This window comes from Streptomyces sp. H51 (assembly GCF_035656535.1).
Classification (GTDB): domain Bacteria; phylum Actinomycetota; class Actinomycetes; order Streptomycetales; family Streptomycetaceae; genus Streptomyces.
Window position 1 is genome coordinate 343942 of sequence record NZ_JAYMHD010000011.1, and the last position, 115343, is coordinate 459284.

A 115343-nucleotide genomic window follows, 5' to 3' on the forward strand; every position below is an offset into this window, starting at 1 on the left:
TGGCGCTGCCCAGGGCGGGCAGCGTGCGCAGGGTGGAGGGCACGCTGCTGGTGTCCTCGGCGGGACCGGTGACCCGGAACTGCAGCACCCTGCCGACCTGGTCGGCGGGGTCGCCGGGCAGCAGCCCGCCGGCGTTGCCGAGGATCAGCGTGGCGCCGGCCGCGTACCGGGAGAAGTCGACGACGATGTCGGCGCGCTCACCGGGGGCGAGGAACACCGAGGCCGTGTCGAACGGTCTCTCCAGCAGCCCGCCGTCGGAGCCGATCTGCTGGAAGGCCGAGCCGTCGGACAACTGCAGCAGGTAGAACCGCAGGTTGGACGTGTTGAACAGCCGGAAGCGGTACTTGCGGGCGGCGACCTCGAAGTACGGCCAGGCCCTGCCGTTGGCGAGCAGCACCTGGCGGTTCTTGAAGTCGCCCATGCTGTAGACGAGTTGGCCGCTGTCGTCGAAGCGTGCGTCCCGCAGCGCGATCGGCACGTCGTACTTGCCCGACGGCAGGTCCAGATTCCGCTCCACGTCGTCGGTGAGCAGGTAGAGGCCGGTCAGCCCCCGGTAGACGGTCTCCGACTCCTGGTGGTGGGCGTGGTCGTGGAACCACAGGTTCGCGTGCGGCTGCTTGTTGGGGTACGTGTAGGTCTTCGACCCGCCGCCCGGCGCGATGAGGTCCATGGGGGAGCCGTCACTGCTCTGGGGCACGTGGCCGCCGTGCAGGTGGATCGAGGTCGGCACGCTCAGCCGGTTGGTCTGCCTGACCACGACGCGCCGGCCGGAGACCGCGTGGATGACGGGACCGGTGAAGTTCCCGTTGAAGGTACGGACCCGGGTCAGCCGGCCGGGCAGGATCTCCGCGTCCGCTTCCTCGATGCTCATGTCGTAGTAGCTGGTCATGCCCGAGCGGCACACCGGTCGCAGGACCCCGGGCACCGGCATCGCCCGCTGGAACTGCGGGACGGTGGTCGGGTCCAGCTCTGTGGCCTGCGCGGAGCCGGCCACGGCGGGCCCCAGCAGGCCCGCACCACCGAGGGCGCCGGTCAGAGCCGCCCCCGTCCTGAGGACGGTTCTGCGGTGGATCATGTCTTCTCCCCGTGGAGTGTCGCGTGTGATGGAAGATCGAAGACCGCAGGAGAAGGAGCCCCACACTTCCGTGTGCGGCTCCTTCGTGCCGGGGGCCGGACCGTCAGGCAGCGGTGAAGGCCGGACGGTGTTCCGAGGCCCAGTCGGCGAAGGTCGCGGGCGCTCGGCCGGTGATCCGGGCGACCGTGTCCGTCACCGGGGCGGCGGTGCCGACCGAGGCGGCGTACATGGCGAGGAGCGAGTCGACGAGGCCGGGCACCGCGAAGGCGCCGTACTGCTCCTCCAGCTGGGCCCGGGCGGCATCGCCGGCCAGGTCGACGACGGTCACCGGACGCCCGATCGCCGCCGCGATCAGTTCAGCCTGCCGGCGTTGCGTCATCGACTCCGGGCCGGTGAGGTCGTACGTCGCGCCCTCGTGGCCGCCGGACAGCAGGGCCTGGACGGCGACCGCCGCGATGTCGCGCTCGTGGATCGGGGAGACCGTGCTCTCGGCGTACGGGATGCGGACCTCACCGCTCTCGCGGATCGCGGGAGCCCACTGCAGGGTGTTGCTCGCGAACGAGCCGGGCCGCAGCACCGTCCAGGCGAGACCGCTGTGCCGCACCGCCTGTTCGACCGACAGGTGCATCAGCCCGATCGGGTTGACGCTCTCACCGGGCCCGCTCACCGCGCCGGACGACAGCAGCACCACGTGCCGGACCCCGGATGCCCCGGCGAGGTCCAGGAACCCCGCGACACCGGACGGGCTGGGGAACAGGAAGAGCTTCTGCACGCCCGACAACGCGTCGCCGAACGAGCCGGGGTCGTCCAGGTCCCCGGCGCGCACGTCGACGTCGGCGGCCAGTTCGGCGGTCTTGGGGTTCCGGGAGGTGGCCCGCACCGGGGCACCGGCCGCGAGCAGCAGCTCGACGACCCTGCGGCCGACGTTACCGGTCGCGCCGGTCACCAGAATGGTCATGAGGTGGATCTCCTGTGTGGGGGGAAGGGAGTGCGCGAGGCCGGCGCCGGGCCGCCGGCCGTGGGGTCAGGCCCGGGGCGCGCCGAACCAGCGGTGGAGCGCCTGCGTGAGCGGTGCGCCGGGCGCCCAGCAGATGTAGCCGTCGGGGCGCACGAGAACGGCTTCGGCGGCGAGGCCGGGGAGTTCCGGTACCTCCACGGCGTCCACCCGGCCCGTCCAGGGCGCCGCCTCGGCGACGAGTTCCGTCCGCGTGGTCAGCAGGACGCCGTGCCCCTGGTGGAACAGTTCACTCGCCCAGCGGCCGTCCGGCAGGGCGAAGTCGGGGAGCCGGGCGCCGACGGGTTCGTCGCCCCCGAGGTCGTAGCGGATGGCGAGCCCGGAGATCGCCCCGCCGAGCAGACGGTTGGCCTCCGGCAGCTCGATCAGCTGGGTGAAGATCTCCCGCAGCGCGTCGTGCTCGATGCCCTTCTGGCCGAGGGCCACCTGGGCGCGGGTGTTGGTGAGGACGGCGGCGCCCACCGGGCGGCGTTCGCCGTGGTAGGTGTCGAGCAGTTCTTCGGGGGCCCGGCCGGCGATCACGGCGGCCAGTTTCCAGCCCAGGTTCATCGCGTCCTGGACGCCGGTGTTGAGCCCTTGTCCGCCGAGCGGCAGGTGCACGTGCGCCGCGTCGCCCGCGAGGAAGGCCCGTCCGACGCGGTAGTGCTCGGCGAGGCGTGAGGCGTCACTGAACCGGGAGGCCCAGCGCACCTCCTTGACCTCCGTGTCCGAGCCGTAGAACTCCTGGATCGCGGCGATGACCTCGTCCTCCGGCACCTTGGCGCGCTGGTCGCCGATCACCTGGTCGGCGATGCTGTAGAAGATCCGGTGGACGCTGTCCGACTCCTTGCCGATCGGGAAGATGTTCGCGAACGACCCGTCCGGGCGCATCCGGGGCGATCCCTTGGTGTCCCAGGTGGTCGCGATTCCCTCGCCGGTGACGCCCAGCACGACGTCGGCGACGGTGCCGAACCACCGCGCGTCCAGGCCGGGGAACCCGACCCCGAGCTCCTTGCGGACGAAGCTGCGGCCGCCGTCGCAGCCCGCCAGATAGCGCGCCTCGAGCCACTTCCCGCCGGCCTGGACGCGGACCCGGTCCTCGTCCTGCTCGATGCCGGTGACCTCCGAGTTCCACTGGGTCCGCACCCCCAGGGCCGCGAGGTGCTCCTCCAGCACCTTCTCGACCTCGGCCTGCGGAATGGCGACCTGGTACGGGTAGCGGGAGTTCCAGCCGTCCAAGGTCAGCGGCACGGGCAGGTGCGCGAAGTGGGTGGTCTCCAGCCGCGCCCTGGCCTGCTCCTCCGCGCCGTCGAGCATTCCGCGCAGGGCCAGCATCTCCGCGGTGCGGGGGTGGAGGTTCAGGGCCCGGCTCTCGCCGGTCCGGGCGGGGCCCTTGTCGAGCAGAGTCACACGGGCGCCGGCCAGTGCCAGCTCGTGGGCCAGTGTCAGACCGGTGGGTCCGGCGCCCACCACGATCACGTCAGCGTCCATCAGGGGTTCCTCTCCGCCTTCCGGTTCCGAACAACGTTCTAGCAGTGAACACTGTTTTCTACAAGTACGGCGTTCTCTGGAGGCTGGGGGAATCGATCGCCTTCCCCCGTGCCCCGTGAGGACGCTGAAGGGCGCCACGGCGGCTGTCGCGCCGCCGCGCTGCTACGCCGCTCGCGGCGGGTGGGTCACCAGGTGTGGGTCGGGGCGATGCCCCACGCGTCCAGCTCCGCCTCGACCAGCCCGTGTCCGACCGAGACGCCGGCGGACTGGAAGCCGACGGACACCGTCGCGCCGGCCCTGAGAACGAAACAGTTCATCCTGCCGGGCGGCCCTCCGGCGCCCGACACCGTACGGAAGAGGACCCCCAGGGCGGGGCCGAAGACGTCCCTGGCCTCCGGCAGCATCTCGCCGGCGTTGGACAGCGCGGCGTCGGTCTGCGGATAGCCGGTGAGGTGCCGACCGACCACCTCGGCGTACACCGACTTGCTCAGCCGGCGGATGTGCGCCAGGTCGGTGTAGCGCCCGCGCAGGCCGTCCAGCCGCAGTGTGCCGATCCCGACCATGTTGGAGGACTCCAGGTCGTCGGGCCGCCGGAAGCTGACGGGCAGCCCGACCGTGAACGGCCGGCCCTCCTCGGTGGTGCCGCGCGCCGCACGCAGGATGTTCGCGGTCATGGCGAGCATCAGCCCCGTAACGCTGCCCCCGCCGCTTTCCGCCGCCCGCTCGGCCTCGGCGGCCGGCACGGTGAAGGCGAGCCGGGAGCGAACGGGCGCCGCGCCTCCTGCCTGCGGTGAACGCCCGAGCAGCATCCGGACGGCGGTGGCGGGCACCTCGGAGGCCTTGCCACGCAGCCGGGACAGCGCCAGCCGGGAGTACGTCCGCAGGCCTTCCGTCACCACGTCGGTGAGGTCGTCGACCAGCGACGGCTGCCTGGAGCACCGCTGCCGAGCGGTCTCCCGGGCCGCGAGTGTGGCCGCGCCGATGAGACCCTGGCCGTCGGTCAGCGCGTGCGAGCCCACCAGGGACACCACTGAGGTGCCGTCGGCTACCTGCGCCGCGCTCAGTTCCCAGCCGCGGCCCGCATGGGCGTCGAGATCGCCCCGGCAGGCGGCGTCGGCCCAGTCCATCACCTCCTCCGCGGCGACCGTCCGGGGCGAGACACGCAGGGGCGAGCAGTCGGTGTGCCGCTCCCAGACCGGACGGGCCAGCGGCAGCCGCGCCGCCCGCATCCGGCGGTTCAACGGCCCCTGGGCCAGATTGGCGTGGAACTTCCGCAACGCTTCGGGGGTCGTCCGGCCCTGTACCCGCCAGAGCAGCTGCACCGGCGGGTCGATCCTCAGTTGTCGCATCAACACATCGCCACCAGTGAAGCGTTGCGATCCGGCCATGGTCATGTCGCCTTCCCCGCCTCCGGCGCGAGCCCGACCAGTGGGGCCAGCGTGCGCCCGGCCAGCGCGATGGCGTCCGGATCGTGCGCGTTGGCGAGCATGTTGACCATGAGCCCGTCGACGCCGTGGCACAGCACCCGCTCCTGGAGCCGCTCGGTGACCTCGGCCGGAGTGCCGACGAAGAAACGGTCGGTCGCCGCGGCCCGCTCGGAGTCCGTCAGCTCCGCCACGTTCACGCCCGACCTGACCAGGGTCTCCTCCAGCAGCCCGCGGGCCCGCTCACCGTCTTCGTCGATGATCAGCGGCGTGGCGAAGCTGGTCTCCAGCGTCGCCGGATCCCGGCCGGCCTCGGCGCACCGCGCCCGCACCGCGGCCATCTTCCGCGGCAGCTCCGAAGTGGTGCAGATGATGTTGAGGTGGTCGGCGTGCCGGGCGGCGAAGGCGAACGTCTTCTTCTCGCCCCCGCCTCCGATCAGCAGCGGCAGGTCGTCCCGGAGCCGGGGCTCGTTGATGGCGCCCTCGGCGCGGAACCAGTGCCCCTCGGCCCGCGGCCGCGCCCCGCGAAGCATCGGGACGACGATGCCGAGCGCCTCCTCGAACCGGCCGAAACGCTCGGCGACCGTGCCGAACTCGTAGCCGTACTCGCGGTGTTCCTGCTCGTGCCAGCCGGCGCCGACGCCGAGCACGGCGCGCCCCTGACTGATCACGTCAAGCGTGGTGACCATCTTGGCCAGCAGGGCGGGATTGCGGTAGCCGATGCCGGTCACCATGGTCGACAGCTGCAGGCGGTCGGTGGCGGCCGCCAGCGCCGCGAGCAGGGTGTACGCCTCGAGCATCGGGCCGTCGGGCGGTCCGATCAGCGGCGGCTGGTAGAAGTGGTCCATCGTCGTGACCAGGTCGAACCGGGCGTCCTCCGCTGCCCGCACCTGGGCGACCAGTGCGGGGAAGAGGCCGGTGACCGTCTCCGTGTGATGGAAGTACGGGATGTGGTAGCCGAGACGTATGCTCACGTGCTGGTCCTCCTCCTACCAGGTGACGGGAAGTTCCACGGGGCCGAAGAACTGGCCGAAGTACTTGTAGGACAAGTCGCCGGGTTCCGTGGTGAGCCGCAGGTCCGGGACGCGGTGGAAGAGACGGTCGAGGATCACCTGGAGTTCGGCGCGCACGATGTTCTGACCGAGGCACTGGTGCGCCCCGTAGCCGAACGCGACATGCCGGGTGTCCGGGGTGCGTCCGGCGTCGAAGCGGTCCGGGTCGGGGAAGGCGTCGGCGTCACGGTTCGCCGGCAGGGTGGGAATGATGACCCCGTCGCCCGCGCGGATGAGGACGCCGCCGATCTCCACGTCCTCCAGCGCCAGCCTGAGCGGCCCGGTGTCGGTGATCGACAGGAAGCGCAGGAGTTCCTCGACCACAGCGGGGGTGCGGCCCGGGTCGGCCGTGATCACCTTCAGCTGCTCCGGGTCGGACAGCAGGGTGAGCACCGACAGCGAGATCATCGCAGCGCTGGAGGCGTGTCCGGCGATCTGCAGCAGCTGCACCAGGCTGGCGAGTTCGAAACGGTCGGCGGCGCCGCCGTGCTCCTGACGGGACCGCTCGATCTGACGGCTGAGGAAGTCGTCGGCCGGATCCTCCTCCTTGGCCGCGATGACCCTGTCGAGATGGGCGTGCAGAGCTTCGGCGGCGGCCCGCTGCTCCTGCTCCGTCCGGGCCTCGCGCAGCATCTTCTCGGTGTTGCGCTCGATGGTGTCGAGGTCGTGCGCCGAAACGCCCAGGAACGCCTCGAGCACCAGGGTGGGCACGGGGCCGGCGAGGTGCGCCACGAGATCGACCGGCCGCTCCGGCCGTTCCAGCATCCGGTCGATCGCGGTGTCGACGATGCGCTGGATCCGCGGCTTCATGGCGTTGATCCTGCGCACGGAGAACTCGCCGAGGACCGCGCGACGGGCCCGGGAGTGCTCCGGACCGTCCATGTTCACAAGGAACGGCGAGAAATAGCTCAGTGCCTTGAGTCCGCCGGGAGACAGTTCGGGAAATCCCGGCCGAAGTTTCTCGGAGCTGAAACGGGCGTCGGAAAGCACCGCCCGGGCGTCCTCGTTCTTGGTGATGAGCCAGGCAGGGCGCCCGTCGGACATGCGGACCTGGTGTACCCGGCCGCCTGCCCCGTCCAGTTTCCGATACGTCTCCGGAACACTGAACGGGCAGGTACGAAATATGGGAAACTCTGGGGGAGCTCCGGCTGCGATCTCATTCATGACAATTCCCTTGGGTAAGCCGAGGGGGATGCATGAACGCTAGCGCGGCATTTTTTCCATGCGGGTCAGACCAAAGTCAGCTCTTTGTCAATTCCCGGACCTGGAAACTGCAGGGAATCGGCGACACGAAATGCCCGGGCACGGATTGCGGCTGCAGTCAGTCCGTGACGAAAGCCGCGAGCCCGGAGATCAGCATGTTCAGGCCCAGCTCGAACCTGCCGTCGCTGTCGGTGTCCAGCATGACGTCCACGTTGCCGGCGATGGACGGGAACTGCCCCGCGGGCAGTGAGGCGAAGTAGTCGCGGACCGGGTCGATCCAGTTGTCCAGGTCCTTGTGCGCCAGGCGCCAGCCCTCGTAGACGTCGGCCGTCGTGTAGAGGGTGAGCCGGTGCAGCGCCCAAGCCGCGGTCTTCGCCGGGACGCCCACGTTCAGCAGCACCGACAGCAGCCGCTCGGTGATGGCCACACCGATGGCGGTGGGCGGGAAGGCGGCGAAATTGTAGAGGGCGATGTCGCCATGGGCGGACAGCACGCGCTGCATCTTCGTGTAGTACGCCTTGAGGTCCGCGTCCCACCGTCCGGTGACCTCCGGGACGCCGACCTCCTTCATCACGGCCTCGAGCACCAGGAGCAGCAACTCCTCACGGTTGCGCACGTGCGCGTACAGGCTGGAGGCGACCACACCCAGGTCACCGGCGATCCGGCGCATCGTGACCGCGGCGCTGCCCTCCTGATCGACGACCGCGAGCGCGGCGGCGACGATCCGGTCCGCCGTGAGCGGAGCGCGTGGGGGAGCCTCGGTTTTCCGGCGCACCTCCCATGGCGGGAGGGGCACATCGGTGGGGTTCGGCTTCTGACGCATCACGGAGACCTTACCGGTGGAGAAGCGCCGAGGGGCGCGGGGGCGGATCGGGGCGGGCGGGCACTGATTCGGGTTGACCGCGAACACCATTCTACCGTAGAACAGTGTTCGTTGGTGGTTAAGCGTTCGATGACTGGAAACAGCGTTCTCAGATCGTACGACGTTCATCGCACACGCATCGCTGCGCCGCCGGCGGCACCGTGAACCGTCCCGACCCCCAGGAGGTCAGCATGTCCACTACCGAGGCGCCGCGGTCCGAGGCCTTACCGGAAGGTTCCCCGGTCTCTGCGCGGCGGGCATGGGCGGCGGTCGGCGTCATCCTGGTCGGCTCGATCATGGATCTGCTCGATTCGCTGGTCACGACCATCGCCGGACCGACGATCACGCGCGACATGGGCGGCTCGCAGGAGTTCATCCAGTGGCTCGCGGCCGGGTACACCATCGCCATGGCCGCCGGACTGCTCATCGGCGGGCGGCTCGGGGACAAGTACGGGCGCAAGAACCTGTTCCTGATCGGCCTGGCCGGCTTCACCGTGACCTCGCTGATCTCAGCGCTGGCGACCAACCCGGAGACCCTGATCACCGCCCGGGTCCTGCAGGGTCTGCTGGGCGCGCTGATGGTGCCGCAGGCGCTCGGCGTCGTCCGGAGCGTCTTCCCGCCGGACAAGGTCGGCATGGCCTTCGGCGTGACCGGGCCCGTGATGGCGCTGGCCGGTGTGGCCGGGCCGATCATGGCGGGCTGGCTGGTGGACGCGGACTACTTCGGCTGGGGCTGGCGGATGATCTTCGCTGTCAACGTCCCGGTCGGTGTTCTCGCCCTGGTGGCCGGGCTCGCCCTGCTGCCCAGGTCGCAGGGGCAGCGGGACCTCCAGATCGACATCGTGGGGGCGCTGATCGCCGCGACCGGGATGGCCGCCGTGGTCTTCTCACTCGTACAGGGCCGCGAGCTGGGCTGGCCCTGGTGGGTGTTCGTACTGCTGGCCGCGGGCGTGGCCGCTCTCGCCGGCTTCGTCCGCCACCAGTACCACCGGGCGCACAAGAGCCTGCCGACGCTCGTCGTCCCCTCGCTGTTCGGGAAGAAGGCCTTCGTCTCCGGACTGTTCATCGGCGTCCTCTTCTTCAGCGTGATGATGGGCGGCGCGCTGCTGTTCAGCCTCTTCTTCCAGCTCGGTCTCGGGATGAGCCCGCTCAAGGCGGGACTCGCCACGATGGCGCAGGCGGCGGGCATGCTTCTCGGGTTCGGCTTCTCCCAGGCGCTCGGCATGGCGCGACGGACCATGTACATCGGGTTCGCCGCCTCCGCGGCCGGTCTGCTGGCCGCGCTCGGCACGATCGCCGTGCAGGACGATCCGGTGAACGCCTGGTGGCTCTCGCCCGCACTCGCGGTGCTCGGTATCGGTTCCGGGCTCGCCATCGCCCCCTTCTTCGACATCGTGCTCTCAGGCGTCGACGAGGAGGAGACCGGCTCGGCCTCGGGCACCCTGACCTCCGCCCAGCAGGTGGGCAACGCGCTCGGTGTCTCCGTGCTCGGCACGATCTTCTTCTCCGTCCTGAACCGGCGGCGTGGAGAGGGGGCGTCGGCCTTCACGACGGCGACCTCGACAGCCCTCCTGGTGACCGTCGTACTCGTCGTGGGCGCCGCGCTGTGCACCCGGTGGCTGCCCGAGCGGGCGGTACGGCACGTGGATGTGTGACGGCATTGCCTTCACATTGATTGAACGTGCGGACAGTTCTCGCGACGGCGAGGTATCCGATGCATTGATTCCCGCCAGGATGAATGGATCCGGCCATGGAGCAGACTTCCCTGTGACATTTGACGCTTCATGATCGATATCCCTGCTGTCCGGATGTCCGCGTGCTAGCGTGGCAAGCGGCGTGCCTCGGGGTCCGTTTCGGACATCCGGACAGGAATCCCATACGCCAGGACGTCAGAGTACGTGCCGGTTCGCCGCGGCCGGCAATGAAGCCACCGCGAGCCCCGACCGGCAGATCCAGATTTTCGTGCGCAATGAAAGCGTCAGGATATCTCCTGTCGCACATCCACATTCATGGGGGTAGATGGATGGAACAGCGTGCTGAGATATCGGAAAGCGACATACTCACAACTGCTGTCGGAGGGCTCGACCAGCAGCAGAACCGAGGCGGCGTCGGCGTACTGCCGACGCGCCCTCTCCCGGTCACGTTCCCGGAGTTCGACACCTGGCAGGTGCTCCTGGTCGAGAGCGAGCAGCAGCGGCGGGCGCCGCTCAGCCAGGCACTGGGCCGGCATGTGCACCAGGTGAGCTGCGTCGACACGGGCGCCGAGGCACTCGAGGTCTACGACCAGGCGGACGTGGTACTGCTGGGCCCCGACCTGCCCGACATCGACGGGCTGGAGGTGTGCCGGGCGATCCGTGCCACCTGCGACATCCCGATCATCGTGATCACGGACCGCACGTCCGAGCTGGACTGCGTACTGGCCCTGCAGGCCGGCGCGGACGACTACGTGGCCAAACCGTACGGATTCCGGGAACTGATGGCCCGGATGGACGCGGTGATGCGACGGGCGACTCCGCGCCGGCAGGGCGAGCACGTCATCGAGCACGGCCGGCTACGGATCGACACACTCACCCGCGAAGTGCAGTTGCACAACCGGATGATCCCGATGAGCCGCAAGGAATTCGACTTGCTCCATCTGCTCGCGGTCAATCCCGACAGTGTGGTCTCCCGCGAGCACATCATGCGCCAGATCTGGGAGAACTCCTGGTCGCGCCGCACGGTCGACACCCACGTCAGCAGCATCCGCCAGAAGCTCGGCGGGAAATCCTGGATTCTCACCGTGCGCGGCATCGGCTTCCGCATCGGGCGGGACGTGGCCATGTCATAACAAAGTAAACGGCAAGAAAAATTCCCGCCTGGCCGTTGCCCCAGCTCGCCGAGCTGGGGCAACGGCCTTTTCGTACCCTGAGCTGCCCGTCTGACGTTCCTCTGACATGGCGCTGAATCGGACGTGTGGAAACCTTGCTCTTTCCCTCCACCGGAAATGTAGATCTCATGAAGTGGGTTGTATTGAGACTGCGACTGCCCTCGGTCAACAATTACCGGGTAATCCGATGCACGGAAGAGAACGGGAGGCAGAGCATGTTCACCGTGGTGAGCGTGGGCAGACTGAACGGTGATTACAGCAGTGAGATATCCGAGATCTTCGCCGACTTCGATGCGGTTACCGCACCCCGGATATCCGGCCTGAAGCGTCGGCAGCTCTACTCTTACTACGACGTCTTCGTCCATATTCAGGACTTCACCGGAGAGAACACCGGCGCGGCGGCCGAGGAAGCGGCGAAGGAATTCCGGGTGGCAGGAATGCGCGGGCGACTGGCACCGCTGGTCTCGGCCTACGATCCGGCCAGGGGCGACGACCGCGCTGTCACCTTCTACCACTGGGAGGGCGAACCGCCGGTGGGCAAGGAGACCGGCCTCCACAGCACGGTGATCGTGAACCGGGTCGCCGACGAGGTCATTCCCGAAGTGGGACGGCTCTTCGGCGAACTGGACGCCACCGACTTTCCGTACCGGATGGGCACCCGGCGCCGGCAACTGTTCGCGTACCAGGGCGTGTACTTCCACATCCAGGACTTCCCGCGCGAGAACGGCACGGCCGTCATCGACCAGGCGTGGAAGGAGGCCGACCCGCGGTTCGTGAAGATCTGCGCGGACCTGGACCCGCTGGTGAAGAAGTACGCCCCGGAGCGCTGGCGTTCCACGGCCGACCAGATCGCCACCCGCTTCTACCACTGGGAGGCCGCGGAATGACCGCGCGACGAGTCGTCATCACCGGCGTCGAGGTCATCGCCCCCGGCGGGGTCGGCGCCCGGAAGTTCTGGGAACTGCTGACCGAGGGACGCACCGCGACCCGCGGCATCACCTTCTTCGACCCCTCCCCGTTCCGCTCCCGGGTGGCCGCCGAGGTCGACTTCGACCCGTATGCGCACGGCCTGACCCCGCAGGAGGTCCGGCGGACGGACCGGGCCGCCCAGTTCGCGTTGGTCGCCGCTCGCGGCGCCGTCGCCGACAGCGGCCTGGCCCTCGACGCGCTCGACCCCTACCGGACAGGCGTCACCGTCGGTACCGCCGTCGGCTCCACCACGTGCCTCGACGAGGACTACCGGATCGTCAGCGACGACGGCCGCCTCGACCTGGTCGACCATGCCTACGCCGACCCGCACTTCTACAACTACTTCGTGCCGAGCTCCTTCGCGGCCGAGGTCGCCCGCACGGTCGGCGCGCAGGGACCGAGCAGCGTCGTGTCGGCGGGCTGCACCTCCGGGCTCGACTCGGTCGGCTACGCAGCCGAGCTGATCCGCGAGGGCACGGCCGACGTCATGGTCGCCGGTGCCACCGATGCTCCGATCTCGCCGATCACCCTCGCCTGCTTCGACGCCATCAAGGCCACCACGCCACGCAACGACGACCCCGAGCACGCCTCCAGGCCCTTCGACGGCACCCGCAACGGGTTCGTGCTCGGCGAGGGTGCCGCGATGTTCGTCCTTGAGGAACTCGAGAGCGCGCGGCGCCGAGGCGCCCGTGTCTACGCGGAGATCGCGGGATACGCCACTCGGAGCAACGCGTACCACATGACGGGCCTGCGCGCCGACGGCGCGGAAATGGCCGAGGCGATCACCGTCGCCCTCGACGAGGCCCGGATGAACCCCACGGACATCGACTACATCAACGCGCACGGCTCGGGGACCAAGCAGAACGACCGCCACGAGACCGCCGCGTTCAAGCGGAGCCTGGGCGACCACGCGTACCGCACACCGGTGAGCTCCATCAAGTCCATGGTGGGGCACTCGCTGGGCGCGATCGGGTCCGTCGAGATCGCCGCGTCGATCCTCGCGATCCGGAACAACGTCGTACCGCCCACGGCGAACCTGCACATCCCCGACCCCGAATGCGACCTGGACTACGTGCCGCTCACCGCCCGCGATCAGCTCATCGACGCCGTCCTCACGGTCGGCAGCGGCTTCGGAGGGTTCCAGAGCGCCATGGTGCTGGCCCAGCCCGAAAGGAGTGCGGCGTGACGGCCTCAGTGGTGGTGACCGGTCTGGGCGTGGCGGCACCCAACGGGTGCGGCGGGCAGGACTTCTGGAACGCCACTCTCGCCGGCAAGAGCGGCATCGGCCCGCTCACCCGATTCGACGCCTCCGGGTACCCGGCGCGGCTCGCCGGTGAGATCGGCGACTTCACGGCCGAGGGGCAGCTGCCCAGCCGGCTGATGCCGCAGACCGACCGGGTCACCCGGCTCTCCCTCGTCACGGCGGACCGGGCGCTCGCCGACGCCGGCGTGCGGTCGGCCGAACTGCCCGCGTTCAGCATGGGCGTGAGCACCGCGAGTTCCGCGGGCGGGTTCGAGTTCAGCCAGCAGGAACTGAAGAACCTGTGGAGCAAGGGCAGCCAGTACGTCAGCGCGTACCAGTCGTTCGCCTGGTTCTACGCGGTCAACACCGGTCAGATCTCCATCCGGCACGGCATGAAGGGCCCCAGCGGAGTGGTCGTCACGGACCAGGCCGGTGGCCTGGACGCGGTGGCCCAGGGCAGGCGCCAGATCCGCAAGGGCACCTCCCTCGTCGTCGCCGGCGCCGTGGACGCTCTGCTGTGTCCCTGGGGGTGGTCGGGACTGCTCACCAGCGGCCGCCTCAGCACGGCCGAGGAGCCGACCCACGCCTACCTGCCCTTCGACGACCGGGCCGCCGGACATGTGGCCGGTGAGGGCGGCGCCCTGCTCATCATGGAGTCGGGTGACTCCGCGAGGGCCCGCGGCGCCGAGGTGTACGGCGAGATCGCCGGGTACGCCGCCACCTTCGACGGACGCGAACCCGGCCTGCGCAAGGCCGTGGAACCCGCCCTCGCCGATGCGGGCACGACCGCCGCCGACGTGGACGTGGTCTTCGCCGACGCGGCGGCCGAGCCGGATCTCGACCGCGTCGAGGCCGAGACGATCGTCGGGGTCTTCGGGCCGCACGGCGTACCGGTCACCGCGCCGAAGACGATGACGGGACGGCTGTACGCCGGGGGCGCGGCGCTCGATCTCGCCACGGCCTTCCTCGCCCTGCGTGAGGACACGATCCCGCCGACGGTCAACACCGAGCCTGCCGAACACCACGGCCTGGACCTGGTCGTGTCCCAGCCGCGCGCCGCCCGCCTGCGCACCGCGCTCGTCCTCGCCCGGGGCCACGGCGGCTTCAACTCCGCCATGGTCGTGCGCTCCTGAGCGCCACCCCGGTCCCTGCCCAGCCCCGGACCAGCCGTATCCACGACAAGCAGAGACGACAAGGAAGGCTCCTCATGTCCAGCACCTTCACGCTCGACGACCTCAAGCGGATCCTCCTCGAAGGCTCCGGCGCCCCCGAGGGCACCGGCCTCGACGGAGACACCCTCGAAACCGACTTCGCCGACATCGGCTACGACTCGCTCGCCCTGCTGGAGACCGCCGGCCGCATCGAACGCGAGTACGGCATCGAGCTGGACGAGAGCGTCGTGGGCGACGCGACCACGCCCCGCGCCTTCCTCGACGCCGTCTCCGCCCATCTGGTCGCCCAGGCCGTCTGAGCGCACCACCGCGGAGCGACGCCTCAGCGACACCGCAGCTCGACATCACCGCGAGAACCGCAGGAATGAGGGGAAATGGCAGAGCAGAAGAGCCGGGTCGTCCTGGTGACGGGTGCCACCAGCGGCATCGGTCTGGCCGTCGCCCGGCTGCTGGCCGGGCAGGGGCACCGGGTGTTCATCGGGTCCCGCACCGAGGACAAGGTCGTCACGACCGTCAAGCAGCTCCAGGAGGAGGGGCTCGACGTGGACGGCGTGGTCCTGGACGTCCGGACACCGGACTCGGTCCGCGGATTCGTCCGGGCGGCCGTCGAGCGGTTCGGCACGGTCGACGTGCTCGTCAACAACGCGGGGATCCCCGGCGGCGGAGTCACGGCCGACATCTCCGACGAGCTGTGGGACGACATCATCGACACCAACCTCAACAGCGTGTTCCGCCTGACCCGCGAGGTGCTGACCACGGGCGGACTGCGGCACAAGGACTGGGGGCGCATCATCAACATCGCCTCCACGGCCGGCAAACAGGGCGTCGTCCTGGGCGCCCCGTACTCGGCCTCCAAGCACGGCGTCGTCGGCTTCACGAAGGCGCTGGGCAACGAACTGGCTCCCACCGGCATCACGGTCAACGCCGTCTGCCCGGGCTATGTCGAGACCCCGATGGCGGAGCACGTACGACGGAACTACTCCCGCCTCTCCGGTGCCTCGGAGGCGGCGGTCCTGGAGAAGTTCCAGGCCAAGATCCCACTGGGCCGCTACTCCACCGCCGAGGAAGTGGCGGGCCTGGTGGGCTACTTGACGACCGACACGGCGGCGTCCATCACCGCCCAGGCCCTGAACGTCTGCGGCGGCCTCGGCAACTTCTGACATCCACCGAACGCGAAGGAGTCCACCATGGCGTCGGAGCCGCACGAGTCCCGTCACGAGATCAAGATCTCCGCCCCCGCCGAAACCGTCTACCGCATGCTCGCGCATGCCGAGGACTGGCCCCGGCTCTTCCCTCCGAACATCTACGTCGATCACGTGGAGCGCGGCGAACGCGAGGAGCGCATCCGCATCTGGGCCACGGCCGGCGACACCGTGAAGAACTGGACGTCCCACCGGACCTTCGACCCGGAGAACCTCCGCATCCGGTTCCGGCAGGAGGTCAGCACGCACCCGGTGGCCGCGATGGGCGGAACCTGGCACGTCGAGGCGCTCCCCTCCGGCGAGACGCTGGTGCGCCTCGACCACGACTATCAGGCGGTCGACGAGGCGAGCCTCACCGGGCTCGACGAGGTCGTGGACCGCAACTCCCGCTCCGAGCTGGAGTCGCTGAAGGCCATAGCCGAATCCGACTCCACCACCGACGCGCTGACCTGCTCCTTCGAGGACACGGTCACGATCAGGGGCACCGTCCGGGACGTGTACGACTTCATCGACCGGGCGGACCGGTGGACCGATCGTCTGCCGCACGTCCGCGCGGTGCGGCTGGAGGAGCCGGCGCCGGGACTGCAGACGCTCGAGATGGACACCCTGTCCAAGGACGGCACCTCACACACCACGAAGTCGTACCGCGTGTGCCTGCCGCACCACCGGATCGCCTACAAGCAGGTCACCCTGCCCGCCCTCATCACGCTGCACACCGGCCGCTGGACCATCACGCCGGCCGAAGACGGCGTCACGGCCTCCTCGCAGCACACGTTCACGGTCGACACCGAGAACATCGCGAAGATCCTGGGCGCGGACGCGACCGTGCAGGACGCGATCGAATACGTCCGCACGGCGCTCAGCACCAACAGCATGGCGACCCTCGGCCTCGCCAGGGCGTTCGCCGAGGAGCGCGCCGGGGGCGGCCGTCCATGACGGTGACAGAACCGGCCGCCGCGGTGGGAGCGCGCGAGATCACCCTCGAAGCGGACGGCATCACCCTCTCCGCGCTGCTCGCCCTCCCGGCCCAGGCTCCGTGCAGGGCGATGGTCGTCGCCCTGCACGGAGCCGGGATGAGCTCCTCGTACTTCCACGGGCCGTCCCACCCCGACACGTCGTTCCTCGACCTCGCCACGAGCCTCGGGTTCGCGGCAGTGGCCGTGGACCGCCCGGGCTACGGCCTGTCCCTCCGGCAGCTGCCCCAGGGGCAGGGCATCGCGGACCAGGCGGCGACGCTGAGCGCGGCCCTGCGTTCCCTGACGGCGCGGTTCGACACGGGCGGCGGCGTCTTCCTCCTCGCCCACTCCTTCGGCGGCAAGCCGGCGCTGCGGATCGCCGCCGACGGCACGGTGCCTGAGCTGCTCGGCCTCGACATCTCCGGCTGCGGCGGAGAGTACGCGGTGCCCTTCAGCGCCCGCGACGCGCACGGGCGACGGAGCTGGCGGCTCAACTGGGGTCCGCTGCGGCTGTATCCGCCGGGGACGTTCCGGGCCGGCGGCACCATGGTCGCCTCCGTTCCGGCGCGCGAACTCGCGGACGCCGTCCGCTGGCCGGAGGAGTTCGCCGAGTTGGCCGGGCGGATCCGGGTACCGGTCCGGTTCACCTTCGCCGAGTACGAGGCATGGTGGCAGCACGACCAGCAGGCGGTCGCCCGGCTGCGGTCACGGCTGAGCTCGGCGCCCCGCGTGGTGACGGACCACCAGTCCGGCGCCGGCCACAACATCAGCCTCGGCTGGACGGCCCGCGCCTACCACCTCAGGGCCCTCGGCTTCGCGGAGGAGTGCCTGCGGGCAGCGGCAGCCGGAACACACTGACGCCCCGACCGCACTCGACACAGGCGGCGGACGCCCCGGACCGCCGCCCTCGACCGCACCAGCGACCCGTTCAGACCCGCCCCAGGAAAGCAGGACCGGACATGACCCAGGACATCGTCGGTGTGTGGCACCTCGACGCCTTCCACGACGTGGACGAGGCCGGGCGGCCCGTGGGAGAGGGCCCGCTGGGGCCGTCCCCCTCGGGCATGCTGATCTACACGCCCGACGGCCACGTCTCGGTGAGCATGATGCCCACCGCACCGGCCACGGCACCGGGCCCCTCGTACATGGGATACGCGGGCGAGTGGCGGGTGCGGGAGGGGAAAGTCGTGCACCGCATCCGGATCTCGTCGCGCCCCGACTGGATCGGCATCGAGCAGTCACGGGACGCCGAACTCGACGGAGACGTCCTCACCGTCCGCGCCACCCGGGAGGTGGACGCGCGTCCGCAGCGGCGCGTCCTCGTATGGCGCCGGGCCGAGCGGTCCGGGGGCGGAAGGTGAGCGCCCCGGTGGACACCGTCGCCGGGAGGGACGAGGACGCCGGCCACCCGCTGCTGGTGGCCCTGAGCATCTTCGCGCCCGGAGCGGTGCGCACCGCGGCCGCCGGCCCGCAGGACGAGCCGGCGGAGGACCGGGACACCGCGACGGTGGCCGCGCACCTCGGACGGCTCGGCCTGGGGGCCGCGTGACGGCCGTCGCGGCCGCATCGCCGCGCGTGCTGCTCCTCGCGCACGATCTGCGCTCCCGGGGCACCGAGGAGCTCGCGCGCACGGTGTTCGAGGTGCTGCCGCCGGCCGAACGCGAGCAGATCCTGCGCAAGCGGGTCGCTGCGGACCGGACCCGCTCGCTGATCGGGCGCTGGCTGGCCCGCCGGGCGGCCGCACGGATCGTCGGCACGCCATGGACGGCCCTGTGCACCGGGCAGCGCCCCGGCGGGCAGCCGTACGTGCCGGCCAGGCCGCAGTTGTCGCTGAGCATCGCGCACAGCGGCCGGTACGCGCTGGCGGTCGTGGCCCTCGGGGCGCTGGTGGGAGTCGACACGGAGCAGGTGGCGCGCGTGACCCGGCTGCCCGACGACGTCTTCCTCAGCCCCGGCGAGCGGGCGGCCCTGCAGGCCATGCCGCAGGACGCGGAACGCCGGGCGGCCCTGTGGGTGCTGAAGGAGGCGGCGGCCAAACTGACCGGCCAGGGCCTGCGCGCCGGCCTGCGGCGCATCGGCTTCGAGTGCCCGGGCACCCGCTTGCCACTCGCCGCGCGCACCCCGTACGTCGCGGCGGAGTTCAGCGCCTTCCGGCTCCCCGACGGATACGTCGCCGCGGTGGGCGTCTCCGCGGGCAGACCGCCCCGGGCACCGGTGTTCGTGACCCCCGTTCGTGAGACAGGCTCGGAGACAGGAAGGACGGACCGCCGTGACGAATGACCCCGTGCAGCGGAACAGCGTCGGCAGGGCCGACGACCATCTCGTGGAACCCGAACGGGCGCCCCACGGCGACGAGCACCGGGACAGCGACGAGGAGGCGGAGCAGCACATCTGGCGCAGCGTCAACTGATCTCGGACCGCCGGGGCAGGAGGGCTGCCCGCGGCTGCCGACCGGCTCACCGGCCTCCACCCGCGGCATCGGGCGCGGGCCCGAGGCGCGGCTCTCAGGCGGACAGCGGGCCGGCGTCCTCGGCGACGGCCTCGTCCAGGTCGGTGTACACATCGAACAGGCGGCGCACCCCCAGGGCGCCGAGGACGCGGCTGACGTGCGACCCCTCGGCCGCTCCCCGGGCCGGCAGCACCAGGCGCAGGCTGCCCCGGCAGGAGCGGATCAGGCGGCGGGCGGCGATCAGCACGCCGACGCCGCTGGAGTCGCAGAAGAAGACCTCCGAGAGGTCCAGGACGAGGCTGTGGCGGCCGTCGGCCACCACGTCGTGCACCCGCTGCCGCAGCGCCGGCGACGTCAGCAGGTCCAGTTCGCCCGACACGTGGAGCACGGCCCAGTCGCCCTGCTCGCCATGGGTCACACAGAACGCCACCACCACGCCCTTCGCTCACCGGGGCCTCCACAACCGGAACCCGCCCCTGCATTTCCCCGCCGCCCCTGCCCAGCGGCCGTTCCCTCAAACGCCGACGGAGAAACGGAAACAGATCGAAGCAGGCTTGTTTTAGTCGCCTTCGAACTTGTTCGATCAGAAGTGAACTCGGGTAGGCGAAGGCCGTCCATTACCACCCGAGGCCCTGCAGGGGGCGCACTTTGTCACAAAGGGGCGTGCGTCGTCCGATGTGCCGACTACATTCGAGGCGACGGTGGCCGCAGGCCGGGGAGACCGACGGGCGGGGGTGAGGGGCCGCATGGCGAAGAGGGACGTACCGCCCCGCTGGGACCGCAGGATGCAGCAGCGCCTCGCGCACGGGGAGGCGGCGGCCCTCGGCGAGCTCTACGACCGCTTCGCGTCCCTGGTGCACGGCCTGGCCCACCGCGTCCTCGGTGACGAGCACGCCGCCGACGCCGTCACCCGCGACGTCTTCGTGCACGTCTGGGAGCGCCCCGAGGACTACGACCCCCGGCAGGGCCCCCTGCGCAGCTGGCTCGCGACGCTCACCCACCGCCTCGCCGTACAGCGGCTGCGCGCCACCGGGACCGACGCCCCAGCCGACGACGCCGGACCGGCCGGGGACGCCGGACCGGCCGGGGAGCTGGAGCGCCGGGTGCGCCACGCCTCGGTCGCCGCCCGCGCCGACTACATCGCGCAGTCGATGCCGGCACCGCTGCGCTCCGCCCTGGAGCTCGCCTACTTCCAGCGCCGCGACTACCGGCAGACCGCCGCCGACCTCGGCGTCACCGAGGACGAGGCCCGCCGCCGGCTCCGCCTGGGCCTGCAACTGCTGTCCACCGCCCACGACGCCGGCGCGCCGGGAACGCCGCCGGGACACGGAGGTGCGGCGTGAACGACGCGGGCGGCGCGCGCCGCTTCGAGGCGTACGGCGAGGACAGCGGGCACGGGAAGCACCCGGCACACGACGGATCCGACGACGGGCGGCGCCACCCGCGCGCAGCGGGCCGGGAGGACGCCCGGGGTGCCGGTGGCGAGGGACCGGGCGGCTCGCCGGGCTCCGGCGGGCCGGACGGCCCCGCAGGCCGTGACGGTCCCGGCCCCGGGCGTCCGCCCCGCATCCCGATGCCCCGCGCCTCCGTCGAGGACGGCGGCGGACCGCTGCCCGCGATCAGGGCCCGGCCGGAGCCGGCACCGCGATCCGCCCCGCTCGTCCTGGAGCACCGCGTGCTGAAGTCCCTTCTCGGGGCCTGGGCGCTGGCCGCCTGTCCGGCGGAGGAGACCGCGGCCGTCGAGGAGCACCTCGGCGACTGCGGCCCCTGCGCGGACGAGGCGCTGCGGCTGCGCGAGGCGGTCGGCCTGCTGCACCCGCCGGAGAGCCTCGACCTGGACCCGGCGCTGCGCACCCGCGTCCTGGAGCGCTGCCTGGACCGGCGCCCGCCGCGCGTGCCGGTGCCGGACTGGGCCGCCCCGTACGACGCCGAGACGGCCCGGCTGGACGCCCTGCTGCAGGACATCGGGGACGCCGAGTGGCACGCACCCGTGCGGCTGCGCTGGTTCGAGGGCGACGGCGCGACGAGCCGTCGTACGACCGTCGCCGGGGTGATCGCGCATCTGCTGGCGGTCGACGGGCTGGTCGCGGCCGCGGTGGGCCTCGACGACCCGCTCGGGGAGGCCGGGCCCGGCGCGGCCACGCCCGCGGCCCGCACCGAGGCGTACTGGCGCGCCGTCGGAGCGCACGCCCCGCCGACCCGGGCCGTGCGGGCGCCGTGGCGGGCGCAGAGCCACGACCTGGTGCGCACGGTGCCGTTCGCCGGCGGCCCGGACGGCGCGGCCCCGCCGGTCGCGTACGGCGGCTTCGAGCTGCCGCTGCCGGACGCCATGGTGGACCGCGCCTTCGAGTGCTGGGTGCACGCGGAGGACATCGCGGAGGCGGTGGACTACCCGTACGAGCCGCCCTCCCCGCGCCACCTCCACCGCATGATCGACCTGGCGGCCCGGATGCTGCCGGCCGCGCTGGCGGTGCGGCGGCGGGAGGGGCAGGCCGCGCCCGGCCGGGGCCGGCACCTCGTCGCGGCCGGAGCACCGGGCCGCAGTCTGCGGCTGGAGATCGAGGGTTCGGGCGGCGGCGAGTGGCTGATCCCGCTGGACTCCCCCGGCGCGCGGGGCTCCGCGGAGCATGAGGTGGCCCATGTCGCCCTGGACGGCGTGGAGTTCTGCCGGCTGGCCGCGGGCCGGGTGCCGCCGCGGGAGGCGGCGGCCGGGCAGCTGGGCGACCGGGAGGCGATCCGGGACGTGCTGTCCGCCGCGGCGGCCCTGAGCCGCATGTAAGGGCGGCGCCGGGCCACTTGCGGCTCCACGACGAACGAGCCCCCGTCCCACATTCCGTGGGGCGGGGGCTCGCTTCCGGAGCGCCGGGCAGGCCTTGCACCTGCATCTCCCCGCAGGAAGCGGGGCGTCTTTCCTTGGACCACCAACGCGCGGCCGGTTGTTCGCAGTTGCGGCGACCGGCTTGAGATCAAGCATACCGTGCTCCGGGACCGCGACCGCACACCGCCGCCGGGAGCGGCACGCTGACGACCCGTCAGGCGAAGCCGCCCTTCAGGCGAACACGACCGTGCGCCGCCCGTTGAGCAGGATCCTGCGCTCGGCGTGCCACTTGACCGCGCGGGCCAGCGCCTGGCACTCCACGTCCCGCCCGATCGCGACGAGCTGGTCCGGCGTCACGTCGTGCCCGACCCGCTCGACCTCCTGCTCGATGATCGGCCCCTCGTCGAGGTCGGCGGTGACGTAGTGCGCGGTGGCCCCGATCAGCTTCACCCCGCGCGCGTGCGCCTGGTGATAGGGCTTGGCGCCCTTGAAGCTCGGCAGGAAGGAGTGGTGGATGTTGATGATCCGGCCGCTGAGCTGCTTGCACAGGTCGTCCGAGAGCACCTGCATGTAGCGGGCGAGGACGACCAGCTCCACCTTCTCCTCGCGGACGATCTCCAGCAGCCGCGCCTCGGCGTCCGCCTTGGTGTCCTTCGTCACCGGGATGTGGTGGAAGGGGATGTTGTACGAGGCTACGAGCTCGGCGAAGTCGGTGTGGTTGGACACCACGGCGGCGATCTCCACCGGCAGCGCCCCGGTCCGCGCACGGAACAGCAGGTCGTTCAGGCAGTGCCCGAACCTGCTGACCATCAGGACGATGCGCATCCGGTCGTCGGCCCGGTTTATCTGCCAGTCCATGTGGAACGAGTCACCGATCGCCGCGAAGCTCGCCCGCAGCTTGTCCACGGTCACCGGCGCCTCGGCCGAGAAGTGGACCCGCATGAAGAACAGCCCCGTGTCCTGGTCGCCGAACTGCTGGCTGTCCACGATGTTGCAGCCGGTCATGAACAGGTAGCTGGACACGGCGTGCACGATGCCCTGCTTGTCCGGGCAGGAGAGCGTGAGGACGTACTGGTCGGCCGGGACCGCGGCGGGGGTGGACTGCTCGCTCATGCAGGACAGGGTCCCATATTCGCGGGCGCGGACGGATCCTCGTCCGTCACGCGGACCGGGTCATGATCCGCAGCACCTCGAGGGTGCGCGGCGGCGCGTCCGGGTCCTCGCCGTCGGCCGCGGCCATCCGCACGTGCGCGTCCCGCGCCGCCCGCACCGCCTCCGGCCACGCCTGGTTCTCCAGGTAGGCGGAGACCGGGGCGTCGGGTCCGACCTGGTGCATGATCCGCAGCACGCGCAGCACGGCGGTGTCGACGAGGGCCGCCTCCTGGGAGTCCCGGAAGATCGTGCCGACGTACTTCTCGGCGGACCAGTTGTCCAGCCAGGTGTCCTCGACCAGGCGGTACACGGCGTCGGTGACGTCTCCGTACCCGTCCACGCCGGCCAGCCAGACGTCCCGCTGGAACACCGGGTCGGAGAGCATGTGCAGCGCGGAGCGCACATTGCTGCGCCAGCGCCACCACGGCATGTCGTTGAGTGGCATGCCGCCCATGGTGGAGGAACGACGGGCGCGACGGGAAGAGTTATCCGGACCTTGCACGGTCACCGATCGTACGTTCTCCGCCACGGGGGCCTCACCGGCCCCCGCAATTCACCCTCATGTCACCGATCAATAACCGTAGGTCACCCTGCGCTTGGCGGTGTGAGGGAACCGTGTGTGTACATGACCGGCAGGCGAACCGACCGCAGCACCTCCCGACCTACGCTCAACCGGCCCGTCAGGGCCGCCGTCCTCTCGGTGGGGGCTCTGGCCGTGTGCGCCTCCATCGCCGTCGGGTGCGGGGTGGTCCCCGGCACCGCGGGGGCATCCGGGGACGACACGATCACCGTCATGACCTGGGCCCCGCAGGGCACCGACGCCACCAACAAGCCCGGCATGCCCGCCTTCGCGCAGGCCTACGCCCGCTGGGTCAACTCCCGCGGCGGCATCGCCGGGCGCAAGCTGCGGGTGCTGACCTGCAACGACCACAACGACAGCGTGGCGGCCGCCAAGTGCTCCCGGATCGCGGTCAAGCGGAAGGTGGTCGCGGTCGTGGGCTCCTACAGCCAGCACAGCGACTCCTTCCTGCCGTCCCTGGAGGCCGCCGGCATCCCGTACATCGGCGGATACGGACTCAGCGGCGGCGAGTTCACCAGCCCGCTGTCCTACCCCGTCAACGGCGGGCAGCCCACCCTGCTGGCCGGCCTCGGCAAGGAACTCGCCGCGAGCTGCGGCTCGGTGGTGCTGGTACGGCCCGACGACATCGCGGGCGACGCGCTGCCCCCGATGCTCGACTCCGGCCTGAAGGCGGGCGGGCACGCGGCCTCGGTCGACCAGCAGGCGCCCGACGACGCCACCGAGTACGAGGAGCAGGCGCGGCGCGCGGTGGCCGCCTCGGCCGGCGACACGACGAAGAAGGGCTGCGTGATCCCCGCGCTGGGCGGCCGCACCAGCACCTTCATGGACTCCTTCCGGCGCGCCCGCGAGAACGCCCCGGGGGTGAAGACGGCCGCCGTGCTGGGCAGCGTGGACCAGACCGAGATCAACGAGTCCGGCGGCCGGTCGGGGCCCTACGAGGGGTCGTACATCACCGGCTGGTACCCGGCCGCCGGCGATCCGCGCTGGGACGGGATGAAGAAGGTGATCAGCCGGCAGGCGTTCGGCGACAACCGCATCGACGCGGCGGACGCCGGCGTGCAGACCACCTGGATCGCCTACACCGTGTTCCGCAAGACGGTGGAGTCGCTGGGCGGCGGCAACGTGACCTCCGACACCGTACGGCGGGCCCTCGACCACGGGCTGAAGGTCACCACGGGCGGACTCACCCCGCCGCTGGAATGGGAGCAGCAGGGCCCGCTCGCCGCCATCGGCCTGTCCCGGCTGGTCAATGACGAGGTGACGCTGCAGGTCGTGCGGCAGGGCCGGCTGGTGGCCGCCAAGAAGGGCTTCCTCAACGTCACCGGGACCCTGGAGGACGCGGACGTGAGCTGAGCCGCGGCCCGGCTCACGTCCCCGGCACGCCTCCCGGCGCGGTCACAGCTGGGTCGGCTGGCGCTGCGTCAGTCCGTAGGTCTTGGCGATCGCGTTCCACAGCTGGGCGGCCTTGGCCTTCTGGGCGCTGGCGGTGCCGCTCGCCCGGTTGCCGGCCAGGGTCTGCCCGGTGGTGCGGGCCTGCCCCTTGCGGCAGCCCTTCTTGCCGCCGACCTGGTCGGCCCAGGCCGCGTAGTGGTTGTCGGCCGAGGCGGACGCCTGCCACGCCTTGGTGAGCGCGGTGGTCAGCTCGGCGTGGTTGGGCAGCTTGTCGACGGACAGTCCGGACAGGCGGGTGACCAGCTCGGTGCGCTGCTTGGCCGCGGCCCTGAGGTCCGAGGCCGCCTGTCCCAGGTTGTCGCAGGCCCGTACGTCGCCCACGGCCGCGATCACCGACGCCCGGCTGTTCCCGCTGTCGGCCAGCAGCCCGTCCAGGGCGGTCGCCTGCTGCTTCGCCGGGTCGGCGGAGGGGGAGGCGGAGCCCTCGGTCGCGGGGGCCGTGGCCGAGACGGTCTGCTCGCCGGCCTTGTCGTCGTCGCCGCCCCCGCCGCCGAGCAGAGCCCCGGCGCCGACGCCGAGGACGACGATGCCTACGCCGACCGCGGCGATCAGCGGCACGCGCGAGCCGCTCCGCCCCCCGCGGCCGCCCCGGCCCCCGCCGTCGCCCCGCCCGCCCCGCCCGCCGTCGCCGGGCGGACTGTAGGAGGGCCCGTTGTACGACGGCGCGGGGGCCTGCCGCTGATCGAAGCGCGGCATCTGCTGCGTGGACCCGGCGGCGCTCTCGCCGCCCGGTCCGCTGCGGAAGAGGTTGTCGAACTCGGCGGGCGGCTGCCGGTCCGCGCCGTCCTGCGTGCCGTACGGAGCGCCGGGGGCCTGTCCGGTCACGGGCGGCAGGTACTGGGTGGCCTCGGAGGCGGACGGGGAGGCGGCGTCGGCGTGCCCGGGGTGGCCCGGGTACTGCGCGTGCGGCGGCGCGCCCGCGCCCACCGGCGGTATGTACTGCGTCGCGCCCTCGTCGGCGGTGACGGGCGGTATGTACTGGGTCGCGCCCTCGTCCGCGGCGGTGACGGGCGGTATGTACTGCGTGGCCCCGTCGGCGCCGGGCGCGGCGACGGGCGGGAGGTACTGGGTGGCGCCCTCGTCGGCGGCGGGCGAGCCGTAGGCCGTGCCGGGAGCGCCGTACGCGGGCGGGTTCTCCGGCGGCAGGGGCGCGCCCGCCGCGGGCTGCGGCGGCGTGTACGGCGGGTACCCGTAGGAGGCCGCCGGGGCGCCCTCCGGCGGCAGCGGCTGGGACGCGCCGCCCGCGCCCTGCTGCCGGTCGTCCCACTGGTCGGGCGCGTCCCACTGCTGGGTGAGCGGCTCCGCCCAGCCCTGGCCCGGCTGCGGGGCCTCGCTCTGCTGCCGGCCGGGGCCCCATGACGCACCCCAGGCCTGGCCGCCGGCCGGGGCGGGCGGTTGCGGGCGGGGGCCGGCGGGGTGGCCGTCGTGCGGGCCGACCGGTGCGGAGGCGAACCCGCCCGGCCCGCCCGGCAGCACGGGCTCACCGCCGTCGGAGGGCAGCACGATGCCTTCGCGCGCCTGGCGCAGCGAGGGCTCCTCGCCCTGTCCACTCTGCGTCACCGGGACTCCTACCAATGGGGGACCTTGTGCGTGTCGGCTCACGCTACCGGGTCCCCCGAGCCGGGTGCCACGCAGCTCAGGCCGTCGCCTCCTTCCCGCCGGCCGGTGCGGCAGGGCTCCTCCGCGGTCCCCCGGGCCCGCCCTCGCCGGCCGGCTCCCGCACGTCAACCGGCAGTTCCCGGTGGGTTCACCGACCGGACGGGGCGGGCGCTCACGCCGCCGTCCGTACGCCCAGCCGCGCCCCGAACTCCCGCACCACCGACTCCTGCCGGTACGGCTCCAGCCGCTGCTGGAGATCGTCCAGGTACTCCGCGCCCCGGTCGGAGCGCAGCGTCTCCAGCAACTCCACCGCCTTCAGGCCGGTGTTGCAGGCCTGCTCGATCTCCCGCTGCTGGACCTGCGCGGTGGCGAGGAGGACGTAACCGATGGCCCGGCGGCGGGCCTTCGTCTCCGGGAGGCCGGCCAGGGCCTCCGCGGCGCACCGGGCCGCCGCGTCGCCCTGCCCGAGGTCGCGGTGGCAGTGCGCCAACTCGTCGGCGAGGTAGGCCTCGTCGAAGTGCGCGATCCACTCCGGGTCGTCTCCGGACGCGGAGTCGGCGGACTCCAGCGCGCTGACCGCGCGCCCGGACGCCGCCTGCGCGGCGCGCGCGTCGCCCAGCAGCGCGTGCCCGCGCGCCTCCGCCGCGTGGAACATGGCCTCCGCGCGCGGCGTGACGCGCCCGCGCGCGCCTTCCTGCGCCGCCCGCGCCAACTGCGCGATCTCGCGCGGGTTTCCGAGCTGCGCGGCGAGGTGGCTCATGGAGGCGGCGAGGACGTACCCGCCGTATCCGCGGTCGCCGGCCGCCTGGGCGAGCCGCAGCGCCTGGATGTAGTACCGCTGCGCGAGCCCCGGTTGACCGGTGTCGACGGCCATGTACCCGGCCAGCTCGGTCAGCCGGGCGACGGCGGCGAACAACTCCCGCCCCACCGCCTCCCGGTAGGAGCCCGCCAGCAGCCCGGAGACGACGCTGTTGAGGTAGTGCACGACGACCGGGCGCACGTGCCCGCTGCCGTACTGGTGGTCGAGCTCGACGAGCGCCTGGGTCATGGCCCGTACCGCGGCCACGTCGGACTGTCCGACCCGCGGGCCCGCCGAGCGCGCCACCTGCGCGTCCGGTGTGGAGATCAGCCAGTCGCGGCTCGGCTCGACCAGCGCGGACGCGGCCACGGCCGAGCCGGACAGGAAGTCCCGGCGCCCCACGTCGTTGCGCCACAGCTCGCAGACCTGCTCGACGGCGCCGAGCACCGTCGGCGAGAACTGCAGCCCCACGCCGGAGGCGAGGTTCTTGCCGTTGGCCATGCCGATCTCGTCGATCGTGACCGTGCGGCCGAGTTTGCGGCCCAGTGCCTCCGCGATGACGGCCGGGGCGCGCCCGCGCGGCTGCTGTCCGCGCAGCCAGCGGGCCACGGACGTCTTGTCGTAACGCAGGTCGAGACCGTGCTCGGCGCCGCACATGTTGACCCGGCGGGCGAGCCCGGCGTTCGAGCATCCCGCCTCCTGGATGAGCGCCTGCAACCGTTCGTTCGGCTGCCGCGCGACGAGCGGCCTTGCGGCCATGGCGTACCCCCTGTGGCTGCGGTGCCTGCCCACGCACCGAGTTGGCGTGTCTTCCGTGACCGGACCCCTCGTCACCCGCCGTCCCGGAGGCGGCGAAAGATCCGGTTCGGGAAGATCAATGCCCCGCGGACATGCACGGAATGCGAGTCATGCGAGGTTTCCTGAGGATTGCCGGGGAGGCCGGAGCCGACCCCACTCGTGGCTACCCAGCCCACACCGCGCTTCCTCCCACGCGCCCCCGCACGTGCCTCCATGCGCCCCGCCGCCCGGGCCGACGCCCCTCCCCCGCGCGCGCGACTCCCGTAACTCCAGGTTGATGCGGTAGTTGTGTGCATCGTGGAAGATACGATCGTGGGCACCGAAGCCGCTCAGATTCCTCTGCAGCGCGGTGCATCGCTGCTGGAGACCGCCGTCCGTTACGCCGAGGAACGCCACTGGGACGTCTTCCCCGGCACCTGGCTGGAAACCGCCGACGGGGTGCAGCACTGCTCCTGCGGCGACGCCGCTTGCGCCCTGCCCGGCGCGCACCCGGCGCGCGAGGACTGGGCGACGCAGGCGACGGGCAGCGCCACCGTGGCGCGACGGCTGTGGTCGCAGCAGCCGACGGCGTCGATCCTGATGCCGACGGGGCGCGCGTTCGACACGGTCTCCGTGCCGGAGACGGCCGGGTTCCTCGCGCTGGCCCGCATGAAGCGGATGGAATTGTCCCTGGGTCCGGTGACGTCGACGCCGGACCGGCGGATGCACTTCTTCGTGCTGCCCGGCGGGGCGGCGAAGGCGCCGGACCTGGTGCGCAAGCTGGGGTGGGTGCCGTCCTCCCTCGACCTGGTCACGCTCGGCGAGGGTTCCTACGTCGCCGCGCCGCCCACCCGGTACGGCTCCCGCGGGGCCGTGCAGTGGGCCTGCCGGCCCTCGGCCGCGAACCGCTGGCTGCCGGACGTGGAGGAGTTGATCCCGCCGCTCGCGTACGCGTGCGGGCGGGACCGCTGACCCGCTGCCGGAGCCGGAGCCGGCCGCCCGGGATCGCCCCGGGCCGGCCGACTCCGGCTCCGGCTCCGGCTCCGCGCCACCTCCGGACGCCGGGTCAGGTTTCGCTGAAGACGCCGTCCAGGAACGGCTCGATCGCCGCGCGCCAGGCCTCCGGCTGGTCGTAGTGGACGAGGTGACCGGCGTCGGCCACCTCCGCGTACTGGCCGCGGGGCAGCACGCGGACCATCTCCTGGGCCTCGGCGCGGCCGAGTTCGCCGTCGAGGCCGCGGACCACCAGTGCGGGGCACCGGACCTGGGCCAGCTCCTCCCAGTGCGCGTCGTACACCCAGGTCGCACGGGTCTGCAGCATCTGCTCGGGGTCGAAGACGGGCCGCCAGCCGTCCGGGCCCTCGTGCATCACCTCGGCGTAGAACTCGCCGCGGGCCGGGTTGGGGCGCTCGACCCAGGGGTCGTCCTCGCCGAACCACTTGCGGACGTCGGCGAGGGTGGCGAACGGCGTCGGCCAGGCCTTGAACCAGTCCGCCCACTCGCGCTGCGAGGCGGACCCGAGCGCGGAGGCCCGCATGTCGCAGATGATCACCCCGCGGACCAGGTCGGGGCGCCTGGCGGCGAGCTGCCACGCGGTCAGGGCGCCCATGGCGTGGCCGATGAGGACCGCCGGGGAGAGGCCCAGCTGTTCGAGGGCGGCCTCGGCGTCGTCGACGTAGGCCTCGCGGGTGAAGGCCGCCTGCGGCGGCTTCTCGCTCTGGCCGTGGCCACGCTGGTCCAGCGCGACCGCGCGGTGCCGGCCGGACAGCCAGCGGGCGGTGGACGCCCAGTGCGAGGCACGGCCCATCAGTCCGTGCAGTAACAGCACACCGGGCGTGCGCTCGACGCCGCCCGGGGGTTCGGCACGGCCGGGCGGGCCGGCCGGGCCGGGCGGTCCCGCCTGCCGCGGCACGAGGACCGCCGGGTCGCTCTTGGGTGGATCGCCGAACTCCCAGGCCGCGAGACGGACACCGCCCGTCCCGGTCACGTCGATGCGCCGCACCACTGGTCCTGGCACCCCCCTAGCTCCGCTCGGACCGCTCGCTCACGCTCGAGCCGGACGGTCCTGTGCACCGTGTCCTGCCGTTGCCCGTGCAGCTGCCTTCGTGCACGCGGCTGCCGCGTGCTCTCGTGCACCCCTTGGTTGAAGCGCACGTTCCGCATGATCCGTCACCGCAGACTATCGAATGCCTATTCGAAAATGCTGTTTCGGCGGGCAACACCCCTCGTTCGAGTGACCCGCTTCGGGGAATGATCGTCGCTGTCGAGGGGAGATCTTCAGCGGGGGGCGGACCGCTCGGGGAAAACGGTCCGCGGGGAATGACCCTGAGAGCTCGGGGCTCCGGGTCAGCACAGGGGAGGACAGGCCCCGGCGCCACAAGGCGCCGGGGCCCTCCTCACGTCTGCGGCGCATTCGCCCGCCCCCTCCGTCATATGCCTCACGGAAAAGCGTCGCACGGGAGGCGTCGCGGCGCTGCGGTTCGACGCACTGATCTTCCGGCCGACAGCGTCGCCGAACCGCCGGCGTCACCGGAGCGGCGGCGGTTGGAGCGGTGGCGTCACCGGAGCCGGCGGCGGTTGGAGCGGTGGCGTCCCGCAGCGGCGGGCGCCGCCCGGCGGCTCAGCGCTTGGCGACGAACACGTGGGAGGCGATGTCCGCCTCCAGCTCGGCCGCCTCGCCGCCGCTGCCCACCAGCACACCGCCCGCCGACTGCGTCACGCTCACCACGGATCCGGGCTGCACGCCCGCCCGGCGCAGCGTGTACATCAGCTGCGGGTCCGTCTGGATCGGCTCGCCGATCCGGCGCACGACGACCGTCTTGCCGTCCTCGCCCGTTTCGAGGTCGGCCAGCGACACCATGCCCTCGTTGAGGAACGGGTCGGCACCGTCCTTCTCGCCCAGCTCCTCCAGGCCCGGGATCGGATTGCCGTACGGCGACTCGGTGGGGTGACGCAGCAGTTCCAGGACCCGGCGCTCCACGGCCTCGCTCATCACGTGCTCCCAGCGGCACGCCTCGGCGTGCACCTGCTCCCATTCCAGACCGATCACGTCCACGAGCAGGCACTCCGCCAGCCGGTGCTTGCGCATCACGCGCGTGGCGAGCCGGCGGCCCTCGCCGGTGAGCTCCAGGTGGCGGTCGGAGGCGACGGACACCAGGCCGTCCCGTTCCATCCGCGCCACCGTCTGGCTGACGGTCGGCCCGCTCTGGTCGAGCCGCTCGGCGATCCGGGCACGCATGGGGACCACGCCCTCTTCCTCGAGCTCGAGGATGGTGCGGAGATACATCTCCGTGGTGTCGATCAGTCCGGACATACGTGCCCCTCGATGAGATCTGCCGTGAGCACGACGGCTCCGCGGCGTGTGCGCTGGCCCTGGACCCAATTCTGACGCATGGCACCGACAACCGTGCGGCGCCGCGGAAACCACCGGTCCGGCCGTGACACGGCCGGACCCGGCGCACGCCGTCCGGGCAGCCGCACCGGCCGCCGGACGCCGTATTGACACGGCAGTGGTCCAGACCGCACGGTGATCCGCGACACGGACATCCGACGCCGCCCTCCGGAAGGATCCGCATGAGCGACGCCACCCCGGCCGACCGGTTCCTCGACGCCGCCATCGGCCTGCTGCAACGGGTCCGCGAGGAGGAGGCCGACGCCGTCGCCGCGGCCGGCGCGCTGCTCGCCGACACCGTCGCCGACGGCGGCCGGCTGTTCGCCACCGGCGCGGGCCACTCGTCCCTCGCCGCCCAGGACGTCGTCTACCGCGCCGGCGGACTGGCCCTGATGAACCTGCTGGCCGTGCCCGGCGTCGTCGGCGTCGACGTCATGCCGGCCACGCTCGGCTCCGCGCTGGAGCGGGTGGACGGCCTGGCGAGCGCGGTGCTGGACAGTTCGCCGATCCGCTCCGGGGACGCCCTCGTGATCGTCTCCCTGTCCGGGCGCAACGCGCTGCCCGTCGAGATGGCCATGAGCGCCCGCGCGCGGGGCGTGAAGGTCATCGGCGTGACCTCGGTGGCGTACGCCTCCCGAACGCGGTCGCGGCACGCGTCCGGCGGATACCTCAAGGACCACTGCGACATCGTCCTCGACTCCAAGATCGCGGTCGGCGACGCCGAGCTGACCCTCGACACCGTCCCCGCCCCCTTCGCGCCGGCCTCCACGGTGGTCACCGCGGCCCTGTTGCAGGCCGTCATGGCCACGGCGGCCGCCGCGCTGGCCGACCGGGGCATCGAGCCGCCGCTGCTGCGCTCCGGGAACGTCGACGGGGGCCACGAGTGGAACGCGCGGGTGATGGAGGAGTACGGGGACCGGATCTTCTACCGGCGCTGAGCGCTCCGCCGGGAGCCCACGACCTGCCGTGCGCCCTGCGCCGCCAACTGCCCGCCGACCACGCGCCGCCTGCCGTCCGCCGACCACGCGCGGCCTGCCGTCCCCTGCCGATCGTCTGCCGCGCCTTCGTAGCCGGTCGCGGGGGCTGGCTTCCCGCGTCCCTGCGGGCGCCGCCGGACCGCGGCGGTCCCTCCCCGGCCGCCCGGCCCGCCCGGCCGGGGACCCGGCACCCCGGGGCGCCCGGAAACCGGTACGGCACGCGGCACGCGTCCGCTATGCCCGCCCCACCGCGTCCGCGAGGTCCAGGGCCGCCGCGATCCGCGCCGCCACGTCCTCGGCGTGGGCCACGTCGGCCCGTTCGAACGGGCTGCGCCCGGCCCCGCGCAGAAACGTCACGACACCCAGCGTCCGCCCGCGGCTGCGCAGCACCGCGCACAGCGCGTGCACCGTGTCCGCGGGCCACTGCCGAGACCGTGCCCACTCCCGCGCCGCCTCGGCCGGCACCGACCCGCCGCCGGCCCGCACCGACCCGGTGCGCGCCACGCTCTGCAGCGCCGGATGCCCCTCGGCGTACCGCACGGGCAGTCCGGCCTGCCCGCCGAGCAGGCTCGGCCCCGGCGCCCCGGACGGCGTCGCCGCCACCCGCACCAGCCGCACCGGCCCGTTCTCCGCCCCGTCGGCGAGCGCTCCGCCCGCCACCCGGTCGATCAGCGCGTGGTCGGCGAACCCGGCGAGCGCGAAGTCGAGGTGGACGGTGGCCGCCTCCGCGGGGTCCTCGCACTCGGCGGCGGCGCGCGCCGCCCGGTGCAGCTGGTTCGTACGGAACCGGAACAGCGCCGCCGCCTGCTCGCCCTGCTTGGCCTCGGTGACGTCCACGAACAGCCAGCCGACGCCCAGCGGCACCGGTTCCTCCGCGAGCGGCGAGGCCAGCCGGACGAAGCCGCAGCGCCAGCAGCGCCGCTGCTCGCCCTCCGGCGTGCGCACGCTCACCCAGATCTCCGCGGGCGCGGGCGGCGCGCCCTCCGCCAGGACGTGGGTGAGCGCGCTCTCCAGTTCCTCGACGCCCTGGGCGAGCAGTTCCCCCAGCGGCCGCCCCAGCACGGCCGTGCGCCCGATGCCGAGCGACCGGGCCGCGTGCGCGTTCACCACGGCGGGCCGCAGGTCGGCGTCCACCAGCACGACTCCCCAGGAGGCATCGTCGAACAGCGCCTCGCTCAGTGCGATGGAGCGTTCCAGGTCGATCTGCGTGTGCACCTCGCTGAAGGCGCAGTACACGCCCGCCGGTCCGCCGTCCGGGCCGCGCACCGCGGCCGACTGGGTCCGCACCAGCACCCGTCCGCCGTCCTTGGTCAGCAGCGCGAACTCGTGCACCTGCCGGCCGGGCGACCGCATGGCGGACATCAGCCGCCCCTCGACCTCACCGGCGTCCGCCTCGCGCACGGCCCAGCCGGCGAAGCCGTGCCGGCCCACGGCCTCCGCCGCCGTCCAGCCGAGGATCCGCTCCGCCTCGCGGTTCCAGTGGGTGACCACCCCCTCGGCGTCGAAGGCGCACAGGGCGGCGTCCATGCCGTCCAGCAGCGCGGCCAGCAGGTCGGAGCCGTCGGGGCCCGCGGCGGCTCCCGACCCCTCGGGCTCGTCCGGCCCCAGCTCGTCGGTGGTCCCGCTACGCCGGGAAGCACTCATCTGGACCCCCTCCCAGCTGCGCCCGCAGGCACGGCGCGTCGGTTCACTCACTCGCCATCATCTAACTGGAACGTGATCCAGCACACACCGGGTTCCGGAAGATTGAGGGAATCGTTGCAACCCACCCTCTTCTCCACCCGGACCGGCCCGTTCCCACGGCTGACCGGGCCCATCACCGGAGAGCGCCGAAAACCTGTTGAACCGCGCCCGGCCACTGCTTAATGTGGCGAGCACGTGAGAAGGGAGGTGATCGGGTACATGAGTGAAACCCGGACGCACGAGGTGGCTGCGGGCTAGCGGCCCGCCACCACACACAGTGCGGTGCCGGACCAGCGTGTACGCGATATGCGCAGCCGGCCCAATCCAACGCAGTCACCCGACCCGCGAGCTCGCCGGTACGTCCGGCCGGCTCCCCCGCCGTCCGGCGGAGGGACCCGAGCTCGCGGGTCGTCTGCTTTCACCCGGTTTCACGCGGCGCGGCCGGTCACGGGCTCAGCCGCTCCACCCGCCATCCGCCGTCCGCCTCCGCGACGTACCTGAGCCGGTCGTGCAGCCGGTTCTCGCGCCCCTGCCAGAACTCCACCTGCCGCGGGGCCACCCGGAAGCCGCCCCAGTGCGGGGGCACCGGGACCTGCTCGCCCTCCGGGTAGCGGGCCTCGAGTTCGGCGTACGCGGCGTCGACCTCGGCGCGGGAGGCGATGACGCTGGACTGGGCGCTGGCCCAGGCGCCCAGCTGGGAGCCGTGCGGACGGCTGCGGAAGTAGGCGGCCGTCTCGTCCCGGCCGGTGCGGCGCGCGACGCCGGTGACGACGACCTGGCGCGCCATCGGGTGCCAGGGGAACAGCAGCGAGACGTGCGGGTTCTCGGCGAGGTCGTGTCCCTTGCGGGATTCGTAGTTGGTGTAGAAGACGAAGCCGTGCTCGTCGAACTGCTTCAGCAGCACCGTGCGGGAGCTGGGCCGGCCCTGGGCGTCCGCCGTGGAGACGATCATGGCGTTCGGCTCGAACAGGTGGGCCTCCCGCGCGGCCTGCGCGAACCAGCGGGCGAACTGCTGCACCGGGGTGGCCGCCAGGTCGGACTCGGCGAGGCCCTCGGCCCGGTAGTGCTTGCGCATCGCGGCGGGGTCGGGGGCGGCGGCGTCGTGGGCGTTCACGCCGACATCTTGCCGTATCGGTGCGAAGGGCATCCGGGGCAGCCCCGCGGACGGTGTCCGCGGGGCGGACGCGGCACGGTGTCCTTCGTCACTGTGTGGCACTGAGTGCCGCGGACCCTCCCCAAAGGTGGCACTCAGGGATATCGTGCTGATGCCGTTCCGGTGGGGTGACCGCCCGCCGTTCGGGGCATCACCAGGATGGCCACCGGGGACCGCGAGTCCGGGAAGCGACCGAGGATCCGCCGGCCAAGCCGCCCTTTCCGCATCGGCACACGGTCGTCGTCCCGTCCCCACCGCTCGTCCCCACGACACATCTCCACCGCACGGCCCCACCGCTCGTCCACCGCACGTCCCCACCGCTCATCCCCACCACAGCGTTCGTCGCCCACATCATGAGGAGCCGCCTGATGTCCGACTTCGTACCCGGACTCGAGGGAGTCATCGCGTTCGAGACGGAGATCGCCGAGCCGGACAAGGAGGGCGGCGCCCTCCGGTACCGGGGCGTCGACATCGAGGACCTGGTCGGTCACGTCTCGTTCGGCAACGTCTGGGGGCTGCTCGTCGACGGCGCCTTCAACCCGGGCCTGCCGCCCGCCGAGCCGTTCCCGATCCCGGTGCACTCCGGCGACATCCGCGTGGACGTGCAGTCGGCGCTGGCGATGCTGGCGCCGGTGTGGGGCCTGAAACCGCTCCTCGACATCGACGCCGCGCAGGCCCGCGACGACCTGGCCCGCGCCGCGGTGATGGCCCTGTCGTACGTCGCCCAGTCCGCCCGCGGGCAGGGCCTGCCCATGGTGCCGCAGCGGGAGATCGACAAGGCGCAGTCGGTCGTCGAGCGCTTCATGATCCGCTGGCGGGGCGAGCCGGACCCCAAGCACGTCGCGGCCGTCGACGCGTACTGGACGTCCGCCGCCGAGCACGGCATGAACGCCTCCACCTTCACCGCCCGCGTCATCGCCTCCACCGGCGCGGACGTGGCCGCGGCCCTCTCCGGCGCGGTGGGGGCCATGTCCGGCCCGCTGCACGGCGGCGCCCCCTCGCGCGTGCTGCACATGATCGAGGAGATCGAGCGGACCGGCGACGCGGAGGCGTACGTCAGGCAGGCCCTGGACCGGGGCGAGCGCCTGATGGGGTTCGGGCACCGCGTCTACCGGGCCGAGGACCCCCGCGCGCGCGTGCTGCGCCGCACCGCCCGCGAACTGGGCGCCCCGCGCTTCGAGATCGCCGAGGCGCTGGAGAAGGCGGCCCTGGAGGAGCTGCACAACCGCCGCCCGGACCGGGTACTGGCCACGAACGTGGAGTTCTGGGCGGCCATCGTGCTGGACTTCGCCCAGGTGCCGGCCCACATGTTCACGTCCATGTTCACCTGCGCCCGCACGGCGGGCTGGTCGGCGCACATCCTGGAGCAGAAGCGCACCGGCCGCCTGGTCCGCCCGTCCGCCCGCTACATCGGCCCGGGCCCGCGCGACCCGCGCCAGGTCGAGGGCTACGAGGACATCGCCGGCCGGTGACCGTCCGGCGCCGGGCCGAGCGGGCGCGGCCGGCGGGCGGCGGGCGGCCGCCGCTCAGTCCAGCGCGCCGTCCAGCAGGTCCGCCCACTGCGCCACGACCCGCTCCCGCCGGCCCGTGTCGTCGGTGAGCAGGTTGGCGAGGCCGAGACCCCGGGCCATGTCCAGCAGGCCCTGGACGGTCTCGCGGACGCCGGGGCGGGCCTCGTCGGCGCCCAGCAGGTCCACGGCGATGCGGTGGGTCTCGCGGCCGACACGGGCCTCCAGCTCGGTCACCCGCCCACGCAGCTGTTCCTCGTTGGAGGCGGCCACCCACAGGTGCAGCGCGGCCCGGAACATCGGGCCGGTGTAGAGGTCGACGAGGGCGGCCACCACGGCCCGGCGGTCGCCCGCCGCGCCCTGCGGGAACAGGGCGCGCAGCGCGGTGGAGCGTTCCTCGGCCACGTACTCGACGGCCGCCGTGAAGAGGTCCTCGCGGGTCGGGAAGTGGTGCTGGGCGGCGCCCCGGGAGACGCCGGCGCGTTCGGCGACGACGGAGACCGTCGAGCCCGCCCAGCCGTGCTCGGCGAGGCAGGCCACGGCGGCCTCCAGGAGCCGCTGCCGGGTGACCCGGCTGCGGTCCTGCTTGGGGACGCGCTCCACGCGGTCCTCCGGGCTCGTGCTCACAGCACCCATGGGGGATCCCGTCGTTCCAGGAAGGCCGTCATCCCCTCGCGGGCCTGCGGGGAGGCGAACAGCTTGGCCGAGAGCGCGGTGAGGTCGGCCGCGTCCCGGTCGAATGACTCCAGCACCTTAGCCGTGAGCAGCCGTTTCGTCTCGGCCAGGGCCTCGGGGGCGGACCTGCGCAGGCCGTCCAGGACGGGTTCCAGTACGGCGTCGACGTCGTCGCCGGCCGCGGTGACCAGGCCGATGCGGGCCGCCTCGGCGGCGTCGAAGCGCTCGCCGGTGAGGTAGTAGCGGGCCAGCGCGCGGGGGTCGGTGCGGGGCAGCAGGGGCAGCGAGATGACCGCGGGGGCCACGCCGATGCGGACCTCCGTGAAGGCGAAGCTGGCGGTGGTGGCGGCGGCCGCGATGTCGCAGCAGGCCAGCAGGCCCAGGCCGCCCGCCCGCACGTGACCGGTGACGCGGGCGACGACCGGCTTGGGCAGCTCGACGATCTGCCTGAGCAGGCCGACCAGCGCGTCGGGGCGCGGCGGCTCGCGCAGGTCGGCGCCCGCGCTGAAGGTGTTGCCGGTGTGGGTGAGGACGACGGCCCGTACGCCGGTGTCCTGACCGGCGTCCGTCAGCGCGCCGGCCAGCTCGCGCACCAGGGTCGCCGACAGGGCGTTGCGGTTGGCCGGGGAGTCGAGGCCGATGGTCTCGACGCCCCGCGCCCGGCTGCGGGTGAGGGTGATCGGTGTCATGAGCGTCCCCTGAGCTGTCGGCGGAGGATCTTGCCGGAGGCGGCCCGCGGCACGGCGTCGAGGAAGGCGACCTCGCGCACGCGCTTGTACGGGGCGACGCGTTCGGCGACGTACATCATGACCTCCTCCTCGGTCAGGCCGGCCGCGTCGGGCTGGCGGACGACGTAGGCGCGCGGGACCTCGTTGCCCTCGTCGTTGTAGACGCCGATGACGGCGGCGTCCGCGATGCCGGGGTGGGTCAGCAGCAGCGCCTCCAGCTCGGCCGGGGCGACCTGGAAGCCCTTGTACTTGATCAGTTCCTTGACCCGGTCGACGACGAACAGCCAGCCGTCCTCGTCCACCTGGCCGACGTCCCCGGTGTGCAGCCAGCCGTCCTCGTCGATCATCGCGGCGGTGGCGTCGGGGCGGCCCAGGTAGCCCTTCATGACCTGGGGGCCGCGGATGAGGATCTCGCCGGGCTCGCCGACGCCGAGGTCCTTGTCGGGGTCGGCGAGGGAGACGATGCGCATCTCGGTGCCGGCGATGAGCTTGCCGACGGTGCCGGGGGGCGCCTCGCGCATGGCGTCGAGCGGGACGACGTGCGTGCCGGGCGAGAGTTCCGTCATGCCGTACGCCTGGCCGACGGGCGGCAGGCCGAGCCGCTCGGAGCAGGCGGCCGAGAGCTGCGCGTCGAGCGGGGCGGCGGCGCTGACGACGTACTTCAGCGACGACAGGTCGTACTGCGCGACGAGCGGGTGCTTGGCGAGGGCCAGGACGATGGGCGGGGCGACGTACAGGCCGGTGATGCGGTGGTTCTGGACGGCGGCGAGGAACTGCTCCAGGTCGAAGCGGGGCAGGACCACGACCGTGGCGCCCTTGCGCAGCGGCGCGTTCATCAGGGCCGTCAGGCCGTAGATGTGGAAGAACGGCAGCACGGCGAGGATCCGGTCGCCGGGACCGGTGTCGGCGTACGGTTCGAGCTGGGCGAGGTTGGTGGCGATCTGGCGGTGCGTGAGCATCACGCCCTTGGGGACGCCGGTCGTGCCGGAGGAGTACGGCAGCGCCGCGATGTCCTCGGCGGGGTCGATGTCCACCTGCGGCTCGGGAGCGGTGGAGCCCAGCATGTCGATCAGGGAGCGGTGGCCGGGCGCGCTGTCGCAGACGAGGATCTCCTCGACGCCGCCCGCGAGCCCGGCGGCCCGCCGGGCCGTCTCCAGCAGGGGTGAGACGGTGACGATCCAGCGGGCGGCGGAGTCCTTCAGCTGCTTGGCGAACTCCTCGGCCGTGGCGAGCGGGTGCACGGTGGTGACCGAGGCACCCGCGCGCGTGGCGGCGTAGAAGGCGATCGGGAAGGCGACCGTGTTGGGGCTGTGCAGGGCGAGCACGTCGCCCTTGCGCACGCCGGCCTCGGCGAGCGCCGCGGCCACGCGCCGGTGGAAGCGGTCCACCTGCTCGTAGGTGAGGGTGGTGCCGTCGGTGCCGTCGATCAGGGCGGGCGCGTCCCCGAACTCGGCGGCCCGGCCGAGGACCGCCTCGTGGATGGGCAGCTCCACGGGCGTGACGTCTGCGTACTCGCTGCGGAACACGGTTCCTCCTCGCGCGCGGGGTCAGCGGGGTCAGTACGACTTGGGCAGGCCGAGGGTCTGGTGGGAGACGTAGTTGAGGATCATCTCCCTGCTCACCGGGGCGATCCGGGACACCCGCGACGCCGTGACCAGCGAGGCGAGGCCGTACTCGCGGGTGAGGCCGTTGCCGCCGAGGGTGTGCACCGCCTGGTCGACGGCCCGCACGCAGGCCTCGGCGGCCGCGTACTTGGCCATGTTGGCGGCCTCGCCCGCGCCGACGTCGTCCCCGGCGTCGTAGAGGTGGGCCGCCTTCTGCATCATCAGGCGGGCGAGTTCGAGCTCGATGTGCACCTGGGCCAAGGGGTGCGCGATGGCCTGGTGGGCGCCGATGGGCGTCTTCCAGACGCTGCGCTCACCGGCGTACCGGACCGCCCGGGACAGGGCGTAGCGTCCCATGCCGATGCCGAAGGCGGCCGTCATGATGCGCTCGGGGTTCAGGCCGGCGAACAGCTGCAGCAGGCCCGCGTCCTCTCCCCCACTGCCGAAAGCGTGGGAGGGGCCCCCACCGACCAGCGCGTCGGCGGGCAGCCGCACGTCGTCCAGGACCAGCTCGAACTGCTTCTCCGCGGCGCTGAGTTCCATGTCGATGGCGCGCCGCTGGAAGCCGTCCGCGTCGCGCGGGACGATGAACAGGCACGGCTTGAGGCGGCCGGTGCGGGCGTCCTCGGTGCGACCGACGATCAGGGTCGCGTCCGCGATGTCCACGCCGGAGACGAAGACCTTGCGGCCGGTCAGCAGCCAGTCGGCGCCGTCCTTGCGGGCGGTGGTGGTGATGCGGTGGCTGTTGGAGCCGGCGTCGGGCTCGGTGATGCCGAACGCCATCCGGCGGGTGCCGTCGGCGAGGCCGGGCAGCCACTGCCGCTTCTGCTCCTCGGTGCCGAAGCGGGCGATGACCGTGCCGCAGATGGCGGGCGAGACGACCATCATCAGCAACGGGCAGCCCGCGGCGCCGAGTTCCTCCAGGACGATGGACAGTTCGGCGATGCCGCCGCCCCCGCCGCCGTACTCCTCGGGCAGGTTGACGCCCAGGTAGCCGAGCTTGGCGGCCTCCGCCCACAGTTCGTCGGGGTGCCGGCCCTCCCGGGCGAGGCCGGTGATGTAGTCGCGGCCGTACCGTCGGCCGAGGGCGGCCACCGCCGACCTGAGGGCCTGGTGTTCTTCCGTCTCGAGGGTGGCGCTCACTGGTCCTCCTGTGCGGACTCTTCGACTCCGGACACTCCGGCTGCGGATGCTTCGGCTGCGGGCTTCTCGGCTGCGGACGCTTCGGCCGCGGGCTTCTCGGCCGCGGGCTTCTCGGCTCCGGACGCTTCGGCCGCGGGCTTCTCGGCTCCGGACGCTTCGGCCGCGGGCTTCTCGGCTCCGGACGCTTCGGCTCCGGACGCTTCGACCACGGCGAGCAGGGCGCCGACCTCGACCTGACGGCCGGGTGCGGCGTGCAGGGCGCTCAGCGTCCCGGTGACGGGCGCTGTGATCTTGTGTTCCATCTTCATCGCCTCCAGCCAGAGCAGCGGCTGTCCGGCCTGGACCGCGGCTCCCTCGGCCAGCCCCTCGGCCACCCGGACGACCGTGCCCGGCATGGGGGCGAGCAGCGAGCCGGGGGCCCGCTGGTCGGCCGGGTCGGGGAAGCGGGGCAGGGCGGTGAGCGTGGTGGCGTTCACGTAGACCCGGTCGCCGTGGCGGGCCACCTCGAACCGGCGCCGCACGCCGTCCACCTCCAGGACCACCAGCCGGGCGTCGGCGTGCGCGACGCGGACCCCGTCGGCGGCCAGGCCCTCGCGGGTGTGCCGGTAGCGCACCTCGTGCTCCTCGCCCGCCATCGCGTACCGCTTGACCTGCGGCTGCGAGGGCAGGTTGCGCCAGCCGCCGAAGCGGGAGCGGCCGTGGGCGTCGGCGAGGGCGGCGGCCAGCGGCGCGTACGGGTCGGGGGCGGGCTCGGTGAGGGCGGCGAGGTGGCGGTCGTAGAAGCCGGTGTCCATGCGGGCCCGCGCGAACTCCTCGTGCCGCAGCGAGCGCACCAGCAGGTCGCGGTTGATGACCGGGCCGTGCACGGCCGCCCGTTCCAGCGCGCCGGCCAGCTTGCGGACGGCCTCGGCGCGGGTGGGGGCGTGGGCGACGACCTTGGCGAGCATCGGGTCGTAGTGGACGCCGATCGTGTCGCCGTCGGTGAAGCCGGTGTCCAGGCGGACGCCGTCGGGGACGGCGAGGCGGTGCAGGGTGCCGGTCTGCGGGGCCCAGCCGCCGGCCGGGTCCTCGGCGTAGAGGCGGGCCTCGATCGCGTGGCCGCGCGCGGCCGGCGGGTCGCCTTCGAGGGCGTGGCCCTCGGCGACGCGCAGTTGCAGGGCGACCAGGTCGACGCCGAACACGGCCTCGGTGACGGGGTGTTCGACCTGGAGGCGGGTGTTCATCTCCAGGAAGTGCGCCGTGTCGCCGTCGACGAGGAACTCGACCGTGCCGGCGCCCACGTAGTCGACGGCGCGCGCGGCGCGCACGGCCAGCGCGCGCAACTCCTCCTCCAGCCGCTCGGAGAGCCCGGGCGCCGGCGCCTCCTCGATCACCTTCTGGTGGCGGCGCTGGAGGGAGCAGTCGCGGGTGCCGAGCGCCCACACGGTGCCGTGCGTGTCGGCCATGACCTGGACCTCGACGTGGCGGCCGCCCTCCACGTACGGCTCGACGAAGACCTCGCCGTCGCCGAAGGCGCTCGCCGCCTCGGCGCGCGCGCTCTCCAGGGCGTCGCCCAGCTCCTCCAGACGGCGCACGACGCGCATCCCGCGCCCCCCGCCGCCCGCGGCCGCCTTGACCAGCACCGGCAGGTCGGCCTCGGTGACCTCGCCCAGCGGGGCGATCCCCATCAGCTCCTTGGCGCGGGTCTTGGACGCCATCGCCTCGATCGCCTCCGGGGGCGGCCCGATCCACTTCAGGCCCGCGTCGGTGACGGCGCGCGCGAAGTCGGCGTTCTCGGACAGGAAGCCGTAGCCGGGGTGCACGGCGTCGGCGCCGGCGGCGACGGCCGCCTTCACGATCAGGTCGCCGCGCAGGTACGTCTCGGCGGGCGCGGCCCCCGGCAGCCGTACCGCGGCGTCGGCCACGCGCGCGTGGAGGGCGTTCTCGTCGGCGTCCGAGTGCACGGCGACCGTCCGGATGCCCAGTTCGCGGCAGGTACGGAAGATCCGGCAGGCGATCTCGCCCCGGTTGGCGACCAGCAGAGTCTGGATCATGGACCTCACATCCGGAAGACGCCGAAGCCGCCGCGCGCGCCCTCGAAGGGCGCGGTGTGCACGGCGGACAGGCACAGGCCGAGGACGGTACGGGTGTCGCGCGGGTCGATGACGCCGTCGTCGTACAGCCGCCCGGACAGGAACATCGGCAGCGACTCCGACTCGATCTGCTGCTCCACCATGGCGCGCAGGGCGGCATCCGCCTCGTCGTCGTAGGGGTGTCCCTTCGCGGCGGCCGACTGGCGGGCCACGATCGACAGCACGCCGGCCAGCTGCTGCGGGCCCATGACGGCCGACTTGGCGCTGGGCCAGGCGAACAGGAACCGCGGGTCGTAGGCGCGGCCGCACATGCCGTAGTGCCCGGCGCCGTAGGAGGCGCCCATGAGCACGGACAGGTGGGGCACCCGGCTGTTGCTGACGGCGTTGATCATCATCGAGCCGTGCTTGATGATGCCGCCCTGCTCGTACTCCCTGCCGACCATGTAGCCGGTGGTGTTGTGCAGGAACAGCAGCGGGATGTCGCGCTGGTTGGCGAGCTGGATGAACTGGGCGGCCTTCTGCGACTCCGCGCTGAACAGCACGCCCTGCGCGTTGGCGAGGATGCCCACGGGGTAGCCGTGCAGGGTGGCCCAGCCGGTCGTCAGGCTGGTCCCGTACAGCGGCTTGAACTCGTCGAAGTCCGAGGCGTCGACGATCCGGGCGATGACCTCGCGCGGGTCGAAGGGGGTCTTCAGGTCGCCGGGGACGATGCCGAGCAGTTCGTCCTCGTCGTACTCGGGCGGCGCCGCGGGCCCGGGGTCGGGGTGCGCCTTGCGGTGGTTGAGCCGGGCGACGACCCGCCGCGCCTGCCGCAGGGCGTCGTGCTCGTCGACAGCGAAGTAGTCGGCGAGACCCGACACGCGCGCGTGCATCTCGGCGCCGCCCAGCGACTCGTCGTCGCTCTCCTCGCCGGTGGCCATCTTCACCAGCGGCGGCCCGCCGAGGAACACCTTGGCGCGCTCCTTGACCATGATCACGTGGTCGGACATGCCGGGCACGTACGCGCCTCCGGCCGTCGAGTTGCCGAAGACGACCGCCACCGTCGGGATGCCGGCCGCGGACAGCCGGGTGAGGTCGCGGAAGATCGCGCCGCCGGGGATGAAGATCTCCTTCTGCGACGGCAGGTCGGCGCCGCCGGACTCCACCAGGCTGATGCAGGGCAGCCGGTTGGCGAGGGCGATGTCGTTGGCGCGCAGGGCCTTCTTCAGCGACCAGGGGTTGCTGGCACCGCCGCGCACGGTCGGGTCGTTGGCGGTGATCAGGCACTCCACGCCCTCGACGACCCCGATGCCGGTGACGAGGGAGGCGCCGACGGCGTAGTCGCTGCCCCAGGCGGCCAGCGGGGACAGCTCCAGGAACGGCGTGTCGGGGTCGAGCAGCAGCTCGATGCGTTCGCGGGCCAGCAGCTTGCCCCGCTTCCGGTGCCGCTGCACGTACTTCTCGCCGCCGCCCGCGAGCGCCTTGGCGTGCTCGGCGTCCAGGTCGGCCAGCTTGGCGAGCATGGCCTCGCGGTTGGCCCGGTGGTCGGGGGCGTGGGGGTCGAGGGTGGTCTGGATGACCGTCACAGCAGGGCCTCCGGGATGTCCAGGTGGCGGGAGCGCAGCCATTCGCCGAGGGCCTTGGCCTGCGGGTCGAAGCGGGCCTGCGCGGCGACGCCCTCGCCGAGGATGCCTTCGACGACGAAGTTCAGGGCGCGCAGGTTCGGCAGGGCGTGCCGGGTGACCGGCAGCGCGCGGCTCTCCGGGACCAGGTCCCGGAACCGGTCGGCGGTCAGCTCGTGCGCGAGCCACCGCCAGGCCGCCTCCGAGCGCGCCCACACGCCCACGTTGGCGTTGCCGCCCTTGTCGCCGCTGCGCGCCCCGGCGACCAGGCCGAGCGGAGCGCGCCGCACGGGGCCCGGCGCCGGCGGCTCGGGCAGGGCGGGCTCGGGCACCTCGGCGAGGGCGAGGGTGCCGGCGGGCGGCTCCACCGGGATCCGGCGTCCGTCGTCGAGGACCGCCGTGTGTCCGACCTCGTCCTGGGGGACGTACGCCGCCTCGAAGACGCCGTAGGGCGCGCCCTTCCCCGGCGGCGCGAGCACGTGGAAGCCGGGGTAGCTGGCCAGCGCCAGCTCGATCGCCGCCCCGCTCAGCGCCCGTCCGACCACCTCCGGGTCCGCGTCCCGCACCACGAGCCTGAGCAGCGCGCTCGCGGTCTCCTCGGTGGCCGCGTCGGGCCGGTCGGTGCGCACCAGGTCCCAGCGGACATCGGCGGGCGGGGCCTTGGCGAGCGCGTTTGCCATCTGCTCCCGCACCAGCGCGGCCTTCGCCTCGACGTCGAGGCCGGTGAGGACGAAGGTCATCTCGTTGCGGAAGCCGCCGAGCCGGTTGCGGCCGACCTTCAGCGTCGGCGGCGGCGCCTCGCCGCGCACCCCGTCGATCCGCACCCGGTCGGGCCCGTCCTGGGTGAGCCGTACGGTGTCCAGGCGGGCGGTGACGTCGGGTCCCGCGTACCGGGCGCCCGCCGTCTCGTACAGCAGCTGGGCGGTGACGGTGCCGACGTCGACGAAGCCGCCGGTGCCGGGGTGCTTGGTGACGACGCAGCTGCCGTCCTCGTGCAGCTCGGCGAGCGGGAAGCCGGGCCGGCGGACATCGCCGTCGCCGAAGAAGGCGTAGTTCCCGCCGGTGGCCTGCGTCCCGCACTCCAGGACGTGCCCGGCGACGACGGCGCCCGCGAGCCGGTCGTACTCCCCCGGCTGCCAGCCGAAGTGGGCGGCGGCGGGCCCGGTGACCAGCGCCGCGTCCGTCACCCGCCCGGTGACCACGATGTCGGCGCCCTCCCGCAGGCAGGCCGCGATGCCGAAGCCGCCGAGGTAGGCGTGGGCGGCGAGGGCGCCGGGGTGGGCGGCGGTGAGGTCGTCGCCCTCGACGTGCGCGACCCGGACCGGGACGCCGAGCCGTGCGGCCAGCTCCCGCACCCGGTCGGCGAGTCCGGCGGGGTTCAGCCCGCCGGCGTTGGTGACGATGCGCACGCCCCGCTCGTGGGCGAGCCCGAGGCACTCCTCCAGCTGGCGCAGGAAGGTGCGGGCGTACCCGGCGCCGGGGTCCTTCAGCCGGTCCCGGCCCAGGATGAGCATGGTCAGCTCGGCGAGGTAGTCGCCGGTCAGGACGTCCAGCTCGCCGCCGGTGAGCATCTCGCGCACGGCGTCGAAGCGGTCGCCGTAGAAGCCGGAGGCATTGCCGATGCGCAGCACGCTCACGCGCCGGCTCCCTTCGGCGGGCGTCCGGCGCCGGGCGGCCCCGCGAACGCCTGGGCGATGCCGAGCCAGCGGTCGGCGTCGGGGCCCTCCGCGCGCACGGCGAGGTCGGCGCGGTGGGCGCGCTGGGTGACCAGCAGGCAGAAGTCGAGCGCGGGACCGGTGACCCGCTGGGCGGCGTCTTCCGGACCGAAGGTCCACACCTCTCCGGAAGGTGCGTCGAGCTCGACCCGGAACTCCTCGCCGGGGGCCGGCAGCCCGTGGGCGGCGAAGGCGAAGTCGCGGGCCCTCACGCCGATGCGGACGACGTGCCTGAGCCGGTCGGTGGGGGTACGGACGACGCCCAGCGCGTCGGCCACGTCCTGGCCGTGGGCCCAGGTCTCCATCAGGCGGCCGGTGGCCATGGAGGCGGCCGACATGGGCGGTCCGTACCAGGGGAAACGGGCGCCGGGCGGGCTCGCGCGCAGCGCCCGGTCGAGCGCGGCGCGCCCCTCGCGCCACCTGCTCAGCAGCTTCTCGGACGGCAGGCCGGCCCCCTCGTCGGCGCCGTCGTCCACGAAGGAGTCGGGTGCGGCGAGCGCCTGCTCGACCAGTCCGTGGAACGCTTCCGCGTCGGTCACGGCGAGCAGGGCCGAGTGGTCGGTCCAGGCGAGGTGGGCGATCTGGTGGGCGATGCTCCAGCGGGGCGCGGGCGTCGCGAGCGCCCACTGCTCGGGGGTCAACCCGGCCACGAGACGGTCGAGTTCGTCACTCTCGTCACGCAGGTCGTCGATGACGGGCGTCGGATCGGACATGGGGGGAGCATGGCAGCGGGGCCAGAAACAATCAAGCATGCTTGCATGAATAATTCCGCGCGCACGGGACCGCGTCCGGCGCGCGCGGCCGCCACGCAGGCAGCCGCCCCGGGGAGCCGCGCGAGCGCCGCAGAGCGTCATCGTCGTACGTTCTCCAGCTCCGCTTCCGTCGGGACGTGGCACGGGAGTGAGGGCACACCTGCGGTGCCTGCGCGTCCGCGGTACCTACGTTTCCCACCGCGGCCGCGGTAGGAGAGGGCGGGTGTCTTCGAGGTGGCCGAGCAGAACGGATCCGCTCCACCTGATGGTGAGGAGAGTCAATACGTGATGACCAGGCGGACAGATGGTTTGTCGATGACGTGTCCGCCGGCCAGTTCCTCGTCGGGAGTTTGCGCCGGGTAGGCGGTGATCGACGGTGACAAGGTGCGGTTGTGGTCCCAGGCACGCATCGCCGTGCCCAGTCGCTCGGCCAGTTCCTGACCGGCCGGCCCGTACCCGGCGGCGCCCAGCCGGTACCGCCCGCTGCCCTGAACGTCGACCGGTTCGAGAACCAGGTACGCCAAGGAGTCACCTGCGACGAGGGCGGGACTCAGTGCGGGGATGGCCGGTCGGTGCAGTGCGGCAGTGCTGGTGAAGGCCTCGGGGCGGACGGTGATGCGGCAGGTCGCCGGGTCCAGTGCACTGAGCCGGAGCCAGATTCCGTCGAGTGGCTCGTCCGGTGCGACGGCGACATCGGTCCACTGGAGGTGTTCCTTCGCCTCAGCCAGGGTTTTGCGCAGACTGAGCGGGTGGATGGGCTGGTCGGCATCCCAGTACAGCTTGACCAGGCGGTCTTCGTCGACGTAGCCCTCGCGTTCGCCGTCCTGGCCGATCATCGGCAGGAAGCCGCAGGTGGCGAGGGACTCCGAGCGCAGGCAGTCGGCTTCGCGGACGAAGGCGATGCTGCGGGTCAGGCCGCGCCAGCGCAGCGGAAGCACCAGGCGGCCACCGACGGCCAACTGGTCCCACCAAGTTGTGGGCAGGTCCCAGATGCCGACGGTGGCGATGAGCCGGTCGTACGGCGCGTACTCCGGCGCGCCCAGGGCACCGTCACGGGTGAGGACTCGCACCTCGCTGAAGCCGGTCGCGTCGAGTCGCTGGCGGGCGTGGGCGGCGACGTCCTCGTGGTAATCCAGGGCGGTGACGTTCCCGGCCGGGCCGGTGAGGTGCCGCATGAGGGCGGCGTTGTAGCCGGTGCCCGCGCCGGCTTCCAGAACGTTGTTGCCCGGCTGAATGCTGAGCTGAGCGAGCATGAAGAACACCACGTCGGGCTGTGAGACACAGCTCAGCGGCAGGGCATCGCGGTCGGGGTTGTCCTTGATCGTCACGGCCTGATTGGCATAGGCCAGTTCCAGGGGCGTCCGGGGAATGAAGTCGTGCCGAGGCACCGTGCGCATCGCGTCCTCGACGCGGGCGTCGTAGAGGCCCGGAAGGCTGGTCTTCACGATCTGGTCGACCAGGCGGTTGCGTAGTTCCTGCGGGGTCATGTGCTCGGTCATGCGTGTCCTTCCGGGAGCACCCGGCTGTCCTGGGCGGAGAGCGGGCGAAACGTAGCTCCGTCGTGGTGATGGGAAATGGCGGTGAATCGGGTCAGCCGCTCAACAGCAGGCAGAGATCCCACCTCGTCTCGGGCGTGGCGCACTTGGAGTCGTCGAGCTGAGCCAGGTCAAGCCCGGCGGTGCCCTCCATGAGCGTGGGCTGGACCGGTGGCCCATGCGCTTCCAGGTGCGTCGCGAGCCCTGCTCGCAGCCTCGGAAGCAGCTCGGAGAGTTGTCCGTCCTTTTCGTCCTCGGCAGCACGTCGGGTGGCCTGTACGAGCCCGGCCCACCCGTGGCACAAGGAGGCGTCTGTGAGCAGGGCGAGTTGCTGCGGGTCCAGCAGGCATCCGGCGAGTGCCTGTTCGGCCCGCTCCTGAAGTGTGGTGTCGCCGAGCGCCCGCCCGGCGAGTTGCAGCGCGCGGGCGATCCCAGGGGTGCCGTAGCACCACGACGGTCGCCTTGGGCCCGTGCGCGCGGTACTGCCGCGTCGCTGCTCCTGCAGGTCGATCCACTCCGGCCAGTGCGCAGAGCGCCTGTTGCCGGTCCTCCAGTCGTCCAACCACTGGCAGATGCGAGTGATGGCGCGTTCCTGGCCGGCCACGGTGTATCCGCACAGAACGGAGGTGGCAAGAAGCGCGAGGGGGCCGGTGATGCCGTGGGCGAGACCGAAGTTGCCGTGTCCGTCAGCCGGCCACGCGGTCCCCGCTTCGCTGACGCTCCACCAGCCTGGCAGCGTCTGCCCGCAGACGGTGATGGGCTCGGAGAGCTGAACCAGGTAGGACAGGATGCCTTGCAGCTCCGCGGCGTTGCCTCTGCGCAGGTGGTAGACGCCGAGGCCTGCCAGCCCGCCGATCAGGTCGAACTCGGCCGACTTGGTGGTCTGCCCGCTCTCCAGCCTGGCGCGGGCGCCTTCCAGCCGCGAGGTCGTGATGCGCCGTACATGGCCGTCGAGGACGGACAGGAGTCGCTCGGTGGAGGGAGTGTCCGTGAAGGTGAGGACGTAGGCGACTGCTGGGACCCCCTCGTACAGGCCGAATCCCTCGGGGCCCGCCATGATCGGCACACGGAACATGGACTCGGCGCACGCGCGCATCGCTTCCGTGTCACCCGCGCCGACACGCTCTTTGACCGCGTGCAAAAGGGTGATACCGGCGGCCCCGGAGTAGAGCGACTGCGGCCAGCCGGGCGCCGCCTGCGCGGTCGGCTTCACGGGTGCACCTCCGACCGTGCGAGGCAGGCAATGGCGGTCTGACGGGCGATGCGGCGACAGGTCTTCTCGTCGTCGCCGTTGATGCCGCGCATCCGGTTGTGGTGCATGTGCAGCAGCGACTCCAGCACAGCATCAACGTCCATTCCATCGTCCAGATGCTCGCGGTAGCGGGCGAGGGCGTCACCGCGACGGTGCCATGCGTCAACGAGGGCCGCGGACCAGCCGCGCGCGACCGGCTTTCCGGTTCGGACGAGATCGATGGCCTGGCCGGTCGCAGCCCGGCCCGCAGCGGCCGGCACCGGGAGTGCGGCCAGCCAGCGCAGACCGTCATCGTCACCGAGCAGGCCGCAAGCGATGTCGACCATGCCGACTGCCGTGAGCACTTGACCATCGACGCCTGGCGCTGCGACGCCGCTGAGGGCCGTGGCCGCGACGTACGAGTCGGTGACGAACACGGTTTCCGCGCGGGCCAGGGCGCGACCACCGCCGTAACGGCCGATTTCGGGGGTGTAGGTGGTGAACGCCAGGTCACTGATCAGGCCGTAGTCGTGCAGTAACGCCGCCCAGGTGCCGATCGCCTCGGTGTAGGCGCTGCGTCGGCCCGCGCTCGCGGCGCGGATGCGCAGGCGGATGTGGTCGGCACCCTGTTGGGTGCGGTAGCGGATGAACCACCAGTCAGGGTGATCCTGCAGACCAGGGGCGAAGGTGGCCACGCCCTGGGCAATCAACTCGTCGTGGAGATCAGGGTGTGCATACATCTGCACGTTCACCCAGTGCGCGGCGGGTGCGGCGGGAAGGGGGCCGAGCGTGCGGTTGCGCTGCACGGGCAGGCCGCCGTTGAGGGGATTGGGTGAGGGTGGCCGAGTGCTGGTCATGGGCACGGCCACCTCATGGACATGGCCGCCGATCCAGCCGAATCCGTCCTCCGGCGGTGCCTCGGTGAGCATGGCCTGCCCGTTACGGTCCAGGTGGTCCCGCAGGATTGCGGCATGCGTGGGCACGTCGAGCATCAGCCGCAGGGCACGGTCGTCGTCGCGTAGCTCGACGGGCCCCTGGCACTGCCACATCTTCCGCCAGGAGGTGAGGGCGTCCGCCCACTGCCCGCTGTGCTCCTTGGCCGGGGGAAGACTGTCGGCGGACAGGTACCAGCGGGCTGGCGACAGGATGGTCTTGTCATAGCGTACGCGCGGCAAGAACGGTAGCCGCTCGGCTTGCGGGCCCCAGTCGAACCCGGTCCAGGCAGGGCCGAAGGCCCGGGTCAGGTGGGCGAGGAAGCGGGCCAGGAGCGGCGGCTGTTTCTCCAGCGCCATCGCATGAAAGACCTGCGGGTCGATGACCTGGCGGCGCGAACGGCTGACGAGGTACAGGCGGTTGGCAGTGGCGGTGACGGCGAGGTCGTCGATGTCGATGACCTCGACCTGATCACCCGTGGGGCGATGTTCTCCCAGGGAGATCACGCGGGACAGGTACGCAGGGACACGCGCAACGTTCTCGATGTGGGCGTACAGGCCGGGAAAGGAGAGCTGGGCTGTGAGCGCGCCTTCGATGCTCGGCGGGACCTGGCGGTACACCTCTTCGAGGCCGGAGCCGGTGGCGACCGGGGTGAACCGGGAGGTGAGCGTCCCCGCGCTTCTTGCCGGTGTGACCGTGACCCTGAATTGGCCAGACTGCAGGGCCTGCAGGTCGCGGGCATGGATGCGGGCGCACATCTCCACAGACGGGGGTGCTGCCTCATTCACTGCAGGCGCTCCCGCGATCTTGTCTACCAGCTCGTCGGTGAGCACGATGTCGCGGCTGCCGGTGGCGGCCGCCTGCCAGGCCAAGGCGAGCAGGCGCCTGTCCCGATCGGAGACCATCGGCCTCGCGGCGAGTCTCCGACTGCCCGGGTACTCGGCCGGGTATCCGAGTCCGGCCACCGGATCGATGACGTCCTTGACCGGCACGAGGGTGCCACTGCCGTACCGCTCCCAGAACGCGGCGTGGTAGTCCCGCCACATGCCCTGCCCGGTCGGCTGTCGCGTGAGTCGCAGCAGCACGTCGGCGGCACGTGCCATCTGCTGTACGACGCTGCGGGGGATCTGCACCTCGGCGTCCAGAACCAGGTCGACGGCGATCGGGCTGCGCGCCGCGGTGGAGATGTTGCGGCAGTGCCTCACGACCGTCTCGCGCGCGATGTCCTGGTCGCTGACGGTAGCCATGTTGTGCTCCAGGAAGGCCTCTTGCACGACCAAGAGGCCGTCGAGGATACCGGCCGCGGAGCGCACACCGCCCGCGTCGATGGCCTTGAGTTCGCCGATGAGGTGGCCCAGCGGATCGGTCACGGTCATCGGGGCCCGCAGGTTCGTCAGAAGGAACTTCTGCGCCATGAGGGAGGCGATCAGCGCACGCGCACGGGTGGGATCGGCTTCCGGGAACGCCCTGTCGAGTTCGGCGAGCAGCGAGGTGATACGAACAGGATGAGTGGTGTGCTTCTCGATGACCCGTACGACGCGGCTGCGCCGGATGGACGCGCCCCTCGGGCCGCCGTGTTGAACGTGCAGACGGTCACCGCGGGGCATGGCCAGGGAGCTCAGGACGACGCTCAGGCGGTCCAGGAGTTCGGGGATGGACTCCAGGCGGGCGCAGACGTCGTCCAGCCACTCGGTATCTGCCCGGATGACGGCGCGGTGAGTGTCGCCCCACCGCACGTGCGGCTCTGCGCCGATTCCGGCGGCCGCCACCCCAGCGAAGAGACCGAAGGGGGTCGGGCGCCCGGTGGCGCGCAGAACGTAGGAGACGGTGGCGAGGTATGCACGCCGCACCTGTCTGGGAGGTACGGGGCGTCCACTGCAGATGTCGTTGAGCCGCGCGGTCAGGTCGCCGCTCGCTTGCCGGATCGCGTCGGCGAACACCCGTTGGCGGCAGACGTCTCGCAGCCACTCGCTCACCGCATCTGTGTCGCGCGGATCCGGCCATGACGAGGGAAGCGCCGTCAGCGGCGCTGCGGCGGCGCGCAGCAGCGCTGCCCCCATGTGCTGGTAGACCCGGGTGTGCTTGCCCATCGGTGCCTCCGCCGTATTGTTCGGAAGGTCGGGGCCGGGGGAGTTGTCCCCCGGCCCCAGGTCAGCGGCCGTGTGTCATACGGCGCTGGTGCACGAGGACGCGCAGGTGGACTTGCAGCCGTCGCCGGTGCCGCAGGCCTGCGGCAATTGCTCGGCGTCGATCTCGGTGACGACCTCCACCTGGATGTCGAACGGGTCCTCCGCCGGAGCGGTGGTGACGGCGGTCGGCTTGATCAGGACAGCAGCAGGAGCCATGACTTCATCCCTTCTGGGTGTGTTTGCTTTCGGCCGGCTGGCCGGTGTGCAGCCCCTCCCCGACCGGCCCGGACCCGTGGAGGAACAAGTCGGGTCGATGGGCCGGGGAGGGGGCTTGAGGCCCGTAGAGCGGGCTACTTCGGGCGGCTGAGGTAGAGAGCTGTGAGCAGGCTTCCGACCGTGGCCGCGGGCAGAAAAAGGACCTGGAACATGCCGAAGCCACGCCGCCGGGCGTGCCGGCGGGGGTGGCGCAACAGGCGCCGGAGACGGGCCAAGGTGGTCCGTGAGGCAGCCGTGGGCTTCTGCGGATTCACGCTGCCCCCTGTGCGAGCAAGCTGTTCGCCTCCGGCCTGTCGATGACGGATGGGGTGTCGCGGTCGCTCGAGGGGTCCGCCTGATCGACGGACTCGGCGACGACCTCACAGTGCGCTTCCGTCGCCCGGCGGCGGGCTGCGTCGCCGGCTCCGCATGAGGTGCGACAGAGCGCCGTCGGCATGGTCACGGGGCGGCCTTCGACTGGCGCGGGCTCAGCAGGGTGAGCCAGACGTCCTTGCCGCCACTGGGATTGGGAGATACGCCGAACCGGTCCGCGACGGCGTTGACGAGTCGGAGACCGCGGCCGTCCTCGTCGTCATCGTCGGCGCACCGCTGCTGCGGCAGCGATGGGTCTTCGTCGTGCACGCAGAGCGCCACGCCGTCAGGAGTACGGGTGACGGTGATGAGAGCGCTGCGGCGCCCGTCGCGGTCCGGCCGAGCGTGGTTCAGGACGTTGGTCAACAGCTCGGAGACGACGAGGGCTCCCGTGTCGACCAGCTTCTCCATGCCCCACAGGCGCAAGTGCGCGCTCACTATGACCCGTGCGACCCGCACCGACAGCGGGGTCACCTCATAGTCCATCTCCAGCTTGCCGGCAGCAGCGCAGGTCATTGCGCGCACGCAGGTTGCAGCGGTGGGACGAGCCAGGAGACGGGCCATTCCAAATCCACTTCGTTCTGACGAACCTCCCGTAAGAGGTCCGACTGCGGTGTGTACTGGTGCGTGATCGGTCGGCAACCATTGAGGCAGACCGAAGGCCAAGAATGCAGACGTGGAATCGGAAAGCTCGGCTTTCCGATTCAGGACCCAGGGGACCCTCGTCATGCCACGACCCGAGAAGCAGCTCACTCCCGACGCGTCGCCGCGTGACTGGTTCGGTCACGAGGTGCGGTACTGGAGGAAGCAACATGGCCATTCGGCGTCTTCGTTGGGCCCGTTGGTGCAGGCCAGCCCATCCCTCGTCGAGAAGGTGGAGAAGGGGCAGGCCTCGTGCCGCCGTGACCTGGCGGAGCGTCTGGACGAGGTCTTGATGACCGGCGGCGTGCTCACCCGCGCTTGGGGGATGGTGTACGGCGAACCGGAAAAGCGGCGTAGTGAATCGGAAAAGAACGCCGACCGCCCGATGGATGGCACCGTTCAAGCACACCAAGGCCGCATCCTGGGCAGAGAGAATTCATCACCGCTGGGGAGCACTGAGCCTGTGGACCGTCGCGCTTTCCTGGCCAACAGCAGTCTGGCCGCCGTCGCATCAATAGATCTTGCCGCGCTCGTCGCACCCACCGCCCCGCACGAGCCACCCACCCGGATTCGCCCCAAGGACATCACGGCAGTCCTGAACGTGGCGGAAGACATCTACCGCCGGGACAACGCTCACGGCGGCGGAGGGATCGTCGGCGTACTCGCCGGCCGAGCCCTGGAGTGGGCGGTCCGTCTGCTCACCGTCCCTTGCCCCGAGCAGCTCCGCGCGCCGCTCCACACCGCTGTCGCCCGCCTGGGCGTCGTAGTCGGCGCATCCCACTTCGACGCCTACGCACACGACGATGCCCGCATCGCCTTCAAGATCGCCGCGGACTGTGCCGAGGAGGCCGATGAGTGGCACCTGCGCGCCAAAGTCTTCTCGTTCCTCGCACGACAAGCCATCTGGATCGGCGACCCGGACACAGGCCTGACCTACGCGGAGAAGGGGCTCGTCCGGGCCGACCGGCTCACACCGACCATCCGGGCCATGCTGCACACGGCACGCGCTCGCGCGTTCGGGAAAATGGGCGACATCAGCGGTGCGATGTCTGCCGTCGGGGCCGCCGACGACGCCTTCGCGAAGTCCGACCCGCAGGACGATCCACCCTGGATGGCCTACTACGACGGAGCCCAGCACCACGGGGACACCGCACACGCGCTGTACGACCTGGTCCTGTTGAAGGACCAGGACCCCGGGCAGGCCCGGCGGCGCTTCGAGATCGCCATCGAAGGCCACGACAACGCATATGCCCGCTCGCGCGCAATCTCCGATACCAAGCTGGCAAGCCTCCTGATGGCCAGGGGCGACCCACGACAGGCCACGGTCATCGGCCACCAGGCCCTCACCGATGCCGGCCGCCTGACCTCACGGCGAGCTGCGGATGATCTGAAGGAGCTCAACCGGTTCGCTGCCCGGCACCGTCGTATCCCCGAAGTGGCGTACCTGCGCGAACGAATCGGCGCTACGTTGCAGGCATGACGATCTCGGCCCGCGCCTCCTCCGCGGTCTTGGCTACGGCCTGCTCAGCGGCCGGGCTCGATCCGTCTGCCGCCGAGCCGATCCGTATCGCCGAGAACGAGATCTGGCGTCTGCCGGGGGAGCGCGCCATCGCACGCATCGCGCGCCCCGGCCAGTTGGCGGCAGCCACCCGAGAGGTGAGGGTCGCACAGTGGCTGGCCGACAACGGCGTGCCGGCCGTTCGTGCGATGTCGATCGCCCAGCCTGTCGACGTCTGCGGGCGCCCTGTGACGTTCTGGGAGGAACTGCCGACACACACGAACGGCACCGTCCGCGACGTAGTGCAGCTCCTCAAGCGAATTCATCCGCTACCGGTTCCCGACTTCGCGCTGGGCGAGCTCGACCCGTTCGTCCGTGTGCCGGAGAGGATCGACGCCGCAACGTCCCTGACCGAGGAGGAGCGATCGTGGCTCCGGCAACGGCATGAGGACCTACAAGGCCAGTGGGTGCAACGTCCTGCCGGACTTCCCGACTGTGTCGTCCATGGTGACGCGTGGGTGGGCAACGTCGCCCGGACTGCCGCCGGTCCGATCCTGCTGGACTTCGAGCGTGTGTCCGTGGGCCCACCGGAGTGGGACCTGGTCTCCACTGCGGTGAAGCTCACCACTACCGGCGCCGTGAGTCGCCCCGAGTACGCCGAGTTCTGCGACTTGTACGGCCTGGATGTGACGCAGTGGGAAGGGTACGAGCTGTTTTCTGGAGCCCGAGAGCTGCGCATGGCAACCTACGCGGCCCAGCACGCAGCGACCCGACCGGAGTGGCAGGAGGAGGCGCAGTACCGCGTGGACTGCCTTCGCGGCCGCCGTGGTCCCCGCCCCTGGAAATGGACAGGGATCATGTAACTGTCCCTGACCTGAACGCCGGATCGCTGCCGCTGGGCTCAGTTACCGAAGGGCTGGCCGACGAGTACCTCATCCGCGACGGCTTCACCAGCCGCCTCATCGCCTCTTGACCTGCCCGAGCCGCCCCGGCATGGCGCAAGCCCGCCTGACGCGGGCTACGACGCGGGCTTCGGGCCCGTCTGGGTGCGTACCGCGCCCATGCTGGCCGCGATGACCAGGGCGACGGCCGCCGCCTGCGCGGCGGACAGGGTCTGGCCGAGGATCAGGAACCCGGCCGCCGCGGCCAGGGCCGGCTCCAGACTCATCAGGACCGCGAAGGTGGAGGCGGGCAGGCTGCGCAGGGCGAGCAGTTCCAGGGTGTAGGGCAGGACGGAGGACAGCAGTGCCACGGCCGAGGCCAGCCCGATCGTCACCGGGTCGGTGAGCTTGGCGCCCGACTCCGCGATCCCCAGCGGCAGCATCAGCAGCGCCGCCACGCCCATGGCCAGCGCCAGCCCGTCGGCCTGCGGGAAGCGCCGGCCGGTGCGGGCACTGAAGACGATGTACGCCGCCCACATGGCGCCCGCGCCCAGCGCGTAGCCGGTGCCCACCGGGTCGAGGTCGCCGAAGTCCCCGCCGCCGAGCAGGAAGACGCCGGCGAGGGCGAGCCCGGCCCAGACGACGTTCACCGCGCGGCGGGAGGCGAGGACGGACAGGGTGAGCGGGCCGAGGACCTCCAGGGTGACCGCGGCGCCGAGCGGGATGCGGGCGACCGACTGGTAGAACAGGGCGTTCATCACGCCCATGGTGAGACCGAAGGCGACCACCGTCCCCCAGTCGGTGCGCGAGTGGCCGCGCAGCCGGGGCCGGCAGACCAGCAGCAGGACCACCGCCGCCGCCACAAGACGCAGGGTGACGACGCCGAGCGCGCCGGCCCGCGGCATCAGGCTCGCCGCGAGAGCGGCGCCGAACTGCACCGAGACCCCGCCGGCGAGCACCAGGCCGACGGGGCCGAGTGAGCCGCGGCGGCGCGGGACGCCGCCCGCGGGTGCGGGACCGAGCCCGGTCGGCGAGGGTGTGGCGGCGGACGAAGGGGTGGTCACGGGGCGGTTCCAGGAGCTCGGGTTGGTTCGGTTCATCGCGGCGTTCCGACGGATCCACGGTAAGGGATTCGGCCGGACGGGTGGCCCCTCGGCGGGACGGTACGCCGCCCGGATGCCGGGCGCACGCCGCACGGATGCCGGCGTACGCCGCACGGCCACGCGGGCGGCACTCCGGGGCCCGGAGGGCCGAGTGCCGGGCCGGGCCGCTGCGGCGGGCGGGCGGGCGGCACCGGACCGTCCGTGTCCCCTGGGGCCGCGTCCGCGGATCACGTCGCGCGCCGGACCCGGTGGGCCAGCTTGCGCAACACGTCCTCGGTGATGCCGAAGTGGTGGTGAGCGATGTGTGCCGCCCGCGCCGCGTCACCCTCGCAGACCGCGGTGACCAGGGCGTGGTGGCCCGGGCGGGACTGTTCGTACAGGTCCCAGGTGTAGGGCTCCATCGAGACGCCGAGGCTCACCTCGGACAGCAGACGGCGGTGCAGGGCGACCAGGCGGGAGTTGTGGGTCGCGCGGGCCACGGCGAGGTGCAGTTCGGTGTCGATCTCGCGGGCCCGGCTGAGGGAGGACGCCTCGTCGAATTCGGCCAGCAGGCGCCGCAGCCCGGCCCGGTCGGTGTCGTCGGCGCGCTCCGCCGCGGTGCGCGCGATCAGGCTCTCGATCAGTCTCCGGTAGTCGAAGAGGGCCTCGAACTCCTCCCACCGGCCGAGGAGCGCCTGCCGCACCGCGTGCGCGCTGACCTCCGCCCACTCCGCCTGGACATAGGCCCCGCCGGACCGGCCGCGGCGGATGTCGAGGAGACCCTCGTCACTGAGCCGGCGCAGCGCCACGCGCACGCTCTCCCGGCTGACCCGGAGCAACGCCGCCAGCTCCCGCTCACTGGGGAGGCGGTCGCCGAGGCTGTACTCGCCGAGCGCGATCGCCGTGGCCAGCCGGTGGGCCACCTGCTCCCCGGTCGTCGCGGTGTGCAACGGCGCCAGGGGTTGCCGTGCCTCGGGGTCCGCCCCGGAATCGACAGGCATCTTCACCTCCGTATCGCAACGTTAACAATAAAAGGTCTAGTTAATAGACCTTTCATTGCCTACGCTGTCCGTGACTGGATCGGATCGAACACACGTACGGAGAACGCGTCATGACCACCGACACGGCGGGAGAGCACACTCCCGGCCAGGGGGCCTCGGAGGCGACCGCCCCCGGCCTCGAGTCCTTCGGATACAGCCAGGAGCTCAAGCGCTCGCTGAAGCTGTCCGACCTGATCATCTACGGCCTGGTGTTCATGGTGCCCATCGCGCCGTTCACCATCTTCGGCGTGGTCTTCAACGGCTCCAAGGGCATGGTGCCGCTGACCTACCTCATCGGCCTGGTCGCGATGCTCTTCACCGCGCTGAGCTACCGCGAGATGTCCCGTGCCTTCCCGATCGCCGGTTCCGTCTACGCGTACGCGGGCCGCGGCATCAACGACAAGGTCGGCTTCATCGCCGGCTGGGCCATCCTGCTCGACTACCTGCTGATCCCCACCCTGCTCTACGTGATGAGCGCCGCCGCCCTCACCTCACTGGTGCCCGCGGTACCGCAGTGGCTGTGGGTGGTGGCGTTCGTCGTCGTCAACTCGGTGGTGAACTTCTTCGGCATCGAGTCCACCGCCCGCCTCAACAAGCTCTTCCTGGTGCTCGAACTGATCGTGCTCGCGCTCTTCGTCGGCTTCGGACTGGCCGCCGTCGTCTCGGGCGAGAACGGCGCGCACTTCTCCGCCGACCCGTTCCTCAAGCCCGAACTGCTCACCCCGGGCCTCATCTTCGGCGCGCTGTCCATCGCCGTGCTGAGCTTCCTCGGCTTCGACGGAATCTCCACCCTGTCCGAGGAGGTCAAGAGCAGCGACCGGCGTCTGGTCGGCCGGGCCACCCTGTGGGCCCTGGTCGCGGTGGCGGTGCTCTTCGTCGTCCAGACGTACGTCGCCGCGCTGCTGGTGCCCGGGAAGACGGAGTTCACCGGTGACGACGCCACCAACTCCGCGTTCTACGACATCGCCGGGATCGCCGGCGGCCCCTGGCTGAAGACCACGGTGGCGATCGCCGCCGCGCTGGCCACCGGCGTCGCCAACTCCCTGGTGGCACAGGCCGCGACCTCTCGCCTGCTGTTCAGCATGGCCCGCGACCGCAAGCTCCCCGCCTTCCTCGGCCACGTCCACCCGGTGCGCAAGGTGCCGCAGCGCGCCATCCTCTTCGTCGCCGTCATCTCCCTGATCCTCGGCGTGTTCTTCGTCGGCCAGCTGAACCTGCTGTCGTCGCTGGTGAACTTCGGCGCGCTGTTCTCGTTCCTGATGCTGCAGGTGTCGGTCTTCGTCCACTTCGTGCTCCGCAACCGCAGCCGCCGCTGGGGCCTGCACCTCATCGCCCCGCTCATAGGATTCGCGATCATCGCTTCGGTGCTGTGGAACATGGACACCACGGCTCGGGTCAGCGGCGTCATCTGGCTCGCCGTCGGCGGGTGCGTCCTGCTCTACTACCGCCTCAGCGGCCGTGGCACCACGCTCGAACTGGAGAACTGACACCGATGCATCTGCAAGCCACCGATTCCCACAACGTCTGGGACAACTCCCTCCCCCCGGTGCTCACCATCGCGCCCGGTGACACCGTCACCGTGGAGACCCAGGAGTCCAGCGGCGGACAGCTCGACCGCGAGTCGACTGCGGGAGACGCCGCGAACCTGGACTTCGGCCGGCTCAACCCGGTGACCGGGCCGATCCGGATCGACGGCGCCGAACCCGGCGACACCCTGGTGATCGACGTCCTGGACACCGAGGTCGACGACTGGGGCTGGACCGCCTGCATCCCCGGATTCGGACTGCTCGCCGACGACTTCTCCGAGGCCCACCTGCGCATCGTCCCCATCGAGGGCGGTCGCGCGGAACTGCTGCCCGGCCTCGGAGTGCCCGTCCTGCCCATGATCGGCACCATCGGTGTGGCCGTCCCCGAGCCCGGCGAGCACTCGGTCGTCCCGCCGCGCCGCTGGGGCGGCAACATGGACATCCGCCAGGTCGGCCCGGGCGCCCGCCTGCGGCTGCCGGTGGGAGTCGAGGGCGCGCTGCTCAGCCTCGGCGACGTGCACGCGGCGATGGGCGACGGCGAGGTCTGCGGCACCGGCGTCGAGACCTCGGCGACCGTGCGGCTGCGGGTGGGCGTGGAGAAGGGCTCGGCTCCCCGCACCCCGATCCTGGAGACCGCTCCGGCCGCCCGCCGCACGGGCGCCGCCCTGGTCACCACCGGCATAGGCCCCGATCTGATGACCGCCGCCAGGGAGGCCACCCGCCAGCTGATCGACGAGGTCGTTCGCCGCACCGGCATCGACGTGGCCGACGCCTACCTGCTCGCGAGCATCGCGGGCGACCTGGTGATCTCGGAGATCGTGGACATGCCCAACTGGGTGGTCAGCATCCACCTGGACCGGTCGCTGCTGACGGGACTCTGAGGAGCGGTCGGCCGTCGGGCCGCCGCACGGACCCGCCCGCGCGGCGGCCCCTCTCGGCATGAGCCGCGATGAGCCGCGATAAGCGGCCGTGCGGCCTCCTCGTCATGAGCCGCCGTGCGGCCTCCTCGTCGGGCACCGCGAGCCCGCGCGCCCGCGAGCCGCCGTGGCCCGGCACGGCGGCTCGCGAGGAGGCCGCCCCGACCGGAAGGGCACCCGAACCTGCGTGCCCGAGGGGACGGGCAGGAGGCCGGTCATCGCGCCGGAGCCGTCCGGCCGTCCCCGGGCCCGGAGGCCTCCGACGCCTCACCCTCCTCCAGCGCGTCCGCCAGCACCTCCGCGAGGTGCCGCCCGCGTGCCCCCGCCAACTGCCCCAGCTGCGTGCGGCAGGAGAACCCGTCGGCCAGGATCACCGCGCCCTCCCCCGCCTCCCGCACCGACGGCAGGAGCCGTTCCTCGGCGCACGCCACCGACACCTCGAAGTGCCCCCGCTCGAAGCCGAAGTTGCCCGCGAGCCCGCAGCAGCCGCCGGTCAGCTCGCCGCTCAGTCCCGCCGCTTGCCGCAGCCTGCGGTCGGCGTCGTCGCCGAGGACCGCGTGCTGGTGGCAGTGGGTCTGGCCGACGGCGGGACGGTCCAGGCGCGGCGGCGTCCAGCGCGGCGCCAGGCGCTCCAGGGCCTCCGCGAAGGTCAGCACCAGGGAGGCCAGGCGGGCGGCGCGCGGATCGTCGTGCAGCAGCTCGGGCAGGTCGCCGCGGAGGGCGGCCGCACAGCTCGGCTCCAGCACGACGACCGGGACGCCGGCCCGAAGGACCGGTTCCATCAGGTCGAGGGTGCGGCGCAGCACCGTCCGGGCACGGTCGAGCCGGCCGGTGGAGACGTACGTCAGCCCGCAGCAGACGCGGCCCCGGCCGCGCAGCACCTGCCAGGGGCCGAGCACGGTGGACCTGCCGTCACCCACCGGCGGGCGGCGCAGCGCCAGCGTCGGCGGGAGCGCCACCCGCAGCCCGGCCGCCTCCAGCACGCGCACCGCCGCCCGCCCCACCTCGGGCGAGAAGTGCTCGGTGAAGGTGTCCGGCCACAGCACCACCAGGTCCCCGGCGCCGGAAGCCGCTCCGGCCCGCCCGCGCCACCACCGGGTGAACGTGCGCGTCGCCAGCCGCGGGATCCGCCGTTCGGGCGCGATCCCGCCGAGCCGTTTCGCCGCCCACGCCGACGGCGGTACGGCGGCCAGGGCGTTGACCAGCCCGGCGGTGCGGGTCCGGGCCGTCCAGCGCAGCCACTCCGGCAGCCGGCCCATGCTGTGGTGGGCGGCCGGGCGGCGCCGGCCGGCGTAGTGGTGGTGCAGGAACTCAGCCTTGTAGGTGGCCATGTCCACACCGGCCGGGCAGTCGGAGCGGCAGCCCTTGCAGCCCAGGCACAGGTCCAGGGCGTCGCGGACCTCCGCCGACCGCCAGCCGTCGGTGACCAGTTCGCCTGCCAGCATCTCGTGCAGCAGCCGGGCCCGCCCGCGCGTGGAGTGCTCCTCCTCGCCGGTGACCCGGAAGGACGGGCACATGACGGCCGGTCCGGACGCCGCCGCGGTACGGCACTTGGCGACGCCGACGCACCGCCGTACCGCCGCCGTGAAGTCGCCGCCGTCCGCCGGGTAGCCGAAGGCCACGTCGACCGGCTCGCGCGGCAGGACCGCGAAGCGCAGGCCGGAGTCCAGCGGGGCCGGGCGGACCAGCATGCCGGGGTTGAGCAGGCCGTCGGGGTCCCAGACTCCCTTGACCCGCTCGAAGAGGGCCACCGTCTCCGCGCCGTACATCCGCGCCAGCAGTTCGGCCCGCGCCTGCCCGTCCCCGTGCTCCCCGGACAGCGAGCCGCCGTGCGCCACCACCAGGTCGGCGAGTTCCTCCGAGAAGCGCCGGAAGCGGCCGACGCCGGCCCGTGTCAGGAGGTCGAAGTCGATGCGGACGTGGATGCAGCCGTCCCCGAAGTGCCCGTACGGCGTGCCGCGCAGGCCGTGGGCGGCCAGCAGCCCCCGGAAGTCCCGCAGGTACGCCCCGAGCCGGGCGGGCGGCACCGCGCAGTCCTCCCAGCCCGGCCAGGCCTCGGTGCCGTCCGGCATCCGGGTGGCCGTGCCCGCGGCGTCCTCCCGGATGCGCCACAGCGCCCGCTGCCCGGCCTCGTCCGTCACCACCAGGGAGTCCACCACGTCGGCGGCCCGCACGACCGCCTCCGCACCCGCGCGCGCCTCGGCCTCCGACTCGCCGCCGGTCTCCACGAACAGCCAGGCGCCGCCCCGCGGCAGCGCGGCCGACGTCGGCACCAGGTCGGCCGCCATCCCCTCCAGCGTGAGCGGCCCTCCCCCGCCGCCGGGTCCGCTCCCGGTTCCGTGACCGATTCCGCGACCGGTTCCGCGACCGGTTCCGCGACCGGTTCCGTTCGGGCGGGAGGACGCCCACGCCCGCAGCCCGGCCGCGGCCTCGGCGGCGGCGCTCTCGTCGGCGTACCCGAGGACGGCGAGCGCCCGCGCGCGTGGCGCCCGGACCAGCCGCACCACAGCCTCGGTGAGCACGGCCAGCGTGCCCTCCGAGCCGCACAGGGAGCGGGCCACGTCGGCGCCCCGCTCGGGCAGCAGCGCGTCCAGCGCGTACCCGGAGATACGGCGCGGCAGCTCCGGGAACCCGGTCCGCAGCCGCGCCAGTTCCCCCTCCACCAGTCCCCGCAGGCCCTCCGGCGCCCCGGCCCAGCCCGGCCCGGGCCGCAGCCGCTGCCCGCGCGCGGTGACGACGGACAGCTCCCGCACGTTGTCGGCCGTCGTCCCCCAGGCCACCGAGTGCGAGCCGCAGGAGTTGTTGCCGATCATGCCGCCGAGCGTGCAGCGGCTGTGCGTGGAGGGGTCGGGTCCGAACCGCAGCCCGTGCGGGGCGGCGGCCTCCTGGAGCCGGTCGAGGACGAGGCCGGGCTGTACGACGGCGGTACGGGACTCCGCGTCGAGGGAGACCAGCCGGTTCATGTGCCGGGTGAAGTCCAGCACGACCCCGGCGCCGGTCGCCTGCCCGGCGATCGACGTGCCCCCGCCCCGCGCGACGACGGGCACCCCGTGCGTCCCGCACACCTCCAGCACGGCGGCCACGTCGCCGGCGTCGTACGGCGCGACGACCCCGAGCGGGACCCGGCGGTAGTTGGAGGCGTCCATGGTGACGAGCGCGCGGGCGGTGACGTCGAAGCCCACCTCGCCCCGCACGGCGGAACGCAGCTCGCTCTCGAGATCGCTCATGCACCCAGCAAACCAGTCACCGCCCGGCGAAACGGCCCCGCCCGGCGAACCGGAGACCCGGCGAGTGTCAGGCAGGCGCCCGGCGACCCGGCGAGCGCGGGGCAGAACAGCCACGCCCGCCGAACGGGCGGGCGTCCGGCGAACCGGTCGGCATCCGGCGACCGGCCATGTCCAGCGGGCAGGCCACGCCGGACGCCCCAGCCGTCTTCCGGAGAACCCGCGGCCGGAGGGCGACCAGGCCGCATCCGGCGCATCAGCCACGTCCAGCGGACAGGCCGCCCGGCGGACCGGCCACTCCCGGAGACCCGCGGCTGCCGGGCGGAGGCCGCCGCCCGGCGACAGGCCGCCGCCCGCGGGACCACCCGTGTCCGACGGACACACCCGAGTCCGACGCACACCGTTCCTCATCAGTGAGCAGGAGTGGGTCTTGGACCCAGGCCTGGTCAGCTGGCGCATCCCGAAGGGTTGTGGATGCGCTGGTCACCCGCGTTCGCGCCGCGTCCGGCGACACGGATTGTGTCCGTGGTCCGGGGATGCGGGGGCGGGTTTCCTCACGCCCGCGGTTGCCGTGTCCGGCCTGGGCGGTCCGATGCCCCGCACGATCGCTCTGGTCGTGTGGGGGCGGTGCCGTCCGTCGCCGGATCCGGTGCCCGAGAGCGCGTCGCCCGATCGCGACGCCGGCGGCGTCGTGGCGGGTGGGTTTGCGGTTCTTGCTGCTGAGGGGCTTCTGCCAGTGTTCGGCACCCCAGCGGGAGGTGTAGGCGGGGTCGACGACGACGATGGTGATGCCGAGTGTGGCGGCCATGGACACGAGCCGTGCCCGCAGTCTGGCGACGGGCATGCCGGAGATCAGCTTGCGGAACCGCTTCTTGCAGCCGTGCTTCTCCCGCGTCTTGTCCGCGCCGAAGTCCAGGTCCTCGATCGCGATGGAGACGCCTTCGCGCCGTGCCCAGTGAAGGAGGCGGGTGAGGGCGTGCCTGACCTGGGCGTCCCGGTAAGTGGCCGGCCCGTCGAGATCGTAGGGGAATCGGCGGGGCTCACCCGTCGGGTTGCCGTGCTCGTCCAGACGCCACGCTGCGAAGTGGTCGGCGTTGGTGTCCGCACCGATGAGCCCGTTCGCTCTGGCTGCGGTCAGGGGAACGGTCTGGACCGGCGGGATCGTCCATGACGCGGTGAGGTACCAGCGGTTCCGGTCCACGTCCAGGTGGATGCGGTAGCCGACGGCACGGTTCGCCGATACACGGTCGGCCCACTCTTCGCCGCGGTGCCGGAAGTTGATCCGGCCGTCGAGCACGTACCGGCCGTGCGGGGCGTTGGCCAGGTGCGCCAGCGGAGCCGGAAGTCTGATGCTGACCTCGCCGTCGGAGCTGACGCGGATGGTCTCGTTCCCGAAACGCTTCCCCGACTCCCCGTCTGCCTGGAGGAACCAGCGTCCGGCATTCCAGCGCCTGCGCCACTCGTGCTCGGTCAGCTGGGCGGCTTCCAGATTGTGCCGGTTGCGGGCCAGTCGCTTCCCGCCCCGCGCCACGTGCACGACACCGGCCTCACGATCGGACCGCTCGCGCTCCAGCCGGTCTTCCAGCACGTGCAGGCGCCGGGTCTTTTGGAACCACTCCCTCTTCGTGCGGTAGCCGCCCGGCGCCCGCTTCGTGCCCTTCTCCCCGACCGGCTGGGACAGGCGGTGCGCGATCGTGCGCACCCCGGCCTCAAGGCTGTGGATGTGGGCGAGCTGGGCACGGCGCGAGAGGCCCCACTGGTCGTGGGTGGCCTTCGTGATGCTCCCGGCCCAGCGCGAGGACGACTCCTCGGTCAGGGCCCGCTTACGCTCCGCCCACTGGTCGCTGTCGTGATCGGTACCCGCCCGGCAACGTGCCTTGAGGTCGGCGGAAGCCAGCGAACCAAGGTGTGCGCCCACCAGGGGCAGCACCTCACGAGCCCGCCGGGACATGCCCTTGATGCTGGTGCGGATCGCCACCCCGGACGGGCCCAGCGCAACGAACGGCGCCTCGATCGTGCGCCGTGTGGAGTCAGCCATGCTCGGCGGCCTCCAAAGCCTTGCGGGCCCGCTTCTTCGCCGACCGGCGACCGTACAGGCGAGCGCAGAACGAGGTCAGCACCTCCACCATGTCGCGCACCAGATCGTCTTCGGCCTCGCCGTCGTCAAGTACCACGAGGCGGCGCCCATGCGCGGACAAGGCGGCTTCGACAAGTTCGGTGTTCATCCGGCCCAGCCGATCCTTGTGCTCGACCACCACCGTGGTCACGTCCGGATCGGCCAGCAGCCGCTTGACTTTGGGGCGGGCACCGTTCATACCGGACGCGATCTCCGCCTCCACCCGCACCACCCGGTGGCCGGCCTGCGCCGCCCACCGGGACAGCCGGGCGACCTGCCGTTCCAGGTCAGTCCTCTGGTCATGGGAGGAGACACGGGCATACAGGCCCAGCCCGCCGATCGCTTCGAGCGCGGCATTGACCCCCACATTCACGAGGATCGTGCGCGAGCCGACCCGCTGAGCCGGTACCGGCAGCGTCCCCTCACGGAACCAGCGATACGCGGTCTGCGGATGCACGCCCTGCGCCTTCGCCCATTCCGTGAGATTCATGCTCTGACAACGACACTCACTCACACATGGTTACGCTCACTCACCCGACCTTGAAGACCAGCAGTTGAAGACCCCCGCCCGGCGCACCGCCAAGCGCCCTGCGCACCACCAAGCGCCCTGCGAACCGGTGGGGTGTCCAGCGGACCGCCCGGCATCCGGACGGCCACCGGCCCCCGGGGGCGGCCGCCGAGACACGCGTCTCACCGGACGGACGACGTTTCGCCCAGGTTTCCCGCAGCGGATACCCTCCAGTCGTGGCTGAGATCCAGATTCCTTCTGACATCAAGCCCGCGGACGGACGTTTCGGCGCGGGTCCCTCCAAGGTGCGGACGGAGGCGCTGGACGCCCTCGCCGCGACCGGCACCTCCCTCCTCGGCACCTCCCACCGTCAGGCTCCGGTGAAGAACCTGGTCGGCAAGGTGCGCGAGGGCATCTCCGAGCTGTTCCAGCTGCCCGACGGCTACGAGGTCATCCTCGGCAACGGCGGCTCGACGGCCTTCTGGGACATCGCGACCCACGGCCTGATCGAGAACAAGTCGCAGCACCTCAGCTTCGGCGAGTTCTCCTCGAAGTTCGCCAAGGCCGCCAAGCTCGCCCCCTGGCTGGCCGAGCCCACCGTCGTCTCCGCCGACCCGGGCACGCACCCCGAGGCCGAGGCCGAGGCGGGCGTGGACGTCTACGCCTTCACGCACAACGAGACCTCCACCGGCGTCGCCATGCCGATCAAGCGGGTGGCCGGCGCCGACGAGGGCGCCCTGGTCCTGGTCGACGCCACCTCCGGCGCCGGCGGTCTGCCGGTCGACATCGCCGAGACGGACGTCTACTACTTCGCCCCGCAGAAGTCCTTCGCCTCCGACGGCGGCCTGTGGATCGGCGTCTTCTCCCCGGCCGCGATCGAGCGGGCCGAGCGCGTGCACGCCTCCGGCCGTCACGTCCCGGAGTTCTTCAGCCTGCCGACGGCGATCGACAACTCCCGCAAGAACCAGACGTACAACACCCCGGCGCTCGCCACCCTCTTCCTGCTCAACCAGCAGCTGGAGTGGCTCAACGGCCAGGGCGGCCTGGACTGGTCGGTCCGCCGCACCGCCACCTCCGCGCGCACGCTGTACGGGTGGGCCGAAGACGTCAAGTACGCGAACCCGTTCGTCGCCGACCCGGCCAAGCGCTCGCAGGTCATCGGCACGATCGACTTCTCGGACGAGATCGACGCCGCCGCCGTCGCCAAGGTCCTGCGCGCCAACGGCATCGTCGACACCGAGCCGTACCGCAAGCTCGGCCGCAACCAGCTGCGGGTGGCGATGTTCCCGGCGATCGACCCGGCGGACGTCGAGGCGCTGACGAAGTGCGTCGACTACGTGATCGAGAAGCTCTGACCGCGTCCGTCGCTTCCGGCGCGCCGGTCGGTTCCACCGCTCCGGCCGCGCCGGCCGCTTCCGTACGTCGCTGAAGGGCGCCCGGTGTCCACCGGGCGCCCTTCTGTCATGCGGCCGTGCAGCTCACGCTCGGCACCGCCCCGCCGCCCGGCGCGCCGCCGAACCCGAAGGTCGCCGAAGCGCCCGCGGCCAGGCTGCCGTTGTGTGCGGCGTTCACCGCGGTCACGGTCGAACCGGACTGCGTGTACGAGGCGTTCCACATGCTCGTGACCTGCTGGGAGCCGCTCCAGGTCCAGGTCACCTTCCAGGACGACAGCGCGGTCGTCCCGGTGTTGGTCACCTTCACCTCGGCGTTGAAGCCGCCGCCCCAGTCGCTGCTGACGGTGTAGGCGGCGCTGCAGGCAGCCGTGGAACCGCCGCCTCCGGTGCCGCCGCCGCTCCCGCCGCTGCCCGGGAACCCGGACGCCTTGATGCTCGCCAGGTAGCCGTCCTTGACGGTGTCCACCGTGTTCCAGTCGTCCTTGAGGATCCCGCCGGTGTCACCGGAGTTGGGGTTCCAGGACCAGAACGTCCACTGGAAGGAGTCGGCGCCGTACGTCGACGTCGGGCGCAGGTAACTCACCAGTGCGGCGAGCCACTTCTGGTCGACGGTCGACTGGAGCGTGGTGCCGAACTCGCCGATCCACACGGGCGCGATGTTCTGTTTGAAGATGTAGCCCCAGTACTTGTCCCACACCCCGGGCATGTTGGCGGGGAACGACGGATCGCTGAACCAGCTCTGCTGGGCGACGCTGGTGGCGTAGTCGTGGGCGGAGTACACGACCCGGTTCGCCACGTCGAGCTGCACCGGGTACTGCGCGACGCCCATCAGGTTGCCGCCCCACCAGCCGGAGACGCCGTCGACGGTCTGCACGCCCTCCACGAAGATCAGCAGCTCGGGGTTGACGGAGAGCACCGCGTTGCCGCCCCGCTGCGCGGCCAGGCGCCAGTCCCTCGTCGTGTCCCCGCAGCCCCAGCAGGCGGGATCGTGCGGCTCGTTGTGCAGGTCGATGCCGATGACGGTGGAATTGCCGACGTAACGGGAGGCCAGCGACCTGAGGTTGGCGATCCAGGTCGACTCCGGCACCGACGCCGTGTACCAGAGGGCCGACTGGCCGCCGGAGTCCGGGCGGTGGCGGTCGAGGATGACCTTCATCCCGTCCTGGCCGGCGTAGGCGACGAGCTTGTCCATGACCTGCAGGGAGGTGAGGCCCTGCAGGTCGGCGTTCTTGCCGCCGGAGAAGTCGATGCTGTCGGGGGTGGTCCCGGACTTGAGGATGTCGTCGCTGTAGGGCAGCCGGATGGTGTTGTAGCCCAGCGACTTCATCTGGTCGATCATGCTCTTGTAGTCGCGGGACCACAGGCCGTGGACGACGTGGTTGCCGGTCTCGAAGCCGAACCAGTTGATGCCGGCGATCCGGACCGGCTGCCCGGCCGCGTCGAGGATCTGCCGGCCACTGGTGTGCCAGTAGCCCGCACCGGCCGTGTCGGCGGTGCCGACGGCGTGCGCGGTCTGCGCGCCGGCCAGCGGTAACAACAGCGCCGCGGCGGCGCACAGCGCTCTTCGCAAGCTGCGGAACATGTGCCTGGGTCCTCTCGACAGGCGCGGGCCCGGAACCGATGGGAGCGCTCCCATCACACCACGCACCCCCCAGGAAACTGACACACCATGCCCACGTCAAGACATCGCGCAGCGCTCGGGCGCGAACTTCCGCGAAGCTCCTCGGACTTCCGCGGACCTCAGCGAACTTCCGCGGAGTTCCGCGGAGTTCCGCGGAGTTCCGCGGACTTCCGCGGACCTCAGCGGCGACGCACCAGCCGCCGGAGGCCGAAGAGGGCCGCCGCGGCGACGGCCACGGCGAGGGCGCCGGTCTTGAAGGTGGAGCCCAGACCGTCGCCGCTGCCGGCCGCCGCACCCGAACCGGCGCTTCCCGAGGGGGACTTGCCACCGCCGGCGCCGGGCGCGTCCTCCGCCTGCACGGAACTGCCGGCGCCCTCGCTGCCGTACAGGAGCTTCGATCCGTCGGCGGAGTAGCTGACGGACTCGCCCTGACCCTGGAGGGGCACGTCGAGCCGGCCCTCCCGCTTGATGCGCCCGCCGTCGAAGTCGTACCAGATCCCGCCGAAGTAGCCGCGCACGGCGAGCCGCCGGCCGTCCGGGGAGAGCGCGGCGTCGGTGGCCCACAGGTCGACGGTGGCGACCGGACGGAAGACGTTCGCGCCGGACGGCGACAGGGTGGCCGGGCCCTGGTAGAGGTGCCCGCCGTCCTCGTTCTTGTCGATGATGTAGGCGCGGCCGGTCTTCGGGTCGACCACGAGCGACTCGGCGTCGCGGGCGCCGTCCGCGTACTTCACCACGTACTGCGTGGCCCGCACGGTCTGGTCGGTCAGCTTCTTCGGCTCCGGCAGCCGGTAGATCCACACGTACGGCCACTTGCCGCCGAGGTTGTCGCCGATGTCACCGACGTAGATCTGGTTGCCGGGTCCTATGGAGATCGCCTCGACGTCGCGCGGCGAGCCGATACCGGTCAGGGTGACGCGGGCGACGGTCCGGCCGGTGGCGCTGTCCACCGCGTACAGGTAGGGCCCGTCGTCGCTGTCGTTGTGCGTCCAGTAGATCCCGGGGTGCAGGCGGGAGGCGGCGAGGCCGCTGGACTCCGTGATGCGCGGGTCCTTGATGGTGAACGACTGGTCGCCGCCCGCGGCGGCGGCGGGCAGCGCGCAGGCACCCGTGAGCAGGATCCCGGCGAGGAGAGCGAACGATCGGCGCATGGCCCAAGACTGCCATCCCCGCGGCCCGTTCACGCAGGCGTGTCCGGCCTCACACCCCACCCGCCCCGCTGATCGTCCATCATGAGCGGATGCTCAGGCTCATGCCCGTCGGCGACTCCCAGACGATCGGGAGCGCGGGCGAACACACGTGGCGTTACCGGATGTGGCGGCACCTGTGCGAAACGTACGGGGATCCGTTCGCCCTCGTCGGACCGCGCGAGACGCTGTACGACAAGGCGGCGGACGCGCCCGTGTCGTACGCCTACGCCGAACCGGACTTCCCGCGCGCCCACCTGGCCGGCTGGGGCGAGGGCTGGCTGCACATGGCGCCCCTGATCGGCGAGGCGGTCCGCGCGCACCGGGCCGACGTGCTGCTGGTCGCCCTGGGCCTGATCGACCTGGGCTTCTACACGAACGCGGAGCAGACGGCGGACAACGTGCGCCGCTTCGTCGCCGAGGCCCGCACCGCGAACCCGCGCGTCCGCATGGCCGTACTGCCCGTCATACCCAACGTCCGCGCCCTGTCCGACGCCCCCTTCGGCGCGCAGGTCGCCCGCTTCAACGAACTGCTCGCCAAGGCCGTGGCCGACCTGGACGAGCCGCGCTCCCCCCTGCTGCTGGCCTCGCCCCCGCCCTCGTACGACATCGACCGCGACACCTACGACGGCACGCACCCCAACGACAGCGGCGAGCACAAGATCGCGGCGGCCTTCGCGGACGCCATGCACCAGGCCTGGGGCCTGGGCCTCCCCTACGGCGACTGACCCGGAGGGCACGGCGGCGTTCCGCCGCGTGTTGGTCACCGTGCGTATCGTTGTACCGCGCGGTTGTACTCGTGTGTCGGGGCAGCCGGGGAGGAGCGCCACGATGACCGTCCTGGAAGACAGGATCGAGAGCGGCCGGCGCCCTGGCCGAGGAACGCGGCGAGCTGACGCTGGACGTCATGTTCGAGTCGCTCGAGAAGATCGGCCGAGGTCATCTCCAAGGACACGGCTGCGAACGACTACGGGCCCAAGAAGCTCACCTACGCGGTCGCCGAGGTCCCCGTCCATCTCATCGTCGACCCGTACCAGGGCAAGTGCCGCCTCCACAGCCAGCCGAAGGAAGGCGAGTACGTCAACGAGCTCTCCCTCACCTTCGGCGCGGACGTAGACATGACCACCACCCACCTCGGCCTCGTCCTCAAGACCGACGGCTTCCCCCGCGACTGACCGGTGCCCGCACGGAGCGCGCTCCGAGCGGTCTGCCCGGGAGCATGGAGCACACACGGCCAGGCGGTGACCGCCGCCCCTGTGGAGGGGCGGCGGTCCTGGGCGCGGCGGCCCGGTTGATCACCAGGCGAATGCCTCCGGCGCGGGCCCCGGGCCGGGGAAGATCTCGTCGAGAGCCGCCAGCAGTTCCGCCGGCAGCTCCAGTTCGACCGCACGCAGCGCCGAGTCGAGCTGCTCGGCGGTGCGCGGGCCGACGATCGGGCCGGTCACGCCCGGCCGGGTGAGCAGCCAGGCGAGGGCGACCTCACCGGGTTCGAGGCCGTGCTTGTCGAGCAGATCCTCGTAAGCCTGGATCTGGGTGCGTACGGCGGGGTCGGCGAGGGTGTCGGGGGCGCGTCCGGAGCCGCGGCGCCCGCCCTCGACCTGCTTCCTGATGACACCGCCGAGCAGCCCGCCGTGCAGCGGCGACCACGGGATGACGCCGAGCCCGTAGTCCTGCGCGGCCGGGATGACCTCCATCTCGGCGCGGCGCTCGAAGAGGTTGTAGAGGCACTGCTCGCTGACGAGCCCGAAGGAGCCGCGCCTCGCGGCGGTCTCGTTGGCCTGGGCGATCTTGTATCCGGGGAAGTTGCTGGACCCCACGTAAAGGATCTTCCCCTGCTGCACCAGCACGTCCATGGCCTGCCAGATCTCCTCGAAGGGAGTGCTGCGGTCGATGTGGTGGAACTGGTACAGATCGATGTAGTCGGTCCGCAGCCGCTTGAGGCTGGCGTCGACCGCCCGCCGGATGTTGACGGCGGAGAGCTTGTCGTGGTTGGGCCAGGCCTCGCCGTCCGGGCCCATGTTCCCGTACACCTTGGTGGCGAGCACGACCTTGTCGCGCCGTTCCCCGCCCTTGGCGAACCAGTTCCCGATGATCGATTCCGTGCGGCCCTTGTTCTCCCCCCACCCGTACACATTCGCCGTGTCCACGAAATTCAGCCCCGCGTCGAGGGCCGCGTCCATGATCGCGTGGCTGGTGGCCTCGTCCGTCTGGGGGCCGAAGTTCATGGTGCCGAGGACCAGTCGGCTGACCTTGAGTCCGGTGCGTCCAAGCTGCGTGTACTCCATGGAACCCCAGCCAACGCCTTCGAGTCCGCTCAAGGCAAGCATGACCGCGCCTCCTCCTGGCACGGGGGACGGCGGTCGCACGGCTCGGTGCGTCCGCGCGAGGGGTGGCCGGTTTCGCGGAGGCGCCCTGGCGCAGTCGATCGCCGGACGACAGACTGCGCCCGACTCACCGTGAGCAGGTCATCACTCTATGGAGGGGAAGAGGCATGAGCATGCTGTCGGCTGATCCGCGGACCTTGGCCCGTGAGGCGTACACCTACCTCTATCCGCTGGTCATGATGGACGTCACGCGCCGCCAGGGCACCTCGCCGCCGGCCGCGCAGCGGCCGGGCTACGGCCCGCCGAACGAGTTCCAGCACATGCGGGAGTTCCCGTCGGCCGATTTCCGCGCGGTGGTGCGGCCGAACTTCGACACGCTGTACTCCAACGCCTGGCTGGACCTGACCGGCGGCCCGGTGGAACTGCACGTGACCGACACCGCCGACCGGTACTTCATGCTCCCGCTGATGGACATGTGGACCGACGTGTTCGCCACCATCGGCAAGCGCACCACCGGGACCGGGGACCAGGACTACCTCATCGTCGGACCCGACTACGACGACACCCCCCAGGCCGGGCTGACGGTGCTGCGGGCGCCCACGCCCTACGTGTGGGTCATCGGCAGGACGCAGACCAACGGCCCGGCCGACTACGAAGCCGTCTGGAAGGTCCAGGACGGCTACACCCTGACCGCGGTGCCTCCCCGCGGCTACGAGCTCGACGACACCATCGACGTCGACGCCGACGCGCTCGACCTGGTGAACGGGTACAGCGCGGTCGACTTCTTCACCAAGGCCGCCGAGGCGCTGGCGGTCAACCCGCCGCACGCCGCGGACTTCTCCGCGCTGGCCCGGACGGCACACCTGGGCATCGTGCCGGGCCAGGAGTTCGATCCCAGCCGGTTCACCGAGGCCGAACTCGCCGAGATCGAGGCCGGCGCGCAGGAGGCCCGTGCGGAGATCCTGGGGTCGATGACGGGCTTCGGAGCCGAGGCCAACGGCTGGCGGACCTCCCTCGACACCATGGGCGTCTACGGAAACAGCTACTTCAAGCGTGCCTTGGTCGCCGCGGGCGGGCTCGGCGCCAATCCGCCCGAGGACGCCGTGTACCCCGTCCTGACCGCGGATGCCGACCACGAGCCCGTCGACGGCGCCCACGACTACCTCCTGCGGTTCGAGGCCGACGCGATGCCGCCCGCCGGCGCCTTCTGGTCGGTCACCATGTACGACGCCGAGGGCTACCAGGTCGCGAACGAGATCGACCGCTTCGCCCTGGGCGACCGCGATCAGATGGTCCCCGACGAGCAGGACGGCTCGCTCACCATCTACATATCGCAGCACAACCCCGGCCCGGACCGGGAAGCCAACTGGCTGCCCGCCCCGGCCGGCCCGCTGGGAATCACCATGCGCATCTACGCGCCGAAGCCCGAAGTGCTCGACGGGACGTGGAACCCGCCGGCGGTCACCAAGGCGTGAGGGAGGCGCGGGGAGCCGCACGGCTCCCCGCGCCCCTACCTGACGGCCGCCGCGACGGCCACCACGACGAGCAGGAGTACGAGCGCACCGGCCATGATCCGGTTCCGGGTCTTCGGGTCCACGCGACGAGCCTAACCGGCTCCGCCGAGCGGCCAGCAGGCGACCGCCTCGTACCGCGGCTGTTCGCCCGGCACGCCGGACCGGGGCAGGTTGCTGCGCACCAGCGCCAGCTCCGCCACCGTCCAGGTGCGGCTGGTGAACCCGCGCAGGGCAGCCACGTAGGGCCGCACGTCGACCGTCTCCCGGCCGCGGGCCACCGTCAGGTGGGCCTTGTAGTGGCGGTGCTCCTCCATCGGCAGGCCCGCCTTGCGCGCCGCGGCCTGGGTACGGCCGGCCAGCACGCGCAGGGCGTCGAGGTCGCCCGCGGCGCCGGTCCACAGGGCGCGCCCGCGCCCGAACTGGCCGCCGCCGTGCAGCGCCAGCGGGAACGGGCCGGTGCGGTGGGCCGCGCGTTCCAGCCGCGCCGACAGGGCGGGGACGAGGTCCTCGCCGACCTCCCCGTAGAACGCGAGGGTGAAGTGCCAGGCGGCCCGGCCGGTCCAGCGCAGGCCGTCCGCGCCGGGCAGCTCCTTCAGGGCGGCGACCTGCGAGGCGAGTTCACCGGCGACCTCGTCCGGGGGCACCACGGCGGTGAAGAGTCTCATACCGTCCAGCCTGACACCGCCCCCGGCAGGTCTCACGCCCCGGCCGGACACCATGCCCCACACGCTGCACGCCCCCAACCGGACACCATGCCCCACGCCATGCACGCAGCCGGACACCATGCCCGACGCCCTGCACGCACGCAGCCGGACACCATGCCCCACACCCTGCGCGCACGCAGCCGGACACCATGCCCCACACCCTGCGCGCCCCGGCCGGACGCCGTGCCCGACCGGGTCTCACGCTTCCGGCCGGACACCGCCCCGGCGGAGTCTCACGCGGCCCGGGCCAGTTCCTCCCGCTGCTCACGGGGCACCAGGCCCAGGCGCGGGTGGCCGCGGTGCCAGTCCATGGACAGCCGCAGGTTGCCGATGCGGGCCAGCACCAGGCCGATCCCGGCCGCCGCGGCCGCCGCGATCACGCCGCCGACGGCGAGGCCAGCCCGGACGCCGTAGGTGTCGGTGATCCAGCCGGCGATCGGCGCACCCACCGGCGTGCCGCCCAGGAAGACCATCATGTAGAGCGCCATGACGCGGCCGCGCATGGCCGGGTCGGTGGTGAGCTGGATGCTGGAATTGGCGGTGACGTTGACCGTCATGCCGAACATCCCGATCGGGGCCATGAGCAGGGCGAACAGCCACAGGGACGGCGCCGCCGCGGCCACCAGCTCCATGGTGCCGAAGGCCACCGCCGCCGCGATCAGCACCCGCATCCGGGCGGTGCCGCGGCGGGCGGCGAGCAGGGCGCCGGCCAGCGAGCCGATCGCCATCAGCGTGTTGAACAGGCTGTAGGAGCCCGCGCCGGCGTGGAAGACGTCGTCGGCGAAGGCGGAGAGGTAGACGGGGAAGTTGAAGCCGAAGGTGCCGATGAACCCGACCAGGACGATGGTCCAGATCAGGTCGGGTCGGCCGGCCACGTAGTGCAGACCCTCCCGTAGCTGGCCCTTGCCGCGCGGGGCGCGCTCGACGACGTGCAGCTCACGCGCGCGCATCAGCAGCAGACCGGCGATCGGGGCCACGTAGGACAGGCCGTTGAACAGGAACGCCCAGCCGGTGCCCACGCCGGTGATCATCAGTCCGGCGACGGCGGGGCCGACGAGGCGGGCGGACTGGAAGTTCGCGGAGTTGAGGCTGACCGCGTTCTGCAGCTGGTCCGGGCCGACCATCTCGGAGACGAAGGACTGGCGGGCCGGGTTGTCGACGACCGTGGCGAGGCCGACGGCGCAGGCGGCCACGTACACGTGCCACACCTGCACGTGACCGGTCAGGGTCAGCAGGGCCAGCACGATGCCGGTGACGGCCATCGCGGACTGCGTGACGAGCAGGGCGCGGCGCTTGGGCAGACGGTCGACGAGGACGCCGCCGTACAGGCCGAACAGCAGCATCGGCAGGAACTGAAGGGCCGTCGTGACGCCGACGGCGGTGGCGGAGCCGGTGAGGCTGAGGACCAGCCAGTCCTGGGCGATGCGCTGCATCCAGGTGCCGATGTTCGAGACGACCTGTCCGATGAAGAACAGGCGGTAGTTCCGGATCTTCAGGGAGCTGAACATCGTGGAGCGGCGCTCGGGGACGGGCGGGGAGTCGGGGGTGGTCGGTGCGGGGACGGAATCTGCTCCGGGTCCCGTACTCAAAAGGGTTCGCCTCCTTGAGACTGCTGATTACAGGTGCGCGAGCTTCTCCAGCACGGGCGCGGCGGCGCGCAGTGCGGCCCACTCGTCCTCGTCGAGAGCCTCGACCAGGTTGGCCAGGAACGCGTTGCGCTTGCGGCGGCTCTCCTCGAGCATCGCCTCGGCCTGCTCGGTCTTGGTCACGACCTTCTGGCGCCGGTCCTCGGGGTGCGGCTCCAGGCTGACCAGCCCCTTGGCCTCGAGCAGCGCGACGATGCGGGTCATCGACGGCGGCTGCACGTGCTCCTTGCGGGCGAGTTCGCCCGGCGTGGCGCTGCCGCAGGTGGACAGGGTGCCCAGCACCGACATCTCGGTGGGGCTCAACGACTCGTCGACCCGCTGGTGCTTGAGCCGACGGGACAGCCGCATGACGGCTGATCGAAGGGAGTTCACAGCGGCAGCGTCGTCGCCATGGCTTAGGTCCGGCATGTTCTTTAGCCTAACTCATTACTCTGACTAAAGACCATTGGGGGGACGGAGGACTGCCGTGATTCCGGCCACTGTGCCATATGCGCCACTCGTTCGGGTGGCAGGACGCCGAACGCGGCACGCGTCGCCGGTCTCTGCCGCGACCCTTTGCGTCATGGAGACCAGCGTGCTCAGCCTGCGCATCGACGCAGAGCTGCTCGAGCGGCTCCGGCAGCATGCCGCCAGAAGAGGAATGAGCGTCCAGGACTACGTGGTCCGGACGCTCATTCGCGACGACTTCGACGAGCGGTTCCAGACCGCCGTCGAGGAGACGGAGAAGTTCTACGGGGTCACCTGAGCGCGGCTCGGGGCAGGCCGGGCGCGGCTCAGGGCAGGCCGCCGGGCGCGGCTCAGGTGACGGCGAGCGCGGCTCAGGTCAGGCCGAGCGCGGGCATCAGGTAGTAGAAGCCGAACACCGCGGCGACGACGTACATCGGCGCCGGCACCTCCCGCCCCCGTCCGGCCACCAGGCGCAGCAGCACGAACGTGATGAAGCCCATGCCGATGCCGTTGGTGATCGAGTAGGTGAACGGCATCATCACCATGGTCACGAAGGCCGGGATGGCGATCGTGTGGTCGGCCCAGTCGATCTCCCGGACCGAACCCGCCAGGATCAGGAAGCCGACCGCGAGCAGGGCCGGGGTGGCCGCCTGCGACGGCACCATCGTGGCGACGGGGGTGAGGAAGAGGGCCACGGCGAACAGCGCGCCGGTGACGACGTTCGCGAAGCCGGTGCGCGCGCCCTCGCCGACGCCGGCCGTGGACTCCACGAAGGCGGTGGTGGCCGAGGAGGAGCTGGCGCCGCCCGCGGCGACCGCGAGGCCATCGACGAACAGGACCTTGTTGATGCCGGGCATCTCGCCCTGGGCGTTGGTCAGCTTCGCCTCGTCGCCGACGCCCATGATCGTGCCCATCGCGTCGAAGAAGCACGACAGCAGCACGGTGAAGACGAACAGCACGCCGGTCAGCACGCCGACCTTGCCGAAGCCGCCGAACAGGCTGACCTGGCCGATCAGGCCGAAGTCGGGCGTGGCGACCGGGTTGCCCGGCCACTTCGGGGCGGTCAGGCCCCAACTGGGCACGGTGGCGACCGCGTCGACGATCACCGCGAGGACGGTCATCGTGACGATCGAGATCAGGATCGCGCCGGAGACCCGGCGGACGATGAGCGCGAGGGTGAGCAGCGCGCCCAGGATGAAGATCAGCACCGGCCAGCCGTTGAGGTGGCCGTCGCCGCCGAGCTGCACGGGGACGGTGGTCTGGGCGGCGTCCGGGATACGGGAGACGAAGCCGGAGTCGACCAGGCCGATCAGCATGATGAACAGGCCGATGCCGATGGAGATCGCCTTGCGCAGCCCGTAGGGCACCGCGTTCATCACGCGCTCCCGCAGACCGGTGGCGACCAGCAGCATCACCACGAAGCCCGCCAGCACGACCATGCCCATCGCGTCCGGCCAGGACATCCGCGGAGCGAGCTGGAGCGCGACGACGGAGTTCACGCCGAGGCCGGCGGCCAGCGCGATCGGGACGTTGCCGATCACACCCATGAGCAGGGTGGTGAACGCCGCCGTCACGGCGGTCGCGGTGACCAGCTGGCCGTTGTCCAGGTGGTGCCCGTACATGTCCTTCGCGCTGCTGAGGATGATCGGGTTCAGCACGATGATGTACGCCATCGCGAAGAAGGTGGCGAAGCCGCCGCGGACCTCGCGGGCGAACGTGCTGCCGCGCTCGGTGATCTTGAAGTAGCGGTCGAGCGCTCCGGTGGCGGGCGACTGCCCCGGCTCTCCGGGGGCGGGGACCTTGGCGGGGGCCGAGGTGGACATTGGATGTTCCTACGAGCAGAAGTGGACAAGCGTAAACCGTTTCAGTATGAACATATGATTCCGGTAAACGCCATCTCCGCGCGTAGACCTGATCGTCCACGAAGCCGCCGTAAGCTGTCCCCATGGCCGGTCTTTTCTCGGGAACCTTCCAGCACGAGGCGCCGGAGCCCCTGGAGGGGCCCGTGGTCGCCACCGTCACCGGTGGCACGATCGTCTGGTTCGTCCTCTTCCTGGTCCAGCTCCCCTTCTACGGCTGGTTCGCCGACCACGGCCACACCTGGTGGCTGTGGACCTGCCTGGCCGGCGGCGGCCTGGGCCTGATCGGCATCTGGTACGTCCGCAAGCGCGACGCCGCGATCAAGCGGGCCGCGGCGGATCGGGACACGGCCGGGAAGGACTCGGCCGGGAAGAACGCGGCGGCCGGCCGGGACGCGGCCGGGAAGGGCACGACGACGGCTTGAGGCCCTGCCGTCCGTGACACCCCTGCCGTCCGTAATACCCCTTCATCCCGGCGCCGGCCCGGCGCCGTACGACCAGGCCGTACGACCAGGCGCCGTACGACCAGCCCCCGTGCGACCAGGCCCTACGACCGGGCCCCGTGCGGCCGAGCCCTGCGACCAGGCCGTACAACCTGGGCACTACCCGACGTCCTCCCCAGGTCGGAACTTCCCCTCACTCGGCGGGTGAAGCCGTACGCGCGCACGTACCGTCGAAGACATGACGCACCTCGACGCGGGCGCCGGGTCCGGCGCGGCCGGTCCCCCCGCGGCCGGCGCGCCGGCGGTCCGCGGACTGAGCGCGGCGGAAGTCGCCGAACGGGTCGCACGGGGGCAGGTCAACGACGTCCCGGTGCGCAGCAGCCGGTCGCCGGGCGAGATAGTCCGGGCCAACGTCTTCACCCGGTTCAACGCGATCATCGGCCTGCTGTGGCTGGTCATGCTGTTCGTCGCGCCGTTCCAGGACAGCCTCTTCGGCTACGTCATCCTCGCCAACACCGGCATCGGCATCGTCCAGGAATGGCGGGCGAAGAAGACGCTGGACTCCCTGGCCGTGATCGGGGAGGCCCGGCCCACGGTACGGCGGGACGGTGCCGCCGCCGAGATCGCCACCTCGCGGATCGTGCTGGACGACGTGATCGAGATCGGGCCCGGCGACAAGGCCGTCGTCGACGGGGTGTGCGTGGAGGCCGACGGGCTGGAGATCGACGAGTCGCTGCTCACCGGCGAGGCCGACCCGGTGCCGAAGAAACCCGGCGACCGGGTCATGTCCGGCAGTTTCGTGGTCGCCGGCGGCGGCGCCTTCCAGGCGACCAAGGTGGGCCGCGAGGCCTACGCCGTCCAGCTCGCCGAGGAGGCCTCCCGCTTCACCCTGGTCCACTCCGAGCTGCGCACCGGCATCTCCACGATCCTCAAGTACGTGACGTGGATGATGATCCCGACCGCGATCGGCCTGGTCGTCAGCCAGCTCGTCGTGAAGCAGCACGGCTTCAAGGACTCCGTCGCGCGGACGGTCGGCGGCATCGTGCCCATGGTCCCGGAGGGGCTGGTGCTGCTGACCTCGGTCGCCTTCGCGATCGGCGTGATCCGGCTGGGCCGCAGACAGTGCCTCGTGCAGGAGCTGCCCGCCATCGAGGGCCTGGCCCGCGTCGACACCGTCTGCCTCGACAAGACCGGCACCCTCACCGAGGGCGGCATGGACCTCACCGAGCTCCGGCCGTTGCAGGGCGCCGACGAGACGTACGTACGCAAGGTGCTCGGCGCGCTCGGCGAGTCCGACCCGCGCCCGAACGCGTCCCTCCAGGCGATCATCGACGCCTTCCCCGACGTGGAGGACTGGCGCTGCACCCAGGCCCTCCCCTTCTCCTCCGCCCGCAAGTACAGCGGCGCCGCCTTCAGCGAGGGCGACGGGCAGAGCAGCACCTGGCTCCTCGGCGCGCCGGACGTCCTGCTGGACGCCGACGACCCGGCCCTCGCCGAGACCGGACGGCTCAACGAGCAGGGCCTGCGGGTGCTGCTGCTCGCCCGCACCGACCGCGACCTCGACGATCCCGGGGCGGTGCGGGCCGCCCGCCCCACCGCCCTGGTCGTCCTGGAGCAGCGGCTGCGGCCGGACGCGGCCGACACCCTGCGCTACTTCGCCGAGGAGGACGTGCGCGCCAAGGTCATCTCCGGCGACAACGCGGTGTCGGTGGGCGCGGTGGCCGCGAAACTGGGCCTGACCGGCACCGTCGTGGACGCCCGCGGGCTGCCCGCCGAGCGGGAGGCGATGGCGCGGGCCCTGGACGAGGGCACGGTGTTCGGGCGGGTCACCCCGCGGCAGAAGCGGGACATGGTGGGCGCCCTGCAGTCCCGCGGGCACACGGTGGCGATGACCGGCGACGGCGTGAACGACGTGCTGGCGCTGAAGGACGCCGACATCGGCGTCGCCATGGGCTCCGGGTCGGAGGCCAGCCGGGCGGTGGCGCAGATCGTGCTGCTGGACAACAGCTTCACGACACTGCCGTCGGTGGTCGCCGAGGGCCGGCGGGTCATCGGCAACATCACCCGGGTCGCCACGCTGTTCCTGGTGAAGACGGTCTACTCGGTGCTGCTGGCCCTGCTGGTGGTGTGCTGGCAGGTCGAGTACCCGTTCCTGCCCCGGCACCTGACCCTGCTGTCCACCCTGACCATCGGCATCCCGGCGTTCTTCCTCGCCCTGGCCCCCAACCGGGAACGGGCCCGGCCCCGCTTCGTGCGCCGGGTCATGCGGTACGCGATCCCCGGCGGGGTGGTGGCCGCGGCCGCGACCTTCGCGACGTACCTGATCGCCCGGCACCACTACACGGGGCCGGGCTCGCTGGAGGCCGAGACCAGCGTCGCGACCCTCACCCTGTTCCTGATCTCCATGTGGGTGCTGGCGATCGTCGCCCGCCCCTGGACCTGGTGGCGGCTGACCCTGGTCCTCTCGATGGCCGCGGCGTTCCTGCTGGTGCTGGCGGTGCCGTCGCTGCAGCACTTCTTCGCGCTGAAACTGGTCGGCATGCAGTTGCCGTGGATCGCGGTCGGCATCTCGGTCGTGGCGGCGGCCGCCCTGGAGGCACTGTGGAACTGGGCGGGCCGCCGCTTCCCCGCCTGACGGTCCGGTGGGCCGGCCAGGCTGGGCGGGAAGGCGGTCCGGCCGGAAGGCGGTCCGGCCGGAGGGCCGAGGGCTACTTCACGTCGACGTAGTCGGCGGTCGCCGAGACGGCCGACGTCGTGGTGGTGCCCGCGAAGCTGAAGCGCCAGTAGCCGTCGTACTGGGCGGTGGCGGTGGCCTTCACGTTGCCGTACGAGTCCGAGTAGACCGTCTTGAGCGTGGTGTACGTGGTGGTGCCGGCCTTGCGGAACTGGAGCTTCACCGGCTGGTTGGCGAAGCCGTGGTACTTGTTGTCCTCCCAGTTGGCCCGGGACAGCTTGCCCGTGGAGGTCACCGTCCTGCCCTTGTAGACGGGCTCCGGGCCGGCGTTCACGGTCAGCGTCGCGGCACGCTGGACGAGGGTGGTGCCCAGGCCGCCCTGCTTGGACGAGTCCCCGGTGCTGTACTGGAGGGCGAGCGCGCCGGCCGACCAGGTGCCCGCGTCGGAGTTCAGCAGGATGCCGTCGGACGGGTAGATGTCGATCTTGCCCGAGCAGGTGGCGGTGGTGGCGGTGACGGCCGTGCAGGTGGCGGGGGCGTCGCCGCCGAGCATGACTTCGGGGGTGGCGAGCGAACCCCGGTAGATGAACGGGCCGTTGTCGAAGTCGGCCGACGAGAGGTCGTAGTTCGCGCCGTGGGTCATCGTGTAGGTGACCGTCGTGGAGACGTGGTTGGCGGCGCCGACCTTGACCTTCTTGGCGATCTTGAGGTTGGAGAAGGTGACACCCAGGTCCGCGGTGGTGCTGCCGGCGGCGGTGCCGAACGCCGTCTTGCCGGAGTGCGCGGCGAGGATCTTCGCGGCTTCCGTCCGGTAGCTGACGGAGTCGGCGGCGTGCGAGGCCGGAGCGGCGAAGGCGGTGAGGGCCAGGGCGCCGGAGACGGCGGCCACGGTGGCACGTATGCGCATTGCGTTCCCCAAGTGGGAGAAGTGATCTCGGAGTCTCTTGACTCGCCTGATCAGATACGCGGCACCCCGGACGGGTTGTAGCTCCCGCGCGGATTTGGGGACGGCATGACGAAGCCGTTGCCGGGCCCTTGATCTCTTGCGGAACGCGAAAAGGCGGCCGCCCCCGGGGTCCCCGTCCGGGTGCGGCCGCCTCTCGGGTCGTGCCGGCGCTTACTGCACGTCGATGTAGTCACCCGTGGCGCTGACCGCCGGGGTGGTGGTGGTGCCCGCGAAGCTGTAGCGGTAGTAACCGTCGGCCGTCGCCGTGGTCGTCGTCTTCAGGTAGCCCGTGGAGCTGGACTTGATGGTCTTCAGCGTGGTGTAGGTGCTGGAGGTCTTCTTGCGGTACTGCAGCTTCACGTACTGGTTGGCGTAACCCGAGTACTTGGTGGCGTCCCAGTTGGCGCGGGTCAGGCTGCCGGTGACCGTGATGGTCTTGCCCTTCTTCACCGGCTCCGGGGAGGCGTTGACCGTCAGCTTGGAGAAGCGCTGCAGCTTGAAGGCCGCGACCGGGTCGGTGACGGCGACGCCGACGTTGTCCAGGTTCGGGTTCTCCTGGTCCTCGCCGTTGAACGCGACCGCGAAGCCGGCCGCCTTCCAGGAGCCCGCGTCCTCGTTCAGCAGATCCGCCGGGTCGACCTCGACGGTGGCGGTGCAGGAGGCGGTGGTGGCGGAGGTGTCCGTGCAGGCCGCGTTGTCGCTGTCGAAGAACCAGATCGGGTCCTTGAAGGACGTGCCCCGGTACAGCTCGATGGCGGAGACGAAGTCGGCGGCGTGGATGTTGACGTCCACGGCGTGGGTCAGGGTGAAGGACACCGGCACCTTGACGACGCTGCTGATGCCGACGACGACGTTCTTGCCCTTGTTGACCTTGACGTTCGAGAAGGAGGCGTCGAGGACGTACGGGGTGCCGGCCGCGGCGGCGCTGAAGGCGCTCTTGCCGGAGGTGGAGTGCGCGGTCTTGGAGGCGGCGGCGACACCCGCCGGAACCTTGGGGGCGTCGGCGGCCAGGGCGGCCGGCGCGGCGAGGGCGGACAGGGCCAGGGCGCCGGAGACGGCGGCCGTGGTGGCGCGAATACGCATGTGTTTCCTCGGGTGGAAAGTGGGATGCCCGGTCCCGGCGTCTGCGGGGACCCGGCGGATGGGAAAGGGAGTACGGGCCGCTTCCTACTGCACGTCGATGTAGTCGCCCGTGGCGCTGACCGCCGCGGTGGTCGAGGTGCCGGCGAAGGAGTAGCGGTAGTAGCCGTCGGCCGAGGCGGTGACGGTGGTGCTCAGGCCGCCCGTGGAGCTGGACGTGACGGTCTTCAGCGTGGTGTAGGTGCTGGTGCCCTTCTTGCGGTACTGCAGCTTCACCGACTGCCCGGCGTAACCGGCGTACTTGAGGGTCTCCCAGTTGGCCCGGGACAGCTTGCCCGTGACCGTGATCGCCTTGCCCTTCTTCACCGGCTCCGGCGAGGCATTGACCGTCAACTGCGCGGCGCGCTGGAACTTGAAGGACCCGGCCTTCTGCGACCAGATGTAGTCGTAGTCGTTGGCGGTGACGAACGCGTCGACGTACCAGGTTCCGGCACTGGCGTTGCTGAGGTAGTCCACCTTCGGGTCGACCGTCACCGAGGCGGTGCAGGTCGAGGTGGTGGAGCTGACCGCCGTGCAGGTCGGCGTGCCGGTGGTGAGGAACCCGTAGTCGGGCCCCGCGAGCGAGAAGGACTCGGCGCTGTCTATGCCGGAGTCGTCCCGGGCCGTGACGCTGACCTTGATGGTCTTCACGGCGGACGTACCCACGGACACCTTGTTGTCGCCGTCGACGACGACCTTGGTGATCGTGGTGTCGCCGGTGCCGCCGTCGGCCTGCGCGGCCGGCACGGCGACGGCGGAAAGAGCGAGGGCGCCCAAGACGCCTGCTCCGATGGCTCGTGTGCGCATGCGATCCCCGTTGGTGAAGAAAAAAGGGCCCCGACGGTGGTACGTCCCCCACGGCGCGTCGTCCCGCCGGGGCCCAAGCGATCGTCGAGCCTGTTGGCTCGCATGATCAGACAGGGGACCGGCGGAAAAGGTTGTACGGCAAGAGTAGAAATTGCTCAGAAAGTTTGGAGACGGTCACGCCGTGGCTCCCCGCGGTCAGTCGAACCACCGGTCCCGGGCCAGCTCCTCCGTGCGTGACGGGTCCTCCAGCAGGGCCGCGACCTCGAAACGGCGCGGCCACTGTCCGGCGGCCCAGGCGAGGCCGGCGGCGACGCCTTCCAGCGTCGCGGCGTGCAGGACGCCGTCGCTGGTCAGCCGCCAGTCCAACTCGACCCCGTCGACCACGAGTCCGTCGTGCTCGACGTACGTCTCGGGCGTCCGCGCCCCGAGCAGCACCCGCACCGCCTCCGGCACGTCGTGCTCGGCGCCCTCGGAGTCGACCTCGCCGGTCACCGACTCGCTCAGCCGCCGCACCTGGAACAGCTCGGCCAGTTCGGCCGCCCGCGCCGGCCGTACCGGCAGCAGCGGGACGCCCTGCGTGAAGGGCAGCAGGTCGGGCGAGTCGCAGACCACGGCGTCGGCGGCGTCCACCACCTCCACCCGTCCGTCGACGACGGCCCGCAACTCGTCCGGCAGAGTCACCTGTTCCGGATCGAGCTCGGCCAGCTCGCCGTAGAGCGCGTGCAGTTGGGCGCCGGTGACCTCGCGGTCCGGGTCGGCGAGCCGGTCCAGCAGTTCGGCGGCGCCGCCCGGCTCGGCCAGCAGCGCGGCCACCGACGTCCGTACGCCGAGCGCCCGCAGCACCTGCTCGTCGTCGAAGCCGGTCGCGTCGGCCTCGTCGTACAGCCCGCGCAGCAGCGGGTCGCCGCCGGCCGCGAGCAGCCCGGCGGGCCGCCGCCCGTCGATCACCGGGTGCCCGCGCAGCCACCAGGCCGTGTACGGCCGTACGACCTCGTGCGTGCCGTCCGGCAGCAGGACGCGCACCGGCTGGACGATCGCGTCGCGCAGCGGCGGCCGGGACAGCAGGGCGAGCGCCTGCGGCCACCGGTCGTCGTCCACCAGTTCCAGGTCACGCACGGCGACCAGCTCCGTGGCGACCGGGGGCACGGGCGAGTCGGGGAAGCGGTCGAGGACGTCCTCGCACCACACGTCGACGGCGTCCAGCAGCCCGGCGTCGTCGGGCTCGGCGTAGTCCCCTTCACGGGGCTCCAGTTCGTCCGGGTCGAGGACCACGTCCGTGGCGCGGACCAGCGCGAAGTCGGCGAGCACCCCGCAGGCGGCGAGTGGCTGCTCGCCCCACTTCTCGGCCAGTTCGGCGTCCACGGAGGCCACTTCGCCCTCGCGGACCACCTGGGCGAAGGGGCTGCCGGGGAGCACGAGTTCACCGGCGGGGGCGAGTTCGCCGTCCTCGTCGGGCAGCGCGAGGGCGCCGAGCCAGGGCTCGTCGCCGGGGAGCAGGCCCGCGTCCCGCACCAGCGCCAGGACGAGGTCGGCCAGTTCCTCCGCGTCGGGCGCGTCCCGCTCCCAGTCCAGCGCGCCCTCGTCGTCGAGGGAGGCGGCCACGGCGGCCCGCACCTGGGGCGTGGTGAGCACCGCGCGCGGCGTCGCGGGCAGCGCGCCGAGCTTCTCCAGCAGGGGGTGCGCGGCGTCCGGGTGGGCGATCTTCAGGCCGAGCCGGGCCAGCATCTCCGGGTCGATGCCGGCGCCGTCCGGGACGGGCAGCAGCACCTGCCGGGGCCCGATCGTCGTACGCCCTCCCCCAGTCCCAGACGTCTGGGAGGTGCCCCCAGCCAGCGGCACGGGGAGACCGGAGAGCCGGTCCGGGTCGACGCCGGCCAGGCTGTCGTACAGCCGCCACCACCAGCCGGGCTCCTTCTCCAGTCCCGCCAGCCGGTCGACGGCGTCGGTCAGGGGCACCCTCGCCACGCCCAGCGTGCGCAGTTCCACGCGCCGCTCAAGACCGGCGGGCAGCAGCGTCGGCAGCACCTCGGCGAGCACCCGCACGGTGTCGCCGCCGGCGCCCTCGACGACCTCGGCGTCCCGCGGGCGCAGGGCCTCCGGCAGCTCGGGTTCGTGGTCCTCGGCGGGCGGCGCGGCGGGCGGCAGGAAGGCGGTGCGCGGGAGCCGTTCGAGGATCGCCGCGCGCAGCGCCCCGTCCAGCTCGCCCTTGCCCAGCGGGCCGGGCACCAGCCCGATGACGCCCTCGCCGACCGGGCGCCACTCGGCGAGGAGCCCGGCGTAGGCGTCCGCCGCGCGCTGCACCAGGAAGTCGGTCAGCGGGCCGGGGGCCGCGTGCCGGCGGGTGCTGTCCAGCGGGAAGGAGGCGATGAGCAGGGCGGGGACGCCGAGCGGCTCGTCGCTGGGGGTGGGCGCGTGCACCACGGGCGCGGTGCGCGGGCGGGCCGGCGCGCCGTCGGAGTCGGCCGGGACGGCCCAGGTGACCGACCAGTGGGGGCGCAGGCGCTCCTCGACGGGGCGGTCGGCGAGCAGGTCGGGGGTGAGCGGGCCGTGCGCGACGGCGGTGCGCCAGCGGGTCGTGCCGTGCACGGAGTCCTCGACGACGGTGAACGGGCCGTCGTCGGTCCGGCTCAGGGTGCGCACGGTGTCGTCCGTCTCGACGACGACCTCCGCCAGGCCGGGCAGGGCGAGCAGCAGGGCGTCGTCCACGGCCTCCAGCAGGCGCTCGGCGAGGGCGGCGGCGGCCGCGTCGCGCAGCGGCAGGACGACGACGGTGTCGTACGGGCCGGGTGCGCTGCCCTCGGCGGCGAACGGGAGCCGCAGCAGCGGCACGTGGCCGTCCCGGCGCCGGATCTCGTCCCCGAGCCCGGGGCTGTGGCGCGCGACGTCCTGGGCCAGGTCGCGGGCCTCGGCGAGGGACCAGCGCACCCCGCCGTGGCGGCCGAGGACCGCGGGTTCGTCCGTCACGGCGAGGACGGCCGCGAAGCCGACGCCGAACCGGCCGACCGACGGGGTGTCCCGCTTGGCGGAGGCGCGCAGCGTGGCCAGCGACTCGACGCCGGCCGCGTCGAGCGGGGCGCCGGTGTTGGCGGCGGCGAGGACGCCGTCGCGGAGGGTGAGGCGCAGCCGGCCGGGCACGCCGGCCCGGGCGGCGGCGTCGGCGGCGTTCTGGGCGAGCTCGACCACGAGCCGGTCCCGGTAGCCGCCGAGGACCAGTTCCTCCTCGGCGTTGGCGTCCTCGCGGAACCGGGCGGGGCTGGTGGCCCAGGCGTCGAGTACACCGCGGCGCAGACGGGCCGTACCGAACGGATCGGCCCCCTCGGCCGCCGGCCGCACGAACTTGCTCACGTTCACTCTCCATCGTCGGCGTGACCCCGAAGGTACCGCCCACGGAGCACGAACGCGCCGCCCGCCCGAAGCGCGGGCGGACGGGGCCGGATCAGCCCCTGGACTCACCGGAACCGGCAGTCGCCGCCCGGGGCTCGCTCCCTGCCGGAGTCACTGGCCAGGGGTACCGAGCAACCGGGACGCCGTCACTGGCTGCAAAGAGCCCTTGCCTGTCCGTAACCAGAGCACCGAAGATGTAGGGCGACTGTGCACTCGCCTGGGGGATGAAGCGCATGACAACCACCACACAGCCACGCCGGGACCTCAGTGCGCGTGTGGCGGAGGCATTGTCGTCCCAGGTGCTGAACGCACTGGTGGGCCTCGCCGGTATCGCCATTCCCGTCGCGGCCTGGGTCGCCGAGAAGAGCATGCTCAAGGACCTCCTGCTGGCGGCGGAGACCGTACTGCTGCTGCTCATGGTCGCCAACCACATGTGGTTGCGCCGCATCTACATCCAGCTCCGCCGGGCCAACGACCGGCACATGGCGGACGCCCGGTACTTCGCGCTGGTCCGTGAACAGCTGGAACGAGAACTCATCGCCGGGTTCGGTGAGATCGCCGACGGACATCTCCAGGTGTACGCGTCCGAGGTGCCCCGGTTGTCCGTACTGCTCTTCCAGGCCCTCATCGACTCCCGGACCGAACCCAAGCGGGTCCTGGCGGCCGACCTCACCACCAGCCCCGATCTGCTGACGCAGCGGCGGGAGTATCTGACCGTCAACCGGCGACTGATCGAGGCGGGAGGGACCGTCCAACGCCTGTTCATCTGCTGGCAGGACGACCTCACCAGGGAGGACTTCGCCCGCTCCTTCCTCCAGCTCGTCGATCACCACCGCTCATTGGGCGTGCAGTGTGCGCTTGCCGTGCGGGACCGGTTGCGGGCCGACCAGGCCGTGGACTTCGTCGTGGTGTCGAAGGCGGCGGTCCTCCTGGAGGAGGAGCAGGGAGACGCCGACTACCGGCGGGGCCGCAGCTCCGTGTACTTCAAGCACGTCGAGCGCTGGGCGGGCCGTTTCGAGTCCGTCTGGGGGCATGGACCGGACTCGGCACCGTTCGCCCTCCAGTCCTACGAGTCGACCGTCCGACCCATGCTGGACGCCGGGACGTGGGACGCCGCTGCCGTCCGTGGAACGGCGGCCCGTCTCTGAGATCCGCTCGGCTCGCCGCACACCTCCCCTGTCCGTCACGTTCCGTGACATCGAACGGCCTTCGCTAGCATGGAACCACGGCCGGTCCGGACCTCGCGGGACGGCGCGAAGTCACAGCGCGACGGAAAGTACGTGATGTCCACTCTCTCGCTCACCAAGGCCCACGGTTCCCGGAACGACATCTTCGTGGTGGACGGTGCCCCGCTCGACCACTTCTCGGCGGACGAGCTGACCCGGGCCGTAGGGCTGCTGTGCGACCGCAAGCGAGGGCTGGGCGGTGACGGCGTGTACTTCGTCGCCGATCACGGCGACGGCACGGCGAGGGCCTGGTTCTACAACCCGGACGGGTCCGAGGCGCTGCTGTGCGGCAACGGGATGCGGTGCGCGGGCCGGATACTGCTGGACCGGCACCAGGCGGATTCCGTCGTCGTGGAGCAGGGGCCGTACTCCTTCACCGTGCGCGACCGGGGCCGTACGTCCCACGGCGTGCGGCAGGTGTCGGTGGAGCTGCCCGCCGTCGATTTCGCTCCGGGCGAGCCGATCGTGGCGGAGGCGGGACCGCACGGCGAGTACGTGGACCGGCTGCTTCCGGCCTTCCACCCGTCGCGCCACGTGACGGCGGTCGCGGTGCCGAACTCGCACCTGATCACGGTGATCGACGTGTACGACGAGGCCGAGCTGATCGAGACCGGGCGGCGCGTCGCCGGTTCACCGGAGGTGTTCCCGATCGGTGCCAATCTCTCCTTCGTGCTGCCGCTGTCGGACGACGAGGTGTTCATCCACACCTACGAGCGGGGGGCCGGGCTGACCCCGTCGTGCGGCTCGGGCATCGCGGCCTCCCGTGCCACCCTGTCCCGGCTCGGGCTGGTCGATCCCGAGCGGCCGGTGACCGTGCGCAACCCCGGAGGTGTCGCCCGGAGCTTCCTCCAGACGACCGGGGGCGTGTGGCAGCCGGTGCTGGAGGGCAACGCCACCGTCGTGTACGAGGCGGAACTCGACCCCGCGGTGCTGCTGGGTGACGGCCCGGTGGAGTACGCGGGCGCCGCACACATGGCGGAAATCAGCGCGTTCGCGGAGCTGAGCCGGGAAAACCTGAAGGTGCTGCACGAGGCGGGCATCCACCCGACCGAGGTCTGACCGCCGGCCGGGCACTGTCCCGACGGCCGTCCCCGCCCCGTGCCGCTCCCGGTGGGGGACGAGGGGAAGGGGACGACGTTGGGGGCGCTGTCGGCCGCTCTGATGGCTGTCACGGTGGGGATCGCGCTGCGGCAGGCGGACCGGTGGTGGTTCAGCCCGGCGCGGGGACGGCACACACCGGACTCGCTCCGTTCGGTGATGCGGCTCCAGCGTGAGCGGCTGAACGACGTCACGCCCGTACTTCTGCTGCTCGGGCACTGGCTGGAGCTCGCCGGATGGTGCGGGGTGGCCGCGCGCGGTGGCCCCTGGGGCTGCGCGGCCGCCGCGCTCGCGGGTGCGGTGAAATTCCGTCACCTGCAAGAGGTCAGCCACTTCGCGGTGCACGGCGTGCTGATACGGAGCGGCCGGCTGAACATGCTGCTCGCCGAGACGGCCGTCCACATCCCTCTGGGCTTCGTCCCCGTGTCCGTACGGCGGCGCCGGCACGTACGCGAGCACCATCCGAACGCGACGGTCGCCGGAGCCGATCCCAACCTGGCCGAACTCCACGCGGCCGGCCTGCGGCCCGGGGCCACGACGGCGCGGTGCCTGCTCGGCATGGTCCACCCGCTCACCCCGTCCGGCGCCTACGGCACCCTGCGCGGCCTGGCCGCCCTCCGGCGGGAGCCCGGCGCCGGACGTCTGCGAGCGGCCGGGCCGGTGGCGGTGACGGCGGCCGCGGTCCTCGCCTTCGGCTGGGAGACGGCCGTGTTCGCCCTGGTGCTGCCCCGGCTGCTGCTGTACCCGCAGCTCGCGTGGATGTCCCTGCTCGTCGAGCACCGCTGGTTCGACCCGGAGCCGGTGACCGGACCACCCGTCGCCGTGGAGGCGGGCCGCTGCCTGCGGCTGTACCCGCGCAACGCGCTCCTCGCCCTGCTCGCCCGCGGCACCTGGCTGCCGTACGGCGACCTGTACCACTTCGCGCACTCCGCGCACCCGGCGGTGCGCTGGAACTACCTCCCCGCGCTGGAGAGCTCCCTGCACGGCCCCGCCTACCGGCCGCGCTCCCTGCTGCTGGGCGAGTCCGCGGTGCTCCGCCGCCACCGCCGGGCGCTGGCATCGGCCGCCGACGCCACCGCCGTCCCGACGGCCCTCGTACCGCTCGACAGCGCCCCCGAACACAGGTGAGGCGGGCTCCCCCGCCCCCGCGCTCCAGTGGTCCGAACTCGATCAGCTGGTCCGCCTGCTGGTCGAGTAGCAGGCGGACCAGGCGGTGCTCTCAGCCCTCGGATGCGTACGGGACGAAACGTGCCCACGTGTCCGGGGCGAAGGCGAGGCGGGGACCCGCGACGTTCTTGGAGTCGCGGACGTGGACGGTGCCGGGAACAGTGGCGATCTCGACACAGGACTCGCCGTTGGTACCACCGCTGTAGCTGCTCTTGAACCACGCCAGTTCGGAGGTTCCCCCGGCGGAGGCCTTGCGCATCATGTCTCTCCCAGCAGTTTCTCGATGAAGGCGAACGACTCCCTCGGCGGGAGGGCTTGTGCCCGGATGGTGCCATATTGCAGCTCCAAGATACGGAGCTGCCTGGGGTCGGAGACTGGGCGACTGTTGAACAGGCCGTCGGCACGCCCCACAGCCATGCCATCCGGAAACTTCAGCAGCTCGATCCTGCCGTCCAAGCCCGGGTGGGCTTCGGTATTCGTCGGCATGACCTGAAGCGTGACGTGGTTCAACCGCCCCACCTCCAGCAGATGTTCGAGTTGCTGTCGCCACGCCATTGTGCCCGCAATCTGCCGTCGCAGGGGCGCCTCTTCCACCACGAAGTGGATGGAAGGAGCGGGATCACGTTCGAAGACCGATCGCCTGGCCAATCGCGCGGCCACCATGCGTTCCACGTCATCGGGCGAGTACGGCGGCTGTGCTGCCGTGATCAGAGCCCGCACATGCTCCGGTGTCTGCAACAGACCCGGGATGATGTTGCACTCGTACAGGCCGATCTCAACCGCTGTCGCTTCCAACTTGCCCAGCGCCCGCACCTTCTTCGGGTACCGGACCTTCTTCACGTCCTCCCACGTCGCCGCGATCAGCCCGCCCGCCTCCAGCACCTCGTCCGCCTTGTCCAGGAACTCCTGCCGGGGGATCCGCTTGCCGCCCTCGATCTTGTAGACCATGTCCTCGCCGTAGCCGACCGCCCTCCCGAACTCGGCGGCCCGCATCCCCACCGCCTCGCGCCGCAGCTTCACCTGCCGCCCCACCGTGGTGATGACCGCGACGCCCCACTCGTCGTCCGGGTCGACCTCCCAGCCCGGCTCGTCCGCCTCGTCCTTGAGCCGCCCCGCCTCCGCCTCGACTGCCGTCATGCCGCACCTCTCCCTCGGAACCGTCCGTGACGCGCACCCGGCGCCCTACCCGTACCAACCGTCGGCACAGCCCCGACAGCACCGGACAAGCTCCGGACAGTGACCGTACGTACTCACTGAGTCACTGTCCACGATAAGCAGACACCGCCACGCTGAGTGACGTGAATCAGCAAACCGCCGAACTCGCCAACCCCGTGCGCCACTTCCACGTGCGGCTCTCCCCGACGCCCCGCGGCGCCCGCCTCGCCCGGCTGCTCGGGGTGGAACAACTCCGTTCCTGGGGCCTGCCGCTGGACCCCGCCCGCCAGATCATCGCGGAGCTGGCCGTCAACGCGGCGACCCACGGCCGCGTACCGGGACGGGACTTCCGGCTCACGCTCCACGTCGTGGCCGGCACCCTCCGCATCGAGGTGACCGACACCCGGGGCGACGAACCGCCCCGGCGCCGACCCGCCTCCGCCGACCCCGGAGCCGAATCCGGCCGGGGCCTGGTGCTCGTCGAGGCACTCGCCGACCGCTGGGGCGTGTCCGACGGGCGCTTCCCGCGCAAGACCGTCTGGGCCGAGGTACGCCTCTCGGCGCCGGAACCCACCTTCTGAATCTGAGGAGACCCCATGGTCGGTTCGTCCCACGAGGCGATGCACCGCATCTTCCAGGACCACCCGCGGCTGTTCTCCCGGGTGTCCGACGTGCTGGGCATCGACTTCACCCCGCCCACATCGGTCACCATCCTGCCCACCGACGTCACCGAGGCGGCCCACCCGTTGGAACGCCGGGCCGACATTCTGCTCAGGCTGGAGACGGAGCACGACGAGCCGCTGCTCCTGGCGGTCGAGGCCCAGGGCTCGAAGGACCCGGACAAGCCTGCGAGCTGGGCGCACTACGCGTCCTACCTGCTCATGAAGTACCGGTTGCAGCCGATGCTGCTGGTCCTCTGCCAGGATCCCGCCATCGTGGCATGGGCGGCGCGCCCGGTGGTCTTCGGGCATCCCCAGTCGCCCCTGCTCACCCTGCATCCGCTGGTCACGGGACCACGCAGCATGCCGGTGCTCACCGACCCGGCCGAGGTCCGCGAGGACCTCGCACTCGCCGCACTGTCCGCCATCACCCACGCCGCGAATCCGGCCATCGAGACCATGCTCAAAGCGATGACCGCGGCTCTGCGGGACGAGCCCGCGGCGCTCGCCAACCCGATCGTCGGACTCGTTGCACAAGGGCTTGGCGAAAACCCCGCCGCAGATATCTGGAGGAAGCTGGTGGCCGTGGACCTCTCCTTCTGCAAATTGCCCCTACCCCGAGAAATCCGGGAGGAAGGCCGCGTCGAGGGGCAGGCTCAGCGGGCCGCCTGGGACGTCCTGGAGGTGCTGGAGGTGCGGGGCATCCATGTCCCCGGAGCCGTTCGTGAGCGGGTCATCGGGTGTGACGACCTTGAGACCCTGCGCCGCTGGCACCGGCGTGCCGTGATCACCACCACCGCCGAGGACATCTTCACGGAGCGGTGAGCCGGGCCCGTGCCCGGGTGGGCGCGGGCCGGCGGCTCGGCGGCGGGCCGTCGGGGGCTAGGAGTGGCCCAGTTCCGCCGCGGCCTCGTCCGTGACGGCCGGGACCGAGCCGGAGTCGGGGGCCGGGCGGAGGGGGAAGGCGTCGACCTTGGTCTCGTCGATCACCGGCGGGGCCGGCTGGGGCGCCTTCGGCATGACCGCGGCCTCGGAGTGGCCGCCGCAGCCATAGGCCAGGGAGACCACGCGGCCGTCGGCCGGGGAGAACTCGTTGGCGCAGACGCCGAAGGCCTGCCCGAGGGAGCCGCCGATGCGGACCAGGAAGCCGCAGCTGACGCAGGACGCCGGTGCCGCCTGGGCCATCGGGGTCTTGGAGCCGTACGCCTCCTCCCAGCGGTCCGCGGCAGTGTGCAGGCCGTACCGGGACAGGACGCGGGCGCGGCGCATGCCCAGTTCCTCGGCGACGGCCGCGATGGAGCCGCGGGACGGGACGACCGGGAGGTTGGCCGGGGTGCCCGCCGTGACTTCCGCGTCCTCCGCCTCGGCCAGCTCCGCCATGTCCTCGGAGACGGCGGCGTTCGGCGCCGGTTCGTCCTCGCCGGTGAAGCCGGGCTCCAGGCGCAGGTCCTCGGCGTCGGTGGGCAGCAGGTCGCCGGGCCCCATGTCGCCGGGGCGCAGCCGCTCGCTCCACGGCACCCACTCCGGCGCGAGCACGGCGTCCGGGCCGGGCAGCAGCACCACCTCGTCGACGGTGACGACCTTGGCGCGGGAGGCGCGGGCCACGGTCACCGCCCAGCGCCAGCCGCGGTAGCCGAGTTCCTTGCAGGCGAAGAAGTGCGTGACGACGCGGTCGCCCTCGGACACGAGTCCCTCGTGTCCGCCGACGATCCCCGGCGCGGCGGCCTCCTCGGCTGTGGCGCGGGCGAGGTCGACGGCCTCGGCGCACAGGCGGTCGGGGGTGCGGCTTCGCGTGGTCGCTGCGCTCACAGGTATCGCTTCTCTCCTACGCCGTCTCACAGGTGCGGCTGCCTGGCGGCGGCGGGGCGGACGGAGCGGACCCGGGGACCGCGTCGACGTCCACGCCCGATCGCGCTCGGGCGCACCTCTGCCATCCATTCTGCGGCATGGCTGAGATAGGCACGCTACCTTCTCGCGTGCGCGCGGCCTACACCGACGGGTCGGAAAAGGTCCCTCTCCACGAGTCCGGTCGGCTCCATACGCGCGGTAACCGCACTACGCACACCGTTATCGGGGCACTATTGCGTCGTGGCAGCCGCAAGGACGCCCCAGGGGACCGCCGGTGTGGGTGGGGTCAGGGGGAAGGGCCGGAGTGGCGGTTCGGGCCGGTTCGGCGGGTCCGTCCGCGCGGTCGGCCGTGCCCTGCACTTCCCGTTCACCGGGACCGTGCGCGGGATCAGGAAGGCCACCCACGCGCACGGCGCGGGCGAGTCCGGCCTGGGCAAGCTGATCGAACTGCACGGTGTGAACGGCGCCGGCGACGTGATGATCACGATCGCCCTCGCCTCCACCGTCTTCTTCTCCGTGCCGACCGACGAGGCGCGCGGGCGGGTCGCCCTCTACCTCGCGATCACCATGGCGCCCTTCACCGTCCTCGCGCCGGTGATCGGGCCGCTGCTCGACCGTCTGCCGCACGGCCGCCGCGCCGCGATGGCGGGCGCGATGCTGGCCCGGGCGCTGCTCGCGCTGATCATCGCCGGTGCCGTCTCCACCGGCAGCATCCAGCTGTATCCGGCGGCGCTGGGGGTGCTGGTCGCCTCGAAGGCGTACGGCGTGGTCAGGAGCGCCGTCGTGCCGCGTCTGCTGCCGCCGAAGTTCTCCCTGGTGAAGGCGAACTCGCGGGTCACCCTCGGCGGGCTGCTGGCCACCGGGGTGGCCGCCCCGATCGGCGCCGGGCTGCACGCGATCGGTCCGCGCTGGCCGCTCTACGGCGCCTTCGTGATCTTCGTCGTGGGCACGTTCCTGTCCTTCTCGCTGCCGCCGAAGGTGGACTCCGCCAAGGGCGAGGACGTGGCGCTGCTCGCCGCGGACGAGGCGCACCTGCACGGGCCGCACCTCAAGCCGGTGAAGCGCCCGGGCCTCAGGACGGTCGGTCTCGCGGTCACCCACGCGCTCGGCGCGAACGCCGCCCTGCGCTGGCTGTCGGGCTTCCTGACGTTCTTCCTCGCCTTCCTGCTGCGCGAGCACCCGCTGACCGGATCCAACGCGGCCGTGTCGCTGGGCATCGTGGCCGTCGCGGCGGGCGCGGGCAACGCGCTCGGCACGGCGGTCGGGGCGTGGCTGCGCGCCCGGGCGCCGGAGATCATCATCGTGACGGTGCTGGCGTTCGTGCTGGGCGCGGCGATCACGGCGGCGGTGTTCTTCGGCGGGTTCCTGGTGGCGTGCCTGACCGCGGTCGCCGGGTTCTCGCAGGCGCTGGCGAAGCTGTCGCTGGACGCGCTGATCCAGCGGGACGTGCCCGAGCTGGTGCGCACCTCGGCGTTCGCCCGCTCGGAGACGCTGATGCAGGTGTCGTGGGTGCTGGGCGGCGCGATAGGCATCGTGATGCCGCTGAACGGCACGGCGGGCCTGTGCGTGGCCGCGGCGGTCCTCGCGCTGGGGTGGCTCACCACCTTCCGCGGGCTGATCGGGTCGGCCCGGCACGGCGGCTCCGCACGGCCCCGCGTGGCGTAACGCGCGGGCACGTCGTACCCCGCCTGGTCGCGGCGTCGGGGCCGCCCGATAGCCTTCGGCCATGACCTCGATGCAATCCGCTGTGCGACGCCGCCGCGCCGTCGCCGCCGCCGGCGCCGTTTGTGCCGGACTGCTCGTCCTGTCGGCCTGTGACAAGCCGACGCCGCTGTCGACGATCACGGTCGGCTCCTCCTCGGTCAGCGAGGAGGCCACCTGCGGTGGCGAGGGCGAGGGCCTGAGTGTCGCGGACCTGACGAAGTGCCTGAAGGACAAGGACATCAAGTCCATCAAGGTCGACCCCGACGAGACCGTCCGCTTCGGCGTCGACCCCGACATCGCCGACAAGCGGTGGACGATCCTGATGAACGGCCAGCCGCTCACCGAGGACAGCACCAAGACCTACCGCACCATCCCGGGCAGCGTCTTCTTCAACGCCCAGTACGGCGCCCAGGGCAACTCGACCCTGGTCTCCATCAAGGCGGGCGACGGCAAGAAGGGCAGCAACAAGGTCACCGGGCTGTGGTCGTTCAGGCTGAAGAAGGACGCCTGATCGCTGCCGCTGCCGCTGCCGTCGGGCTCCGCGTGCTGGTGGCCACCGCCGTCCCCGCCGAGCGGGACGCGGTGGCACGGGCGTTCGCGGGGCCCTTCCGGGAGCTGCGGCTCCCGGGCGCGGTCCTGCACCGGCTGTCACCGACGGGCGGTGGGCCGACGGCCGACCGGTCGGCGGCCGATCAGACGGCAGCCGGTGAGTCGTCGGCCGATCCGACGGCGGTCGATCCGACGCCGGCCGATCCGACGGCAGCCGGTGAGTCGCCGGCCGATCTGATGGCGGTCGATCTGACGGCGATCGGCGTGGGGCCGGCCCTCGCGGGGGCCCGTACCGCCGCCGCCCTGACCGCCGCGGCCCTCGACGGCGCCCCGTACACCCTGGTCGTCTCCGCCGGGATCGCCGGGGGCTTCCAGCCCGCCGCGCCCGTCGGCTCACTCGTCGTCGCCGACCGGATCACCGCGGCCGACCTGGGCGCCGAGACCGCGCAGGGGTTCGTGCCGGTCACCGAACTGGGCTTCGGAACCGTCACCCACCGTCCACCCGATTCACTCGTACGAGACCTCGCGCGCGTGACCGGGGCCCGCACCGGAGAGGTGCTCACCGTCTCCACGGTGACCGGCACCGCCGAGCGCGCCGAGCGGCTGCGCGCCCGCCACCCGGACGCCCTCGCCGAGGCGATGGAAGGCTTCGGGGTCGCCGAGGCGGCCGCGGCGCACGGCGTGCCCGTCGTGGAGATCCGCGCGGTGTCCAACCCGGTGGGCCCGCGCGACCGCGCCGCCTGGCGCATCGCCGACGCCCTCGCCGCCCTGACCGACGGCTTCGGGAAGCTCGTGCCCGCCCTGGAGAGTTGGAACAAGCATGACCAGTGAGCAGCCCCTGCGGATCGCGTACTCGCCCTGCCCCAACGACACCTTCGTCTTCGACGCCCTGGCCCACGGCCGCGTCCCGGGCGCGCCCGCGCTGGACGTGACGTTCGCGGACATCGACGTCACCAACGGCATGGCCGAGCGCGGCGAGTTCGACGTGCTGAAGGTGTCGTACGCCGTCCTGCCGTACGTCCTCGACGAGTACGCGCTGCTGCCGTGCGGGGGCGCGCTGGGCCGGGGCTGCGGGCCGCTGGTGCTCACGCGGGACCACGGCGTCGACCTGACGGGCCGTACGGTCGCCGTGCCCAGCGAGAAGTCGACGGCTTACCTGCTGTTCCGGCTGTGGGCCGCGGACACCGTCCCGGGGAAGGTCGGTGAGATCGTGGTGATGCCGTTCCACGAGATCATGCCGGCCGTGCGGGACGGGAAGGTCGACGCCGGGCTCGTGATCCACGAGGCGCGCTTCACGTACCACCAGTACGGCCTGCACAAGCTCGCGGACATGGGCGAGCACTGGGAGCGGACCACCGGCCTGCCCATCCCGCTGGGCGCGATCGTCGCCAAGCGGTCCCTGGGCGCGGAGGCGCTGGCGCTGCTCGCCGACTCCGTCCGCGCGTCCGTCCGCGCGGCCTGGGCCGACCCGGCGGCCTCCCGCCCGTACGTCATGGAACACGCCCAGGAGATGGACCCGGCCGTCGCCGACCAGCACATCGGCCTGTACGTCAACGACTTCACGGCCGATCTGGGCGACGACGGCTACGCGGCCGTCCGCGGGCTGCTCACCCGCGCGGCGGCCGAGGGGCTGGTGCCGCCCCTCGGCGCGGACGCGCTGGCGTTCCCGTGACGCCGGTGTTCGGGTAGACGCCGGTGTTCGGGTAGCGGACCGCCCGCCCGCGGCGGGCGGGTCGGACGCGACGGACGGGTCGGACGCGACGGACGGGTCAGACGTCGAGCTGGTCGGCGACCGCGCGGAGCAGGCCGGCGATCTTCTTCCCGGACGCCTTCTCGGGGTAGCGGCCCTTCTCGAGCATCGGGGTGATGTTCTCGAGGAGGGTCGTCAGGTCCTGGACGATGGAGGCCAGTTCGTCCGGCTTCTTGCGCGTGGCGGCCGCGACCGAGGGGGTGGGGTCGAGGACGGTCACCGAAAGCGCCTGGTCGCCGCGCTGCCCGGCGACGACGCCGAACTCCACGCGCTGGCCCGGCTTGAGCGTCTCGACTCCGGCGGGGAGGACCGAGGAATGGACGAAGACGTCACCGCCGTCGTCGCGGGAGAGAAAGCCGAAGCCCTTCTCACTGTTGAACCACTTGACCTTGCCGGTAGGCACGTCTGTCCTCGTCCTCGTACTCGTCGGGAAAACCGCTTCGGGAAACGGCTCTTGATAGCATTGGAGCGGGTCGTCCGTGACCCGCCGCTACCAAGGCTAATGGTCTTCAGGCCGGTGACAAGACGTCTCCGGGTTGTTCCTTCGCGCTGGAACTACCCTGGTGGGGTGCGTGACAAAACCCAACCGAATTCCGCCGGGCCCGGTGACCGACTGATCCGTGCCGGTGCCATCGTCTTCTTCGTCGGTGCCGTGGCCACACTCGTCACAGTTGCTCCGCTCTTCCTCCACGCGAAGCCTTTTCCGCCGTTCATGTTCGGCCTGAGCATGCTCATGGGCGTCGGCTTCCTCGTCGCCGCCGCCGGCGTGCTCCGCTCGATCGCGGTGGCGCGCCGTCAGGCGCGGGCGGGACGGTAGCCCGCCAGCCACCCGGGGAACTCCGTGAGGTCCCCGAGCACGACGTCGGCACCGGCCGTCGTCAGCTCCTCGGGGCTGCACGGCCCGGTCGCCACGGCGACGGACACGGCGGCGGCCGTGCGCGCGCCCCGCACGTCGCCCGTGTGGTCGCCGACGTAGACGGCGGCGCCGTGCTCGCGCAGCGCCAGCGCCTTCTGCTCTGCCCACAGGTCGCCGATCACCGCGTCGGGCTCCATGCCGAGGTGCTCCAGGTGCAGCTTGGCGTTGGGCTCGTACTTGGCGGTGACGACGATCGCCCGCCCGCCGGCGGCCCGCACCGCGTCGATCGCCTCCCGCGCGCCGGGCAGCGCGGGCGTGGCGGCCACCGCGATCGTCGGGTACATCGACCGGTACAGCTCGCCCACGGCCGCTATCTCGTCCTCCGGGAACCAGTGGACGAGTTCGTCGGCGAGCGGCGGCCCGAGCCGCGTGACCGCGAGGTCGGCGTCGATGTACGTACCCGTCCGCTCCGACAGCGCCTGGTAGCAGGCACGGATGCCGGGGCGCGAGTCGATCAGGGTCATGTCCAGGTCGAAGCCGACGGTGAGCGCGGGAGAGGTCGCGAAGGCCATGCCGCCCATTGTGCCCACCGCCGCCCACGCCAACAGCCGCCCGCCCCTGGCCGCAAGCCACGCCCTGCCCCGCGGGCCCGCGGATCACGTCCTGCTCTCCAGGCGCACCCTGCGCCACGAGCGCGCCCCGTCGCGGGCGCCGGCCTGCCGGGCCGCGTCGCGGACCACAGCCTCCCGCCCCGCATCCGCATCCACGGCCCGCCTTGCGGGCCACGCCCCGCGCCGCGGATCCCGCACCGCGCCACGACCCACACCGGCGTCGGCGGTCCCGCCCCACTCCGCGGATCCCGCACCCCGCCACGACCCACACCGGCGTCGGCGGTCCCGCCCTGCGCCACGAACCACGGCCTGCGGCCACGAGCCACGGTCTGCGGCCACGAACCACGGCCTGTGTTGCCGCTGGCCGAACCCTGGCCGCGGGCCACTGCCGCGCCACGAACGACGTCCCGGGCTGCGGGCCTGGCGCAGGGCCCGCGCAGCGCAGGGCGGGGGCAGCGCAGGGCAGGGGCAGCGCAGGGCAGGGGCAGCGCAGAGCGGGGGCGGCGCAGGGCAGGGGCGGCGCAGGGCCCGCGCAGCGCAGGGCGGGGGCGGCGCAGGGCGGGGGCCGTGGCGGAAGGCGCCGGGCCTCGCGCAGTCCATGGGTCCCGGCGTGGCGCGGGCCGGGCTGCGTCCCGTGCCGCGCGCCACGAGTCGCGGCCCGGCGCGGGCGCGCCTTTCGTGCCGGCCGCGGACTACGACTCGCGTTGTGAGCGCCAGGTCAGGTACAGGGCCGACAGGACTGCCGCGGCTCGTACCACCCATGGCCAGGTCTGGCCGATCGCCTCGTCGAGGTGGCCCTCGGCGATGGGGTCGCCCCAGCGGCCGTTCGCCCTGCCCCACAGCCACCCGGCGCCGGCCGCCAGCGCCAGCCCCGGCATGCCCATGACGGCGAGCTTGGACTCGTTCTGCGTCAGGCGGCGGGAGGCGTAGGCGATGGCCCAGCCGAGCAGCAGGGCGACCCAGTTGCCGAGGACCGCGCCGACGACGAGCAGACCGGCGGCGATCAGCAGCAGCGGGTTGCGCCGGCCGGAGAGCGGCAGAGCGAGGCGGCGGCGGGCGGCGGGGGCGGCGGGGGCGTCGGCGGAGGTCTTCTCGGCGGGGCCGGCCTCGGGATCGGTGGTCGCGGACCCGGGCGTGTCGGCTGCCGGGTCCGGCTCGCCCTCCGGTTCCCTCGGGCGTGGGGGCCGCAGCAGTTCCGGGATCTCGATGCCTCCCGTGAAGCCTGGCACCTCGCTCTCCACGAACGGCCTGCCCTCCACCCGCCACCAGTCGGGGGGCGCCGCACCGGCGCCGGGTTCCCGCGCGCTCGCCGGGGGCGGCGCGTCGGGGGCGGCGGGCGGCTCGGGCCGCGGGCGCGGCACGACGCGGCGCAGGCCCTTGCGCCGGCCGCCGTCGCCCGTGTCGCCGGCGGGCCCGCCGTCCCGCTGCGCGGGCACGTGCGTCGGCGTGGGGGCCGGTTCCGGCCCGGTGCCGGTGCCGCCCGCGGCGGCGACGACCTCGTCGGGGCTGCCGATCCGGTCGATGATGCGGCGGACGGCGGCCGGGGAGTCGGCGGTGGCCTTGGCCCGGCGCCGGTCGATCTCGTTGCGCAGTTCGGACACCAGCCGCATGCGCGTGGCGGACGGCAACTGCTGCTGGTGCGCCACGTCGCCGACGCGGCTCAGATACTCGTAGACGACCTGGTCGCTCTCGATCCCCAACGAAGTCCCCTCCGGGGCGGGCGTGTTGGATACCACGTGGGCACGAAGGTAGCGCAGATCGGCACAGACCGGCCCGGCGGCGGGCGCCGCGCGGTGCCGCGCCGCGGCCGGAGCGGGGACGTCCGGGCCGGTCGGCGTGGGCCCGGGGGCCCGGGTCGGCGGGCCGGTCACCCGCTACCGTGGGTCGGATGAGCACCCCGGCCGCCCCGCGTTCACTCGCAGAGGCCCTCCGTGTCAGGGACGACGCCTCCCTGGCCGCGCTCCTGCGCGCCCGCCCCGATCTCATCACCCCCGTCCCCACCGACCTCACCCAGCTCGCCACCCGGGCCGGCACCCGGGCCTCGGTGGTCCGGGCGCTGGAGCGGCTGGACCGCTTCGCCCAGCAGACGGCGCAGGCCCTGGCGGTGGCCTCGGACCCGGCGACGTACGAGGAGCTGCTCGGGCTGATGACCGGCGACGCGGGCGATCCGGCGGTCGCCGCCGCGCTGCCCCGCGCCCTCGGCACGCTGCGCGAGCAGGCGCTGGCGTGGGGCGGCGACGACCGGCTGCGGCTGGTGCGCACGGCCCGCGAGTTGCTCTCGCCGTCGCCGCAGCACCCGTCCCCGACGGGGCTCGGCCCCACCGTGCGGGAGGCGACGTCGGGCATGTCGCCGGGACGCATCCAGGAGATCGTGACGGCGGCCGGGCTGGCCTCGACGCACGACTCCGTCTCCGCCGTGACCTCGCTGACCGGACTGTTCACCGACCGCGCCCGGATGGCGGCGCTGCTCGGCACGGCCCCGCCCCCGGCGCGCGAGGTGCTGGACCGCCTGGTCTGGGGGCCGCCGTACGGCCAGGTCACCGCGGACCCGGCGGCCCACCTGCGCTGGCTGCTCGACCGGGGCCTGCTGCTGCCGACGGCGCCCGGCACGGTCGTACTGCCCCGCGAGGTGGCCCTGCACCTGCGCGGCGGCCGGGCGCACCGAGCCGTCGAGCCGCTGCCGCCCGCGCTCGGACCCACCGCCACGCACCCTCCGCAGGTGGTGGACGCGACGGCGGCCGGGCAGGCGTACACGGCGCTGGCGACGGTGGAGGAGCTGCTGAAGGACTGGGACGGGGGCGGGCCCGCGGTGCTGCGGGCGGGCGGGCTGAGCGTGCGCGACCTCAAGCGCACCGCGGTCGCCCTGGACGTGCCCGAGCCCGTCGCCGCCTTCTGGCTCGAACTCGCCTACGCGGCGGGCCTGCTCGCCTCCGACGGGGAGGCCGACGAGCGGTACGCGGCGACCCCGGCCTACGACGAGTGGCTGGGGCGCCCGCCCGCCGAGCGCTGGGCGCGGCTCGCCCGGGCGTGGCTGACGGCGACCCGGACGCCGGGGCTGGTCGGCGGACGGGACGCGAAGGACCGCACGCTGTCGGCGCTCGGGCCGGGACTCGACCGGTCCGCGGCGCCCGAGGTACGGCACCGGGTGCTGACCCTGCTGGCCGGGCTGCCGGAGGGCACCTCGCCGGCCGCCGACTCGGTGCTCGCCCGCCTGGACTGGGAGCGCCCGCAGCGCCGGGACGACGACCTGCGCGCCCGGCTGGCCCGCTGGGCACTGTCGGAGGCGGAGGCGCTGGGCGTCACCGGCCGGGGCGCCCTGTCCGCGCACGGGCGGGCGCTGCTGGGCGCGCCCGCGCCGAGGAAACCCGAGCCGGGACCGGAGCCGGAGCCGGCGGGCCCCGGCGACAAGCTGCCCGTGCACCACGTCCCGCACGCGCCGGTCGCCGTCGACGCCCTCTCCCCCGCCGAGCAGGCCGCCGCCGCGACGGCCGCCGCCCGGCTGCTCGCCCCGCTGCTGCCGGAGCCCCTGGACCACGTCCTGCTGCAGGCCGACCTGACGGCGGTGGCGCCCGGCCCGCTCCAGCGGCCGCTCGCCGACCTGCTGGGCGTGCTCGCCGACATCGAGTCCAAGGGCGGGGCGACGGTCTACCGCTTCACGCCGGCCTCGGTACGGCGTGCCCTGGACGCCGGCCAGACCGCCTCCGACCTGCACGGCTTCCTCGCCGCGCACTCCCGCACACCGGTGCCGCAGCCGCTGTCGTACCTGATCGACGACGTGGCCCGCAGGCACGGCCATCTGCGCGTCGGCGCGGCCTCGGCGTACGTGCGTTGCGACGACGACGCGCTGCTGAACGAGATCCTCGCCGACCGGCGCGCCGCGGCCCTGCGGCTGCGCCGCCTCGCGCCGACCGTGCTGGCCGCTCAGGCCGACCCGGCGGCCCTGCTGGAGGGGCTGCGGGCGATGGGCTTCGCGCCGGCCGCCGAGTCGGCCGAGGGCGACGTCGTGATCACCCGCGCCGACGCCCGCCGCACCCCGCCGCGCACCGCGCCGGAACCTGTCCCGGAGGGCCCGCCGCCGCCGGACGCCACGCTCCTCGCGGCCGCGGTCCGGGCCGTCAGGGCCGGCGATCTGGCGTCCACGGCCCCGCGCAAGCAGGCTCCCGCGGCGCGCGGGGAGCTGCCCCGCACCAGTTCCGCCGAGACCCTGGCCACCGTGCAGGCGGCCGTCCTGACCGGCGAGACGCTGTGGATCGGGTACGTCGACGCCGAGGGCACCGCGAGCCGGCGCGTCATCGCCCCGGTCCGCGTCGAGGGCGGTTTCGTGACGGCGTACGACCACACGGCGGACGAGGTCCGCACCTACCCGCTGCACCGCATCACGGGGGTCGCCGAACTCGCGGACGACTGACGCGGATCGACGACGGTGATCGACGACCGGCGGTCACCGGGCGGCCCACGGCGACCGGACGACCAGCGGTGATCAACGGCCGATAGGGCACACTGGACGTTTGGCCGCTCGGAAGGGGTCCAGCAGGTGAACGGTCCACTCATCGTCCAGTCCGACAAGACGCTGCTGCTCGAGGTCGACCACGAGCAGGCCGACGCCTGCCGTCGGTCCATCGCGGTGTTCGCGGAGCTGGAGCGCGCTCCGGAGCACATCCACACCTACCGGGTGACGCCGCTCGGCCTGTGGAACGCGCGGGCGGCCGGGCACGACGCCGAGCAGGTCGTGGACGCGCTGGTGCAGTACAGCCGCTACCCGGTGCCGCACGCGCTGCTGGTGGACGTCGCCGAGACGATGGACCGCTACGGCCGGCTGACCCTCAGCAAGCACCCGGCGCACGGACTGGTGCTGACCAGCACCGACCGGCCGGTGCTGGAGGAGGTGCTGCGCTCGAAGCGGATCGCGCCGCTGGTCGGGGCGCGCATCGACCCGGACACGGTGGCCGTGCACCCCTCCGAGCGCGGGCAGATCAAGCAGGTGCTGCTCAAGCTGGGCTGGCCGGCCGAGGACCTCGCCGGTTACGTGGACGGCGAGGCGCACCCGATCGAGCTGGCCGAGGACGGCTGGGCGCTGCGGCCGTACCAGAAGCAGGCCGTGGAGAACTTCTGGCACGGCGGCTCCGGGGTCGTCGTGCTGCCCTGCGGGGCGGGCAAGACGCTGGTCGGCGCGGGGTCGATGGCGCAGGCCAAGTCGACCACCCTGATCCTCGTCACGAACACCGTCTCCGCCCGGCAGTGGAAGCACGAGCTGGTGAAGCGCACCTCGCTGACAGAGGAAGAGATCGGCGAGTACAGCGGGACGCGGAAGGAGATCCGGCCCGTCACCATCGCCACCTACCAGGTGCTGACGACGCGGCGGAAGGGCGTCTACCCGCACCTGGAGCTGTTCGACTCCCGCGACTGGGGCCTGATCGTCTACGACGAGGTGCACCTGCTGCCCGCGCCCGTGTTCAAGTTCACCGCCGACCTCCAGGCGCGGCGGCGGCTGGGGCTGACCGCGACCCTGGTGCGCGAGGACGGCCGCGAGTCGGACGTGTTCTCGCTGATCGGCCCCAAGCGGTTCGACGCTCCGTGGAAGGAGATCGAGGCGCAGGGCTACATCGCGCCCGCCGACTGCGTGGAGGTCCGGGTCAACCTCACCGACTCCGAGCGGCTCGCGTACGCCACGGCCGAGACGGAGGAGAAGTACCGCTTCTGCGCGACCACCGCGACCAAGCGGAAGGTGACCGAGGCGCTGGTGCGGCGGTTCGCCGGGCAGCAGATCCTGGTCATCGGGCAGTACATCGACCAGCTCGACGAGCTGGGCGAGCACCTGGACGCGCCCGTCATCAAGGGCGAGACGTCCAACGCGCAGCGGGAGAAGCTGTTCGACGCCTTCCGGGAGGGCGAGATCAGCGTGCTGGTGGTGTCCAAGGTCGCGAACTTCTCCATCGACCTGCCGGAGGCGACGGTCGCGATCCAGGTGTCGGGGACCTTCGGGTCGCGGCAGGAGGAGGCACAGCGGCTGGGACGGGTGCTGCGGCCCAAGGCCGACGGCCACCAGGCCCACTTCTACTCCGTGGTCGCCCGCGACACGATCGACCAGGACTTCGCCGCCCACCGGCAGCGCTTCCTGGCCGAGCAGGGCTACGCCTACCGGATCGTGGACGCGGACGAGATCCTCGCGGAGAGCTGAGCGGTCCGGCCGCTCGGAGCGTCGGAGCGGTCCGGCCGCGTCGTCGCGGTCCGGCCGCGTCGTCGCGGTCCGGCCGCCTCGTCGCAGTCCGGCAGCGGTCCGGCCGCCTCGTCGGAGTGCGGAAGCGGTCCGGCCGCCTCGTCGCAGTCCGGGAGCGGTCCGGCCGCCTCGTCGGAGTGCGGGAGCGGTCCGGCCCGTTCAGGGCCGGGCAGGCCGGTGGTTCACGGTGCGGGGAGCGTGAACACCAGCAGCAGGACGATCAGCGGCGGGAGCACGGTGAGGGCGGCGGCGACCAGGCGGGCGGCCGACCAGCGGCGCTTCCAGGGCAGGACCCACGCGGCGATGCAGGCGAGGACGGCCAGCGGGCCTCCGTAGGTGAGGACGGCGTAGACCACGTCGAGCTGCGCGACGAGTGCCGAGCAGTCGTCGTGGCCGCAGCCGTCGGTCGCCATGGCGGACATGCCGCCGATGAGCAGCGCGGCCGGGCCGAGGAACACGAACAGGACCGTCGCGATGAGCGGCGCGACCCAGGCCCGGCGGTCCCGCGCGTCCGCGTCCGGTCTGGGGAGGGGTTGTGCCGGGTTGTGCTGTGTTGTCATGCGCGCAGTAAAGCAGGCCCGTGAGCGGCGGGGCGCCGGTGCCCCTGCTCATCCCGCGGGTGGGCTCGTACTCAGTTCGACGCGGGGGTCACTTACGGAGGACGCCCGGGTCCTCGCCGTACTCGCCGAGGACGGCGACGCTGAAGGCGGCGCCGACGAAGACCTTTACCGCGTGCAGGACTTCGGCGAGGCGGTGGAGGTGTGGGTGGTGGCTGTGCGAGGGCGCTGGGTGGAAGGCTGCTGCACTCATGTCTCCATGGTGGCGTTCCGGACATAAGGTCCGCATCGGACTGCGGGGCGAGCCGTCGGCGGTGCCGCGTAGTACCCAGGTCCGACCCGCTCCTTCACCGGGGCTGCCGCGTCCCCCAGGGGATCCGAGGACAGAGGGACGAAGGGGACCAGGGGAACCAAGGGGACCAGGGACCATGGGGACTAGGGGGACGAGGGGGACCAGAGGGGCCAGGGCCGCCGCCCGCCGCCGGGCTCAGTCGAGGACCGGGTGCAGCTCCGGGCGGGATTCCCACCAAGCCTGGTAGCTGGTGTTGTTGGGGATGCTGTCGAGGTACGCGCGTGCCGCCGCCCGGTACAGCCGGCCGGCGCGCCGCTCGGTGACTGCGGCCCGGTTCCAGGCGAGCCGGATGCGGCCGGTGAGCGGGTCGCCGGCCAGCGGGCGCAGTACCGTGCCCTCGGCGTGCGGCGAGGTGGGCTGGCAGACGGAGACGGCCCGTCCGGCGGCGATCATCTCCCACCGCATCTTGCGGTCGTCGATCCGGTAGCGCAGCTTCGGTGCGAAGCCGGCCCGGCGGCAGGCTTCGAGTACGGCTTCAGGGCAGCCGTCGTCGTCGTCGGTCAGCGTCGTCCAGGTTTCGCCTGCCAGGTCGGCGAGTTCGATCTGCTCCTGCCCGGCCAGCGGGTGGGCGGCCGACAGGCGCACGAAGGCCGGTTCCTTCGGTATGAGGGTGCGGGCCGCCACACCGTCGGGAAGCGGCGTGTCGTGGTCGGCGCCCTCCCCGTACAGGATCGCGTCGTACTTTCCGGCACCGAGCATGCGGGTGAGTGTGACCGCCGAGCGCTCGGTGCTGATGTCGATCTCGTGGCCGGGCAGTTCCGTCTCCAGGTGCCCGAACAGCCGGTCCACCAGGACGAGCAGGATGCAGCCGAGCCGCAGGGTCGGATGCGGTGCGGCGGCTCGCGCTCCGGCCGTCAGGGCGTCCATCTCGCCGAGCACCCGGCGCGCCACGGACAGCACGTACTCGCCCAGCGGGGTCGGCTCGACGCCGCCTCTGCCGCGCACGAACAGCTCGCCGCCGGTGACCCGTTCGATCCGCCGCAACTGCGCGGAGAGGGCCGGCTGGGAAACCCCGAGCCGGGCGGCAGCGCGCCCCAGACTGCCCGCCTCCGCTATCCGCTGGACAGCTTCGAGATGCCTCAACTCCAACTGCATTTCAACAAGATAGGGAAGGTGGCGCGCGGTGTGGAGGGTCCGGGAGGGGCCGGTCATAACACCGGCCTTATGAGCGATGAGATGTCCCCTCCTTGCCATGCCCACGCTCATACTCGGGCGCATTCCACTCCCCCTTACGGAACCGGAGCAGACGTGCACACGACCAGACTCACGGCGGCCCTCGCCGCGCTGGCACTGACGGCGGGCCTCGCGGGCACCCTCGCGAGCACCGCCGCCGCGGCCGACCGGGCCGCCGACAGCGGACTTCACGGCCTGCGCCACGGCGCCCTGGAGGCCAGGCTCAGCCCGGCCCAGCGCAAGGCCCTGATCCGGAGCGCCCAGGACAAGACGGCCGCCACCACCCGCACGCTCGGCCTGGGGGCCAAGGAGAAGCTGGTCGTCAAGGACGTCGTCAAGGACAACGACGGCACCGTCCACACCCGTTACGAGCGCACCTACGCCGGCCTCCCGGTCCTCGGCGGCGACCTCGTCGTGCACACCCCGCCCGCCGCCAAGGCGTCCGGCACGGTCGGCACGACCTTCAACACCAAGCGCACCATCAAGGTCGCCTCCACCACCGCCACCCTGACCAAGGCGGCGGCCGAGACCAAGGCGCTGAAGGCGGCCCGCGCGCTGGACGCCAGGCAGCCCGCCGCCGACAGCGTCCGCAAGGTCATCTGGGCGGGAAGCGGCACCCCGAAGCTGGCCTGGGAGACCGTGGTCGGCGGCCTGCAGGACGACGGCACGCCGAGCCGGCTGCACGTCGTCACCGACGCCACCACCGGCAAGGAGCTCGGCCGGTACCAGGGCATCGAGACCGGTACCGGCAACACCCAGTACAGCGGCTCCGTGACGCTGAACACCACGCTGTCCGGTTCGACGTACCAGCTGTACGACACCACGCGCGGCGGCCACAAGACGTACAACCTCAACAACGGCACGTCGGGGACCGGCACCCTGATGACCGACGCGGACGACGTCTGGGGCACCGGGTCCGGCTCCAACACCCAGACCGCGGGCGCGGACGCCGCCTACGGCGCCCAGTCGACCTGGGACTTCTACAAGAACACCTTCGGGCGCAGCGGCATCAAGAACGACGGCGTGGCCGCCTACTCCCGCGTCCACTACGACAGCGCGTACGTCAACGCGTTCTGGGACGACACCTGCTTCTGCATGACCTACGGCGACGGCTCCGGCGGCACCCACGCGCTGACCGCACTGGACATAGCCGGCCACGAGATGAGCCACGGCGTCACCTCCAACACCGCGGGCCTCACCTACAGCGGCGAGTCCGGCGGCCTGAACGAGGCCACCTCCGACATCTTCGGAGCCGGTGTGGAGTTCTACGCCGACAACAGCTCGGACCCCGGTGACTACCTCGTCGGCGAGAAGGTCGACATCAACGGCGACGGCTCCCCGCTGCGGTACATGGACAAGCCCAGCAAGGACGGCAACTCGGCCGACAGCTGGTACTCCGGCGTCGGCAACCTCAACGTGCACTACTCCTCGGGCCCGGCGAACCACATGTTCTACCTGCTCTCCGAGGGCAGCGGCAGCAAGACCATCAACGGCGTCACGTACAACAGCCCGACCTCCGACGGCGTCGCGGTCGCCGGCATCGGCCGGGCCGCCGCGCTGCAGATCTGGTACAAGGCGCTGACGACGTACATGACGTCCAGCACCAACTACGCCGGCGCCCGCACCGCCGCCCTCAACGCCGCCGCCGCGCTCTACGGCACCAGCTCCGCCCAGTACGCGGCCGTCGGCAACGCCTTCGCCGGCATCAGCGTCGGCAGCCACATCACCCCGCCGAGCAGCGGCGTGACCGTCACCAACCCCGGCAGCCAGTCCTCCACCGTGGGCACCGCCGTCAGCCTCCAGGTCCAGGCGAACAGCACCAACAGCGGCTCCCTGAGCTACGCCGCGAGCGGCCTGCCCACCGGCCTGTCGATCAACAGCTCCACCGGCGTGATCTCCGGTACGCCCGGCACGGCCGGAACCTACAGCGCCACCGTCACGGTGACCGACTCCACCGGCGCGACCGGCACCGCGACCTTCACCTGGACGATCAGCACCAGCGGCGGTGGCGGCGGCTGCACCTCGACCCAGCTGCTGGCCAACCCGGGCTTCGAATCGGGCAACACCGGCTGGACCAACAGCGGCGTCATCAACAACGACAGCCGTGAGCCGGCCCACAGCGGCTCCTACACGGCCTGGCTCAACGGCTGGGGCTCCGCACACACCGACACCCTGTCCCAGTCGGTGACGATCCCCGCGGGCTGCAAGGCGACCCTGACCTTCTACCTGCACGTCGACACCGAGGAATTCGACAGCGCCGTCTACGACAAGCTGACGGTCACCGCCGGTTCGAAGACCCTCGCGACGTACTCGAACGCCAACGCGGCCTCCGGCTACAGCCAGAAGTCCTTCGACCTGTCCTCGCTGGCGGGCCAGACGGTCACCCTGAAGTTCACCGGCGTCGAGGACGCCTACCTCGCCACCGACTTCGTCGTGGACGACACCGCCCTGACGACCGGCTGAGCACGCGCTCGCCGACACGGGCCGCTCCCTGAGGCCCGATGCTGTCGGAGCGGTAAGCCCCGCGCCCGCCTCTGGGTGCGGGGCCGACCCGTTTCCTGGCCCCGGGCAGGAGGCCGCGCCGGGTGCCGGAAAACCGGTTGGCGGCCGCCCGCGGGCCTGGCCTAGAATCTCCGCTCTTGCCCGCCTCCCGAACACGGAGCGCCGCCGGCCGGACGGAAACCGGGCGGCATCCCGCAGCCAGTCACGCCCGTCATGCCGGCGATGCCGTCATGACGGTCACGCATGTCAGGCATGTCACCGCAGGTCTTCGGAGGCACCCCCTTGTCCACGCCCGTCGACGATCCCCTCTCCCGTGAGCGCTCCCACCTCGCCGCCTCCCGGACCGCCCTGCGGGCCATGCGCGAGGACGTCGAGTCGCTCGACATCAGCGACGTCACCGCGAACTGGGTCAACGCCGAGGTGCTGGCCCGCCAGATCGAGGAGCGCATCAAGGCGCTGGCCGACCTCAGCGACACCCCGCTGTTCTTCGGCCGCCTCGACTACCTGCACGCCCCCGGCGCCGACCGGGCCGAGGGCGCCGAAGGGGAGAGGTTCTACATCGGGCGGCGGCACGTGCACGACGCCGACGGGGACCCGATGGTGATCGACTGGCGCGCACCGGTCTCGCAGCCGTTCTACCGGGCGTCGAAGAAGGACCCGATGGACGTCGCGCTGCGCCGCCGCTTCGGCTACACCGGCGGCGACCTCACGGCGTACGAGGACGAGCACCTGTCCGACCCGGCCGAGACGGCCCGCACCAGCCGGCTGCTCCAGCAGGAGATCGAGCGCCCGCGCGTCGGCCCGATGCGCGACATCGTGGCGACGATCCAGCCCGAGCAGGACGAGATCGTCCGCAGCGGGCTGGGCGGGACCGTGTGCGTGCAGGGAGGTCCGGGCACCGGGAAGACCGCCGTCGGCCTGCACCGGGTCGCCTACCTGCTGTACGCGCACCGGGAGCGGCTGGCCCGCACCGGCACCCTGGTCATCGGGCCGAACCGGTCCTTCCTGCGGTACATCGAGCAGGTCCTGCCCGCGCTGGGCGAGCTGACGGTCCGGCAGGCCACGGTCGACGACCTGGTCGGGCGCGACGTGGAGGTGCGCGGCACGGACGACGCGGCCGCGGCGGTCGTCAAGGGCGACGCGCGGATGGCCCAGGTGCTGCGGCGGGCCGTGTACGCGCACGTGACCATGCCGACCGAGCCGGTCGTCGTCGTGCGCGGCTCGCGCCGCTGGCGGGTGCCGGCGTACGAACTGGAGGCGATCGTCCGCGAGTTGCTGGAGCGTGACATCCGCTACGGCGCCGCGCGCGAAGCCCTGCCGCAGCGTGTCGCGCACGCGGTGCTGGTGCAGATGGAGCGCTCCGGGGAGGCCCCGGACGACCGGGTGCAGGACGCGGTGGCCCGGAGCAGTGCGGTGAAGGCGGCCGTGAAGGCGGTCTGGCCGCCGGTGGACCCGGCGAAACTCGTGCTGCGGCTGCTCACGGACGCGGAGTTCCTCGCGGAGCACGCCGAGGGCCTGCTGAGCGAGGACGAGCGGAAGACGATCCTGTGGGCCAAGCCGGTCCGGTCGGTGAAGTCGGCCAGGTGGTCACCGGCGGACGCGGTGCTGATCGACGAGGCGCGGGACATCGTGGAGCGCACGCCCTCCCTCGGCCACGTCGTCCTGGACGAGGCGCAGGACCTGTCCCCCATGCAGTACCGGGCGGTCGGGCGGCGTTGCAGCACCGGTTCGGCGACCGTCCTCGGCGACCTCGCCCAGGGCACCACGCCGTGGGCGACGCGGAGCTGGGACGAGGCGCTGGCCCACCTCGGCAAGACGGACGGCGTGATCGAGGAGCTGACGGCCGGTTTCCGCGTCCCGACGGACGTGATCACGTACGCCTCCCGGCTGCTGCCGCACATCGCGCCCGGCCTGACGCCGGTGGCGTCGGTCCGCGAGAACCCGGGCTTCTTCGACGTCCGCCGGGTCACGGACACCGCCGAAGTGGTCGCCGCGTGCGAGGAGTCGCTGCGCCACGAGGGCTCGACCGGCCTGATCGCCGCCGACGCCCGGGTCCGGGCGCTGGCCGAGGCGCTGGCGGCGGCGGGCATCGCCCACCTGGCGCCCGGCGAGGAGACGACGGCCGAGACCCGCCTGACCCTGGTCCCGGCCTCGCTCGCCAAGGGCCTGGAGTACGACTACGTCGTCCTCGACGAGCCGCAGGCCGTGGTCGACGGCGAACCGGACGAACGCACGGGCCTGCGCCGCCTGTACGTGGCCCTGACCCGGGCCGTCTCCGGCCTGACCGTCACCCACACGGCCCCGCTCCCAGCCCAGCTGACGTGATCACGGACGTACGCCCCGGCCCGCGTGCACGCGACGGGTGATGTGCCCCGATGCCCCGGCGCCACCGCCGTAAGGGCGGCCCGGCAGCCGGCACCCGCCGCGGGCAGACCCGCGAGCAGTGGCGGATCGAGGTGACCGGCGGCGGTCGCGTCCGGTGCCTCCTCGGCACCGTTCGGGAGGCATGCCGGATCACCTTCGCAGGCGCGGGCGCCCGTGAGCCACAGACCGGCGCCGGCGGTCGGCCGTTGCCGTCGTCGCGCCCGGCTCAGGCGTCGTCCAGGGCCGCTCGCCATCCCGCCACGGCCGCCGCCGACACCGGCGCCTGCCAGCCGCCCGGGCGGGCGGCGCCGCCGATGTGGAAGGCGTCGATGCCGGCGGACCGCAGGCGCGGCACGTGGTCCAGGCGCAGTCCGCCGCCGACCAGGATCCGCTGCTCGTAGCCGGGCTCCCCGCCCCGCTCCGCCTCGGCGAGCAGGGTGGGGAGCCCGTCGTCGACGCC

The 115343-nt window shown here is 72.3% G+C and carries 99 protein-coding genes (2 of these 99 only partly in view); 44 read left to right on the forward strand and 55 right to left on the reverse strand.

The genetic code is table 11. From position 1 onward, the window contains the following. The 7 genes from VKA29_RS02075 to VKA29_RS02105 form a co-directional block, all read right to left on the reverse strand. On the reverse strand, nucleotides 1-1075 hold the 5' portion of the coding sequence (locus VKA29_RS02075; RefSeq protein ID WP_324783370.1) for a multicopper oxidase family protein. 437 nt of this gene lie to the left of the window's left edge; the window shows 1075 of its 1512 coding nt (coding positions 1-1075); the start codon lies at nucleotides 1073-1075; its stop codon lies beyond the left edge, outside the window. 103 nt (nucleotides 1076-1178) lie between these two features. Next, nucleotides 1179-2033 (reverse strand): NAD(P)H-binding protein, encoded by an 855-nt coding sequence (locus VKA29_RS02080; RefSeq protein ID WP_324783371.1) that lies wholly within the window; start codon nucleotides 2031-2033, stop codon nucleotides 1179-1181. Between the two features lie 66 nt (nucleotides 2034-2099). Further along, nucleotides 2100-3560 (reverse strand): FAD-dependent oxidoreductase, encoded by a 1461-nt coding sequence (locus tag VKA29_RS02085; protein ID WP_324783372.1) that lies wholly within the window; start codon nucleotides 3558-3560, stop codon nucleotides 2100-2102. 185 nt (nucleotides 3561-3745) lie between these two features. After that, nucleotides 3746-4909 (reverse strand): hypothetical protein, encoded by a 1164-nt coding sequence (locus VKA29_RS02090; protein WP_324783373.1) that lies wholly within the window; start codon nucleotides 4907-4909, stop codon nucleotides 3746-3748. Nucleotides 4910-4950: 41 nt separating this feature from the next. Further along, nucleotides 4951-5958, reverse strand: a complete 1008-nt coding sequence (locus VKA29_RS02095) for a TIGR03560 family F420-dependent LLM class oxidoreductase (RefSeq protein ID WP_324783374.1) — start codon at nucleotides 5956-5958, stop codon at nucleotides 4951-4953. A 15-nt stretch (nucleotides 5959-5973) separates the two neighbouring features. Next, entirely contained in the window at nucleotides 5974-7080 is a 1107-nt protein-coding gene (locus VKA29_RS02100; RefSeq protein WP_324783375.1) for a cytochrome P450, read from the reverse strand. Between the two features lie 277 nt (nucleotides 7081-7357). Beyond that, the gene (locus tag VKA29_RS02105; protein WP_324783376.1) at nucleotides 7358-8062 is read right to left on the reverse strand and encodes a TetR/AcrR family transcriptional regulator; all 705 of its coding nucleotides are present in this window, start codon (nucleotides 8060-8062) and stop codon (nucleotides 7358-7360) included. 230 nt (nucleotides 8063-8292) lie between these two features. On the opposite strand from VKA29_RS02105, the gene VKA29_RS02110 reads away from it, so the two are divergent. The 13 genes from VKA29_RS02110 (at nucleotide 8293) to VKA29_RS02170 (ending at nucleotide 18919) form a co-directional block, all read left to right on the forward strand. Continuing rightward, the gene (locus tag VKA29_RS02110) at nucleotides 8293-9756 is read left to right on the forward strand and encodes an MFS transporter (protein WP_324783377.1); all 1464 of its coding nucleotides are present in this window, start codon (nucleotides 8293-8295) and stop codon (nucleotides 9754-9756) included. A gap of 368 nt (nucleotides 9757-10124) precedes the next feature. After that, the gene (locus VKA29_RS02115) at nucleotides 10125-10928 is read left to right on the forward strand and encodes a response regulator transcription factor (protein WP_324783378.1); all 804 of its coding nucleotides are present in this window, start codon (nucleotides 10125-10127) and stop codon (nucleotides 10926-10928) included. A 254-nt stretch (nucleotides 10929-11182) separates the two neighbouring features. Further along, the gene (locus tag VKA29_RS02120) at nucleotides 11183-11854 is read left to right on the forward strand and encodes a TcmI family type II polyketide cyclase (protein ID WP_324783379.1); all 672 of its coding nucleotides are present in this window, start codon (nucleotides 11183-11185) and stop codon (nucleotides 11852-11854) included. After that, entirely contained in the window at nucleotides 11851-13122 is a 1272-nt protein-coding gene (locus VKA29_RS02125) for a beta-ketoacyl-[acyl-carrier-protein] synthase family protein (protein WP_324783380.1), read from the forward strand. The genes VKA29_RS02120 and VKA29_RS02125 overlap by 4 nt, the downstream gene beginning before the upstream one ends. Continuing rightward, complete coding sequence (locus VKA29_RS02130; protein ID WP_324783381.1) at nucleotides 13119-14312, forward strand: ketosynthase chain-length factor; 1194 nt, start codon at nucleotides 13119-13121, stop codon at nucleotides 14310-14312. The genes VKA29_RS02125 and VKA29_RS02130 overlap by 4 nt, the downstream gene beginning before the upstream one ends. A 74-nt stretch (nucleotides 14313-14386) precedes the next feature. Then, on the forward strand, nucleotides 14387-14650 hold the full coding sequence (locus VKA29_RS02135; RefSeq protein ID WP_324783382.1) for an acyl carrier protein: 264 nt from the start codon (nucleotides 14387-14389) through the stop codon (nucleotides 14648-14650). Between the two features lie 75 nt (nucleotides 14651-14725). Further along, the gene (gene fabG, locus VKA29_RS02140; RefSeq protein ID WP_324783383.1) at nucleotides 14726-15511 is read left to right on the forward strand and encodes a 3-oxoacyl-ACP reductase FabG; all 786 of its coding nucleotides are present in this window, start codon (nucleotides 14726-14728) and stop codon (nucleotides 15509-15511) included. A 27-nt stretch (nucleotides 15512-15538) separates the two neighbouring features. Beyond that, nucleotides 15539-16489 (forward strand): aromatase/cyclase, encoded by a 951-nt coding sequence (locus VKA29_RS02145; RefSeq protein ID WP_324783384.1) that lies wholly within the window; start codon nucleotides 15539-15541, stop codon nucleotides 16487-16489. After that, entirely contained in the window at nucleotides 16486-17367 is an 882-nt protein-coding gene (locus tag VKA29_RS02150; protein WP_324783385.1) for an alpha/beta hydrolase, read from the forward strand. The genes VKA29_RS02145 and VKA29_RS02150 overlap by 4 nt, the downstream gene beginning before the upstream one ends. A gap of 101 nt (nucleotides 17368-17468) precedes the next feature. Then, entirely contained in the window at nucleotides 17469-17870 is a 402-nt protein-coding gene (locus VKA29_RS02155; RefSeq protein ID WP_324783386.1) for a lipocalin-like domain-containing protein, read from the forward strand. An 8-nt stretch (nucleotides 17871-17878) separates the two neighbouring features. Beyond that, entirely contained in the window at nucleotides 17879-18058 is a 180-nt protein-coding gene (locus tag VKA29_RS02160) for a hypothetical protein (protein WP_324783387.1), read from the forward strand. Beyond that, entirely contained in the window at nucleotides 18055-18789 is a 735-nt protein-coding gene (locus tag VKA29_RS02165) for a 4'-phosphopantetheinyl transferase family protein (RefSeq protein ID WP_324783388.1), read from the forward strand. Before VKA29_RS02160 ends, VKA29_RS02165 begins: the two co-directional genes overlap by 4 nt. Further along, nucleotides 18779-18919: a hypothetical protein gene (locus tag VKA29_RS02170; RefSeq protein WP_324783389.1), complete on the forward strand. Its 141-nt coding sequence runs from the start codon at nucleotides 18779-18781 to the stop codon at nucleotides 18917-18919. The genes VKA29_RS02165 and VKA29_RS02170 overlap by 11 nt, the downstream gene beginning before the upstream one ends. A 94-nt stretch (nucleotides 18920-19013) precedes the next feature. On the opposite strand, the gene VKA29_RS02175 is transcribed toward VKA29_RS02170, so the two are convergent. Then, complete coding sequence (locus VKA29_RS02175) at nucleotides 19014-19394, reverse strand: STAS domain-containing protein (RefSeq protein WP_324783390.1); 381 nt, start codon at nucleotides 19392-19394, stop codon at nucleotides 19014-19016. Nucleotides 19395-19704: 310 nt separating this feature from the next. Between VKA29_RS02175 and VKA29_RS02180 the strand changes: the two genes are divergently transcribed. Continuing rightward, the gene (locus VKA29_RS02180) at nucleotides 19705-20301 is read left to right on the forward strand and encodes a sigma-70 family RNA polymerase sigma factor (RefSeq protein WP_324783391.1); all 597 of its coding nucleotides are present in this window, start codon (nucleotides 19705-19707) and stop codon (nucleotides 20299-20301) included. Beyond that, nucleotides 20298-21737 (forward strand): zf-HC2 domain-containing protein, encoded by a 1440-nt coding sequence (locus VKA29_RS02185; RefSeq protein WP_324783392.1) that lies wholly within the window; start codon nucleotides 20298-20300, stop codon nucleotides 21735-21737. The genes VKA29_RS02180 and VKA29_RS02185 overlap by 4 nt, the downstream gene beginning before the upstream one ends. A 270-nt stretch (nucleotides 21738-22007) precedes the next feature. Here VKA29_RS02185 and purU read toward each other — a convergent pair whose 3' ends face one another. Both purU and VKA29_RS02195 read right to left on the reverse strand, forming a co-directional pair. After that, on the reverse strand, nucleotides 22008-22889 hold the full coding sequence (gene purU, locus VKA29_RS02190) for a formyltetrahydrofolate deformylase (RefSeq protein WP_324783393.1): 882 nt from the start codon (nucleotides 22887-22889) through the stop codon (nucleotides 22008-22010). Nucleotides 22890-22935: 46 nt separating this feature from the next. Next, nucleotides 22936-23436: an SCO4402 family protein gene (locus tag VKA29_RS02195; RefSeq protein WP_324783574.1), complete on the reverse strand. Its 501-nt coding sequence runs from the start codon at nucleotides 23434-23436 to the stop codon at nucleotides 22936-22938. Nucleotides 23437-23553: 117 nt separating this feature from the next. On the opposite strand from VKA29_RS02195, the gene VKA29_RS02200 reads away from it, so the two are divergent. Next, complete coding sequence (locus VKA29_RS02200) at nucleotides 23554-24861, forward strand: ABC transporter substrate-binding protein (protein WP_324783394.1); 1308 nt, start codon at nucleotides 23554-23556, stop codon at nucleotides 24859-24861. Nucleotides 24862-24903: 42 nt separating this feature from the next. Here the strand turns inward: VKA29_RS02200 and VKA29_RS02205 are convergent, their stop codons facing one another. Then, entirely contained in the window at nucleotides 24904-26520 is a 1617-nt protein-coding gene (locus tag VKA29_RS02205) for a hypothetical protein (protein WP_324783395.1), read from the reverse strand. Between the two features lie 211 nt (nucleotides 26521-26731). Continuing rightward, on the reverse strand, nucleotides 26732-28117 hold the full coding sequence (locus VKA29_RS02210) for a transcriptional regulator (protein WP_324783396.1): 1386 nt from the start codon (nucleotides 28115-28117) through the stop codon (nucleotides 26732-26734). A 327-nt stretch (nucleotides 28118-28444) separates the two neighbouring features. Here VKA29_RS02210 and VKA29_RS02215 point away from each other — a divergent pair, with 327 nt between their 5' ends. Continuing rightward, entirely contained in the window at nucleotides 28445-29107 is a 663-nt protein-coding gene (locus tag VKA29_RS02215) for a bifunctional DNA primase/polymerase (RefSeq protein WP_324783397.1), read from the forward strand. Nucleotides 29108-29201: 94 nt separating this feature from the next. On the opposite strand, the gene VKA29_RS02220 is transcribed toward VKA29_RS02215, so the two are convergent. Beyond that, nucleotides 29202-30140, reverse strand: a complete 939-nt coding sequence (locus tag VKA29_RS02220; protein WP_324783575.1) for an alpha/beta hydrolase — start codon at nucleotides 30138-30140, stop codon at nucleotides 29202-29204. A 615-nt stretch (nucleotides 30141-30755) separates the two neighbouring features. Next, nucleotides 30756-31448 carry a metal-dependent transcriptional regulator gene (locus VKA29_RS02225; RefSeq protein WP_324783398.1) on the reverse strand — a complete coding sequence of 231 codons (693 nt, stop codon included), beginning with the start codon at nucleotides 31446-31448 and terminating at the stop codon, nucleotides 30756-30758. A gap of 260 nt (nucleotides 31449-31708) precedes the next feature. On the opposite strand from VKA29_RS02225, the gene VKA29_RS02230 reads away from it, so the two are divergent. After that, complete coding sequence (locus tag VKA29_RS02230; RefSeq protein WP_324783399.1) at nucleotides 31709-32464, forward strand: SIS domain-containing protein; 756 nt, start codon at nucleotides 31709-31711, stop codon at nucleotides 32462-32464. Nucleotides 32465-32737: 273 nt separating this feature from the next. Here VKA29_RS02230 and VKA29_RS02235 read toward each other — a convergent pair whose 3' ends face one another. Beyond that, complete coding sequence (locus VKA29_RS02235; RefSeq protein WP_324783400.1) at nucleotides 32738-34147, reverse strand: PAS domain-containing protein; 1410 nt, start codon at nucleotides 34145-34147, stop codon at nucleotides 32738-32740. Between the two features lie 484 nt (nucleotides 34148-34631). Continuing rightward, on the reverse strand, nucleotides 34632-35333 hold the full coding sequence (pdxH, locus tag VKA29_RS02240) for a pyridoxamine 5'-phosphate oxidase (protein WP_324783401.1): 702 nt from the start codon (nucleotides 35331-35333) through the stop codon (nucleotides 34632-34634). A gap of 374 nt (nucleotides 35334-35707) precedes the next feature. Between pdxH and VKA29_RS02245 the strand changes: the two genes are divergently transcribed. Then, entirely contained in the window at nucleotides 35708-36811 is a 1104-nt protein-coding gene (locus VKA29_RS02245) for a citrate synthase 2 (RefSeq protein WP_324783402.1), read from the forward strand. A 54-nt stretch (nucleotides 36812-36865) separates the two neighbouring features. Here the strand turns inward: VKA29_RS02245 and VKA29_RS02250 are convergent, their stop codons facing one another. The 13 genes from VKA29_RS02250 to VKA29_RS02310 form a co-directional block, all read right to left on the reverse strand. After that, on the reverse strand, nucleotides 36866-37483 hold the full coding sequence (locus tag VKA29_RS02250; protein ID WP_324783403.1) for a TetR/AcrR family transcriptional regulator: 618 nt from the start codon (nucleotides 37481-37483) through the stop codon (nucleotides 36866-36868). Then, nucleotides 37471-38211, reverse strand: coding sequence for an enoyl-CoA hydratase family protein (locus tag VKA29_RS02255; protein WP_324783404.1), 741 nt, complete (start codon nucleotides 38209-38211; stop codon nucleotides 37471-37473). The genes VKA29_RS02250 and VKA29_RS02255 overlap by 13 nt, the downstream gene beginning before the upstream one ends. Then, nucleotides 38208-39776, reverse strand: a complete 1569-nt coding sequence (locus VKA29_RS02260; RefSeq protein WP_324783405.1) for a 4-coumarate--CoA ligase family protein — start codon at nucleotides 39774-39776, stop codon at nucleotides 38208-38210. Before VKA29_RS02260 ends, VKA29_RS02255 begins: the two co-directional genes overlap by 4 nt. A 30-nt stretch (nucleotides 39777-39806) precedes the next feature. Then, on the reverse strand, nucleotides 39807-40997 hold the full coding sequence (locus tag VKA29_RS02265; protein WP_324783406.1) for an acyl-CoA dehydrogenase family protein: 1191 nt from the start codon (nucleotides 40995-40997) through the stop codon (nucleotides 39807-39809). Continuing rightward, nucleotides 40994-43030, reverse strand: coding sequence for an acetyl/propionyl/methylcrotonyl-CoA carboxylase subunit alpha (locus VKA29_RS02270; RefSeq protein ID WP_324783407.1), 2037 nt, complete (start codon nucleotides 43028-43030; stop codon nucleotides 40994-40996). The genes VKA29_RS02265 and VKA29_RS02270 overlap by 4 nt, the downstream gene beginning before the upstream one ends. A 5-nt stretch (nucleotides 43031-43035) precedes the next feature. Further along, a complete protein-coding gene (locus tag VKA29_RS02275; protein ID WP_324783408.1) occupies nucleotides 43036-44634 on the reverse strand; it encodes an acyl-CoA carboxylase subunit beta in 1599 nt (532 codons plus the stop codon). After that, entirely contained in the window at nucleotides 44631-46307 is a 1677-nt protein-coding gene (locus VKA29_RS02280) for an acyclic terpene utilization AtuA family protein (protein ID WP_324783409.1), read from the reverse strand. Before VKA29_RS02280 ends, VKA29_RS02275 begins: the two co-directional genes overlap by 4 nt. Continuing rightward, nucleotides 46304-47098 carry a TIGR03084 family metal-binding protein gene (locus VKA29_RS02285; RefSeq protein WP_324783410.1) on the reverse strand — a complete coding sequence of 265 codons (795 nt, stop codon included), beginning with the start codon at nucleotides 47096-47098 and terminating at the stop codon, nucleotides 46304-46306. The genes VKA29_RS02280 and VKA29_RS02285 overlap by 4 nt, the downstream gene beginning before the upstream one ends. 317 nt (nucleotides 47099-47415) lie before the next feature. Next, complete coding sequence (gene fxlM / locus VKA29_RS02290) at nucleotides 47416-48636, reverse strand: methyltransferase, FxLD system (protein WP_324783411.1); 1221 nt, start codon at nucleotides 48634-48636, stop codon at nucleotides 47416-47418. 91 nt (nucleotides 48637-48727) lie between these two features. Continuing rightward, nucleotides 48728-49885, reverse strand: a complete 1158-nt coding sequence (locus VKA29_RS02295) for a lanthionine synthetase C family protein (protein WP_324783412.1) — start codon at nucleotides 49883-49885, stop codon at nucleotides 48728-48730. After that, nucleotides 49882-52926: a lantibiotic dehydratase gene (locus VKA29_RS02300; protein ID WP_324783413.1), complete on the reverse strand. Its 3045-nt coding sequence runs from the start codon at nucleotides 52924-52926 to the stop codon at nucleotides 49882-49884. Before VKA29_RS02300 ends, VKA29_RS02295 begins: the two co-directional genes overlap by 4 nt. Nucleotides 52927-53001: 75 nt before the next feature. Beyond that, on the reverse strand, nucleotides 53002-53181 hold the full coding sequence (locus tag VKA29_RS02305) for an FxLD family lanthipeptide (protein WP_324783414.1): 180 nt from the start codon (nucleotides 53179-53181) through the stop codon (nucleotides 53002-53004). A 498-nt stretch (nucleotides 53182-53679) separates the two neighbouring features. Beyond that, nucleotides 53680-54108 carry an ATP-binding protein gene (locus VKA29_RS02310; protein WP_324783415.1) on the reverse strand — a complete coding sequence of 143 codons (429 nt, stop codon included), beginning with the start codon at nucleotides 54106-54108 and terminating at the stop codon, nucleotides 53680-53682. Between the two features lie 160 nt (nucleotides 54109-54268). Here VKA29_RS02310 and VKA29_RS02315 point away from each other — a divergent pair, with 160 nt between their 5' ends. Both VKA29_RS02315 and VKA29_RS02320 read left to right on the forward strand, forming a co-directional pair. Continuing rightward, the gene (locus VKA29_RS02315) at nucleotides 54269-55714 is read left to right on the forward strand and encodes a helix-turn-helix transcriptional regulator (RefSeq protein ID WP_324783416.1); all 1446 of its coding nucleotides are present in this window, start codon (nucleotides 54269-54271) and stop codon (nucleotides 55712-55714) included. After that, nucleotides 55711-56595, forward strand: coding sequence for an aminoglycoside phosphotransferase family protein (locus VKA29_RS02320; RefSeq protein ID WP_324783417.1), 885 nt, complete (start codon nucleotides 55711-55713; stop codon nucleotides 56593-56595). Before VKA29_RS02315 ends, VKA29_RS02320 begins: the two co-directional genes overlap by 4 nt. 155 nt (nucleotides 56596-56750) lie before the next feature. Here the strand turns inward: VKA29_RS02320 and VKA29_RS02325 are convergent, their stop codons facing one another. Both VKA29_RS02325 and VKA29_RS02330 read right to left on the reverse strand, forming a co-directional pair. Beyond that, entirely contained in the window at nucleotides 56751-57677 is a 927-nt protein-coding gene (locus VKA29_RS02325) for an EamA family transporter (RefSeq protein WP_324783418.1), read from the reverse strand. A gap of 266 nt (nucleotides 57678-57943) precedes the next feature. Further along, nucleotides 57944-58696 (reverse strand): FadR/GntR family transcriptional regulator, encoded by a 753-nt coding sequence (locus VKA29_RS02330; protein WP_324783419.1) that lies wholly within the window; start codon nucleotides 58694-58696, stop codon nucleotides 57944-57946. Between the two features lie 110 nt (nucleotides 58697-58806). Between VKA29_RS02330 and VKA29_RS02335 the strand changes: the two genes are divergently transcribed. Further along, nucleotides 58807-60222 carry an APC family permease gene (locus VKA29_RS02335; protein ID WP_324783420.1) on the forward strand — a complete coding sequence of 472 codons (1416 nt, stop codon included), beginning with the start codon at nucleotides 58807-58809 and terminating at the stop codon, nucleotides 60220-60222. Nucleotides 60223-60227: 5 nt separating this feature from the next. Further along, complete coding sequence (locus VKA29_RS02340) at nucleotides 60228-61142, forward strand: acetamidase/formamidase family protein (RefSeq protein WP_324783421.1); 915 nt, start codon at nucleotides 60228-60230, stop codon at nucleotides 61140-61142. A 251-nt stretch (nucleotides 61143-61393) separates the two neighbouring features. On the opposite strand, the gene VKA29_RS02345 is transcribed toward VKA29_RS02340, so the two are convergent. The 3 genes from VKA29_RS02345 to VKA29_RS02355 all read right to left on the reverse strand — a co-directional run bounded on the left by VKA29_RS02345 (nucleotide 61394) and on the right by VKA29_RS02355 (nucleotide 67008). Further along, nucleotides 61394-64405 (reverse strand): FAD-binding and (Fe-S)-binding domain-containing protein, encoded by a 3012-nt coding sequence (locus VKA29_RS02345; protein WP_324783422.1) that lies wholly within the window; start codon nucleotides 64403-64405, stop codon nucleotides 61394-61396. A 253-nt stretch (nucleotides 64406-64658) separates the two neighbouring features. Further along, nucleotides 64659-66440 carry a transposase gene (locus VKA29_RS02350; protein WP_324783423.1) on the reverse strand — a complete coding sequence of 594 codons (1782 nt, stop codon included), beginning with the start codon at nucleotides 66438-66440 and terminating at the stop codon, nucleotides 64659-64661. Then, nucleotides 66433-67008: an IS607 family transposase gene (locus VKA29_RS02355; protein ID WP_324783424.1), complete on the reverse strand. Its 576-nt coding sequence runs from the start codon at nucleotides 67006-67008 to the stop codon at nucleotides 66433-66435. Before VKA29_RS02355 ends, VKA29_RS02350 begins: the two co-directional genes overlap by 8 nt. A 254-nt stretch (nucleotides 67009-67262) precedes the next feature. On the opposite strand from VKA29_RS02355, the gene serC reads away from it, so the two are divergent. Next, nucleotides 67263-68381: a phosphoserine transaminase gene (serC, locus tag VKA29_RS02360; RefSeq protein ID WP_324783425.1), complete on the forward strand. Its 1119-nt coding sequence runs from the start codon at nucleotides 67263-67265 to the stop codon at nucleotides 68379-68381. Between the two features lie 106 nt (nucleotides 68382-68487). On the opposite strand, the gene VKA29_RS02365 is transcribed toward serC, so the two are convergent. After that, the gene (locus VKA29_RS02365) at nucleotides 68488-70002 is read right to left on the reverse strand and encodes a cellulase family glycosylhydrolase (protein WP_324783426.1); all 1515 of its coding nucleotides are present in this window, start codon (nucleotides 70000-70002) and stop codon (nucleotides 68488-68490) included. Between the two features lie 218 nt (nucleotides 70003-70220). Beyond that, on the reverse strand, nucleotides 70221-71192 hold the full coding sequence (locus tag VKA29_RS02370) for a WD40 repeat domain-containing protein (protein WP_324783427.1): 972 nt from the start codon (nucleotides 71190-71192) through the stop codon (nucleotides 70221-70223). 89 nt (nucleotides 71193-71281) lie between these two features. On the opposite strand from VKA29_RS02370, the gene VKA29_RS02375 reads away from it, so the two are divergent. After that, nucleotides 71282-71956, forward strand: a complete 675-nt coding sequence (locus tag VKA29_RS02375; protein ID WP_324783428.1) for a GDSL-type esterase/lipase family protein — start codon at nucleotides 71282-71284, stop codon at nucleotides 71954-71956. Nucleotides 71957-72169: 213 nt separating this feature from the next. Then, on the forward strand, nucleotides 72170-72403 hold the full coding sequence (locus VKA29_RS02380) for a Uma2 family endonuclease (protein ID WP_420718424.1): 234 nt from the start codon (nucleotides 72170-72172) through the stop codon (nucleotides 72401-72403). A gap of 120 nt (nucleotides 72404-72523) precedes the next feature. Here VKA29_RS02380 and VKA29_RS02385 read toward each other — a convergent pair whose 3' ends face one another. Beyond that, nucleotides 72524-73513, reverse strand: coding sequence for an aldo/keto reductase (locus VKA29_RS02385; RefSeq protein WP_324783576.1), 990 nt, complete (start codon nucleotides 73511-73513; stop codon nucleotides 72524-72526). A 206-nt stretch (nucleotides 73514-73719) separates the two neighbouring features. Here VKA29_RS02385 and VKA29_RS02390 point away from each other — a divergent pair, with 206 nt between their 5' ends. Beyond that, on the forward strand, nucleotides 73720-75027 hold the full coding sequence (locus VKA29_RS02390) for a DUF1254 domain-containing protein (RefSeq protein WP_324783429.1): 1308 nt from the start codon (nucleotides 73720-73722) through the stop codon (nucleotides 75025-75027). Between the two features lie 131 nt (nucleotides 75028-75158). Here the strand turns inward: VKA29_RS02390 and thpR are convergent, their stop codons facing one another. From thpR to VKA29_RS02405, 3 genes are all read right to left on the reverse strand, one after another. Further along, on the reverse strand, nucleotides 75159-75731 hold the full coding sequence (gene thpR / locus VKA29_RS02395) for an RNA 2',3'-cyclic phosphodiesterase (protein WP_324783430.1): 573 nt from the start codon (nucleotides 75729-75731) through the stop codon (nucleotides 75159-75161). 272 nt (nucleotides 75732-76003) lie between these two features. After that, complete coding sequence (locus tag VKA29_RS02400; RefSeq protein ID WP_324783431.1) at nucleotides 76004-77359, reverse strand: MFS transporter; 1356 nt, start codon at nucleotides 77357-77359, stop codon at nucleotides 76004-76006. Nucleotides 77360-77386: 27 nt separating this feature from the next. Beyond that, entirely contained in the window at nucleotides 77387-77824 is a 438-nt protein-coding gene (locus VKA29_RS02405; protein WP_324783432.1) for a MarR family transcriptional regulator, read from the reverse strand. Nucleotides 77825-77978: 154 nt separating this feature from the next. Here VKA29_RS02405 and VKA29_RS02410 point away from each other — a divergent pair, with 154 nt between their 5' ends. After that, nucleotides 77979-78161, forward strand: a complete 183-nt coding sequence (locus VKA29_RS02410) for a ribbon-helix-helix protein, CopG family (RefSeq protein WP_324783433.1) — start codon at nucleotides 77979-77981, stop codon at nucleotides 78159-78161. Between the two features lie 73 nt (nucleotides 78162-78234). On the opposite strand, the gene VKA29_RS02415 is transcribed toward VKA29_RS02410, so the two are convergent. Beyond that, nucleotides 78235-79686, reverse strand: coding sequence for an NCS2 family permease (locus VKA29_RS02415; protein ID WP_324783434.1), 1452 nt, complete (start codon nucleotides 79684-79686; stop codon nucleotides 78235-78237). Between the two features lie 122 nt (nucleotides 79687-79808). Between VKA29_RS02415 and VKA29_RS02420 the strand changes: the two genes are divergently transcribed. Together VKA29_RS02420 and VKA29_RS02425 are read left to right on the forward strand one after the other, a co-directional pair. After that, nucleotides 79809-80147 (forward strand): DUF2530 domain-containing protein, encoded by a 339-nt coding sequence (locus VKA29_RS02420; RefSeq protein ID WP_324783435.1) that lies wholly within the window; start codon nucleotides 79809-79811, stop codon nucleotides 80145-80147. 256 nt (nucleotides 80148-80403) lie between these two features. Next, nucleotides 80404-82800: an HAD-IC family P-type ATPase gene (locus VKA29_RS02425; protein WP_324783436.1), complete on the forward strand. Its 2397-nt coding sequence runs from the start codon at nucleotides 80404-80406 to the stop codon at nucleotides 82798-82800. 73 nt (nucleotides 82801-82873) lie between these two features. Here the strand turns inward: VKA29_RS02425 and VKA29_RS02430 are convergent, their stop codons facing one another. The 4 genes from VKA29_RS02430 to VKA29_RS02445 all read right to left on the reverse strand — a co-directional run bounded on the left by VKA29_RS02430 (nucleotide 82874) and on the right by VKA29_RS02445 (nucleotide 89056). Continuing rightward, on the reverse strand, nucleotides 82874-83746 hold the full coding sequence (locus VKA29_RS02430) for a hypothetical protein (protein WP_324783437.1): 873 nt from the start codon (nucleotides 83744-83746) through the stop codon (nucleotides 82874-82876). 210 nt (nucleotides 83747-83956) lie between these two features. Continuing rightward, nucleotides 83957-84868 carry a DUF5707 domain-containing protein gene (locus VKA29_RS02435; RefSeq protein WP_324783438.1) on the reverse strand — a complete coding sequence of 304 codons (912 nt, stop codon included), beginning with the start codon at nucleotides 84866-84868 and terminating at the stop codon, nucleotides 83957-83959. An 84-nt stretch (nucleotides 84869-84952) separates the two neighbouring features. Further along, nucleotides 84953-85711, reverse strand: a complete 759-nt coding sequence (locus VKA29_RS02440; protein WP_324783439.1) for a calcium-binding protein — start codon at nucleotides 85709-85711, stop codon at nucleotides 84953-84955. 195 nt (nucleotides 85712-85906) lie between these two features. Continuing rightward, nucleotides 85907-89056 (reverse strand): sacsin N-terminal ATP-binding-like domain-containing protein, encoded by a 3150-nt coding sequence (locus tag VKA29_RS02445; RefSeq protein WP_324783440.1) that lies wholly within the window; start codon nucleotides 89054-89056, stop codon nucleotides 85907-85909. 272 nt (nucleotides 89057-89328) lie between these two features. Between VKA29_RS02445 and VKA29_RS02450 the strand changes: the two genes are divergently transcribed. The 3 genes from VKA29_RS02450 to VKA29_RS02460 all read left to right on the forward strand — a co-directional run bounded on the left by VKA29_RS02450 (nucleotide 89329) and on the right by VKA29_RS02460 (nucleotide 92547). Continuing rightward, nucleotides 89329-90243 (forward strand): hypothetical protein, encoded by a 915-nt coding sequence (locus VKA29_RS02450; protein WP_324783441.1) that lies wholly within the window; start codon nucleotides 89329-89331, stop codon nucleotides 90241-90243. A gap of 135 nt (nucleotides 90244-90378) precedes the next feature. Further along, the gene (gene dapF, locus VKA29_RS02455; protein ID WP_324783442.1) at nucleotides 90379-91380 is read left to right on the forward strand and encodes a diaminopimelate epimerase; all 1002 of its coding nucleotides are present in this window, start codon (nucleotides 90379-90381) and stop codon (nucleotides 91378-91380) included. A 102-nt stretch (nucleotides 91381-91482) separates the two neighbouring features. Continuing rightward, the gene (locus VKA29_RS02460) at nucleotides 91483-92547 is read left to right on the forward strand and encodes a fatty acid desaturase (protein ID WP_324783443.1); all 1065 of its coding nucleotides are present in this window, start codon (nucleotides 91483-91485) and stop codon (nucleotides 92545-92547) included. A gap of 91 nt (nucleotides 92548-92638) precedes the next feature. Here VKA29_RS02460 and VKA29_RS02465 read toward each other — a convergent pair whose 3' ends face one another. Beyond that, nucleotides 92639-92848 (reverse strand): DUF397 domain-containing protein, encoded by a 210-nt coding sequence (locus VKA29_RS02465; protein WP_324783444.1) that lies wholly within the window; start codon nucleotides 92846-92848, stop codon nucleotides 92639-92641. Continuing rightward, nucleotides 92845-93723 (reverse strand): helix-turn-helix transcriptional regulator, encoded by an 879-nt coding sequence (locus VKA29_RS02470; RefSeq protein WP_324783445.1) that lies wholly within the window; start codon nucleotides 93721-93723, stop codon nucleotides 92845-92847. Before VKA29_RS02470 ends, VKA29_RS02465 begins: the two co-directional genes overlap by 4 nt. A gap of 161 nt (nucleotides 93724-93884) precedes the next feature. Between VKA29_RS02470 and VKA29_RS02475 the strand changes: the two genes are divergently transcribed. After that, nucleotides 93885-94322, forward strand: a complete 438-nt coding sequence (locus VKA29_RS02475) for an ATP-binding protein (protein ID WP_324783446.1) — start codon at nucleotides 93885-93887, stop codon at nucleotides 94320-94322. 15 nt (nucleotides 94323-94337) lie between these two features. Next, nucleotides 94338-95225, forward strand: coding sequence for a hypothetical protein (locus tag VKA29_RS02480; protein WP_324783447.1), 888 nt, complete (start codon nucleotides 94338-94340; stop codon nucleotides 95223-95225). A 57-nt stretch (nucleotides 95226-95282) separates the two neighbouring features. Here the strand turns inward: VKA29_RS02480 and VKA29_RS02485 are convergent, their stop codons facing one another. Then, nucleotides 95283-96209, reverse strand: coding sequence for a DUF3027 domain-containing protein (locus tag VKA29_RS02485; protein ID WP_324783448.1), 927 nt, complete (start codon nucleotides 96207-96209; stop codon nucleotides 95283-95285). Nucleotides 96210-96488: 279 nt separating this feature from the next. On the opposite strand from VKA29_RS02485, the gene VKA29_RS02490 reads away from it, so the two are divergent. The 4 genes from VKA29_RS02490 to VKA29_RS02505 all read left to right on the forward strand — a co-directional run bounded on the left by VKA29_RS02490 (nucleotide 96489) and on the right by VKA29_RS02505 (nucleotide 100173). Beyond that, nucleotides 96489-97913: an MFS transporter gene (locus VKA29_RS02490; protein ID WP_324783449.1), complete on the forward strand. Its 1425-nt coding sequence runs from the start codon at nucleotides 96489-96491 to the stop codon at nucleotides 97911-97913. A gap of 61 nt (nucleotides 97914-97974) precedes the next feature. Beyond that, entirely contained in the window at nucleotides 97975-98463 is a 489-nt protein-coding gene (locus VKA29_RS02495) for a DUF2771 domain-containing protein (RefSeq protein ID WP_324783450.1), read from the forward strand. A 38-nt stretch (nucleotides 98464-98501) separates the two neighbouring features. After that, a complete protein-coding gene (locus tag VKA29_RS02500) occupies nucleotides 98502-99332 on the forward strand; it encodes a futalosine hydrolase (protein ID WP_420718425.1) in 831 nt (276 codons plus the stop codon). Then, nucleotides 99322-100173, forward strand: a complete 852-nt coding sequence (locus VKA29_RS02505; protein ID WP_324783452.1) for a 1,4-dihydroxy-6-naphthoate synthase — start codon at nucleotides 99322-99324, stop codon at nucleotides 100171-100173. The genes VKA29_RS02500 and VKA29_RS02505 overlap by 11 nt, the downstream gene beginning before the upstream one ends. A gap of 97 nt (nucleotides 100174-100270) precedes the next feature. On the opposite strand, the gene VKA29_RS02510 is transcribed toward VKA29_RS02505, so the two are convergent. Next, nucleotides 100271-100654, reverse strand: a complete 384-nt coding sequence (locus VKA29_RS02510; protein WP_324783453.1) for a cold-shock protein — start codon at nucleotides 100652-100654, stop codon at nucleotides 100271-100273. A 165-nt stretch (nucleotides 100655-100819) separates the two neighbouring features. Between VKA29_RS02510 and VKA29_RS02515 the strand changes: the two genes are divergently transcribed. Further along, the gene (locus VKA29_RS02515; RefSeq protein ID WP_324783454.1) at nucleotides 100820-101068 is read left to right on the forward strand and encodes a hypothetical protein; all 249 of its coding nucleotides are present in this window, start codon (nucleotides 100820-100822) and stop codon (nucleotides 101066-101068) included. Here VKA29_RS02515 and VKA29_RS02520 read toward each other — a convergent pair. Together VKA29_RS02520 and VKA29_RS02525 are read right to left on the reverse strand one after the other, a co-directional pair. Continuing rightward, nucleotides 101047-101679: an HAD family hydrolase gene (locus VKA29_RS02520; protein ID WP_324783455.1), complete on the reverse strand. Its 633-nt coding sequence runs from the start codon at nucleotides 101677-101679 to the stop codon at nucleotides 101047-101049. The genes VKA29_RS02515 and VKA29_RS02520 overlap by 22 nt on opposite strands. 731 nt (nucleotides 101680-102410) lie before the next feature. After that, entirely contained in the window at nucleotides 102411-103418 is a 1008-nt protein-coding gene (locus VKA29_RS02525) for a hypothetical protein (RefSeq protein ID WP_324783456.1), read from the reverse strand. Nucleotides 103419-103606: 188 nt separating this feature from the next. On the opposite strand from VKA29_RS02525, the gene VKA29_RS02530 reads away from it, so the two are divergent. Together VKA29_RS02530 and VKA29_RS02535 are read left to right on the forward strand one after the other, a co-directional pair. Further along, the gene (locus VKA29_RS02530) at nucleotides 103607-106126 is read left to right on the forward strand and encodes a helicase C-terminal domain-containing protein (RefSeq protein ID WP_324783457.1); all 2520 of its coding nucleotides are present in this window, start codon (nucleotides 103607-103609) and stop codon (nucleotides 106124-106126) included. Nucleotides 106127-106252: 126 nt separating this feature from the next. Next, nucleotides 106253-107896 (forward strand): DNA repair helicase XPB, encoded by a 1644-nt coding sequence (locus VKA29_RS02535; protein ID WP_324783458.1) that lies wholly within the window; start codon nucleotides 106253-106255, stop codon nucleotides 107894-107896. A gap of 221 nt (nucleotides 107897-108117) precedes the next feature. Here VKA29_RS02535 and VKA29_RS02540 read toward each other — a convergent pair whose 3' ends face one another. From VKA29_RS02540 to VKA29_RS02550, 3 genes are all read right to left on the reverse strand, one after another. Next, nucleotides 108118-108495 (reverse strand): hypothetical protein, encoded by a 378-nt coding sequence (locus VKA29_RS02540; RefSeq protein WP_324783459.1) that lies wholly within the window; start codon nucleotides 108493-108495, stop codon nucleotides 108118-108120. Nucleotides 108496-108583: 88 nt separating this feature from the next. Then, a complete protein-coding gene (locus VKA29_RS02545) occupies nucleotides 108584-108745 on the reverse strand; it encodes a hypothetical protein (protein WP_324783460.1) in 162 nt (53 codons plus the stop codon). A 234-nt stretch (nucleotides 108746-108979) separates the two neighbouring features. After that, nucleotides 108980-109939 carry a LysR family transcriptional regulator gene (locus VKA29_RS02550; RefSeq protein ID WP_324783461.1) on the reverse strand — a complete coding sequence of 320 codons (960 nt, stop codon included), beginning with the start codon at nucleotides 109937-109939 and terminating at the stop codon, nucleotides 108980-108982. A 153-nt stretch (nucleotides 109940-110092) separates the two neighbouring features. On the opposite strand from VKA29_RS02550, the gene VKA29_RS02555 reads away from it, so the two are divergent. After that, nucleotides 110093-112480: a M4 family metallopeptidase gene (locus tag VKA29_RS02555; RefSeq protein WP_324783462.1), complete on the forward strand. Its 2388-nt coding sequence runs from the start codon at nucleotides 110093-110095 to the stop codon at nucleotides 112478-112480. A gap of 291 nt (nucleotides 112481-112771) precedes the next feature. Then, a complete protein-coding gene (locus VKA29_RS02560; RefSeq protein ID WP_324783577.1) occupies nucleotides 112772-114844 on the forward strand; it encodes a HelD family protein in 2073 nt (690 codons plus the stop codon). A gap of 265 nt (nucleotides 114845-115109) precedes the next feature. Here the strand turns inward: VKA29_RS02560 and VKA29_RS02565 are convergent, their stop codons facing one another. Next, nucleotides 115110-115343: the end of a copper homeostasis protein CutC gene (locus VKA29_RS02565; protein ID WP_324783463.1), read on the reverse strand. 459 nt of this gene lie beyond the right edge of the window; 234 of the gene's 693 nt are visible here — the last part of the coding sequence; the start codon falls outside the window, past its right edge — the gene reads right to left on this strand; the stop codon is at nucleotides 115110-115112.

Coding starts and splice junctions, on each gene's coding strand:
- VKA29_RS02115 (WP_324783378.1), top strand. CDS start 10,125: ATGGAACAGCGTGCTGAGATATCGGAAAGCGACATACTCACAACTGCT.
- VKA29_RS02085 (WP_324783372.1), bottom strand. CDS start 3,560: ATGGACGCTGACGTGATCGTGGTGGGCGCCGGACCCACCGGTCTGACA.
- VKA29_RS02520 (WP_324783455.1), bottom strand. CDS start 101,679: ATGGCCTTCGCGACCTCTCCCGCGCTCACCGTCGGCTTCGACCTGGAC.
- VKA29_RS02370 (WP_324783427.1), bottom strand. CDS start 71,192: ATGCGCCGATCGTTCGCTCTCCTCGCCGGGATCCTGCTCACGGGTGCC.
- fabG (WP_324783383.1), top strand. CDS start 14,726: ATGGCAGAGCAGAAGAGCCGGGTCGTCCTGGTGACGGGTGCCACCAGC.
- VKA29_RS02120 (WP_324783379.1), top strand. CDS start 11,183: ATGTTCACCGTGGTGAGCGTGGGCAGACTGAACGGTGATTACAGCAGT.
- VKA29_RS02505 (WP_324783452.1), top strand. CDS start 99,322: ATGACCAGTGAGCAGCCCCTGCGGATCGCGTACTCGCCCTGCCCCAAC.
- VKA29_RS02365 (WP_324783426.1), bottom strand. CDS start 70,002: ATGTTCCGCAGCTTGCGAAGAGCGCTGTGCGCCGCCGCGGCGCTGTTG.
- VKA29_RS02335 (WP_324783420.1), top strand. CDS start 58,807: ATGACCACCGACACGGCGGGAGAGCACACTCCCGGCCAGGGGGCCTCG.
- VKA29_RS02375 (WP_324783428.1), top strand. CDS start 71,282: ATGCTCAGGCTCATGCCCGTCGGCGACTCCCAGACGATCGGGAGCGCG.
- VKA29_RS02100 (WP_324783375.1), bottom strand. CDS start 7,080: ATGTCCGACGGGCGCCCTGCCTGGCTCATCACCAAGAACGAGGACGCC.
- VKA29_RS02330 (WP_324783419.1), bottom strand. CDS start 58,696: ATGCCTGTCGATTCCGGGGCGGACCCCGAGGCACGGCAACCCCTGGCG.
- VKA29_RS02105 (WP_324783376.1), bottom strand. CDS start 8,062: ATGCGTCAGAAGCCGAACCCCACCGATGTGCCCCTCCCGCCATGGGAG.
- pdxH (WP_324783401.1), bottom strand. CDS start 35,333: ATGCCCTTCGCACCGATACGGCAAGATGTCGGCGTGAACGCCCACGAC.
- VKA29_RS02320 (WP_324783417.1), top strand. CDS start 55,711: ATGACGATCTCGGCCCGCGCCTCCTCCGCGGTCTTGGCTACGGCCTGC.
- VKA29_RS02210 (WP_324783396.1), bottom strand. CDS start 28,117: ATGGCCGCAAGGCCGCTCGTCGCGCGGCAGCCGAACGAACGGTTGCAG.
- VKA29_RS02250 (WP_324783403.1), bottom strand. CDS start 37,483: ATGGGTGCTGTGAGCACGAGCCCGGAGGACCGCGTGGAGCGCGTCCCC.
- dapF (WP_324783442.1), top strand. CDS start 90,379: ATGTCCACTCTCTCGCTCACCAAGGCCCACGGTTCCCGGAACGACATC.
- VKA29_RS02450 (WP_324783441.1), top strand. CDS start 89,329: ATGACAACCACCACACAGCCACGCCGGGACCTCAGTGCGCGTGTGGCG.
- VKA29_RS02285 (WP_324783410.1), bottom strand. CDS start 47,098: ATGTCCGATCCGACGCCCGTCATCGACGACCTGCGTGACGAGAGTGAC.
- VKA29_RS02425 (WP_324783436.1), top strand. CDS start 80,404: ATGACGCACCTCGACGCGGGCGCCGGGTCCGGCGCGGCCGGTCCCCCC.
- VKA29_RS02090 (WP_324783373.1), bottom strand. CDS start 4,909: ATGCGACAACTGAGGATCGACCCGCCGGTGCAGCTGCTCTGGCGGGTA.
- VKA29_RS02480 (WP_324783447.1), top strand. CDS start 94,338: ATGGTCGGTTCGTCCCACGAGGCGATGCACCGCATCTTCCAGGACCAC.
- VKA29_RS02180 (WP_324783391.1), top strand. CDS start 19,705: ATGGCGAAGAGGGACGTACCGCCCCGCTGGGACCGCAGGATGCAGCAG.
- VKA29_RS02225 (WP_324783398.1), bottom strand. CDS start 31,448: ATGTCCGGACTGATCGACACCACGGAGATGTATCTCCGCACCATCCTC.
- VKA29_RS02495 (WP_324783450.1), top strand. CDS start 97,975: ATGACCTCGATGCAATCCGCTGTGCGACGCCGCCGCGCCGTCGCCGCC.
- VKA29_RS02350 (WP_324783423.1), bottom strand. CDS start 66,440: ATGGCTGACTCCACACGGCGCACGATCGAGGCGCCGTTCGTTGCGCTG.
- VKA29_RS02385 (WP_324783576.1), bottom strand. CDS start 73,513: ATGGAGTACACGCAGCTTGGACGCACCGGACTCAAGGTCAGCCGACTG.
- VKA29_RS02545 (WP_324783460.1), bottom strand. CDS start 108,745: ATGAGTGCAGCAGCCTTCCACCCAGCGCCCTCGCACAGCCACCACCCA.
- VKA29_RS02465 (WP_324783444.1), bottom strand. CDS start 92,848: ATGATGCGCAAGGCCTCCGCCGGGGGAACCTCCGAACTGGCGTGGTTC.
- VKA29_RS02540 (WP_324783459.1), bottom strand. CDS start 108,495: ATGACAACACAGCACAACCCGGCACAACCCCTCCCCAGACCGGACGCG.
- VKA29_RS02345 (WP_324783422.1), bottom strand. CDS start 64,405: ATGAGCGATCTCGAGAGCGAGCTGCGTTCCGCCGTGCGGGGCGAGGTG.
- VKA29_RS02300 (WP_324783413.1), bottom strand. CDS start 52,926: ATGGGCAAGCACACCCGGGTCTACCAGCACATGGGGGCAGCGCTGCTG.
- VKA29_RS02310 (WP_324783415.1), bottom strand. CDS start 54,108: ATGACCTGCGCTGCTGCCGGCAAGCTGGAGATGGACTATGAGGTGACC.
- VKA29_RS02145 (WP_324783384.1), top strand. CDS start 15,539: ATGGCGTCGGAGCCGCACGAGTCCCGTCACGAGATCAAGATCTCCGCC.
- VKA29_RS02150 (WP_324783385.1), top strand. CDS start 16,486: ATGACGGTGACAGAACCGGCCGCCGCGGTGGGAGCGCGCGAGATCACC.
- VKA29_RS02355 (WP_324783424.1), bottom strand. CDS start 67,008: ATGAATCTCACGGAATGGGCGAAGGCGCAGGGCGTGCATCCGCAGACC.
- VKA29_RS02440 (WP_324783439.1), bottom strand. CDS start 85,711: ATGCGCACACGAGCCATCGGAGCAGGCGTCTTGGGCGCCCTCGCTCTT.
- VKA29_RS02415 (WP_324783434.1), bottom strand. CDS start 79,686: ATGTCCACCTCGGCCCCCGCCAAGGTCCCCGCCCCCGGAGAGCCGGGG.
- purU (WP_324783393.1), bottom strand. CDS start 22,889: ATGAGCGAGCAGTCCACCCCCGCCGCGGTCCCGGCCGACCAGTACGTC.
- VKA29_RS02135 (WP_324783382.1), top strand. CDS start 14,387: ATGTCCAGCACCTTCACGCTCGACGACCTCAAGCGGATCCTCCTCGAA.
- VKA29_RS02435 (WP_324783438.1), bottom strand. CDS start 84,868: ATGCGTATTCGCGCCACCACGGCCGCCGTCTCCGGCGCCCTGGCCCTG.
- VKA29_RS02305 (WP_324783414.1), bottom strand. CDS start 53,181: ATGGCTCCTGCTGCTGTCCTGATCAAGCCGACCGCCGTCACCACCGCT.
- VKA29_RS02390 (WP_324783429.1), top strand. CDS start 73,720: ATGAGCATGCTGTCGGCTGATCCGCGGACCTTGGCCCGTGAGGCGTAC.
- VKA29_RS02155 (WP_324783386.1), top strand. CDS start 17,469: ATGACCCAGGACATCGTCGGTGTGTGGCACCTCGACGCCTTCCACGAC.
- VKA29_RS02470 (WP_324783445.1), bottom strand. CDS start 93,723: ATGACGGCAGTCGAGGCGGAGGCGGGGCGGCTCAAGGACGAGGCGGAC.
- VKA29_RS02410 (WP_324783433.1), top strand. CDS start 77,979: ATGGAGACCAGCGTGCTCAGCCTGCGCATCGACGCAGAGCTGCTCGAG.
- VKA29_RS02200 (WP_324783394.1), top strand. CDS start 23,554: ATGACCGGCAGGCGAACCGACCGCAGCACCTCCCGACCTACGCTCAAC.
- VKA29_RS02420 (WP_324783435.1), top strand. CDS start 79,809: ATGGCCGGTCTTTTCTCGGGAACCTTCCAGCACGAGGCGCCGGAGCCC.
- VKA29_RS02230 (WP_324783399.1), top strand. CDS start 31,709: ATGAGCGACGCCACCCCGGCCGACCGGTTCCTCGACGCCGCCATCGGC.
- VKA29_RS02340 (WP_324783421.1), top strand. CDS start 60,228: ATGCATCTGCAAGCCACCGATTCCCACAACGTCTGGGACAACTCCCTC.
- VKA29_RS02245 (WP_324783402.1), top strand. CDS start 35,708: ATGTCCGACTTCGTACCCGGACTCGAGGGAGTCATCGCGTTCGAGACG.
- VKA29_RS02550 (WP_324783461.1), bottom strand. CDS start 109,939: ATGCAGTTGGAGTTGAGGCATCTCGAAGCTGTCCAGCGGATAGCGGAG.
- VKA29_RS02125 (WP_324783380.1), top strand. CDS start 11,851: ATGACCGCGCGACGAGTCGTCATCACCGGCGTCGAGGTCATCGCCCCC.
- VKA29_RS02460 (WP_324783443.1), top strand. CDS start 91,483: ATGGCTGTCACGGTGGGGATCGCGCTGCGGCAGGCGGACCGGTGGTGG.
- VKA29_RS02560 (WP_324783577.1), top strand. CDS start 112,772: ATGTCACCGCAGGTCTTCGGAGGCACCCCCTTGTCCACGCCCGTCGAC.
- VKA29_RS02235 (WP_324783400.1), bottom strand. CDS start 34,147: ATGAGTGCTTCCCGGCGTAGCGGGACCACCGACGAGCTGGGGCCGGAC.
- VKA29_RS02430 (WP_324783437.1), bottom strand. CDS start 83,746: ATGCGCATACGTGCCACCGTGGCCGCCGTCTCCGGCGCCCTGGCCCTC.
- VKA29_RS02405 (WP_324783432.1), bottom strand. CDS start 77,824: ATGCCGGACCTAAGCCATGGCGACGACGCTGCCGCTGTGAACTCCCTT.
- VKA29_RS02255 (WP_324783404.1), bottom strand. CDS start 38,211: ATGACACCGATCACCCTCACCCGCAGCCGGGCGCGGGGCGTCGAGACC.
- fxlM (WP_324783411.1), bottom strand. CDS start 48,636: ATGACCGAGCACATGACCCCGCAGGAACTACGCAACCGCCTGGTCGAC.
- VKA29_RS02110 (WP_324783377.1), top strand. CDS start 8,293: ATGTCCACTACCGAGGCGCCGCGGTCCGAGGCCTTACCGGAAGGTTCC.
- VKA29_RS02270 (WP_324783407.1), bottom strand. CDS start 43,030: ATGATCCAGACTCTGCTGGTCGCCAACCGGGGCGAGATCGCCTGCCGG.
- VKA29_RS02530 (WP_324783457.1), top strand. CDS start 103,607: ATGAGCACCCCGGCCGCCCCGCGTTCACTCGCAGAGGCCCTCCGTGTC.
- thpR (WP_324783430.1), bottom strand. CDS start 75,731: ATGAGACTCTTCACCGCCGTGGTGCCCCCGGACGAGGTCGCCGGTGAA.
- VKA29_RS02080 (WP_324783371.1), bottom strand. CDS start 2,033: ATGACCATTCTGGTGACCGGCGCGACCGGTAACGTCGGCCGCAGGGTC.